The following is a 115,343-nucleotide window of genomic DNA, read 5'->3' on the forward strand; positions in this document are numbered from 1 at the left end:
TCTTTTTCCCATTCTTCATCGCTTGAAAATATATCTTCTAATCTCCAGGTCTCCTCAACTGGAATTTCACTTCTAGTTGGCTGAGTTTTTACTCCAGTTTCATTAGCCATTATTCATCCTCCTATTTAAATTTCGGTTTTCGAAAAGATTTTTCCTTTTCTTCTTATATTCTCCTTTTAGTTTTCATATTCCTTTTTCTTTTACGAAAATACCTTTTACTCCATCTATATTATACCCTTATCCCAATTTTCATTTATCCTTTGACATATATTCGACGATATTTTTGATAAAATGCTTTCATATTTTCTTCCTTTTCTCGATTCGACATAGGAATCTTCAGCTGTTTTTTTATGAGAAAGATTCCCTCACCTTTTCTGGATAAAAAACCTAGATTTTCGAGCTGAAACAGATAATCGATTATGGCATCTAAAGGATCGGTATGTTCAAATTGGGGGAGATTCCGAATGATGATTTCCTTTCTCTTTATTCTCCTATTAATGCTTCTTCTAATATCCTCTAACCTAATGATTCCTCCAGGCTGTTTTGTTGCCAATCCATCTAGATAGAGATAAGTTTGCCAAATGATCGGTGAAGTTGTAATCAAAATTGAATGCCTAACAGGTAGGCCTATTTCTGGAGGCAAGAGATATGGGTTTAAGTTTTGGTGGTAGATTTCATGGAGAAAGCGTTGTTGCTGTGGACTCGGATGAAGTGACCAATGCAGATGAGATTTATCAAGTTCTCTATGCCAACTATCGATTGGAAGCTGTTCTTTTAAATGTGGGTTTAATAAGGTGCTTATTACAAGCTTATTTAATGGGATAAAGGTAGTTTGAACGAAGGCATTTTTTACAGAATAGGAAAGGATGGAGCCAACTATATGGAACGATTGATGATTGGGGCAATAGGATGGGATATAGTACTTTCCTTCCGTTGTACCTCTCATGAATAAATAGTGGAAGTTAGACAATGATACGATATTCTTTTTCTTTTGGTGAATGTGGTTTCCTCCAATGATCCAAAGGGGATGATAGCCATTTTGAATATAATTTTTTGTTCGTTTCATAAAAATACTTTCTGGAATGGTTGAACACTGATATTCTAAGGCAAATTTTTTCCCATTATGGAAGAATACAACGTCCGGTCGCTGTTGGATTTCTTTGTCGTAATATTCCAATTCCGCCCGTATCCTTTGACGGTTTAGCCATTGAAAAAGCTGCCTTTTTCCTTCCATATGATAAAGAGATTCATGCTCATAAAGATCGCGGCAATCTCCACCTCTATTATGGGCAAAATGAAAAATTCGCTGTTCCCCCAATTTTAGAATGACCTTTTCACCGCAAACTGGACAATGAAATTCTTCCTTATTACGAAGAGTTTGAAGCACATCCTTTTTGTAATCATAACCTAAACAAATTTGCTTTCCGCTTTTTGTTCGTGCCGTAAGCAAAATATATACACCTCCTACTTGTATATTATTCGACAAATACAGTCAAAATCCTTTTAATATAATTTTTAAAAAAACTGTGTAAAAGGTCATTGTTGATTTATGAAACTATGTTGATTGGAGCGGAAGGCGCGAGATCCTCGAAAATGCTTTCGCATTTCCTTCGTGCGGTGTAGATTCGAAGATGCTGATTCAACGTCCTGCGGGAGTACGGAGCAGGGGAGATTCCGCAGGCGCTTAAGCGCCGAGGAGGCTCCCCGGAACGCCCGCGGAAAGCGAGCTTCTTGAGCGCAAATCAACTGGCAAATTTAACACAGCCAAAAAAAGCAAACGGACAAAATACCGTTTGCTTGTTAGAGGAGGGGTGATAAGAGCCTAGAAGTTGACTCCAACAACCTTAAACCAATATGACGTTTTCCAAACGATTCTAAATCAAGCTGTTTAGAAAATTGTAGGTCATTTATGTATTCATCTACGAGCTTTTGTGTACTTCCTGTTCGATACAAGAAAGCATTTACCTCAAAATTTAAATGGAAGCTTCTCATATCCATATTGGATGTGCCGATTGATGCTAATTCATGGTCGACGATAATAATTTTACTATGCATAAATCCGAGGGAATATTCATACACCTTTACACCCGCCTCTAATAGCTCAGGAAAATAGGATCTGGAGGCATGAAAAACAATCCGTTTATCAGGACGGTTTGGTACAAGTAAGCGGACATCGATGCCGCTTAAGGCAGCTACTTTAAGAGCTGAAAATATATCTTCATCTGGAATAAAATAAGGTGATGCAATCCAAACCGTATTTTTTGCTGAAGCAATCATCGAGAAAAAAATGTTTTTGATAACACTCCATTCACGATCTGGACCTCCAGCTATAAGCTGTACACCACCGTGATTTTGATCATCAAACTGAGGTGATAAGTATTCTGCCGTTAAAAAGCTATGATTTGTCATATAATACCAATCTTGTAGAAAAATAAGCTGTAATGATCTTACCGCTTCCCCCCTAAGCATAAGGTGAGTATCGCGCCAGAAGCCAATTTCCTTCACTCTTCCTAGATATTCATCTCCAATGTTTAGTCCGCCGACAAAGCCCACCGTCCCATCAATCACAATAATTTTACGATGGTTCCGGAAATTAAATTTATTATTTAGAAAAGGCAATTTTACTGGCCCAAAAGTAACTGTTTCAATTCCGGCATTTTTTAATTCATGAATATATTTCTTTGAAAGCTGCCAGGAACCTACAGCATCATATAAAAAACGGATTTTTACTCCTTCTTGAGCTTTTTCAATGAGAATTCTTTTAATTTCCTGACCTATTTGATCGTGACGAACAATATAGTATTCAAGGTGAATATGATGCCTTGCCCTTTTTAATTCGTTAATAATGTGTTCAAACGTTTCTTGACCATTTGTTAGGACCTTCGTGGCAGTGTCAAAAGAAATGGGGCTATTGCCCAGCTTTTGGGCGAGGTTAAATAATTTCGCTTGATGTTCTCTCATTAAACTAAGCTTTTCTTCACTCCTAGGATCCTCTTCACCTTCTACTGTAAGAAATGCCTGCTTATCAAGAAAAAACTTTTTACGATACATTTTTTCTTTGCGATAACTGCGGCCAAATAGGAGATAAAAAATAAAGCCAACAACTGGAAAGCTTCCTAGGACAACTAACCAAGTAATCGTTTGTGACGGGTGCCGATTCTCTAGAAAGATGACAAATCCAATAATAATGACAGACAGGGTAATAAATAGACTGAGGAATCCAAAAATTCCACCCCTAAATTGGTCTTTAAAGAAAAACAAAACTACTGTTAAAAACAAAATAAAGATCGTAACCCTTACTGTGTTTTTCAAAATCCTCACCTGCCAAACTAAATAATACTTTCATATCCTGATTCCCTAAAACGATGATTTAATAGGAGATATTACAGTATAGCGATAGGTAAATATTATCTGACAAAGCAGGATTATCCTCTGCCATTAGTCAAAAATACCGATTTCATTACTGAAATCGGCAACAGCTTTATCCAAAATAATTTCTCATTTCAGAAAAAACATTTTCAGAAATTATTTCTTTTCCATATTCTTGTAATCGGTGGATCGTTAACGGGGTTTCATAACCGTACTCAAGTAAAATACTTATAATATCATCTATTTTTTCTTCATCGAACAGGTCTTCAGGGAATTCAGCATATAAATAATATTTTTCTTCATAATAAAATAGCTTTGTCACGATATCGTCTAACCCTGGACAATGTGAAAGCATGATAACGTCATCCAAATTATGAAGGACAAGCAAGAATTCCAATGTCTCATCCTCGATGATAATGTCTTCCATATCTTCATCTCTCGGATTAAAATGCTGGTCTAAAAGGTCTTCAATTTTATCATCAACAGGTAAATCCTTTAACTTATCACTTGGAACTGGAAGCTCAAATTTCTGTCCATCCTTGGAAAGCTGGGCCTTTGTTACAAGAACCTCTAAGCCTTTATCCAATGCTTGAACTTGAATCCATAATGGTCCCTCGACAACGAATTCTTCTTCTTGATGAACCTCATCCATCATTTCCCAAAAAAGCTCTTCACTCCGCTCGCGATTGTACCAAATTTCCTCACGATCGAAGCCTCTCTCTTCTATATCACCATAAGAGATGTAAAATTTCACTGTATATTCATTAATCCGTTCAATTTCCATCATTACCTCTCCCTTCCGTTTCCTTATTGAAGGGACAAAATACCCCCAAGAGACACTATACCATTGCCCACTACATGTGAAGAAAGGCCAATTCTAATAAAAATATTTTTACTCTTGTACTTACATTTTATGATAAAAACAGAAATAAGGGAAATAAAAATAATTTAAATTTAAAAAAACCCTTACATCGCCTAATATTTCAATTTTTTCATTATATCTTATCAAAGCAACGGAAAAATCTCAAACGCAAAGGGTAAGATATGAAAAAAGACCTCCTAATAAAGAAGGTCTTAAATCTTAATTTACCATGCGTTGAGCTTCACGCAGTTGGAATGTACGTACTTTTCTAGGTAAGAAACGTCTTATCTCATCCTCATTATAACCAACTTGCAGACGTTTTTCATCAATAATTATCGGTCGTCGAAGTAAACCAGGATTCTCTTTTATTAAATCGAATAAATCTTGAAGAGGCATTGAATCCAAATTAACGTCAAGTTTTTGAAAGGTTTTTGATCGTGTTGAAATAATTTCATCAGTACCATCTTCAGTCATACGAAGTATTTCTTTGATTTCTTCAATTGATAAGGGTTCAGAAAAAATATTTCTTTCTTTGTATGGAATTTCATGTTCTTCTAACCATGATTTTGCTTTTCGACATGATGTACAACTAGGTGAAGTGTATAATGTTACCATCTGGGCTTCACACTCCTCTTATTAAATTACTGCAATTTATAAAAAAACAAAATCGAATATTAAAAAAAGTGGCTTAAAATTAAAATTATTATAAACAAGGAATTTATATCATATTATACACCACTGCTTCTAAAAAAGGTATCCCTTTTTTAAAAATAAATTATAAGCCTCAATGTTTAATTTTCATTACTCTCTCTATATAAGACGAATAATGTTCTAAAAAGTTTCAAATTTTTTTCTTCTTTACCTCTTGTAATTAAGCCTATTTATTTTCAATCACCATACTGTTCGAATCCCTTTATTTTTTTTGAGGGGGTAAATTGATAAAATCTTTTACTTGACAAGATATTACTATACATTCCTTAATTTTCTCTTAATTTCCTCTTAAATTTTCATTCTCAATTAAGAGATAGAATTGAAAACGGATTCAATATAAAACTTTTCTATATCCTGATATTTATGAATTACCTCTTTTATTAAGGTGAAAGTTCTTTTAAAATATACATAGGGGATGTTTAATAGCATTAATCTTTCAATTGATAAAAACGGAGGGATTATGATGTTTGGTTACATAGCTGATTTAGCGGTTGTGGCATTAATGATCGTTGGAATTACAGCCCTCATGGGTGTCATAACGAATACTATTGGGGAAAAAGTTTTCGGTGGAAAACATCGCACTGAGTTTGTTGACGAGGGTGCTAAATACCTATCGGGTTGGAAAAATGTCGGTGGTAAGAAAAAATAAGAAATGCGTAAGCTCCTTGGGCAGCCCCGACGCAAAAGACGCTTCCAAAAAGAAGGCGCTTTTTGCCTTCATTTTGGGAGTGGCTTATGACCCGAGGGGCTAGGCGCTAGAGCTAGACAATTCTCGAAGTCAAAATTTTATACTTTCCTATTCAGTAAAAAAACGATCTCAATTCGAGATCGTTTTTTTATTACTTTACTTTCGCTTGATATTGTTGAAATTCCTTTTCAGAGCATAGTACAAAATGGCCTGGATTAACCTCTCTAAATCCAACAGGTTCATTTTGATCATAGTTATGACTCGCTGGGTCATAGGATTTACGTCTTCTTGACCGTTCACTGATTGGATCCGGAGCTGGGATCGCCGATAATAGAGATTGTGTGTACGGATGAAGTGGATTTCTATAAAGTTCATCCGCAGGGGCAAGCTCTACCATTTTTCCAAAATACATTACACCAATTCGGTCGCTAATATATTTTACCATTGAAAGATCATGGGCAATGAAAAGGTAGGTTAACTCTTTTTCCTTTTGAAGTTTTTTCATAAGATTAACAACCTGGGCTTGAATGGAAACGTCCAAAGCAGAGATTGGCTCATCCGCAATGATAAATTCTGGCTGCACGGCTAAAGCGCGGGCAATACCAATCCTCTGACGCTGCCCGCCAGAAAATTCATGCGGATATCGGTTTGCGTGCTCGCGATTCAATCCAACAGTTTCAAGCAGTTCATATACCATTTCCATCCGTTCTTGCTTTGACTTAGCTAACCCATGAATATCAATTCCCTCGGCAATAATATCGGCAATTTTTAACCGTGGGTTTAAAGAAGCATATGGATCCTGGAAAATCATCTGCATTTTGCGGTTAAATTGTTTTAATTCCTTTGTGGATTTTTTCCCATGGACATTTATGCCGTCATAAAGAACTTCTCCGCCAGTCGCATCATATAAACGGATAATCGTACGTCCAGTGGTGGATTTACCACAGCCTGACTCACCAACCAGTCCCATTACTTCACCTTTATAGATATCAAATGAAATATTGTCGATTGCCTTTACTTCATTAACTTTTCCCTCATTAAAATATTGCTTTAAATTTTTGATTTCCAATAGCTTATTACTTTGAGCCATTTAGTTTCCCACCTTTACACCAGGGAATTGACGTTGACGTCTTTTTACAGCCTCTGGAGGTTCTACCTTTGGTGCATCTGGATGCAATAGCCATGTTGCCGCATAATGAGTATCAGATACCTTGAATAATGGAGGCTCTTGTTCTAAATCAATTTTCATTACATATGGATTCCTTGGTGCAAATGCATCACCTTTAGGAGGATCCAGAAGATCTGGCGGTGTACCAGGAATCGAGTAAAGTTCCTCATCATCCGTTTCCATATCCGGCATAGAACTAATTAAGCCCCAGGTGTATGGATGCTGCGGATTATAAAAAATTTCATCGGCCGTTCCAATTTCTACAATTTTCCCGCCATACATTACTGCGACACGATCAGCTATATTAGCCACAACACCGAGGTCGTGTGTAATAAAAATAATTGAGGTGTCAATTTTCTTTTGTAAATCCTTCATTAATTCAAGAATTTGCGCTTGGATCGTTACATCCAAAGCTGTTGTAGGTTCATCAGCGATAAGGACCTTAGGATTACATGCTAAGGCGATGGCAATTACTACCCTCTGTCTCATCCCACCTGAAAATTGGTGCGGATATTGATTCACACGGATTTCCGGTTTGGGAATTCCAACCAGCTTTAATAGCTCAATTGCTCTTTCCTTAGCAGCATGTCTAGGCAAGTTTTGATGCTTGATCAGTGGTTCCATGATTTGGATGCCTATTTTCATCGTTGGATTTAATGATGTCATTGGATCCTGGAAGATCATTGAAATATCATGACCGCGAACTTTTTGCATGTGTTTATCTTTCAGCTTCGTAAGATCTTTACCATCAAAAAGGATTTCGCCCCTTTTCAACTCTGAATTATGCTCAGGGAGGAGCCGCATAATTGCTTTTGTTGTTACCGATTTTCCAGAACCTGATTCCCCAACAATCGCTAAGGTTTCACCTTTATATAAGTCAAAATTTACCCCTCGTATTGCTTTTACCTCACCAGCAAAGGTGTGAAATGATATATTTAAATCTTTAACTTGCAGAATTTTCTCCACTATTATTCACCCGCCTTCTAATCACGCATTTTTGGATCGAGTGCATCTCGTAATCCATCTGCTACTAAGTTGAAGCAAACCATGATTAATGCAATCATCAGAGAAGGAATAATCATTTGATATGGAAACGCTACCATCCCTGTATATCCATCATTTACTAATGTACCTAAAGATGCATGTGGCTCTTGAAGTCCTAATCCGATAAAACTTAAAAATGCTTCAAAAAATATAGCACTTGGAATCGTAAACATTGTATTTATGATAATGACTCCAAACATATTAGGAATCATATGCTTAAAAATAATTGATGTATTTGATGCTCCTAATGTTTTAGCAGCTAAGACAAATTCTTGCCCTTTAAATTTTAACACTTGTGCTCGGACAACACGGGCCATACTTGTCCACCCAGTAATGGTCAGAGCAATTATTATTGGAACAAACCCTGGTTTTAAAACAAGAATCATTAATACCACGACAATTAAGTTTGGAATTCCGACGATAATTTCCATAATCCTCTGCATGACACTGTCAACACGGCCGCCTAAATAGCCGGATACTGCTCCGTAAGTGATCCCTATTACCATATCAATTAGCGCTGCAATAAAAGCAATTAAAAGTGAAATTTGTGTACCTTTCCATGTACGTGCAAAAAGATCACGGCCAAGGGCATCGGTCCCAAACCAATAATAATCTTTAACCTTACGAACCTCATATGCGTTATATGTAGTTCCGTCTCTTCTCGTTAATGTACCGTCAAAAGGCAGCCAATGAATGTTTTCTAAACCTTGAATACGAGGTGGCAGATTATTATGGCTCGTTGTTTGTGTATCGTATTTGTATGGTGTAAGAAGAGGTCCTACAAACGCCATAATGATTAAAATCACCAGTATCACCATACAAGTAACTGCACCCTTATTTTTTCGAACCCTTAGCCAGGAGTCCTGCCAAAAATTTAAGCTTGGCTTTGAAATTTTCTCACTCTTCAATGGATCGACATGGGCAGGCGTAAACATGTCTTTAGAAATATTGGTTTCTAAGTTGATCATTTAGTTTTCCCCCCCGCAATACGAATTCGTGGGTCTATAATTCCATATAGAATATCAACGACTAAGATAATGAGAATAAATAAAAATGCAAATAGAATTGCAGTACCCATAATTACAGGGTAATCGTTCACCATTATCGACTTAACAAACTGCTCACCAAGTCCTGGAATAGCAAAAATTTTCTCTATAACAAGTGAACCTGTCATTAATGAAACTGCTAAAGGTCCGAGAACTGTAATAACTGGAATTAATGCATTTCTTAGTGCGTGTTTAATACTAATTTGCCAATAGTTTGCCCCTTTAGCTTTAGCCAGCGTAATATAATCTGATCCAAGCACATCAATCATTTCAGTACGCATGAAGCGAGCAGCAATTGAGATTGGGAACATTGCTAACGCAATGGTCGGAAGAATTGTAAATTGCGGTCCATTCCAAAACATTACAGGAAGCCATCCTAATTTTACAGCGATATAATATTGAAGCAGACCGGCAATGATAAAGGAAGGAACCGATTTACCAACAACTGCTATGAAAGTTGCACCATAATCTACCCATGTATTTTGTTTTAAGGCCGCGATTACTCCTAGAAATATTCCTAAGATTGCACCAACAACCATAGCCTGAAATCCTAATGTAGCGGAAGGAGCAATTCGTTGTCCTATAAGTTTTGATACTGGAGTATTATCAAATTGGAAGGAGACTCCTAAATCACCTTTAACCATGTTCATTAAATAATGAACATACTGAACAGGCACAGGGTCATTCAAGCCATACTTTTCTTGTACGATATGAAGCTGCTCAGGTGATAATTTTTCAGCACTATTAAAGGGAGTACCAGGAATTAGCTTCATGAGGAAAAAAGTAATTGAGACTACAATAAATATGGTGAAAATCATATAGACAATTCGTTTCAAGAGATATTTCGTCATGCCTACACCTCCTAATTGTTTAAATATTAGACATTTTTCGACAATTCCGACACAGTTGAAAAGAGAGTATATTCAGTAAATATACTCTCTTTTTATTTGATTAGGTGTATATCCTACTTTGTTTCAACAATTTTAACCCATTGGAAGCTAAAGTCCGGACTTAATGGGTGGTGAACAAGTCCTTTTACTTTAGGGTTAATTAAATAGTTTGCCGCACGTTGGTAAAGCGGTGCAATTGCTGCATCATCTTCTAAAAGAGTTTTTTCAGCATCTTGAAGTGCTTTCCAGCGATCTTGTGGCTTAGCTGCCAGTTCATTATCAGCCTTTTTAATAAGTGCATCATATTTAGGGTCAGCGAAATCCATGTGGTTTTGTTGTCCGCCTGTTAGCCATAGATCCATAAATGTCATTGGATCCATATAGTCAGGGCCCCAACCACCATTTAATACATCATAATCTTGTTTTTGTTCACGATCGATACGGATCTTGAATGGAACACTTTCAATATTAACTTTTAGGCCAGGCAGATTTTTCTCCAACTGATCTTTTAGGAATGCATCAGTCTTTTTAGCTGTATCAGTATCTTGACCAACATATCTAACTGTTATTTCTTTTTGACCAATTTCAGCCAATCCTTTTTCCCAAAGTTTCTTAGCTTCTTCTTTATTTGTTTTCAAGTAACTTCCACCAGTATCACGGAAATCCTTACCATCTAAGAAAGTGAATTCTTTTGGTATTAGGAAGTCAGCAGCGATAGAACCGTTTGCTAACACATCATTAACAAGTGCTTTTTTATCAATGGATAATGCAATTGCTTTACGGATGTTAACATTTTTTAATGCCGCGTTCTTTTCATTCATTTTCAACCAGAAGATAGATGGTTCAACGAATCGTAGTAACTCTTTAGATCCTTCATATTGTGAAAGGATTGAAGCTTGTGCAAGCTTTGGTGTAACATCAGCTTGACCAGCTGAGAAAGCGTTTGCAGATGCTTGTGGGTCTTTCGAAACGTTAAAGTTGATTTTCTTTAATGTTACATTTTTTGCATCCCAATAAGTATCGTTCTTTTCCAATACCCATTGAGTAGCTGACGTCCCATCCCATTTGGTCATTTTGAAAGGACCATTGAAAAGGAGGTGTGAAGCATCTTTCGCATAGTCTGCACCTTGTGCCTCAACAAACTTTTTATTTTCTGGGAAGAAAGTATAGAATGAAAGATACGATTCTATATATGATAGTGGTTTTACTAAATTGATTTCCAATGTATAGTCATCAATTGCTTTAATGCCTAAGTCTTCAACTTTTGCTGTACCTGCAACAATTTCAGCAGCATTTTTGATTTTGCCTTCCATGAAGTATGGACCATATTCAGAAGCAGTTTTTGGATCGATCGCACGCTGCCATGAGAAAACAAAGTCGTGTGCAGTTACTGGGTCACCGTTTGACCATTTTGCGTCTTTTCTTAACTTGATTGTTAAAACGGTTTTGTCAGCATTGTATTTTGGCATTTCAGCTGCAGCAGCAGGAACTACCTTTTGATTTTGATCTAAACGATATAAGCCTTCGTTTGTGGCGTTCAATATTTCTCCGCCCATTGTGTCTGTGTTTTTAGCGTTATCCATATTTGGAATTTCTGCTGACTCTAGGACATTTAGCGTTTGATCTGCCGCTAATTTTTCTTCTGACCCATTAGATTTTCCATCAGTTGTTTCTTTACTTACGTTTTTGGAACCAGAACATGCTGCAAGGAACATGCTTAAAACTAGTGTTAAAACTAAAAGTAGTGAAAGTTTAGATTTCTTCACTTATGTAGACCTCCCTTTTCTATTATTCTGAAAACTTGCTACATTCTCTATTATACATATTTTCTAGCAATTGTACATTATTTTTTATATTAAAATTTACAGATTTGAAACAATTTTTTCATAATGATTTCAAATATGTATGTTATAATTTTGAATTAACGAATTTTTGTGTATAATATGGGTATAATATTGGTATATTTTTGTAGATGACTCATGGGTTTGGAGGGTTTTCAGTGCAAAATCAGTTTGTGAAAAAATTTTTAATTTTGGTATTACTTCAATTTTCCATTATTATGCTTTCGATTATTTTTCAACATAATATAACGTTGTTAAGCTATATCAATATATCGTTTTATTTTTCTGCAGCATTCCTTCTTTCTTCCTTGTTAGTTTATACCATTCAAACAGGATTTTTCGATATCCTTTCCAAATCTTTCAATCATGCGTTTACAAAAGGAGAAGATAAGCGAGACTGGGATGAAATACCCGGATTATCTGAACTCGTTACCTTCAGCCAAAAACCGCTGCTTTTTTACGGAACTTTTATTGGCATATTCATGTTAATTGCCCTATTCGCCTATTATCATTAACAGGCTTGATTCTAGCGATTTCATTCATTATAATATGTATAAATCAATAACTGATGTACAGCGATGATAAAGAGTAGTACGTATTTTCCTTCGTTTTAGAGAGTTTGTGGCTGGTGAAAACAAACACGAATCAATACGGAATGGACTTTGGAGCTTCTTTCTGAACCTTTTTATAGTAGGAATAGACGTGATCCTTGCGTTAAAGGGATTCATAATTACGTTTAATTATGAAGCAAGAGTGACTCATTTTGAGTAATTTAGGGTGGTACCGCGAACCATTCGTCCCTATCCATTAGGGATGAATGGTTTTTTTTATTTATATTTAGGAGGAGTTTAATGATGAAAACGATTTTTTCAGGTATTCAGCCAAGTGGCACTATTACTCTTGGTAACTATATCGGTGCTTTGAAACAATTTGTGGAGCTTCAAAATGAATACAATTGCTTCTTTTGTATTGTCGATCAACATGCCATTACCGTTCCACAAGATCCAGCTACCCTTCGAAAGAACATTCGGAGTCTGGCAGCGTTATATATCGCCGTAGGTATTGATCCAAATAAGGCTACTCTTTTCATTCAATCGGAAGTACCAGCCCATGTTCAAGCAGGATGGATGATGCAATGTATTTCCTATATCGGCGAATTAGAAAGGATGACCCAATTTAAGGATAAGTCGGCTGGAAAAGAAGCTGTTTCAGCAAGCTTGTTAACGTACCCACCTTTAATGACAGCCGACATTTTATTGTATAACACGGACCTTGTGCCTGTTGGTGAAGATCAGAAGCAGCATATGGAATTGACCCGAGATCTTGCAGAAAGATTCAACAAAAAATACAATGATATTCTGACCATTCCGGAAATCTCCATTCCAAAGGTTGGCGCAAGAATCATGTCATTGCAAGAGCCAACGAAAAAAATGAGCAAGTCCGATCCAAATCAAAAGGGCTTTATTTCTCTTTTGGATGATCCGAAACAAATAGAGAAGAAAATTAAAAGTGCAGTTACTGATTCTGAAGGTATTGTTAAGTATGATAAAGAAAACAAACCTGGAATTTCCAATCTATTATCGATCTATTCCATCTTAGGAGGAAAAACAATTCAGGAAATTGAAGAAATGTATAAAGGTAAAGGCTACGGGGAATTTAAAGCCGATTTGGCAGATGTGGTAACAAATGTGATTAAACCAATCCAAGAAAAATACTTTAACCTCATTGAGTCGAGTGAATTGGATGATATTTTAGATCAAGGTGCTGAAAAAGCCAATTTGGTAGCCATTAAAACCCTCAAAAAAATGGAAAAAGCAATGGGCTTAGGTAGAAAACGCAAGTGATTTATTTACATTAAGACGACATACGTTTTGGATCGCTACTTTTTACTTTCTATTAGCTCTTTTCCCTTTAAAAAATGCAAAAAACTTAAGAAAAACCGGGCAATAATTGCCCGGTCCTTTTTTGTTTAGCGGATATCCGATAATTTATACTCATTACCACTTTACTCGCCGAAAAATTGAATTTATTCGCGAGTTTTTGCATTTTACTCGCCACTTTTTATGTTTTACTCGCCAATCTCTCTTCAATTACTAGACTACTTAATAAGAACCCTCTGGACACATAGGTGAAATGAATATATTCTTTTCTTTAAATAAGAGGATGTCCCAAGAGGGTCCTACCACTCAATATAGTTGCTTATTATAAAAAGTACAGCTAACTATTGTAGGTTGAGGGGTCTGACACTTTGTTTTGGGACATCCTCTTTAATTTACTTTAGGCCCATGCTCCAATTCCCATAGCTTTTCAAAAAAAGGCTGGCCTTTAATTAAATTCTCACAAAAGGTTTCATGCTTTTTCGACCAGCCACCCTTTGTTTCTTCAAACAACTGTTCCCAAGCTTGTTCAAAATTTAACGCTTGAATGGTTGAATACTGTTCTGGACACCATTCTGTAAACCAATAGCGGACCTCTGCCTCATTATTTGAGGTATGCAATTGATCTAGTGCCATAAACAAGATCTGTTTCAACTGCCGCTCTTTTCTTGTTAATCCTTTCATTAACCTTGGTTCTGGAGAGAGAATATGGAAATCCTTTACTTGTGTTGTATGAGAAAAATGAAAACGATTAGCTTCATGTGTACTAGTCATCTCAAATACAAGCTGCTCTTGCCTTGGGATCAGTCTGCTTTTTCGAATGGGAATGTTATAGCCAATCGTATCAACGGCTAAAATCCCTTCCCCATCAGTAACAACAAAGCAATAGTCAAGTTGAACTCTTTCATGGTTTTTCCTTAGGTACGCTTTTTGAAATATATCATCTAGAAGTTGTTGAGGTAATTCTGACAAATCGTTCTCAATATAGTTAAAAAGAATCGGCTCTACTTTTATAAGTGGAACTTGATCTAACAATTCGACTACATCATCTTTTCGCCATTCATGAAACTGGCAAACATTATAACCATTTTCTTCCCCTTCAAACCAATTTACCCATACATCATGGAGATACAACATCGGCACAACCCCTCACTTCAAGAAACTGTTTGTAAATCAGTATGGGCAGACCTTAGTTAAATTATTCCTATTATGAGATTTTACCTTAATTGGTTTATGGAATTAGACAGTAAAAAAATCTACCACTTTTTAATGGTAGATTTTTATCTTCTTGATTTTGGATTAAGAGCATCCTTTAAACCTTCACCGATAAAATTGATCGATAAAATGGTGATGGTGATTGCTAACGCCGGCGGCACCCATATCCAAAGCTTGAATTGTAGTACATCTGGCTCTGAAGCTGAATTTAGCATATTGCCCCAACTTGGAATTTCTTGCGGTACACCGAATCCGAGAAAACTTAGCCCTGTTTCAGCGACAATCATTGTCGCAAAAGTAATAGTTGCCTGAACGATAATGGTCGATAAAACATTGGGTAACAGGTGTTTAATAATAATTTTTGCAGGTGAACAACCAATCGAAATGGCAGCTGTAATGTATTCATTTTCTTTTTCGGCAAGGATTTTACTGCGGACAATCCGAGCAATACCACCCCAGCTAAGCATGCTTATAACCATGATTAACACCCATAAACCATTTACTTTTCCAAAAAAAATCGCATTGAGTACGATAACAAAAACTAGAAAAGGAAAGTTTAAGATGAAATCAGTAAATCTCATCAAGACACTGTCAACAGTCCCGCCAAAATACCCTGCCACAGAACCAATTAAAGTTCCAAGTAAAATGACAAAAATCGTACAGCTCATTCCGACTAATAATGAGATTCGTCCACCATATAGCAAGCGTGTAAATACATCCTTGCCGGCTTTATCAGTACCAAGCCAATGCTTACTCGAGGGCTCCAGCGACATTTGGCCGATATTAACTTTGGTAACATCAGCAGTTGTGATATATGGTGCAAGGAATGACACAACAGCAACAATAACTAAAAAGATGAGGCTGATCATAGCCAATTTATTTTTTAGAAACTTTTTCCTTGCAATTGCTAATGGTGATAAACTTTTTTTCGGGGGTTTCTTGATTATATTTGTATCCTTCTGAGTAACAATTTCCATCATATCTCCCCCTAATCTAGCCTAATTCTCGGATCGACAACACCATATAATATATCAGCAACCAAATTGCCAATTAGTGTTAAAAATGAGAATAGCATAGTCAATGTCAATAATACTGGATAGTCTCTTGCCCCAACCGATTGTATTAAAAGTTGTCCAAGACCAGGATAAGTAAAAATCGTTTCGGTAATGATGGCGCCACTAATAATGCCAACAATATCGAATCCTAAAAAGGTTACAAGAGGAATAATCGAATTTCTTAGGATATGAACATTATAAATCTTTCTTTCCGGTGTTCCTTTTGCACGGGCAGTCCGCACATAATCTTTTCGGCTATTTTCAATAATATCATTACGTAAAAACTGAGTATAACTGGCAGTACTTAATAAACCAAGAACAATAGCCGGCAATAGCACATGATGAAAGCGACTTAACCAATAGTCTAACGATCCATCTGTAACGCCAATATCCACGGAACCATTGGATGGAAACCACCCCAGCTTAAAAGAAAAGAAAAAGATAGCAAATACCCCAGCGATGAAGGAAGGAATCGACAATCCTAAATAGTTTAAGCCACTTATTAGATTATCTCCAAGCGTATAGGGTTTTCGACCTGAATAGGTTCCCATGATAAAGGCTAATATATAGGTGATTAATATAGAAGAGAAACCGAGTAATAATGTGTTAGGTAATCTTTCATTAATCACATCTGAAACTTGTAATTTATATCGAGTTGATGTTCCAAAATCCCCTTCGACGAAATGCGTTATCCAACGTACATACTGCTTCGCCACAGGGTCATTATATCCTAATTTTTCCCGCATCTCAGCAATATATTGTGGATTCGTATTCCTCGGATCGATTTGGCCTGACAGTGAATCTCCAGGCATTAATTTTGCCAAGGTAAAGACGACAATCGAGATAAGGAATAACATCGGAATCATGCCCAAAATTCTTCTAAATGAGTACTTCAGCATGCGCATTCTCCTTGTCTATATATGCCATGTTATTCGCATTGATATTTATGTATGTTATTTTTCTCTAGTGGGAGAAGAGGGTGTCCCAAAAGAATAACTTTTAGGGGCACCCCCTTTTTATTAATGGTCTGTTAAACTTTGCCCGTTGATTTCCGCCCTAGTGGCGGTCCGGGGGAGCCTCCTCGGCGCTACCTGCGCCTGAGGGGTCTACCCTGCCCCGTACTCCCGCATGAGTCGAGCGCCTTCCGCTCCAATCAACATTGCGGAAAAATTATCATGAACTTTGTACATATAGTGGTGCCTGTCACTTTTTGAGACAGCCTCTCATCCCATATGAATTTAAAACTGTTTATTGAAGGTGATCACTTTGGTTATTGCTTAACCCACCATTCATTTGGACGGTTCATACCGGAAAGATCGAATGTAATCCCTTTTACACGCTTGTTAACTGCCATTGTTTCTTCCAGCTCTGCAATTGGTAAAATTGGCAGATCCTTCATGAAGAGCTGTTGCCACTTTACATATATATCTTTACGCTTATTCTTATCTGTACCGACAACACTCATATCAAGCGCTTCATCAAGCAATTTATCACTTTCAGGATTTACCCAGCGAGGATAGTTCCATAGTGCTTTTGAGCCCCAAAGTGGTGTTGGGTCCGGATCTGAGCCAGTTGACCAGCCGCCAAAGAATACTTCCATAGATTTATCTGCTTTATCAAGCTGATCATAGTAAAGGTTGTAATCTACCATACTAACCTTTGTTTTTAAGCCGACTGCCTCCCAATATTGGGCTAAGGCTTTTGCTCGTGATTCAAATGTAGGGTTTTGAGTTGCATAATGGCTGAAGTTAATAACAAATTTCTTACCTTGTGGATCTTCACGGAATCCATCGCCATCAATATCTTTATATCCGGCTTCATCCAAGAGTTTTTTTGCTTTTTCCGGATCATATTTGTATGGATCTAAATCTTTACTTGGTGCAGCAATCCAGTGATTGGATGGAATTGGTCCGTTGATCGGTTTACCTACGCCGAAGAAGAATGCTTTAACCCACTCAGGACGATTCATCGCATAGTACATTGCTTGACGAAGTTTGAGATTTTGATATTTTGGATCATTCATTTCATTTTTGCTGCCATCCCATGTGCCCATTCTGAAACCGACATAATAATAACTTACGCCTGGATAAGTAATGGCATCTACGTTTGGAAGGGCTTTAACTTGGTCAATAATACTTGGATGGAATGAAGTCATATCAATTGTGCCATTTTTAAGTTCGCCCACAGAAAGGGATGGGTCGATTACCTTTAAAACGATTTTTTCAATATGGGGCTTCCCGCCAAAGTAGTTATCAAAGCGAGTCATTTCGACTGATTCGCCAGGGACAATCTTCGTTACTTTATATGGTCCTAAGCCAATTGGGTTTGTACGAACTTGCTTAGACGCGGCCATATCCTTGACGGCAACACCTGCAAACTCTTTACGAGACATAGCATATGTCCAAAGGTTCTCCAAATTATTTACACGGGCTTTATCAAAGGTAATTTGAATATTGTAATCGTCAATAACTTTAATACCGGCAATTTCTTTTGCTTTATCATCATGATAATCTTGCGCTCCAACAATGTTTCTTACATTGTCAAAACGGGGGCCAGTATAGTCCTTATCAGCGATAACTTTTAAAGCAAACTCCCAGTCTTTAACGGATAATTCTTCGCCATTTTGCCATTTAACACCTTTTTTGATGGTGAAATCATACACCTTGTTGTCTGTTGTTTTCCATGAGGCGATATTTGGCTGTGGTTGTAACTTCGCATCAAATTTAATCAGGTTTTCATCAAAAAAATTAATTACTTCATTATCAACAGCGTCTTCATAGAAAGTATAGTTGAACAAACCTTTCGGTGAAGAGTCTATAGAGTATACTAATGTACCGCCATCCTTTGGCTTATCCGATGTTTGGCCATTTTTGTTTTCGTTCTTGCTTGTGTTTGCTTTGTTGCTTGAGCATGCTGCTAGAAACATTGAAAGAATCAGCATTAAACTAGTCAGCAAAAGAACACTCTTCTTTTTCATTTGGTTCCCCCCTAAAAGATATTTTTTTGTTTTTTAATATAGGTGGCAAGCGACTCGATGTGAGGGCTTCACCTCCTTTAAAACTGGCTTTTGTTTCGAACATTCTTCTATTGCCATAGGACAGCGAGGATGGAACGGGCATCCAACTGGCGGATTTAATGGACTTGGTACATCTCCTTTTAGAATGATTCGCTCTTTCTTAGTTCTTGGATCAGGGGATGGTATCGCCGAAATTAATGCCTGCGTATATGGGTGGAGAGGTTCTGCATATAGACTGTCCTTATCCGCAATCTCTACCATGTTACCTAAATACATAACACCAATTCGATCACTCATATGTTTTACAACGCTTAAGTCATGTGCAATAAATAGAAAGGTTAACTCAAATTCTTCCTGTAAATCCTTTAATAGATTTAGTACTTGTGATTGAACAGAAACATCCAGCGCAGACACTGGTTCATCCGCAATAATGAGTTTTGGTCTTAACGCAAGGGACCGAGCGATTCCGATTCGCTGACGCTGACCACCGGAAAACTCATGCGCATATTTGTAATAAGCGTCTGGTGGTAGTCCTACTTTTTCTAATAAGTCCATGACTTCCCTCTTTAATTCTTCCTTACTCTTTTTTGAAAAGTTGTAAATAGGTTCAGCGATGATATCGCCTACCATCTGCATCGGATTTAGTGACGCATATGGATCCTGAAAGACCATTTGCAGATCCTTACGAATCTCACGGAGAGACCTTCCACTTAGATTTGTAATATCTTTTCCATCAAAAATGATTTGTCCATCGGTTGCTTTTAATAAACGGAGAATCGTCCGGCCTGCTGTAGATTTTCCGCAGCCTGATTCACCTACTAGTCCAAAGGTTTCCCCTTTTTTTATTTCAAAGGAAATATTATCGACTGCTTTTACATGCCCAACTGTATGTTTGAAAAATCCGCCTTTTACGGGATAATATGTTTTTAAATTCTTGATTTCTAATAGATTTTCAGATGGCGAGGAAGCCCGATTTCCCTCTTTATGTACAGAAACAGTCGTCATTACCTCACCCCTTCTCTTGGTTTACTAGTTTCAAAGAGCAGGCAGGCAACTTCATGGCCTAGTTGAATCTCAGAAAGGCTCGGAGTTACAGTAAAACATGCCGGCATTGCCTTTGGACAGCGGTTTGCAAAGCGGCAGCCCACTTCCGGCATATTCGTGAGCGATGGGACCATTCCTTGAATCGAGCTTAATCGTTCTTCATTAGAGTCCATTTTCGGAATGGCACCTAATAAAAGGGTCGTATATGGATGCTTTGGATTATTAAACAATGTATCTGCGTCAGTCCGTTCTACAATTTTTCCTGCATACATTACGATAATTTCATCGCACATTTCAGCTACAACACCTAAATCATGGGTAATGAGAATAATAGACATATCATTTATTGTTTGAATTTCTTTAAGTAGATCAAGTATTTGAGCCTGGACTGTTACATCAAGTGCTGTTGTCGGCTCATCGGCTATTAATAGCTTGGGCTGACACGCGATAGCCATAGCAATCATGACCCGTTGTCTCATCCCGCCTGATAATTGGTGTGGATATTCATCAACTATCTTTTCTGGTCTTGAAATCCCAACGCTCTTTAATAATGCAATTGATTTTAAGCGAGCTTCCTTTTTGGATATTTTCATGTGGTTAAAAAAGACCTCTTGGAGCTGATAGCCAATGTTAAATACCGGATTTAAAGAAGTCATCGGCTCTTGAAAGATCATAGAGATGTCTTTCCCGCGAATTTTATTAATCTGTGCCTCCGACATTTTCTCAAGATTTATACCGTCATAAATGATTTCTCCAGATTTTATTTTTCCAATTCCTTTTGGCAAGAGCTGCATAATGGAAAGGCTCATGACGGATTTGCCGCATCCTGATTCGCCTACTACTCCGACAATTTGTCGAGGCTTTACCCTAAAGGAAATATTGTCGACAGCATTGAAATCCTTTCCATTAATATCAAATGCTGTCTCCAAATTTTTTACTTCGAGTAATGGTGCCTCTTTATGTAAAGATGTTTTGGGATTCATATTTCACCTTCTAACTTTTTTGATTATTCTGTTTATTCATTATATTTAAACAGAATTCTATTACATAATTGTTACAATGACAACACTTTTTTGTATATTTGTAAATTTATATGCTATTTATAAAAAGAAAAGCCCTATTTCTTAGGCTTTTTAATAGAAAATATATTATTGCTTTCAATATATTTTGTGGCCGGAATCGAAAATGATAGTTTTGTAGAATATTGATTGTTTTTATAAAAATTTTCAACAATATTGAATCCTAGCGCATAACCGAGTAACTTTGGTATCCTCCCACCACCATATAGCAGATCGTCATGAATCCGCTCATCTTTCCTTCTTGCTAAATGCCTGCTAAAAAACTGTTCCCAAAAATGTTCCATTTCACTTGCAGAATACAAACGACACCAGTTTGCAATATACGGGCGCCCACAGTTTCTCATAACCGCATATTCGGCAAGCCCCTCGATGATGATGGAGTCTAATAAAGTGTATTCATTCATATTTTTATTTATTTTTCTTAATCGGCATACATGATGGAATTCATGAACAAATACCGCCTCAATTTCCTTTAAATCTTCTACACCTGATAAAAACAGAAACATTTTGTCTGGAAAAGAAACACCTGATTTATTACTTTCCTGCCTTCTTATTAGAAAACCACCAGCTTGGTCTAGCGGAAAAAGAAAGATGGGAATGTCAGGTCCTGACCAACTGCTTCTATAATGCTGGAAAAGTTGATCCACTTTATTCCATACGTTTTTTTCCAGCATCCACTTAAGGTTTTTCTTTGACAGCCTATTAGGCCTGTACATCCCAAATTTGAGTAATTGTTGATAAATTTTGTTTTCATTTTGTCCCTTAAAGTAGGGAATAAGCTTTTTGAACATTTCTATTGGACGATCAAAATCATCTTTAAGCCATTGGTCCGTACGGATGACACCCATTTTCTCACTCACTTTCTTATCTTCTTCTGCTGACATTTTATGAGAATACCTATTAGATGTTCCTTTGATATCAATAGAGGTGTACAAACCAACAAAAAAAATCGACCAGGCAAAAACCTGGTCGATTTATCTGTTATGATTCATATTTTTTAAATACAATCGTTGCATTATGTCCGCCGAACCCTAGTGAATTGCTCATTGCTACCTTGATTTCTTTCGGACGAGCAACATTCGGTACGTAGTCTAAATCACATTCAGAATCCGGTGTTTCATAATTAATCGTAGGTGGTATTATGCTGTCACGTATCGCAAGCACAGTAAAAATCGCTTCAACTCCACCTGCTGCACCGAGAAGATGGCCTGTCATAGATTTCGTTGAGCTCATTGCTAATTTATAAGCGTGGTCGCCAAATACTTCTTTCACGGCAAGCGTTTCGAACTTATCGTTATATTCGGTACTAGTACCATGAGCATTGATATAATCCAAATCCTCTGGAGATAGGCCTCCATCATTTATAGCCATTTTCATTGCTCTTGCTCCGCCTTCACCGCCAGGAGCTGGTGCTGTAATATGATAGGCATCTCCGGTTGCCCCGTATCCTACAATTTCCGCGTAAATTTTTGCTCCACGAGCTAACGCGTGTTCTAATTCTTCAAGAATTACAATTCCTGCCCCTTCGCCAATAACGAAGCCATCACGGTTTTTATCAAATGGGCGGCTCGCCGTTTGTGGATCCGGATTTGTTGAAAGTGCCGTATTTGCACAGAATCCAGCAACAGACATTTTTGTAATAGGGGCCTCCGCACCGCCTGTTACCATCACATCTGCATCGCCACGCTGAATTACCTTGAAGGCATCCCCAATTGAGTTTGTTCCTGTTGCACAAGCAGTTACCGTACAAGAATTAAAGCCCTTCGCACCAAGCGTAATAGAAACTTGTCCCGTTGCCATGTCAGGAATCAACATAGGTACGAAGAATGGGCTGACTCTTCGATAGCCTCTTTTTTGAAAATTTTCATATTGTTCTTCAAACGTTTCCATCCCGCCAATTCCAGAACCAATCCAGACTCCGACACGAGGAGCATTTTCATCATTGATGGTGAGGTTGGCATCCTTCACAGCCATTAATGACGCAGCAACTGCATATTGCGTAAACCGATCCATTTTTCTGGCATCTTTTCGTTCCATAAACAATTCAACATTAAAATCCTTAACTTCAGCTGCTACTTTGGCAGGATATTCATCAGCATTAACCCTTGTTAATGGTCCAATTCCAGATTTACCATCAATAATATTTTTCCAGGTGGTATCTGCATCGTTCCCAAGAGGGGTTACTGCTCCAACACCTGTAACCACTACTCTGCGTTTTTCCATTTGCTACAACTCCTATTCTCTTTAAGCATTTCCTTTTTTCGTTAATAATTATCTAGTTCAAGCACCAAGGCGCTTTCGCTTTTCTTATTGTCCAGCTCCAGCGCCTAGGGGCTCGGGGTCATAAGCCAATCCGTCCTGAAGGTTAAAGATCAACCTTCACGCCGGCTCGTCTTATGCCTGTCGCCCCTGACCAAGGCGCTTTCGCTTTTCTATTGTCCAGCTCCAGCGCCTAGGGGCTCGGGGTCATAAGCCAATCCGTCCTGAAGGTTAAAGATCAACCTTCACGCCGGCTCGTCTTATGCCTGTCGCCCCTGACCAAGGCGCTTCCGCTTTTCTACTTGCCCCATCTAACGGCGATTGCTCCCCATGTCAATCCGCCTCCAAAGCCTACCATAACAATAACATCATCGTCTTTAATTTTTCCAGCTTCCAGTTCTTCGACAATTGAAATAGGAATAGAAGCGGCTGAAGTATTACCATATTTATGAACGGTTTTGGACATTTTTTCAACTGGTAGCTCTAACCGCTGTCTTGAAGCCTCCATAATCCGAATATTGGCTTGGTGGGGGATCAGGAGATCTACATCCTCTTTTGATAAGCCTGCTTTTTCAAGAACATTAACGCAGCTATCGCCCATTTGTCTGACAGCAAATTTAAATACTTCACGGCCATTCATGATGATATATTCGTCCTGGTATAGATGTTTTGCTCCTGTTCCGTCTGCTCCAAGCTCGAATGCGAGAATACCTCGATTCTCAGAAACAGGTCCAATGACAGCTGCACCAGCCCCGTCACCAAACAATACAGCAGTACCTCGATCATTCCAATCCGTTATTTTCGAAAGCTTTTCAACACCGATTACGAGTACATGCTTATATACACCCGTTTCAATAAATTGTGCCGCTGTAATAACTCCATACATAAAACCTGCACAAGCTGCGCTGATATCCATAGCTGCTGCCTTTTTTGCCCCTAATCTTTCTTGGATCATGCAGGCAACAGATGGAAATGGCTGATCTGCTGTTACGGTTGCTACTAATATTAAATCAATATCCATTGGGGTAATGCCAGCATTTTCTATTGCCTTTTGTGCTGCACCAAATGCCATATCGGATGTATCAATATTTTCCTCGGCGATTCTCCGCTCTTCAATGCCTGTCCGAGTACGAATCCACTCATCTGTTGTATCCATCATTTTTTCTAAATCAGCATTTGTTACTACTTTCTCAGGTAAATACCTTCCAATTCCAACAATCCCGGCTTTCATAGAGCCATCTCCTTTTGTAGTGAAAATTCCATTCTTATAGATCTAATATTATTATTAGTAAATATTATGACTTGGTACTAATTTTATCAAATAAGACTTGATTTGGGCAACTGATAAATATCCAACATTCTCAGCTATTATCCATACCTTTTATACAAACCATCATAATCTATGATTAACAAATCAGTTTAGAAGGGGCTGTTAAAGAATGGAGGAACAGAATATCTCTGAGGAGAGCGGTCGATCGAATCACGAAGAAAGTCCTGAACAAGAAAAATGGAACCTTGAAAAACCCAGTCATGAAGATATGTGGACTAGTTTCATGTTTGGGTCTGGACCGAGACATCCCACAAATAAACAACAGAATGAACCACAAGCAAATCAATCGTATATTGATTATGAAGAGCTAATGAGTAATATTGATACACTCGTGGTTTCAGTACGGAATTTAAAACCATTATTACAGAAAGTCTATCCGTATATAGAGCAAATATGGAAAAAAAAATGAGGATATACCAAAACAAAGGGTCAGACCCCTTAACCAACAATATATAATTAAACTTAGCAAAACAAGCAACTATATATTGAACGTTAACCGAGTGGCCAGACCCTTTCGGGATATCCTCATTTTGGTTCTTTTCGACCTTCTTCAAAGCCTAATTCATATGCTTCTTGCATCACTTTTGTAAATAGGTCCATGAAAGGCTGAATTAATTCCATTGATAACTCAACCCCAGCATTGTCCAACTGCTCTTTTGCTTCTGGTAAATACTTTAGTGCAATCTGCATAAAATTCATCGTCTTGTCTTGATTCAACATATGTAGCTCCTTCTAAAGGTTATTGGGGTAATCTTCCCGTTTGTTTGTAATTCTCAATTTGTTTCGTTATTTTTCGTATGAACCCTTTATCTACTAAAGGGCTGAACTTTCCGAGGGAAATAACATCATCTTGGAAATCATACGAAAGGTTCCCAGACTTAAGTTTTCCAAAATTATATTGATCTGCTGCCTTTTCATACAATTTATCAACCTGCTGAATGGTACTTGTAAGAACGGTAGACTCTCCCAGATCGGACTGGTCTGAAACATAGCCAATTACATAAAGCCCACGTTCCTTTACCCTTTCAATAACTGGAACATTGAAACCATCTCCTGCAGGATAAATAACATCGACCCCTGCGTTCATCATCCCGTCCGCCAATTGGATTGCTTTTCGATCATCATCCCAATTGCCAACATAATCGATACTGACTTTCGTCTGTTTATTCTCAGCCAGTGCTCCCTGGAAAAACCCTTCTACTTCAGGCTGCCATTTATAAGCGGCAATTACACCTACATTTTGGCCTTTTGACATGTGTGCGGCCACCATTCCTCCAAAATACCCCATTGCATATGATTTAAAACTTAGGCTTGTCGTATTTTCATTTTTAGCATTCCCGTTAAAACTGACAAAATGGATTTTAGGATATTTTTTCGAAATTTTATTAAAATAGGCAGCATACTCCTCACCATTACCAAAAATTAAATTGACTCCTTTTTGGTCAAATTCTTTTACAGCTCTTTCTGCAGCAAGCTCAGAGTTAATGCCCTCTTTATAAAAAACGTCAACATTATATTTTGACTGTATTTTTAACATTCCTTTTAAACCCTTTGAACCCCATACTTGGTCATAGACAGTTTCAGGTACTAACAAGCCAACATTTTTTATTTTTCCTACTGGCTGTTTTTCAGAACATGCTCCAAGTAAAAGGGTGCAAAAAAGTATAATGACGAAACGCTTTAGCATTCATGTTATCTCCTTCTTATGACTGCAAAACCTATTTCACGTTTCTTTTACTATCCTTGAATAAAACCATTTTTGCCTCTTTATTCTAACCTTTTAAAAATAAAATGAAAAGAAAATTTTCCCTCCTTAAAAAACTGTAGTGAAGCCAATCCATCCTTTTACGAGATGAAATCTTATTACCTCGTTAAGTACAAACGATGAATTTGATCCATTTGTTTATTCATCGATTCAGAAATAGAAGTAACTCTTTTGACCACCATTTTGCTTATTTGATGATTCAAATGGAAGGAATCTCTATTATCAACTTGACCTACCTCCATATTTAGAAATGCCGCGCACCTTTTCCAATGATTTAATTTACCACTCTCAAGTAAATAACTGCCTGGTTCCCTTGTTTCAATAACTTCTACTATTGTTTCAAGTGCATCTTCAATATAGATAGCATCCAACTTCATTTCTCTACTTTCCCTAAATTCTTCATTTTCATTTATTTTTGTTAAAATGGATTGTTGAAAAAGAAAGGTTGTTGGCTGCCACGGGCCATATACAGTTGGTAAATAAAACAACTGGATATTCTCTGTTAAGTCCATTGCTTGATCTAAAAAGCCTTGAAAATCACTCAATGTCGGTGAGTAAAAAGGCCTTGTCAGTAATTGAATAGGAAGAAGAAAGATGATGAGATTACTCTTGTCCCTATTATGATCGAAATATCGTAGGATTGGGTCCGTTATTACTTTTTTCTGCAAAATCGTTTCTTTATGTTGCATATAAAAATCGTATAACGAAAAAATAATAGTCGTATTATGCTGATCTCCATTTCCTCGATCTGCCCATAAAGAAAAAGCTTTTTCTTCAAAATTAGCATTCCGACCTACTTCTAATCTTTTTTCTTCAAGAAAAGGTTCTTTTGAATCATTTTCAAGCTGAATGCCTTCAACTTCAATTCCTTTATTAAGAAGGGTTTGGCATATATGAAAACTAACAAAATCATATACATTAAAAATACAAGCCTTGTCCATTCAATCTTCCTCCCCTAATTTTACATATTGAATCCTATGCGATTTCACTTGGAAATATTTCAGGTTAGGGGAGGTTAATCCTTAGAGCACTTTTTCATGATTGATTAAAAATTTAATAATAATTTTCCCTAGCTGCTGTTTTTTCTCAGGAACAATAAAATATGGAGTGATTTTGGTCAAATTGAGTATATGCTGATATTGCTTTGATTGATTATAAGATTTCCCTCCGGATAGGACGTGAATAATTTTAACTGGAATATCAAAATCCAACTTAATAAAGGTATCCGTGTTATAAACCATACTTATTAATTCATTTTCTTCAATTTGGTATGCAGATGTTAATTCCCTTATTAGGTTTTTATAAAAAAACTTATGCTCCTTTTCTTGTTCAAGATGAAATTTTAACGATAAAATTGGATTAATCAATACAACAGACCTTATTTGCTCTTTCATTTTCTCCATTAACTTTAATGCAACGAGTGCACCCATTCCATCAGCTAATATATGAATTTTCTGGTTAAGAATTTCACTTCGAATGACATGTTGGTACAATCTTTGGGCAAGCTGAACAGCATTTTCACTTCCCCAGTTCCGCCCGTAAAGATTTGAGGAAAAAATGGTGTACCCTGCTTTTTTTAATTCATTGATAATGTTCAGCTTCCCCTCATTTTGTGTCCAAAAACATTTATTCTCGTCCACAAAATGCCGCTCATCACCTATGATTAATACTCCGAATCCTGTAGGTTTATCCGGATAATGGATGATATTCCACTCTTGGTCTATTTGAAAATTGCGGTTATCCATAGATAATCTCCTTTTACATAATTCCTCAACCTATTGTATGCAGGTTTCCAAAAGATGCATGGGAGTTAGCCTAACTATACTTTTTAATAGGCTGTGTTAAAGGTCATTGTTGATTTTTGAAACTATGTTGATTGGAGCGGAAGGCGCGAGATCCTCGAAAATGCTATCGCATTTCCTTCGTGCGGTGTTGATTCAAGGATGTTTATTCAACGTCCTGCGGGAGTACGGGGCAGGGGAGACCCCACAGGCGCTTAAGCGCCGAGGAGGCTCCCCGGAACGCCCGCGGAAAGCGAAGCGCCTGGAGCGCAAATCAACAGGCAAGTTTAACACAGCCTTTTAATAAGATAATTTAATCCATTTTGTCATATATTTTTTTACATTGATATGGTATATTAAGAAAGATGATAAACGGTTAGAGGTGAAAAAAATGCGATTCTTTTGGACTTTTTTCTGGTCGTTTCTTTTAGTGGAAATGCTTACATATGTAGTAAGTTCGATGATAGGCGTGGGATTTGACTTTAAAATTGGTGCAATATTATCAGTTTGTGTTACCATTTTAATTTTCGTTGCATCAACTATTATTCCGAATGAACCCGTTGAAAAACACTAAAAACATTTAAAAGAGGATGTCCCAACAGAGTCTGACCTCTCGCTCAACACTCAATATATAGTCGCTTTTAAAACTAAGTTAGGCTATTAATTGTAGGTTGAGGGGGTTGACACATTGTTTGGGACATCCCCTTTTTATTTATATTTATTAATCGATTATCAAATTTATTTCATCATTTTCTATGGTTACTACAACTTTCGACTGATCCTGTACCCTTCCGGAAATAATTTCACGGGCTAGCTTTGTTTCGATATTTCTCTGAATATATCGTTTCAAGGGCCTTGCTCCAAAAATGGGATTGAATCCGTTAACGGCAATAAATTCTTTAGCAGCATCGCTAATGGTAATTTGAATGTGCTGCTGTTTTAAGCGATTTTCCAGCTCTTTCAACATTTTTACAACAATGTTTTTAATTTCTGCTAATGATAAAGGTTTAAACAAGATGGTCTCATCAATACGATTCAAAAACTCAGGCCTGAAATGCGCCCTCAATTGCCCCATCACTTTTTCTCTTGCTTCTTCTGCAATTTCAATTTCATTTTCTCCTAGCTCCAATAAAAAATGTGAGCCAATATTAGACGTCATAATGATGACGGTATTCTTAAAGTCAACGACCCTTCCTTGTGAATCGGTGATTCGTCCGTCATCAAGTGCCTGCAAGAGAATATTAAATACTTCCGGATGAGCTTTTTCAATTTCATCCATTAAGATCACAGAATACGGTCTTCTCCTAATTGCTTCTGTCAACTGACCGCCCTCTTCATATCCCACATAACCCGGAGGTGCCCCAATTAACCGAGAAACAGCATGCTTCTCCATGTACTCAGACATATCAATTCGGATCATTTGTTCTTCACTATCGAATAGAGCTTCAGCCAATGCTTTCGCTAGCTCAGTCTTTCCAACACCTGTTGGTCCTAAGAATAAAAACGAACCAATTGGCCTGTTTGGATCTTTTATTCCTGCTCTTGCCCGAAGCACTGCATCAGCCACCAATTGTACAGCTTCATTCTGGCCAATAACTCTTTTCTGCAGGATGGACTCCAATTTTAGCAGCTTTTCACGTTCACCTTCCACAAGCTTAGAAAGCGGTATTCCTGTCCATCGTGAGACAATATTAGAAATTTCTTCACCGGTGACCTCTTCACGTAGCAAGCGATCATCCTTATCTGCAGCCATTTCTAACTCTTTTAGCTCCTTTTCTCCTAAAGGAATGAGACCATGGCGGAGCTCAGCAGCACGATTTAAATCATATTTATCCTCTGCTTGTTCAAGCTCACGGCGAAGTTTCTCAATTTGCTCTCTTTTCTCCTGTAGCTTACTGATGGTCTGCTTTTCCTGAAGCCATTTGGCTTTCATGGAATTTGCCTGTTCTTTTAAATCTGCAAGCTCTTTAAGGAGTACCTCAAGCCTTTGTTTACTTCCTTTATCTTGCTCTTTTCTTAATGCAGCTTCCTCAATTTCTAATTGCATCACTCTACGGGTTACTTCATCCAATTCCGTTGGCATGGAATCAATTTCAGTCCGAATAAGGGCACAAGCTTCGTCAACAAGGTCAATGGCCTTATCAGGTAAAAATCGATCTGTGATATAACGATCTGAAAGAGTAGAGGCAGCAACGAGAGCCTGGTCATGAATTTTTACCCCATGGTGCACTTCAAAGCGCTCTTTTAAGCCGCGCAAAATCGAGATCGTGTCTTCAACATTGGGCTCTTGGACCAATACTTGCTGAAACCTTCGTTCAAGAGCAGGATCTTTCTCAATATATTTACGATGCTCATCAAGTGTCGTGGCCCCAATACAATGAAGCTCCCCTCGTGCAAGCATTGGTTTCAGCATATTGCCTGCATCCATCGCTCCTTCCGTTTTGCCTGCACCGACAATCGTATGAATCTCATCAATAAACAGAATAATTTGTCCGTCACTTTTTTTGATTTCGTTCAAGACAGCTTTTAATCTTTCTTCAAACTCTCCCCTGAATTTTGCGCCGGCGATAAGGGCGCTCATATCCAGTGAGAAAATGGTTTTATCCTTCAAGCCTTCGGGAACATCTTTTCGAACAATTCGCTGAGCCAGGCCTTCCACAATTGCCGTTTTCCCGACACCTGGTTCGCCGATTAATACGGGATTATTTTTTGTTTTTCTTGATAAAATTCGAATGACATTGCGGATTTCCGTGTCCCTGCCAATAACCGGGTCAATTTTTCCCGCCTTTACCTCCGACACCAGATCCCTTCCATATTTTTTTAAAGCTTCGTAACTTGCTTCAGGATTTTGTGATGTCACTCTTTGGTTCCCCCTTATCTCTTTTATGGCCTGCATAATATTTTCCGGTGATTTTCGATATGTCTGGATAATTTTTCTCATTTCTGCTTCATTTGTATAGACAGCAGCTAACAATAAATGCTCGATGGATAAATACTCATCTGAAAACTTTGCAGCAAATTCTTCAGCACTAACCAAAAGTTTTTGCAGTCTAGATGTAATATAGAGCTTTCCTTGTTCGGCACCACTTCCACTAACCTGAGGTTTTTTTTCAAGTGCCTCCAAAAGGATTTGTTTCGCTTTTTCAGGTGGAATTCCAACCTTTTCTAAAATAGATGCCACTAAGCTGTCTTCTTGGTTGAGCAGAGTCAAAAATAAATGGAGTTCATCTACTTCTTGATGATTTTTTTTCATGGCTAATGACTGGGCATCCATCAAACCTTTTTGTAACCGTTCTGTCATTTGGTTTACGTCCATCTTTTATCACTCTCCGTTTGACCATTTTTGACCTTCGATAAGTATATTATATACGAGATGTTATTATTTTTACAAATTAGAAAAGCACAAGCGCCTTGGTCAGCCCCGACAAGCATAAGCCACTCCCAAAACGAAGGCGCTTTTTGCCTTCATTTTGGGAGTGGCTTATGACCTCGAGGGGCTAGGCGCTGAAGCTGGACATTTCTCGAAGTCGAAAATTTTATGTTTTCTTCACTAATTAGAAAAAGCCATCCGATTGGATGACTTTGTCTCTAACATATTATGGTTTCCGTTGATAGGTCCAGATACGGTTATGATTCGAGTTTTCTGGAAAGGGATCTCCTGCTTTTAGTTTTACTCTTTTAGGATTCAAGACATTGTCACCTGTTTCACCAGTTTCGATATATACCCCATTATTGGGTGCCTTTTGTCCCGATTTAAAATGTCGATTTTGTCCCATCCAATTCCCTCCTTAAGATTTACATCACTAGTATTTCCATAAAAGGTGTATCCATTAAGGAATTTGTGATTTTTTTCGGATACCTTTTCGTTTTTGACGGGATGCAATTTTTGTCGATTATATGAAATTATTCCACAATTATTGCCAAATAATCTTGTTAAACAATATAATTATAGTAAAATCTTGCGAAAATTTTGCCCCTATAAAGGTGGTAGATAAAAATGTCGATGCTAATGGAAGAAATCCCCGTTACTTTACATCATTTTCTTGAGTCCGTTCATCATATTCGAAAAGTTGAAAAAGGGATGTTTCTTTTTCAAGAAGGGACTTCGGCAGACGAGTTGTTTATTGTAAAAAGTGGAATTATTCAAATTAGTAAAATCATTCCTGATGGGAGAGAGCTTACTTTAAGAATGTGCTCTCACGGGGATTTTATTGGTGAGTTGAATTTATTTTCCACAGCCCCGAAATATTTATTAAGTGGACGAGTTACTGAAAGCGGAGAGGTTGCAGTAATTAAAAAAGATGTCCTTGAAGAGAAGCTGTCGAATGATCTAGTATTGTCCCATGAATTCATGAAATGGATGAGCCAACAATACCGTAAAACACAAGCGAAATTTCGTGATTTAGTGCTACATGGCAAGAAAGGGGCACTTTATTCCACTTTAATTCGGATGTCAAATACCCACGGGATGAAAACAAATAAAGGGATCTTGATCGAATTACCACTGACCAATCAAGAACTTGCAAATTTTTGTGGTACCTCTCGTGAAGTCGTCAATCGGTTGCTAAGTGAGTTAAGAAAGAATGAAATCATTTCGATTGATAAAGGCACTATCACCATCAATGACCTCGAATACTTAAAAAGAGAGATTGATTGTGAAGACTGTCCAGCGGTAATCTGTAGAATAGATTAAAACTCGCCGAAATTTTTTTCGGCGAGTTTTACTTTTTATTGCTCCTTAATAAAATGTGTAATCCAACTGATTGCGGCTTCATCTTGGATTGAAAAGTAAGGAAGCTCAGTTTTCCCTTCAAGGTATCTTTTCAAATTTTCATTCCAATACATAATTAGCTTTACATTTTTCACCCTGGTCAGTAAAGAGAGGTCATTTTGATCTCTCAACAAGAGAAGCTTTGGAAATATTTCATTCTTATAACCTTCAATTAAAATAACATCTGGCTGGAAATGATCCATCAACTTTATTTGCTTTTCTAAGCTCATATTCGTATTTTCAGCCTGGAGGATTAACCTTCCATCTCCTTCAACAATCGAAGCCATAGCTCCCGCTGCTATATGATTTGCTGAATCTTTTGTCTCAGCAACATCAGGCTTACCACCATGACCATGATGCTTAATCGTTACAGCCATAAATCCATGTAATTTTAAAGCCTGTATTAGCTTTGTAGTTATCGTTGTTTTGCCGCTATTTTGGTACCCTACTATTTGAAAAATTGCAGGCTTTACCAAGGCCATTCACTACCTTGCTGATCTTCAAGCAATAACACATCAACCTCATCTCCAGCCTGAAAACCTCTTGTTCCCCCTGGGAGAATTGTTAATGAATTGGCACCAGCAAGACTCATTATGATATTAGATTTATCTAGCCCGCTCGGAGCAGTTTTTAACCGGCCATTTTCAAAAGAGACTGTGCTCCTTACAAAACGCATGAAAGGATTTGCTTTTGGAAAGTCCACTTCAAGCAATGCTCTTTCTTTTCTAAGATGTGGTTTTTCGGAAAAAAGCATTCTTCTAATGATAGGGCGGGTAAATAATTCGAACCCGACATAGCAGGCAGAAGGATTCCCGGAAAGCCCGAAAAGCAGTTTCCCATTGTACTGGGCGACAGTCGTTACACTTCCAGGCCTCATGGCTACCTTATTAAATAAAACTTCAGCACCAAGCTTTTTATATATAGCCGGTAAATAATCAAAATCACCGACTGAAACACCACCTGTTGTAATAAATAAGTCAACCTCGTTTACAGCATTTTTGACTGCTTCAAAACAAGTATCAAATTCATCAGGGAGTTTTCCAAAATAGTGAACTTCTCCACCCGCCCTTTCGATTTGTGCAGCGATCATATAAGAGTTACTATTACGAATTTTCCCAGGCACTAATTCTTCATCCACTTCTAAAAGTTCCGTTCCAGTGGCAAACAGACCCACAATAGGTTTTTTGGCGACCGGAACCTTCTTATAACCAAAGGTGGCCAGCATTGCTTGAATACCGGGATTTATAAACGTTCCTTTTTTCACTAACGCTTCTCCTTTTTTGGCGTCTTCCCCTCGAAAAGAGACATTTTCCCCTTGTTTATGCTTTCGTTTAATTGACATAAATGAAGTACCATCTTTTTCATACGTTGTGGCTACTTCAAGCATAACGACTGCATCTGAACCTTCAGGCATCATTGCCCCTGTCATAATTCTGACTGCTTGATTTTTATCTAGAACCTTTGTTGAAACCATACCAGCCCCAATGTGGTCGATGACTTTAAATTCGACCGGATTGGTAAGTGATGCGTCCAATGTATCCTCCGACCTAACAGCAAAACCATCGTATGGTGCTCTGTCAAAATGGGGTACATCGCTCGTCGCTGCTAAATCCTCTGATAAATACCGGCCATAGCTTTCTTCAATTGGTATATGTTCTGTACTCCCGTTTAATTGATAGTCCATGATTTTTTTAACTGCTTCTGCAATTGGAATGGGGGTTCTTCTTTCTAACACTTTTATCGGCTCCTGTCGTTAACTTCATTTCCAAATATATTATTCATTTTAAGCCTACAAAAAACTATTGATCATAGCAATACGAACGAATCATTTGTTTTAAAATTTTCAATGTGTGATTCGAATCACCTAATTTTTTTCAAACTTGGTCTATTCTTAAAGAGGATGATAAAAATTTAAGGAGGAACTATCATGACATTTCAAATTACAGCTGATACATTAGTTAAAGATATAGTAAATGAAATTCCCAAAACAAGTGATGTGTTCAAAAAGAACCGCATTGATTTTTGCTGTGGCGGCAATATTCCATTATCCCAAGCAGTAGATCAAAACGGTCTTTCTATTGAGACGTTAATTGAAGAACTAAAAGTGGTCTATGAAAAAAGCACTCCAGCCGACACTGATTTAGAAGTTTGGACGAATTCCGATTCCAATTCGATCATTGACCATATTATCAGCAATTATCATCGCGTTTCGGAAGAAGAATTAACACAGCTAAGCCCATATGTAACGAAAGTTTCCCGTGTTCATGGCGATAACCATCCTGAACTGGTAAAGGTTCATGACCTCTTTTATGAATTCAAAAAAGAACTCATTGAACACATGATCAAAGAGGAAGAGGTTGTTTTCCCGCTAATCAGAAAGCTTGCGGATAATACAGTTGAAAATCGCGAAGAAGCGATTGCCATGATTGTTGAGCTTGAAAAAGAACATGACCATGCCGGAGAAATTTTAAGACAAATCCGTGCTGTTACAACTGACTTTGAGCTTCCGATTGATGCCTGTGGCACATACCGTTTAGTTTATAAACGCTTAGAGGAACTTGAAGGACTAACCTTCATGCACGTTCACCTGGAAAATAACATTCTTTTCCCTAGGTATTTGGGATAACATTAATGAGCCTGCTTTTTTTAACAAGCAGGCTCTTTTTTAAAAAGAAGAAGCTTTCACAAACTTCAGTTTCCAATTTATAACAACCCCAATCGATAATTACTTTTTATCTGCTCGTGGCAATAAATACATATTTAAAACTTAAAGAGGCTTCTAAGCGCTATAAAAAGTAACTTGTGGCTAGAAAGGGGCCTCTAGTTTCCTGAAAAATTGAATTTCTCCTGATTTCGGGAATGTAGAAAGCCTCTAGTTTCCCGTAAATTTGAATTTTTCCTGATTTCAGGAATGTAGAAGGCATCTAGTTTCCCGTAAATTTGAATTTCTCCTGATTTCGGGAATGTAGAGGGTCTCTAGTTTCCCGTAAATTTGAATTTTGCCTAATTTAGGGAATGTAGAAGGTCTCTAGTTTCCCGTAAATTTGAATTTTGCCTGATTTCGGGAATGGAGAAGGCCTCTAGTTTCCCGTAAATTTGAATTTCTCCTGATTTCGGGAATGTAGATGGCCTTTAGTTTCCCGTAAATTTGAATTTTTCCTGATTTCGGGAATGTAAAAGGTCTCTAGTTTCCCCAAAATTGAATTTTGCCTGATTTCAGGAATGTAGATGGCCTCTAGTTTCCCAAAAAATTAAATTTTTCCTGATTTCAGGAATGTAGAAGTCCTCTAGTTTCCCGTAAATTTGAATTTCTCCTGATTTCGGGAATGTAGAAAGCCTCTAGTTTCCCGTAAATTTGAATTTCTCCTGATTTCAGGAATGTAGAAGGCCTCTAGTTTCCCAAAAAATTAAATTTTTCCTGATTTCGGGAATGTAGATGGCCTCTAGTTTCCCCAAAATTGAATTTTGCCTGACTTCGAAAATGTAGAAGCCTCTAATTTCTCCCCAAAAATGAAAATTTCGGGATAATGTAAGATCTCTTTGAGTAAACCTTTTATTTATTTATAATACATCCACTTACCAAACCCAATTGCTTTATAGTTACCTTTTAAAACTCTCCAAATCAACTTTTTAGAAGGCACGACCTTACACCAATCTTGAATTGCACTAGTGGTAATTTTTCTATGAGGAAAAAGAAGTTTAAATTCCTCCACATTCCGCAATATCGCAGAAATAATCTCTTCTTGATTCCCGCACTTATCACATACCAACTTCTTGGCATTGACAGTAACGTTAAATGAATGACACGTTACACAAGTGATCCCCTTTTGTTGTTGATCATAATTATATGAAGGCAACAGAGTATACGGTGATTCAGTAATATGCCTAGAGATAATTTGTTCTGCAAGCTTCTTATGCCAAGCATTAAGCTTTGAAGGTGTATTGTCCAATTTCTCTATAAAACGATTAACTTGTGTAGGAAAAATGATTGGCTCGTTTAACGGTGCTTGATATAAGGTAAACTCGGGGTTATTAAAGACAAGGTATGGTTCAATGTGGACGTTGTATCCGAGGTTACGAAGAAATTGGAGGAGTAAAGATTTACTTCTTTTCAACTGCTGTAGCGGATTCTGTATTTCTATGTCTTTGTTGGACATCTTGTAAAAGTTATCCGATTTGTAGTAATAATCACCATTATAATTTTTTATCTCAATCAGATAAATAGTAGACTGAGAAATAATGAGGGTATCAATTTGAAAATGGGTGTTGTTCGTCTTAAGCAGTAAATCATTTAAAAAGTACAAATCATTTCCTAGGTTTTTTGTCAGCTCGTCAAATCTCTTCTCCCCTTCATAGCCTTTCTCTTGGTTTAAATAATACTGTTTTTCTTCCTCAGTTAAATTCATTCGTACGTTCAATGAACGTAAAATTTTTAACCCATCAGGTTCAGACCGATTCTTTAAAATCATTTCACACAACCTTTCTTAAATTTCAAAACTCTAATTTCATTTTACAAAAGTTGCTGAAGCTTTAGAGTGAAATAAATGAATTTTTTGTTAACATAAAAAAACAAAAAGGCTGCCCCAAGAAAGTCATTTTTCAATGACCTTTGGGCAGCCTACTATCCTCCAATATAGGACATTTCAATTTTTTTGCGGTGTTTACTTGTCTCCTCTGTTCTTTCATCTGAGTAGCGGTCGACCCGACCATTCCAAATATCTGTTATTCGTTTAGACAATTCCTCATCCGTTGCGCCATTTCTCATGAAATTACGGATATCATGGCCATTGCCATTGAACAAACAAGTAAAGATCTGCCCATTTGCCGAAAGCCTTGCCCGTGTGCAGCTGCTGCAGAACGATTCCGAGACTGACGTAATAAATCCTACATTGACATTTGTGTCCTTATAGTGATAAAGCTTTGCCACTTCTCCAAAATAATGCGGATCCACCGGCTCTAACTCAAAATGTTCTATTAACATTTCAAAAATCTGCTTTTTCGTTACCACATCATCCATTTTCCAGCCATTCGTTGAGCCAACATCCATATATTCAATAAAGCGAAGCTCTAACCCATGGCTTTTACAGTATTCAGCCATTGGAATAATTTCTGTATCATTTAATCCTTTTTTAACCACCATGTTGATTTTAACTCCAAGTCCAGCCTGCTTAGCTGCTTGAATCCCATCAAATACAGGCTGAGTTCCAATCCCACGCCCATTTATTTTTCCAAACAGTTCATCATTTAAGCTATCAAGGCTTATGTTTACACGCTTAAGCCCGGCTTTTTTTAAATTATCAGCTAATTTCGGAAGTAATACGCCGTTGGTTGTTAATCCAATATCGGATAAGCCAGCGATATTTGAGAGGTTATTAACAAGTATGGGTAAATCTTTTCGAAGCAAAGGTTCGCCGCCAGTTAGGCGAATTTTTTCTACCCCAAGGCTTACGAAAACCTTGGCAAGGCGTTCTATTTCCTCGTAAGATAATAAAGCATTTTTTGGTAAAAAGACAAAATCCGAACCAAATTGGTCTGCAGGCATGCAATATTGACAGCGAAAATTGCAGCGGTCAGTAATCGAAATTCTTAAATCCCGTAACGGCCGGTTGAGTTTATCTTTAATAATGGTTTTGTCCATTCTCATCAACTCCATTAATTAAACGAAACTAGTTATTTATTATTATTTTATCAATTATGCCAGTTAAAAACTGTTACTTAATTCACTGCCTTCTAATTCTCATCATATCAGATGATGACAATTTAAATGAGTGTTTTGGTGAAAATTTCATATTTTTGTATCAAAGTCCATCAATGCTATTATTTATAGGCTGTGTTATACTTGCCTGTTGATTTGCGCTCCAGGCGCTTCGCTTTCCGCGGGCGTTCCGGGGAGCCTCCTCGGCGCTTAAAGCGCCTGTGGGGTCTCCCCTGCCCCGTACTCCCGCAGGACGTTGAATAAACATCCTTGAATCAACACCGCACGAAGGAAATGCGATAGCATTTTCGAGGATCTCACGCCTTCCGGTCCAATCAACATTGTTTCAAAAATCAACAATGACCTTTAACACAGCCTATTTATTAAAAACAGAACATGAGTTTTCACTATATTGTCATTGTTTACTCAGTTTTAATATATCATCCTGCGTTAAAATAAGTATAACTAAATCAACAATTTATTTTTGAGGGGAAAATAATTGATGACTACCATAAAACCAACCCATTCCATTGAGATAATTGAACTATTAAAATTTGCTGATCGGAAATTTATAAGTGAGCGTGGAACTTTTTTATATCAAGAAGGAATGGTGGCAGATGAGCTTTTTGTAATCATGTCCGGAAAAATTCAAATCAGTAAAATAACTACTGATGGCCGTGAACTTTCGCTAAGGATTTGCGGTGCCAATGATATTTGTGGAGAATTGACCCTCTTTACCGACGATCCAAGATACTTATTAAGTGCAATGGTTTTGGAAGAAGGTGAAGTCTTCGCGATTAAAAAAGACGTCATTGAAAGTGAAATCTTTCAAAACAGTAAACTCGCCTTTGAATTTTTAAAATGGATGAGTGACCACTTCCGAAAAACCCAAACAAAATTTCGCGATCTTGTATTAAACGGTAAACGAGGTGCATTAATTTCAACTCTAATCCGCATGTCCAACAGCTATGGAGTTCAAAAAGGCAATGAAATATTAATTGATTTGCCGCTGACCAACCAAGACCTGGCTAATTTCTGTGGAACATCCCGAGAAAGCACCAACCGTATCCTTAGTGAATTAAAGAAAGAGAAAATCATTTCCGTTAAAAAAGGGAAAATCTCCATTTTAGATTTACAGTATTTAAAAGACGAAATCGGTTGTGAAAATTGTTCGGCTGTGTATTGCAGTATTGAATAGGATTAAGCCTTTTTTTGGAGGATGTCCCAAAAGGGTTTGACCTTATGCCTTTCATTCAATTTATAGTCCTTTATAAGCGAAATAGAGCTATAAATTGCAGGTTTAGAGGTCTGACACTTTGGTTTGGGACATCCTCTTCTTAGCCCCAATATTACTGCGCCTTCTTATCTCTTAATGATTTTGGCATATAGACACAGAATGGTTCACTCTCAAGATAATCTCCGGTCATCGCATAAGCTCTTGACCTTGAACCACCGCAAACATAACGAAATTCACAGACTCCGCATTTTCCTTTAAATTGGTCAGGATTTCTCAGCGATTTAAAAATTGGCGACTCACGATATATTTCTGCTAACGACGTTTCACGGACATTTCCAGCCTTTACTGGTAAAAGACCACTCGGATATACATCACCAATATGGGAAATGAAAACAAAGCCATTTCCATCGTTTACCCCTTTAGGAGCTCGGCCAAGACCATCAATCGATCCTGTTAAGCCTTTTTCGGTTAATGCACTTAAATAATCGATTTCACCTGTTTTTTCTTTTGCTTCCCGCATTTTTTGCTGGATGACAATCCGGCGATAGTGCATTGCCTCAGTTGTCTTAATATCAAAAGGTACCCGCTTGCTAAGATCATAAAGCCACCTAAGTACTTTTTCATGCTCAGCAGGGGATATCATATCAGATACCTGTCCTCTTCCAGTTGGAACAAGAAAAAAAACACTCCAGAGTACACAATTCAAAGCTTCCACCATTTTTGCCATTTCCTCAAGATACTCGTAATTGTATCTTGATATAACGGTATTTATCTGGATTGGAATTTCAAGATCATGTAAATATTTTATTCGCTCCATTGTAAGAGCAAATGATCCAGCAGTGCCACGGAAATGGTCATGAATTTCCGCATTTGGACCATCGATACTAAAGGCCCAACGTGAAAGGCCCACTTCTTTCGCCTTTTGAATGGCTTCCTTCGTTACATTCGGTGTAGCGCTCGGTGTCATCGATACTCTGACGCCTTTTCCTACTGCATATTTGGTAATCTCAAAAATATCTTCCCTCATAAGTGGGTCACCGCCGGTAAAGACCAGCAATGGGTTATTCATATCATATATTTGATTGATTAGATTTTTACCCTCTTCAAATGTTAATTCGCGCGGGTCCCTTGTGTACTGTGCATCCGCGCGGCAATGAAGACATTTTAATTGGCAGGCACGGGTAAGCTCCCATATCACAATAAATGGATCTTTATTAAAATCCCTACTAAAATCCATTTAAAAACACCTCCTTAATGGCCACTGAAGACAGCCTTAATACTAATTATTATAAAGGTGTTAATAGGAGGAAAAAGTGAATTACCTCACACCAAATCTGTGAAATTTGTCTAATTTTCAAAAATAAGAAAGGACATGGCGCACCGAACTCAACATTTTTTCCTAATCTTCAAAAAGAAAAAACAGCAGAAATCTGCTGTTTTTAAGAAATGGTGATTACCTCATATTTTGCTTGAAGCTCGATAAAATGAGCCATCCCGCTGATTTTTCCTACTGTTAATTTGTTTTCTACTTCGTAATGATCGACACAGGTTTTACAAGCAAGAACCTCTACGCCTTTTGCTTCTATTTCTTTTAAGTGAACAGAAACAAAAGAATCCTCTGTCATTGTAAAAACACCACTATTCATGCAAAAAATGGCTGTTGGCAATTCAGGCTGTTGTTTTAAAATCGTGAAATAGGTTTCAAGAATGTTTTCACCAAGCTCCTTGTCACCTCTTCCAAGCTGGTTCGAGCTTACTAAAATCACTTTATTTTTCATTGTTTCCTCTCCAATTAGCGAATTCCTAGAGCGATTTTCGCATATCGTGACATCATATCTTTATTCCATGGTGGATTCCAAACAATATTAACATCCACATCTTTAATTTCTGGAATGTCTGCTAATGAACGTTTCACTTGGTCTACAATCGTTCCAGCAAGGGGACAGCCCATTGCCGTTAACGTCATGTTGACAGTTAACCTTTCTTCATCATCCATTTCTAAATTATATACTAATCCTAAATTTACAATATCAATACCGAGTTCAGGATCGATAACAAGCTCTAGGGCACCCATAATATTTTCTTTTAATTCTTCATTCATGATTTATCACTCCACTTTCTATATCATTGTAAAAGATATTTTTCAAACCAATTTACTGTTGCCTTAATCCCTTCCCTACTTACCTTGTGACCAGCATGGTCGTCAGAAATAAATTTGATTTTTTCCGGTGTCTGATTATATTCTCGCTTAATCGACTCAAAAAAATCATAAGTGAATTGGTACGGCACAACCGGGTCATTTTTCGCATGCCAAAACAGCAATGGTCGTTTATTTAATTTTTCCGGATGGAGGCTAAGGTCGAAGTCTTTTAGTACTGACAGCTGTTCTGCGATTTGTTCTTCGCTCAATGGAAGTTTAAATCCTTGATTTTGAAGCTGTTCCAATTGCCAAAGTGAAAATTGTTCATAGGCAGGCATCCCCATAAGACTAACAGCTGCTTGAATCCAAGGATATTGGGTTAAGGCCCCTAATATGGTAATTCCACCCATAGAAGTCCCAACTACTCCAATTCGATCCAAATCCACTAAGTCTGCTTGAACATAGTATTCCTTTAAAAAATCCATTTCATGGATAGTATTTAAAACAATCTTCCAAAAATGAGAGAATAATTCCTTTTGAGAAAGACCTTCCTCCCTATCTCCATGATACAAAGCCTCAGGTAAAATGACCCGAAAACCTTTTTCAGCCAATAGGTATGCGTAATGAAGGTTATGCTCTTTTGCACTTGTAACACCATGTTCAAAAATAATGAATGGAAGTTGAGCATGACGATCTTCCACTTTAACAACATGTAAAAGGGAAACATTTTTTATCTGTTCTTTTTCTACGATAACCACTTAGTTGCTCCTCCACGAATATAGTATAAAGAATAATACCTTCATTTTAAGTGAGATTTTACATACTTGATAAAAAATTGTTAACATAGTATTTATAGAAGTATTAAAAATATTTTCCATCTAGGTTCATTAAATGCATATTTGTAGTGTATCATGTAAAAAAAATTATTCCTAAAGGAAAGCATCATAATTTCCAAAAGAGAAGGAGCCCACATGACTGAGAGACATTTAATTGCTTTAGATTTAGACGGGACATTATTAAAAGATAATAAAACGATTTCTCCTAAAACAAAAAAAGTCATTGAAAAAGCAAAAGCTGAAGGACATATCGTTATGATTGCAACAGGAAGACCTTATCGTTCCAGTGAAATGTATTATCATGAACTTGAATTGGATACACCTATTGTCAATTTTAATGGTGCTTTTATGCATCATCCCAAGAGTCCAAGTTGGGGATTTTTCCATGAACCATTGGATGTAAAAGTAGCCAAAGACATTGTTGAGGCCTGTCGGTCTTTTAATTTCCATAATATTATTGCTGAAGTAATGGACGATGTATATTTTCACTATCACGATGAAAAACTGCTTGAAATTTTTAATTTTGGTAATCCCCAAGTTACCACCGGCGATCTAGCTAGTTATCTACACGATTCTCCAACTAGTTTGTTAATCCATACGGAAGAGGACGAGCTTCAGTCAATTCGCCGACATTTAGCCGAAGTACACGCTGAAGTAATTGAACAACGGAGCTGGGCTGCACCATGGCATGTAATTGAAATTATTAAAGTCGGTTTAAATAAAGCAGTCGGTTTAAAAAGAGCCGCTGATTATTATGGAATCCCCTCTGAAAGAATTATCGCATTTGGTGACGAAGACAATGATTTAGAAATGATTGAGTATGCTGGCCATGGTATAGCGATGGGAAATGCGATTGACCAAGTGAAAAATATTGCCAATGAAATCACGCTCAGCAATGAAGAGGATGGCATCGGTGTATTTTTAACAGATTTGTTACATTTAAAATAGTCTTTGTTTACCTAAAATGAATGGATTTCATTTGGAGCATACTAATTTTGAGGCAGCGTTTGCTGTTTCAAGCGAAGCTCAACATTGGAGGGATTCTAATGGGTAAACGAAACAAATCGAAACGCTTTGTCCAGCAAGGAAAGGATACCGTCAGCAAACATGATGAGCGTATTCCCTATCACATGACCTACGCTGAAGCGGAAGCACAGAAAATGGCGAATGTGCATGATTCCTCGCTTGGAGGAATATAAAAAATGGGCAACCAATTATTCCAAGAAGCAAGAAGATTTGTGGAGATGGCAAAAACAGCCGACCCTAAGGAACGCGAGTCAGTTGTAGAAAAGGCGAGAAACGCCCTAAGTTCTGCATATGCCAATTCGACTTTTGCAGAACAAAAACAGCTCCAAGAAATGCAAACTGAGCTTGAGCAAGTAAGTAAGCTGCACTAAAGAAAAGCGGAAACGTCATATGGGCGTTTCCGCTTTTCTAGTACAGCTTCAAGCAATGGGACTAATAGCCGGACAAAGGCGCTAATGATAATGTTATTCAAACTCCTCTAAAATAACTGGGTATGTGTGAATGATTTTATTTTCTTTGCTCCGTTCATAAAGATGAAGGATTAGCGAACCATGACTAGGAAGTTTTTCTTGAGGGATTTGAATATGAATCTTAAAAGGGACCCAACTCATGGATTCACCTTCGGTCACATATTGCTTTTCTTTCATAAACTCGACATGCCCATCTTCAACAGTATAATAAAACATCCCATTACCTGTTCTTGCTTCACCGGTAATCATATAACTACCTTTATTCCCTTCCTTTTCAATATGACGAAAAACGGGATTTTCTTCAGGAACAATCATTTTTTGAATGCTAATCAGCCTGCTCCGATCTTTTACTGGTTCGCCGTTTAGACTTGTCGGAAGCAGAGATGCTTTTACCGTGTATTCCCCTTGTGAAACTCTTTTTCCCTTATATAGGTAATCCCATTTTTCAATCCGCTTATAGGTTTGATGTGGTTCGATTGTAACTGTCTGAAAAGCCTGTAAAAAATAGCGTCCCTTTGAATAAACATAAACTTCTTTACCAATTGAGTCTAAAACTGTTAGCTCCATTATTTGGGAAGTAGGGAATTCAAAGTGCAACGGGATATCCTCGTCATTTTTGATAACAATTTCAAAATCCACATGTTCAGGACCTGCCGTAGGAATTACATAAAATTTAAAATCCAGCTGATTTAACCCCTCCCCCTCCACTTTCATTATGATTGAAAAGAAAAAAATGATTACCATTAGGTAAATTCTCATAGCACTCTCCATGTTCCTTTAGTTTTTTCAAAATCAATCAGGTCATCATCTTTACTCCGTACCCCATTGATCTTTATCCATTACTCATGATTGTAATTTTCCTGCGAAACCGATAAACTTAAAGAAATGATTTTGCTTGAAAGTAGGTGAGCTCGTGCAAGTAAAAATACTAGCTGACAGCGCATGTGATTTACCACTTAGTTTTTACACAGAAAACAATGTCACCCTTATCCCTCTAAAGGTTCATATTCTTGACAAGGAATACGAGGATGTAAAAACCATCAACCCCAAAACAGTTTATGATGCTATTCGTAGTGGAGTTGTACCAAAAACATCCCAAGCTTCTCCGCTTGTATTCGAAGATGTTTTTACAACCATGGCAGAAAATAATGAGGATGGAATCTATATAGCACTCTCATCCGAACTATCCGGAACGTATTCTACTGCTGTTATGATTCTTGACCAAGTAAAGGAAAAATATCCAAACTTTCAATTAACGATTGTCGATTCAAAATGTGCATCTCTTGGGCAGGGTCTTGCAGTGATGGAAGCTACCAGACTCGCAGCTAATCATGTTCCTAAAGAGGAAATTTTGAAAGATGTTATTTTCAGATGCAAACATATGGAGCACCTTTTTACTGTTGAGGATTTAGATTATTTGGCCAAAGGAGGCCGAGTATCCAAGGCATCCGCCTTCCTTGGTGGCTTATTAAATATTAAGCCGGTATTAAACGTAGAGGATGGAAAGCTTGTCCCAATTGAGAAAATTCGAGGTAAAAAGAAGGTACTTCGCCGCTTAATCGACATTATGAAAGAACGCGGGGACAATTTGCAGGAACAAATTATTGGGATTAGCCATGCGGATAATGAAGAAACGGCAATTGAAATAAAAAAAATGCTGGATGAAGAGATTCATCCAAAAGAGGTCTACATTTCTACGATTGGCTCAACAATTGGAGCCCATACTGGAGCTGGGACTGTTTCCATATTCTTTTTGAATCAAATTCCCGAATAAGTAAAAAGAGTGAGGCAGGTTCCTCACTCTTTTAATTTTGTCCAGATCCTAGCCCTCGGAGTCATAAGCCAATCCGTCCTGAAGGTTAAAAAGCACCCTTCATGCCGACTCGTCTTATGCCTGTCGCCCCTGACCACGGCGCTTCCGCTTTTCTAGTTGTCCAGCTCCAGCGCCTAGTCCCTCGGGTCATAAGCCACTTTCAAAATGAAGGCAAAGAACGCCTTCTTTTTGGAAGCGTCTTATGCCTGTCGGGCCTGAACAGGCGCTTCCGCTTTTCTAATTGTCTAGCTCCAGCGCCTAGTCCCTCGGGTCATAAGCCACTTTCAAAATGAAGGCAAAGAACGCCTTCTTTTTGGAAGCGTCTTATGCCTGTCGGGCCTGAACAGGCGCTTCCGCTTTTCTAATTGTCTAGCTCCAGCGCCTAGGGGCTCGGGTCATAAGCCAATCCGTCCTGAAGGTTAAAAAGCAACCTTCAGGACGGCTCGTCTTATGCCTGTCGCCCCTGACCACGGCGCTTCCGCTTTTCTAGTTGTCCAGCTCCAGCGCCTAGCCCCTCGGGTCATAAGCCACTTCCAAAATGAAGGCAAAGAACGCCTTCTTTTTGGAAGCGTCTTATGCCTGTCGGGCCTGAACAGGCGCTTCCGCTTTTCTAGTTATGATCAGTTGTTTTTGAGTATTGATTTTTCCCTGCTTGGCGGTTTTTTTCACGCATCATGTTCTTTTCGTGGCGCAACGCATTATTATCCTTGGCTTTTTTTTCATTATCGGTTGTATTTGGCATTTGCTTACTCCTTTCAAAATTGATTGCAGTTTTAGTGTAATCAATTAAATAAGGAGTATGTAATATTATTTCTTAAATGTCTAGCTTCAGCGCCTAGCCCTCTGGTCATATTCAAGGAAGTCCCTGATCCACGGCTAATGCCGTTCCGCAAGACTGCAAGGAAGCTACTCAGTGAAGCTGTCTCGCTGTGGTGGCTGAAGAGCTGCCTCCTCGCAATTCGTCTTATGCCTGTCGGGGCTGACCAAGGCGCTTCAGCTTTTCTTTATATAAGTCCAATTATCTTCTTGATAAATCTTGCCGTCTTTCATCAGTTTACCAAGCGCCCGTTTAAATGCCCCTTTGCTCAACCCGAACCGCTCTTTGATGTCCTCAGGCATACTTTTATCGCTAAAAGGCATGGCACCATTTCTGCTCACTAAATATTCATAAATTAATGTCGCATCTTGGTCTAATGATTCTTCTTTCCTGGCAAGTAGTGAAACATTTACACTTCCATCTTCCTTAATATCGATTATTCGCCCTTCGACCTTTTCACCTAATCGTGGCTCCTGATCTCGCTGCGATTCATGGATAAATCCTTTAAAACCTTCGATCGTACAAATCCAGCTTCCCACCTTCGCTGTACGGTACACATGTCCTTGAACGTTTTTATTAAAATCCTTCCGCGTTGCTTTTTGCGAAATCGACTGTATGACTTGGTCGCTCGCAAGCTTAGCATAAAGTAAAAAGTTACGATTGACCCTTAAGGTAATATAAAGGTAATCGCCGACTTGAGGCCAGACAGAACGATGTGCTGGCAAGTCGTCTGCACCTAACAAGACGTCCTTTTGGAGTCCAATATTTAAAAAGACCCCTATTTCGGGATTGGTATCAGTAACCTTTACCCACGCATAGCGATCAACCGCTATTTCCGGTATTTTGGTCGAAGCAGTTGTTCTTCCGTGTGAATCAACGTAAAGAAATACTTCCACCTGTTCCCCTTCTACAAGTTCTTTATCCACTTCATTTATATGTAATAATACATCTTCATTTCCATCTGTTAAAAAGTAGCCGAATGGGGCTGTGCGAGCGATGGTTAATGTGGCAGTTTGCCCGACAAGTTCTTTTAGAGACATATATAACTCCTCTTTTCCAACGGTTGTTTGACCTGCTATATTTTACTATAATAGAACCATAAAGTGAAACTTTATCAGATTTCTAATGCTCAAATCATATATTGGAGGTTAAAAAATGTCAAAAGACAGCTCATTTGATATTGTGTCCAAAGTAGATTTTTCTGAAGTAACCAATGCGATTTCGCAAACAATGAAGGAAATTGGGACTCGCTATGATTTTAAAGGTAGCAAAAGCGAGGTAACTCTTGATAAAGAAGAGCTTGTCCTCGTTTCTGACGATGAATATAAAATGGATCAGTTAAAAGATGTTTTGTTTAGTAAACTAATAAAAAGAGGGGTTCCGGTTAAAAACCTCGATTACGGAAAAATCGAAAAGGCATCTGGCGGAACTGTTCGCCAGCGGGCAAAACTTGCCCAGGGCATCGACAAAGAGAATGCTAAGAAAATTAACACGATTATAAAAAACAGCGGTGTTAAGGTGAAAAGTCAAGTGCAGGACGACCAAGTCCGGGTTACAGGAAAAAGCCGGGATGATCTGCAAAAAATTATTTCCTTGGTACGCGAAGCAGATCTTACGATCGATGTACAATTTATTAATTATCGATAATGTAGAACTGATGCGAGGGCTTTTGTCCTTCGCTTTTTTTTATACAAAAAGTGGATTCGCGCATATTTATGATTGGCCCCCTCTAAATCAGCTAGAAAATCATGAATTCAGCCTCATAATTTTAAGCTGTTCTTCTTAAACTAACAAATGTAATGAAGATTTGGAGGTTTTTTTGATGAGTAGCAACCAGAATCAGAAAAAAGTTATGTTTCCCCCTCAGCACCAAAACCATCAGCCTGGGGTAGAAAGCGAAATGGATCCTCTTCCTGTCTCGGTTGACCCTAATTATAAACCTAGCGGAAAACTTACCGGCAAAACAGCCATTATTACCGGCGCTGACAGTGGGATTGGAAAATCAGTTGCTATTTATTTTGCCAAAGAAGGCGCAGATATAGCGATTGTCTACTTAGAGGAACACAAGGATGCCGAGGAAACAAAGAAACTAGTCGAAGCAGAGGGGCGTAAATGCCTGCTTTTTTCAGGAGATATTGGAAGCGAGAATTATTGCAAGGACATTGTTAAAAAAACGATGGAAGCGTTCGGGAAGATCGATATTCTAATCAATAATGCCGCAGAACAGCATCCGCAAAAAAGCATCCTAAATATTACGGCGGCACAGCTTGAAAAAACATTCCGAACCAATATTTTCTCCTTTTTCTTTATGACGAAGATGGCGCTACCACATTTAAATCGTGGAGCAGCAATTATTAATACGGCTTCGATTACTGCCTATGAAGGAAACGAACAACTGCTTGATTATTCTGCCACAAAGGGAGCAATTGTCTCATTTACTCGCTCGTTGTCCATGTCGCTTTCATCACAAGGAATTAGAGTGAATGCCGTTGCACCTGGGCCGATTTGGACTCCACTTATTCCATCAACTTTTACAGCAGACAAAGTGGCAACATTTGGTTCTACTACTCCAATGGGACGTGCAGGGCAGCCATATGAATTGGCCCCAGCCTATGTTTACTTAGCGTCGGATGATTCCTCCTATGTAAGCGGTCAAGTACTTCATGTTAACGGTGGTACTATAGTAAATGGATGAAAGAGAGGATGTCCCAAACAAAGTGTCAAACCCTTTAGGGACATCCTCCTACTGTTTATTTTCTTTTCTTTATTCTCCAAATAAATAAGACAGCCAGAAGATAAACAACCACTAGAGAACCAATCATTGTAAAATTTATGCCACTTTTATTTGTTAATACGTAAATTTCTGCTTTATCACGGTTAAGGATGAGATCATATTTATGATCTTTATTACGGACTAAATCTCCTGCAAGAAGTCCACGTAACTCTTTTCCGCCCACAATTTGATTTTCTGTTAACGTAACATGCTGCGATTTACTCGTGTTGTTGATAGCAATAATCGATGTTTCCCCTTTATAGATCCGTTTATATACAACCATCCCATTCTTTTCGTATAGCATTTCCATTGAACCTCTGGTTAAAGACGGAAGCTGATTTCGTAGCTTGGCAAGGCTTGTGATATAATCAATAAGATCCTTATTCGCTCGGAAATTCATTTGCCCACGATTGTCAGGAATTTCTCCGCCATTTAAAGCAATCTCGCTGCCATAAAAAACAACAGGAATTCCTGGGGTTGTATACAAATAAACTAATGCTGTTTGCCAGCGTGCGCCTGGGAACTGCCTTTTATCGACAATATCCTTTGTAAATCTTGGAGTATTTTCATTATCAAAAAAATTGGCCATTAAAAATGGCTGTTTAAATTGTTCCTTCATCTTTTTTATATCAGAATTTAAGCTACCGAACGACTGATCCGTAGTAGCAAAGAAGTTTCTTAAATGATTACTTTGCTGATCATTTAACATACTGTCAATCCCAGCATTTTCATATATTTTCATATTTGGGGAAGTTTTATCTGCCGGGATTCCCAAAAGGAAGAAGTCCTTCTTCTCTTGCTTTACTGATTTTGAAAAATCACGCCAAAAACTCACTGGAACATTATTGACCTCCGGAAGGCTATACCCATCGATATTTGTTTTCCTAATCCACCAATCAGCTGCATCAATTAAATATTTTTTCACTTCAGGGTTGTCCTGATTTAAGTCAGGTAAACCATCAACCCAGCCATTTTCAACTTCTTGTTGATTATTCCAATCATGGATATCAAGCCTTTTATGGAACCAATCCTGCTTACCTGAATCATTTACCCACGGATGGTCAGTGGCAACGTTATTTGCCACAAAATCAATCACTACCTTCATGTTTCTCTTATGAGCTTCGCTAACAAGCTTTTGAAAGGTCTCGATAGAACCAAAGTGTTTATCAGTTTTATAAAAGTCTTTTACCCAATAGCCATGGTAGCCATTTTTAGAATTAGCGAATATTGGGGTTAAACGGATGGCTGTGAAACCCATATCGTGTATGTAATCAAGCTTATCAATGATTCCTTGAAAATCTCCACCATTAAAGTCATTTGGGTCTTTTGAATTCGTATCAATATCATTTTTCGTATCACCATCATAAAAACGGTCAATCATAATGGAGTAAACGGTCTCATCTTGCCATAATCTTCCTTCCTTATTATCTGCCGCATATACAGGAATGGAAGAACCTAAAAAAATGGCGATAATTATTGGTACAATCTTTTTCATTTTTTTTCCCCCTTTTTAAGAAAAACGAAAGGCGCCCGCCTATCGGCGACAAGCGCAAGACGAGCCGGCAGGATGCCAGCATCACTGAACGTTCATCCTTGCAGACATGCGACGAGGTGAACAATAACTTCTTCGATTATGCTTTGCCGCAGGAGCAAGATTCAAATCAATAGATAAATACTAATTGGCTTGTGACCTCGAGCTGATGGCGCCTCCGCCGAAGAACTTACGTTTTTCGACGTACGAAGTATCGATTTCGAAGCTAACTCTTATGTAGCTGGACAATTCTTGAAGTCGAATTTTATCTTTCTAATCCTAAAAAAGAGAAGGGGATTCTCCCCTTCCCTACTTCCATTTTAATCGAATCATCATTCGATTCCAAATATTTCATTATTAGTTGACAATATTTATCTTGTAATCTTTAAACCAAATATGGAGCTGAATCAAATAGGCCAATAATTGCGGTCCAGTCATCAATTGTCCGAACCAAGGCTCTTTAAAGGAACTGCCACCTGATTCAACTAGGGTAATCAGGTCAGTTTTACTAAAAAATTCATGTAATACTGAGGATTTATCCTTTAAAATATCCTCCATCATTTTTTTGACAGTAGCTGTATATTCAGGATTATGGGTTTTCGGGTACGGGCTCTTCTTGCGATAAAGGACTTCCTCCGGTAAGACCCCTTCAAATGCCTTACGTAGAATTCCCTTTTCCCTCCCTCGATACATTTTCATCTCCCATGGAATATTCCAGACATATTCTACAAGGCGATGGTCAGCAAAAGGTACTCTCACCTCAAGACTAGCTCCCATACTCATCCGATCCTTGCGATCAAGCAGTGTCGTCATAAACCAAATGATATTTAAATAAAAAAGCTCTCTCCGCCTAGATTCTTCTGGTGTTTCTCCGTCTAAGACCGGTGTTTCGTTAATCGTTTGTTTGTACTTCTCGAATACATAATCATTTAGCTTTAGTTTATCCTGCCAATGAGGCTTTAAAAGATTTTGCCGTTCACTAATGGAACGCATCCATGGAAAACCGGAACGTTCTAAATCTTGTTTGCGATGGAACCAAGGATATCCTCCAAATATTTCATCTGCACATTCTCCGGAAAGGCTGACAACAAAGTCTTTTTTTATCTCCTTACAAAACCAAAACAAGGAAGAATCAATGTCTGCCATTCCAGGAAAATCTCTAACATGTGTCGCTTCCAACAAATTATCCACTAATTGCTGTTGAGAAATGATCTTACTATGGTGGGAGGAATTGAACCTTTCATTAATCATTTGGATATATTTTCTATCTGAATCAGGTTGAAATTCATTAGACGTAAAGAACTGGTCGTTTCCTTCATAATCGATAGAATAAGTATGAAGCTGCCCCTTTCCTTCAGTTTTGAAACCTTCTGCAGCAATGGCAGTAATAATACTTGAATCAAGGCCTCCAGACAAGAACGTACATAAAGGGACATCGGAAACAAGCTGTCGTGTTACGGCATCCGTCACTAAAAAGCGTACTTTGTCAGCCGTTTCTTTTTCATTTTCCCTATGCTCTGCACTTTCTACATTCCAATACCGCCAAATCTTCAGTCCATCTTTCGAAAATGTTAAAGCATGAGCAGGCCTCAACTCTTTCATTCCTTTAAAAACTCCGGATCCCGGCGATCTGGACGGACCTAGGCCAAAAATTTCAGCAAGTCCTTCGGAATCCATTTCTGTTTTTATTTCGGGATGTGCGAGAATTGCCTTTATTTCTGAAGCAAAGATAAGCCCCTTATGATGTTCTGTGAAAAATAACGGTTTAACCCCCAAACGGTCTCGCCCGATAAATAGTTGTTCTCGCTTACTATCCCAAATTGCAAAGGCATAGATCCCGTTTAAATAATGCACACACTCTTCTGCCCATTCTATATAGGCCGATATCAGTACTTCAGTATCAGAATGACCATTAAAGGAATATCCTTTAGTATGGAGAACTTTGCGGATATCTTCTGTGTTGTACAATTCCCCGTTGTAACAAATGGTGTATTGATAACCTTCTTTTTGTTTAACCATTGGCTGTCTTCCGCCTTCAGGGTCGACAACAATCAACCGTTTATGCCCAAATCCGACATGTGTATCTGTCCATAGATTTGTTTCATCAGGGCCCCTTTTCGCCAAAGTATTTGCCATCGTTGTGAGAGTTTTCATTTCGTTACAAATTGTTTTTCCAAAATCAATCCAGCCTGAAATCCCGCACATATTCTCCTGCACGCCCTTTCTAATTGAACGACTGTTCACGAATCATGGTTTATAGTATTCAGCCCACCTTAAATGGTTATTTGTCCTTAATTAGAATAAAGTTAAAACAATCTTTGAAAGGGTTGTTGACACGAACATTTAATTATTTCTAAATTCTATATACTTAATCTTTAATTTGATAGCAGTTATAAAATTTCATGAAGATGTCTACAAAGATGATGAAAGCATCTGGCACGGAGGTTAATGATGAATCGACAACAACGAATAAAACTATATGATATTCAACAAAGAGCTTTTAATGAAGGAAATGTTGAGCAAATTAATGGTCAATGGATTTTTTTTGATGAGGAAACAGAGGAAGCATCCATGTTAGATGATTACCTTCAACAGAAGGTCGAAATTTTTCGTTTAAATCGTTGGCGAAATGGAATCTTGTATGAATCAGGTAAAGTCCTCTGTGGTAAAGAAACAATTATGATTCGTGACCATGATTTAGTGAGGATTAGAAAGCATCTTATCTACTCGTTGGAACGATTATTAGATGGAATAAATGACGATGCATTTTTCCAATTTGTTATGACATTAAACTCTTTAAATTTCTCAATTTACGACTGTATTTATTGTTATAACCATTTATCATTCTTATCAGATGAAAACCGTAAAGATGGTGTCAATTTTATGGTATTTGATAATCAGGAGCAAATTTGTAATGTTCAGCACCACTTCTGCTACTTCGAAAAGGTTAATGATCGGTTTGAATTCACATTAAATACAGGAAAGAGACTAATCATTGAAAAGTTGATATCCTAATAGAAAAGAGGGTGTCCCTAAAGTAACTTTTTAGGGGCACCCCCTTTCTTTATTAATGGTCTGTTAAACTTTGTCTGTTGATTTCCGCTCTAGGGGCGGTCCGGGGAGCCTCCTCGGCGCTAATGCTCCTGCGGGGTCTCCCCTGCCCCGTACTCCCGCAGGAGTCGAGCACCTTCCGCTCCAATCAACATTGTTGTACATATAGTGGTGCCTGTCACCTTTTGGAACAGCCTCTTTTACATATATTTTACAGATAAAAAAAAGACTGCCCATTTCCAGGCAGTCTCTTCTACGATTCATTTCTCTTATGGATGGAAAATTGACATCGGTAATTTTATAAACCCTAAATATAAAACAAGCAAAAATACAATAATAAATTGAAACCAGAAAACTGAGGTCCTTCTGTTTTTTGCAGTTCTGATAAGAATCATTTCAACTAACCCGATAACCCAAAGACCTCCAACTGCTTTAAGGATATACCAAACGTCAATATGATAAACCATGGAAAGAAGTCCTACACCTGTTCCAATAATGATTAGATAGAACACTCTTATAATCATATGTAGAATTTTAAATCCTTTTGTTTTTCCGTTCTTATGTAGTGAAAGTGCGACTGCGAAAAGTACAATAGCAATAAACCATGCCGTCACATGAGCGTGTATCATTTCATTCCCCCCTTATGTAATTCAATACTTGAAACTATCATATCATAGGTAATTCAAAAAAACTAAAAATACGGTCTGTACGGTAATTAACGTGAGATTAGTAATTATTCAACAGATGACATTTTTTACATGCTCCTCAATTATGTGATGTTTTTTCTATAATTATTTGGGCGAATGAATCACATTATATTCGCCTATACATAAGATAAAAGAGAATAAGAAAAGCGAAATACGCCGTTTTGCGAAGTCCACTAGTTGCTAGGCGTCTTGCGCTGAACAATTCTCGAAGCCAATGAAATAAATTCTGATATTAAACAAAGGGGGTTGCTCATGCCAGCGATTGTTGGAGTTGCCCAGGTCATTACACTCGGAAATAGTTCTGTATTCCACATTGGGGATGTCTATAAAATAATGCCATTCGCTGCTGCAAAAACCTTCTCCGGAGCCGGTTCCTTTAATACCGGGGAGCAATTAGAGGTAATCAATAAAACAAGCTCAACAAATACTTATGATCCTGATGTTATTGATCAACCAATTTCCCTAAATATGTAATAAACGGGGGGATCCAATGAATTTTTATATTCAGCAATCCATTCAAATTAATTTTATGAAAATTGGCGCTCTTACCAATTCGTCTGTCCTGCAAATCGGCAGTGCAGGTATTATTAAACCAGCAGCATATTTGTATAATACAGGCGGGTTCATCAAACCTGCCCCGGCCCCTATTAAACCTGGTGAAATAGCAGCAGCAATCCCCTCCCCAGAAATTACTGCACCATCTGTACCACTGCAGGCTCCTGTTAGGTAAATCTTATGGAGCTGGACAATTCTCGAAGTCTAGATAATATACTTTCTTTTAATAAAAGGATTCACTTAAAAATAAACTCGCCTCTCATCTTTAAAAAAATATTCGCCAGAATTAAACTGTTGACGCATATAGTAGCTTAATAGGAGATTAACTGGCGGGGTGAATAAAATGTATCAGGATTTTTACCAATACCTACAGTGGTTGCAAGGCTATATTCAAGCACAGGAAAATAGAATTGCTTCATTAGAACAAACCATCAGTGGGATGATGGAAGAAATCAAGCAATTAAATGAGAAAAAGTCCGTCCATATAGACAAAATTGAATATCATTTTGATCAGTTGAAGGTTGAGAGGCTCGATGGTACGCTAACCATTGGGCTAAATCCTAACGATTTGTCAGGAATAGAGGACTTTTCTGTCCAAAATCAATCCTTGAGCACTCCATTAACTCCTAAAAATCAAATGCAACGCTCGATGAAAATTGAAGAAGCTATTTATCGATATTTAGAAAACGACCTCCCGCAAATCATTGAAGATACACAGAAGAGATTAGCGATACAGCCTAATGAATCGTATCTTTCCTTCATCAAAGAAGATATTATTAAGCAGCTGCCAAATAGGATAGACCACCATCTTAAAGCCTCTATACCGAAAGACCGTTCAATCGATGACATCACTATCGACGATCAAATCATCGAATTAATAAAACAGGAAATTGCAAATGGGGTGTTTGTTTTTCTGAATAATTTACCAGAACATGTGAAAGGAATGAGGACGGAATGATTTTTGAAGTCTACAATCGAGATCTTTGTATAGGTACCATAAAAATTACCGCTGTAGCCAGTTCTTCGCTGGTCATGGTGGGTGATACTGAAACCATCCAGTTGGCATCTGCTTTCGATACTCCACCAGAATCATTAATCATTGGGCCATTTGTTCCATTAAAACCGGGAGGGTGACCCCTAGTTATGCTGAAACGACTATCTAATGTTGACAGAGTAAATGTAATGGTTGTTACTTTTAGTTCTGTCATTCAGCTAGGTGACTCATCTATTGTCAATGGACTATCCCACGCCCTTGTAGTTCAACGGGAAGCAGAAATATTTTATGGTAATGAAGGAAATCTCCCATCATTCCCAGTAATTACAAGGCCTATTATTCTACCATCAATTGATGAAAGGATTTCCTTTAGAGCCCATAATCCTAATCCAATAATTAAGGTAAAAAAAGTTGATATCATTGCTATTTCTAACTCCTCGATTTTACATGTCGGAAATAATCAAAATGTTTCGATGGAGGCTAGAGTTAAGCATATACGCCAGCTTCTGACTTATGGACATGAACAAGAATTGTTGTAAAACCATATGCTACCTTATAGTTTAACTGCAAAGGATGTTTTTAAATGCCTGCGATTATTGGTCCAGTTCAGATTGTAAATGTAACAGGAGGAGTCGTGCAATTTGGAGATGCACTATTCGTTTCCCCAAAAGCTGGCACCAAAACAGTCGGGGGTTCAGGAGGATTTAATACCGGTGGTGTAATTATTACGAATAATGGGTTAAACGCGACCAATGTACTAGACACGAACTTAATTGACCAGCCAATTGTGGGGAATAATTAAAATGAGGAAGTTGCAAAAGAGTCAACCTTTGGAAACTTCCTCATTTATTATTTATAACTTTAAAATATGAGCACCGTCAAAGAAAACTAAATATTTTTCATCCACTCTTCTTTTCCATATTTTTTCAATCGCGTGTGCATATAATTCAATTTGCATCCTGTAGCGCTCTTCAAGTATTGGCTTTGCCTGCTCGAAGCCTCCCTTGAATCGATCCGTTATCCCATCTGTTTTATAATCAATTAAAACAAGACCCTTTTTATCTTCTAAAACACAGTCAATAACCCCTTGAACAAAAATTGATTCCTCTTCATTCTTCCAAGATGGATAGACATCCTTAGCAGATAATGAGAGCGTAAAAGGAATTTCCCGATTGATTTTATTTGCTTGAAAATATCTCATTCCTAAATCTGTAGCAAAGAATCGCACAATCAATTCGGAATCAATGATCCCCGCTTGCTCAGGGGTTAACAGCTCATTATGAACCATCCAATCCACCTGATTCTGAATTGTTTCCACACTGACCTCTTTTGATAGATCAACATGCTGCATCACCATATGCATGGCAGTTCCCCGCTCAGCTGGGCTTAGACGTTTCTCCTGCATAAACTTTGGACGCTTAAGAATCGATTTTTTAAACCCTTTTACTAGGTCGTTTCCACTTTGTTCATCTGTCATTTCCCGCTGACGTTTCAGTTCGGAAACAGATTGTTTCGAACGAAACTTAGCAGCATCAAGATATGGATATTCCCAAGTAAGACGTGCTTTGATTTCATCATTATATGGTGATTCCAACGGTACAAGTTCTGATTTTTGTACTTTTTCCAGGAAGTGGTCTGATTCTTTTTCACACTTTATTGCATGGTTAGTTATTTCTTCTGCATTTAAAATAGACATTTTCCATACTGAAGGATGGTGGGAAATTTCAATTGGAATTTCCATATTTTTTGTTTTATTCCATTCAGAAGAGAGGTGATGTCGCATCAATGTCGGTCCAATCCAGTCAAAATAACTGTTTGCTGAGGAGCGCACATAATCCTTTAATAGCCATTCCTTACTATCAGCAGCTTCATTCCAATGGTCAATTGCTTTATCAGCATCCTTCAATGTACCGATTAAATAAAGCTTTTCTTTCGCCCTTGTTAAAGCCACATAAAGTACTCGCATTTCCTCTGCAAGCATTTCTATTTTCTTCTTCCTTTTAAAAGCAAGCTGCGGTATGGAAGGGTAGGAAATTCTTTTTTCAGGATTGACATATTTTGCTGCAAAACCAAATTCTTTATCGAGCAAATAAGTCTTGCGAATATCGGTCATATTAAAGTTTTTAGACAAACCTGCAATAAACACGACCGGAAACTCAAGCCCCTTGCTGCTGTGGATCGTCATGATCCGAACCACATCCTCCTGCTCCCCTAAGGCCCTTGCTGCACCAAGGTCATCGCCTCTCTTCATCATTCTTTCCACAAATCGTAAAAAGCGAAATAAACCCCGGAATGACGTTTTTTCATATTGCCGGGCCCTGTCATATAATGCTCTTAAATTAGCCTGTCGCTGCTTCCCACCTGGAAGGCCACCAACAAAATCATAAACTCCAGTTTCACGGTACAGCTGCCAAATTAATTCTGACAGTGATCCTTTCCGTGCCATGCTCCTCCATTCTTTAAGGGAATCATAAAAGCAGCAGACTTTATTATAAAGTACTTCGGTAATTTCATCTGGTCCGCTTCGATAAAAAGCTGAAACAGCCTCCCAAAAGGATCCGCGTTTTTGATGAAGGCGTATTTTGGACAATTCTTCCTCGTTAATACCGACTATTGGCGAGCGTAAAACAGCAGCCAAAGGTATGTCCTGAAACGGGTTATCAATGACGTGCAAGAGCGACATCATGATGGCTATCTCAGTTGCTTCAAAGTAGCCGGTTGAAAGGTTCGCATAAATCGGAATCCCTTGCTGTTTAAACTCTTCCATAATTTGAGGTGCCCAAGTCATCGAACGAAGTAAAATGACTATATCACGGTACATTATCGGCCTCGTTGACTTCGATTTCGGATTGAAAATGCACTTTTTATCAGCAATTAATTCTTTAATTTTCGCCGCCATAACTCTGGCTTCAAGCTGTGACTTTTCCAAATCTATCGGATCAAAATCAGCTTGACTGGTTACATTCTCCTCTTCTGCTTCGATAGGGGCTTCAGTCACATCAAGATTTTGATTTATAAACAGGACTTCAATAGGATATGGTTCCTCATCAGGATAGGGGGCGCCATTTCGCAATTCTGCTGCTTCATCATACTCAATTTCTCCGACTTTAACGCCCATGATTTGTTTAAACAGATAGTTGGTACCATCCAGTACTTCTTTTCGGCTGCGGAAATTTTGCGCAAGGTCAATTCGCAAGCCCGACTCTTTTCCATCCCTCTTGAAACGATTATATTTTCCTAAAAATAAATTAGGCTCGGCCAATCGAAACCGATAGATGGATTGCTTAACGTCACCAACCATAAACAAATTTCCATTCACTTCGTCTTCTTTTACGACAAGCTTTAATATCGTCTCCTGAACCATATTCGTGTCCTGATATTCATCAACGTATACTTCTTTAAAATGACGGCGATAAGCTAAGGCTGCTTCAGATGGAAGAAATTCTCCTTCTGATGTGGTATCAGTCGTTAATATTTTTAGGCAATAATGCTCCAAATCAGCATAATCAACGAGTCCTTTTTCACTTTTCGCCTGACTAAATCGGTCCATGAAAGCCTTAACCAAACAAACCAATGTCTCAACTAATGGACTCATTTCTTCCATATCTCGTAAAAAACTTTCCGGTTTTCTTGAAAACAGTTCTTCTTTTATCTTATTAATTTTATCCTTTGCTTTATTCCGTAGCTTGTCAGCACGATCCTTTAAATCTTTATCAAATTGGTCACCTTTTACTGGAGTTGCTCGTGAAAATTTATAGGTTTGCATCGCTTGATATAGCGTTGCCCAGGAATCTCTCTTTGCCATGATAAGGGTGTCAATTACTTTTAGGTCATCCAAGAAGTTCTCTACTCTAGGAGTCGGACCTCCTGGAAGCTCCGTCACCTTTAATCCACTATTTATTATTTCCTTCGCCCCTTCAAGTTGAAGCTCAATATCAAAGAGCAGCGCTTGAATAAAAGGGAGTTCTTCTAACCTTGTTTCATCGCTAACATCATACATCGAAACAATTGATTGTAAATATCCTTCTGGTGACGGATTGGACATGGCAAAATCATAAATAGAAAGGACAATATCCTGTAATCCAGCATCGCTCCGATCGCTTGTAAATGCATCTACTAACCGAAAAAATTTCTCATTATTATTTTTCCCATATTCAACCTCAAACAGTTCATCTATGACTTCGTCCCTTATTAATTGAACCTCTGTTTCATCGGCAATTCTAAAACCGGGATCTACCTCGATCAGATAATAATACTTTCGTATGACCTCCAAACAAAAGGAATGAAGTGTTGAGATAGAGGCTTTATTTAAAAGTCCTAGTTGTTTTCTTAAGTGCCTGGACCCTGGATCTTGATCAATCGCTTTTTCTAATGCTTCACCGATTCGATGCCGCATTTCTGCAGCAGATGCATTTGTAAAGGTAACAACTAATAGCTCATCTACGTCAAAAGGTTCATCGACCGAAAGGATTTTTTGGATGATTCGCTCAACAAGAACCGCCGTTTTTCCTGACCCAGCTGCCGCGGCAACAAGAATATCTTTATTTTTTGCATGTATGGCCTTCCATTGATCATCGGTCCATGTTGCACCATCAGGCTTTGACGGTATCACGATATTGTTCACTTTCACTACTCAACTCCTTTCGGATCATTTCAAGAATATTATCATTCGATTGTGGTGTAAGCATCCGATAACGATTGCTTTCAACAGCCACATCAAAGTGGCAGACTGATTTAAATGAACAAAACGTACAAGGTGTTTTGTCTTTTAGCTTATATGGTGCGATAGCTACCTGTCCATCGATAATTTCGTTTCCCGTTTTCTGATACAATTTGCGAACATACTGACTCAAATCTTTAAAATCTTTGAGACTTGCAACCTTTGAACGCTTGGATAAATTCCCGTCATTTTTCATTCCAGCTGAGATGATGTGCGATTCACCCGATTCGAGTGATTGATCCATAAGTCGAATTACATTTGGGTCATCTAAAATTAACCCTTTCATTCTAAATTTTCTCCTAATCTCCGTTTCGATCTCATCCATCGTCAGCATTTTGGTTGCATTAACGATTGGATTATGAACATGAAAATATAATACACCCGCTGGAGAAGCATCTCTTTCTACTAATTCCTTTGAATTCGTTATGGCAATATCGAGATATGTCAGCATTTGCAAAGCAAGTCCATAATAAACCTCAACCAAATTGACATCTTTTTCACTCGATTTATAGTCGATAATCCTTAAATAGACCTGATTATTTTCTCCTTCAGCTTGATCAACACGGTCGATTCGCCCTCTTAATTCCATTTTCTTTCCGTTTCTTAGTGAGAAAGTTAGCGGATTTAACTTACTATTAGATCCAAATCCAATTTCAAGGCCAACAGGAAAGAAACCACTCACTTTCGCATGTTCGCTTAATACCATTGATGCACGAGTGATAATTTGCTGTAATTTACGTTTAATATAATGATGACGTTCTGAGCTAAGCAATATTTCATTTTGCAGTTTTGGTGCTATTGTTTCAACTGCCTCTCGTGCAAGTTCCTCACATTGCTTTTTTGTTAAGTCCGCCCAAGTAAGCTTTTGTTCATTCACCATATCAGAAATATACTTAATGGCCGCATGGAACAGTTCTCCAATCTCAGGGGATTCAAGCTGAAAAATTTGCCGTTCACGAAGCTTGAGCCCATGCTGGGCAAAATGAGAAAAGGCACAGCCATTAAATAGCTCCATTCTTGATACACTTGCTTCAATGACCTCACCATATAGTTCATCAGCTACTTCTTTGGAAAGTCTGACCGCCTCGTTCGTATAAAAAAGGCTTGAAAGAACTTTTTCGAGTTTGTCTACCCACATGCTATTCAAATAATGATTATAGACATCCCACCATAGAGCTGAAATCGGATAATTTCTTTGTTTCAATTGAAGCTGCGCGGTTAAGTAGGACATTGCTGTCTTCATATTAGAAACGAAATCCAGCTGTTCGGCCTCTCCCAGTTCAGCCGGGTCTGAAACGTAAACATACTCCTTGGCATGTGGAAATAAATCTTTCATTCTCTTAATATACGATGAAGGAATCAGCGCTTTTCCCTCATTATTTGCAAGTGGATAACTTATATATAGAAAATCAGAAGGTGTAGTAAATGCTTTGTAGGCAAGGAAATTTTCATCCAACAAACGTGTTTTGCTACTCGAGGCTACATGAATTCCTGCGGCTAACAGCTGCTCACGGTCTTCATCAACTAGAATCCCCTCATCAGCAATTTTTGCAGGTAATATCCCCTCATTTACACCAACCACGAAAACGACCTTAATATCAGCCAGCCTAGACTTTTCTAAATCACCAATCAACACCTGATCGAGTGCTGGAGGGATTAGAGAAAAATGCAGCGATTCAAATCCTGATTCCAAGATGGCCGCAAAGTTTTTTAGTGAAACCTGCTCCTCCCCAAGTATTTCAACATACTGATCAAGTAAATCGATTACTGCATTCCAGACTTGCTCGTGCTCACGCATCTTGATAAGATTACCTTTTTCCTCTTCAACTGTTTTCCAGTTTTCCAGCTTTGAAGGAATATCTAATTCTTCTAAAAATAAATAAATTGCTTCACAAAGCTCGCGACCGGTTTGCGCTTTTTTAAGGCGCCGAGATAGACGCAATATTGGGGCAGTAACAATTAGTCTTAATTCATTTAACTCAAGCTCCAGCTTTTTTTCGGCGTCTGTTTGGACACTTGTTTCTAACTCCAATCCCCTGACACGACGATAGCTCCATCGCTCTTTTTTTGTCCATTTGCTACCTTTTATCCCATAAGCCAAACAATAGTTTTCCAGCCTATCCATTTTCTCCCTCATCTTAGCTGGATTTTCTCCAAGTGGATAGAGCAATTCCGTTTTAACTACCCGGAAAACTGGTTCATATCGCCAAAAGGAATTAATTACTTCAAGAGTTGAGCGGATTAATTCTATAAGGGGATGATTAAGCATTGTCCTTTTTTGATCAATAAAATAAGGAATCTCATAGTCATAAAAAATAGGTTCAACCAGTTCGTGATAATCTGCCCCATTACGGATTAATAACGCGATATCACGATAGCGATAATTCTTTGTTCGAACTAAATGACGAATTTCCCGGACAAGTCCTTCAATCTCTGCCCTAGGATTTGATGCTTCGCAAATAAAAATAGCCGAATCTCCAGAATAGGGAACTGCCGGCCGAGCATCAAATTTGTTTTCCAGATGGATTAAGGAAGGATGATTCCATTTTTGCTGCACGGTTAAAAAATAAGGTCTTTCGATTTCTATCCCTTCCGCTTTTGCTATCTCATAAATGGTGCTGCAGGCTTCTTTCGACATGCGGAATAAATCAAGCTCGTCCCATGCCGATTCCAAATGTGATTGGTCAGTTGTCATCGCAATTGTAACTACTTTACATTGCTTCATTAATTCCTTTATGACCTGATATTCGTTTGGTGTAAAACTATAAAAACCATCAATATATATTTCAGCTTCTTTTAAATAGTTTGATTGTGATATTTTTTCAGAGAGAAGCTGAAAATAATCTTCAGAATCTATATACCTACCAAATGTTTCTTCTTCAAATTGTTTATAGATGATTTCTAAATCATCCAGCTTATCATGCAGTGCATTCGAAGATAAATCATTCCTAAATGACTCTTGTATTAACTCCTCCGGCTTAATACAGTAGCGTTTAAATTCTATGATCATCTGCTCTAATTGCTGTATGAAGCCATTCTTTTCAGCAGCTCTCTGGAACAATTTCAACTGATCCTTCTTGTCATCAATAATTTTTCGAATCAGCATACTCATCCCAACGCTGCTAAGATGATAACGACTAATTCCACCTACCTCTTGCAAGATTCTCCATGCCAAACGTGAGAAACTGTAGACCTGTGCTCGGATCATTCCTCCAATGCCAGGATCTGTTGACAATCGATATTCTGATGAAAATGTCATTTGTTCCGGAACAATATAAATAATGGGTGCCCCTTCAGAATTAGGGTTTTCCAAAAGTCGATTTCGAATTTCATTTAAACACAATGCCGTTTTACCACTGCCGGACCGGCCTAGTATCATTCTTAATGACATGACAGTATCCATCCCCCATTTCTTCCGCAAATGCAACTAAATTCTTTTTATATTCTACCATATAATAAGCACAAACGTTTGGATTTCATTTACCTTAGAAATGGTACAATTAGCTAAAAAGAGGGTTTCCCAAAAGTACTTTAGGAAACCCTCTTATTAATGGTCTGTTAAACTTTGTCTGTTGATTGGAGCGGAAGGTGCGAAGACTCCTGCGTGAGTACGGGGCAGGGGAGACCCCGCAGGCGCCAAAGCGCCGAGGAGGCTCCCCGGCACGCCCACGGAAAGCGAAGCACCTTCCGCTCCAATCAACAGGCCAGCTAACATTGACAACTAGTTAATAAAAATCGTTTTTTTAGTTCGCGACAAAATAAAAAATGCCGAGAAAAATACCCTTTCTCGACAATCTGTCAAAGTATTAAAAATGCATATTTACCTCGTTTAATGGCCAATAGCGTAAATCAACTTTCCCTACCACCTGATGAATGGAAACAAAGCCAAAATGTCGGCTATCCCAGCTTCCTAAGCGATTATCCCCAAGGACAAAAATCTTTCCCTCAGGAACAGTATTTTCACCGGTAATATCCTTTAAAGTAAAATCGCCAGTCAGCTTTACCCCAGGGTTTTTTTTCTTATAAGCGTTTAAAAAAGGCTCTTCATATGCATGCCCGTTCACATACAGATGATCATCCCGATATTCAATCCGATCTCCAGGCAATCCAATGATGCGTTTAACATAATCTTCTTTCTCATTGGCATGAAAAACAATAACATCAAATCGGTTTAATTCGCCAACTTGAACCCCCATCTTATTGACAACTAACTTATTGCCATTCTGAAGTGTCGGCATCATTGATTCACCTTCCACTACATAATTAGAGAAGAAAAATGTTCGAATAAAAGCAAAAATAATGATGCCAATCGCAAAAGCTTTAGCCCACTCTATACCTTCCTTTTTCCATTCAATTTTCATGAAATCTCCTCACCTTTTCCTTCGCTTTTGTTCTATCTATTCCCCCATTATGGTCATTATTCCTGCCTTTATTTCATTTATTTTCAATTTCATTTTGAGATAAATTGATGGAGAGCTTCACGATTTTTTTGGACATTGATATCTAACACAGCTCCCTCCCCTTTTATCATTGGTTCTGTAAAGCTGTTATCAACAGGTATTCTTAACGTCTCCACTGGCACTTTTTTTGACAAATAATCCTTCGCCATAAAAAGAATATCGGCAGCATCCATGTTCGAGTTGACAAACGGCGAGACTACACCAATTAACTTAGGAAGTTTTGTGATTGTATCAAAAGTACTCAATTGGTCACCAATTGCCTTTACAGCCTTCTGTTGCCTGTCCACCCTTCCAAAATCACCTACAGCATCATAGCGAAACCGAACATAGCCTAGTAATTGTTCCCCATCTAATCTTTGGACCCCCGGTTCTAACGTTACACCAATATTTTCAGACATTTTCTTCTCAACATTTATTTCTACACCCTTCGGAAAAGCTTCATCAATTAATTGAACAAATCCCTGAAAGTCAACAATGGCATAATACTGAAGATCCATCCCAAAATTTTCTTTAATGGTTTGCCTCAATAATTCTGGTCCCCCATCTGCAAAAGCCGCATTAATTTTATGCTTACCATAACCGGGAATATTCACGTAACTATCCCTCATTATGGATGATAGTTTAAACGTTTTCTTGTTCTCATTGTAATGAACAATCATAATGGTATCTGAACGAGATCTTTCATTTCCGCGAGCATCGCTACCTAATAAAAGAATATTTGTATCCCCATATTGGTCCTTTTTTCCTTCAAAAGTATAAACTACCTTCTTTTTATTTTCTTTTTTTACTTTTTTTAACGATTGATTCACCCCTTGTTTGAACTGATAATAGGAATAACCGACAGTAGCACCAATCAATAATAAAAAGGTAAGAAAAAAGATAGTCCATCTTGTTTTTCTTTTTTTATGATGCTTTTCAGATCTCATCCAACTTCACCCAATCGGCCATATTTTCATATATATTTTCTTATTTTCCCCTTACAAACAACCTTCTATTAATGACTTTCTCACATTTTTATTTAAATTGGAAAAAAATAAAGAGGGTGTCCAAAAATGGTCAGACGCTCGTAATTCTCAATATACAGCTGCTTATTTTACAAAATCTAGCTATATATTATAAGTTAAGAAGTCTGACACTTTGTTTTGGGACATCCCCGATCATTTAACCATGTTGCATTTTTATTTAAATTTTAATAAAATATAGGGAACATAAGTTCTGTTTTTTAGAGGGAAGGAGTGTGTGAAAAGATGACCAGAATTCCAGAGGAAGACCGCGATATTATGGAAAAAGCCATATATTTACCAATGGTACTCACCATTCTAAACCGTGATTTAGCCGTGGTCAATATGAGCCCCTTTAAATTAAAAAAGCCTTATTTGGAATTAATCGAGGAGACAATGAAGGATGTTCAGAAAGAATTAGCCCTGGTTAAACAATATATGAAGAAAAATCATCTTAAGGTGACTGAAGTAAAACGGGACGATGCTTTTACAATGTACATGTTTATTTATAAAGGATTTGAAGAAAATCATAATTACTTTAATCCACGAATTCGCAATAAAGTTCAAGAATTAATGGAGTCTTATTTTTTAGCAAAAAGAAACATATGACATTCCACATCTAATAAAAACACCTATCCCGTTAGGTAAAAGACATCGCCTATTTCTTATCCTTCAAATAGAATCGTTTGCCGTATTGATCCAAGTTTTCCGATGCCTTTAGATCTGCCGGTTTATTCATGAAATAATATAGCTTTCTTCCGTTCTCTTCAATTCTCTGCATGAGTTTCGTCTTTAATAAAGAGGTTCTTAACATTTGTCCCTCGATCGTACTAAAGGTAACTGGCAATAGATGTGATTGTTTATTTCGGAAAGTGATCAATGTTTGCTGGGGAGCAATACGGTGATAATACTCAACATGATCGTGAGAAATCCATATACACTCAGGACGGTTCGGTGATGTGGTTGGGAAAAAAAAGAGATGACTGGTTGGTTCAATTGCAATTGGGATTTTTCTAGAATATCCAATTAATTGCCGCGTTCCTTTTTTTCTGCTTTCATAATCACAGCCAAAGTAATCGCAGCTTTTTTTTACAATATCCAATGGCTTAAATGGAGAAATAAATTCATCTTCTACTTCAAAAACATTCGTATAAACCTTACTCCCATAATCAATTGACTGTAAAAACATTGTACAAGAATTAATTTCATACTCCTCAATTTTTTTCTGCTTCAACCTCTTCAACTCCTATCCATTTACTTGCGTTAATCATATCATTTTTGTTTTCCAATTTCTTGAATGTTTTAAATTGTTGCCAAATTATTCACAATTCAATTGTCAAGTTAATATTTTTCAGAAAATTATAAACATTAATTGATAATCTATAAAAATCTCCGTATAATATAAAAAAGTATCAGAGGTGATTTTCATGAGTGAAAAATCGTACACGGAATTGATGAAAATTGCTGCCATGAAACGCAATAAAATGAAAGAAAACTACGTCCAGGATTTATACATTGAAATGCTCTTATCAGAAATCCAGCTAACCGTGGCAAAGGAAGAATTATTACGAAAAATCGACTTTGCAATTGATCATCGCGACAAAAAATCCTTCCTCCATTTATCTGGGCAGCTTAAAGAAATTAACAAACTCTTCGGAACTTAATCAAAAAAATTCGCCGTCGATCCTAAGACGGTTTTTTCTTTTATAAAGGCTGTGTTAAACTTGCCTGTTGATTTGCGCTCCAGGCGCTTCGCTTTCCGCGGGCGTTCCGGGGAGCCTCCTCGGCGCTTTAGCGCCTGTGGGGTCTCCCCTGTCCCGTACTCCCACAGGAGTCTCGCTCCTTCCGCTCCAATCAACATAGTTTCAAAGATCAACAATGACCTTTAACACAGCCTTTATAAAAAAGAAAAATGCAGGCCAGTTCAATAATAGCAACGGACCTGCACCTTTTTAATGGTAAATCTCTATGGGAGTAGGATTATGGATAAGGAATAAACGGCCATTATTTAGCATCGAAACCTAGCTAAGCCGTACAAACACAGAAATACCAAAAACTCCTCTTCTTCCTTGAAACACTTGTTCAAAACCATTTTCAAATAAACAATCTCGAGCACGTGTATATCGGTTGTCAGGCACCAGGAGTGAATTGCACGGGCGGGCACTGCCATTTACAGCAGTTTCTACAATTCTTCTTGAGGAGGTTGGACTAAGTGGGTTTCTTGCCCAAACAATCAAGACTACATCTGGGGGCCTAGGGATTGAAACGTTACTAATCGTCATCACCCCCTTTCCTTAAACCTTACTTATATAGTAAATGTAAGGTAAGGACGGCCGGTCTAATGAAATAACATATTTTTATAAAAATGATTAAAAAGCCTACTATGAATACTTTTCCCGCATTAACGGGCAGTAAGACCCCCACCTCAAGATTGAGAGAGAAGCGAAGAAGATAGGTGGGGACAACTGCCTAATCTAGCTGCAGGCGTTAGGGGCTCGAGTCATAAGTCAAAGGCATGTTGAGGCAAAGAGAGCCTCACCATGCCTTCGCCTTTTGTAGTAAAAGCCCGATTGGTGAGATACAGTGAAACTTGCCGCTACGTCCTTTAGCGGCCTAGTTGAACCAATCGGGTTCGTACTATCTCTTTATCAAGGCGTTAGCCTTGATATTAGAGATAGTAGAACGGGACTAACCATCAGTGGGGGATGAAGCCCCCACTGATGGAAGTTTCACTTTATTAGTTTCGATGCTTAATTTCATATTCTTCAAGCATGGAAATACGATCAAGCATGGATGGATGGTCATAGCGAAAAATCTTCACCAATAAAGGCGGGTTGACTTGACTTAAACCAGAGCGCGTTAAAATTTGAAAAGATGAAATGGCAGATTCCGGATCTTTGGTCATTTGAATTGCATACTTGTCAGCCCTTGTTTCTTCATACCTTGATATGAGATTTGTAAAAGGACTTGCCGCAAACGTTAGTATGGAGAGTACAAGAAAAAACAACGGAACAGATCGAATATCCTTTACATCTGGTATTTTTAACTCTTTCCCCCACCGAGTAACTGTCCAGTTCATAATACGGTAAGTCAAATACAAGCCTAAAAGCGAAAAAACAAGGTAAATGGCAATGCCGTAATAAATGTGCTTTTCAACATAATGGCACATTTCATGGGCCATTATAAATAGAATTTGCTTGTCTGACAGTCTATTAAGCGTCGTATCCCAGAGAACAATTCTAGCATTGGAGCCAATTCCCGTTACATAGGCATTTAAAGCATTCGTTTTTTTCGCCATATCGACTTCGTAAACATGGTTGGCTGGAATATGTGCCTTATTTGCCATTGCTAAAATTTCCGTTTCCAATTTCTTGTTTTTTAATGGTGAAAAATCATTGTATAAAGGGTCAATGACAACCGGCTGCAGAAACATAACAAAAATTGTAAATGGTATTGATAACAGCCAACTGTAAAGCCACCAGCGTTTTTTACTTTTTTTCATCAGCCAATAAAGAATCGGAACTATTATCAACAATGTTCCATAATTAATCCAAAAACCAATTAGCTCATCCTTCATCCAAGATGGGAAGGTTTGAGTCGATATATGATATCTTTTAGACATGGAGTAACTAATATAATTAAATGGAAAGGTAGCTAAAAATGAGAAAAAGGATAACCAGATTAAGTAGATGGCTATTTGCAGGAACCGATACTTTGATGAACTTTCTGCCCATTTCTTAAACACCTTTGAAAATCCAAATAACAAAATAAGAAAATAAAAAATCCATTCAAATGGAGTAGATAAGAAAAATAAAAGATTCTTTATTTTAGAATAATCCTCACTTAACATAATCTCCCGTCCATTTAAGAAGGTGGCAGGGTCGGCTTGCGTCCCTTGATATTCAAACGGAAGTTTTGTATTGGCAAAGTAAAATAAATACCAATAAAAAAATAACCCATATAACACATAGGCCAAAACCGCATAAACCCCCATTTTTCTAAACATGAATTGTCCTCCTTTTTGTACAAACCTCTCTATTCTTAGTTTAGTTAAAAAAGAAGAGTTTAGAACAAATAAATAAGAAAAGCGGAAGCGCCTTGGTCAGCTCCGACAGGCATAAGACGATTCCAAAAAGAAGGCGCCCTTTGCCTTCATTTTGGAAATGGCTTATGACCCGAGGAGCTAGGCGCTGAAGCTAGACAATAAGAAAAGCGGAAGCGCCTTGGTCAGCTCCGACATGCATAAGACGTTCCCAAAAAGAAGGTGCTTTTTGCCTTCATTTTGGGAGTGGATTATGACCCGAAGGGCTAGGCGCTAAAGCTGGATCCTAAGAAAAAAGCCGGTAAAACCGGTTTACAAAAGAACAGAATAGACTGTTAAAACAGTAATGGCGCCAATAACAACAACGATCACATTTGCACCTAAAAAGGCAAGAATAAACGCAGCAACCGCCCCTAAAACCCCATACCATATATCACTCTTTTGAATAAACAATATACCTGGAAAAATTAATGCTCCAAGAGTTGCATATGGAACGTTTTTTAGTACCCCTTGAATAAACGACGGCAACTCCTTCCCCTTAAAAAGCACAAAAGGCAGCATTCTGGGGATGTATGTAACTAAACCCATTCCGATAATCATCCAAAGAATTTCAGCCTTCATGTTTCACACCACTTTTCCTTGTTTTCATCATTTCTGCCATTTCGATAAGGATGGCAGACAATAAAGTGGCAGAAACGATTGCCCATCCTTGAGCCATGATATGGCCAATTGTAAAAATCGAATTAAATACGGCAGCAAGAGAGGCTAGAAAAATGACCTTTAAGCTTTTTTTCATTGTGGGGACTAAAAGCCCGATAAACATCGCATATAAAGCGACCCCCATGCTTTCCTGCAACGTTTTCGGCAGACTTGCTCCAATTAAGTGCCCTACACCTGAAAAAAAGACCCAGCTTAAATAAGAAATTGAAATAACACCGAATATAAAGCCTGATGTTGCTGTACCTTCTTTTGTAGATACAACAGAAAATGTCTCATCGGTAATCCCGAAAGAATATAGAAGCTTATTAATTATATGGTCATCTTCGCACTTTTCGTTTAATGAGGTAGACATTAGAAAATGACGAATATTTACTATAAAAGTTGTTAAGATAATTTCAAATATTCCTGTGCCAAATGTTATTAAGCTCAAAGAGATATATTGAGAAGCCCCCGCAAAAACAATTAAACTCATTAACACTGTTTCATAAATGGTAAGGCCTGAAGTTTTAGCAAGCAGGCCAAATGTGAGTGCAATCGGAAAATAACCAATCCCAATGCTAATCCCCGCCTGGATGCCTTTTTTAAACTCAGAAGATTCCTTCCCCAATGCATAGTCTGCCAACCTTTTAATCCCCCTTGTAAAAAATTTTTCATATAAATATTAATTTTATCAAATTTTCAGAATAAAAAGAAGAAAAAGCTGCCTCTTTACTGTTTGGCCAGCTTTTAAGATGGTGAATTTTCAATTCGCGCATAAAAGAAGATTCCTTCAGATAAGTTAGTCAACAGCAAATAAATTTGACCATAAAACCGCAATAAAAATCAGTAAAACTAAAAAGGCAGGCTTAGGGAGCATGCCTTTTTGAGTTTTACAATTCTACTTACCAACTTTTTCTACAAGCTGTACTTTTAATGCCCTTCTTAAAATTTTACCGGTTGTATTTTTAGGAAGCTCGTCGATAAATTCGATGATCGATGGAATTTTATATTTTGCCAGGTGGTCTTTACAATACGAGAGTAATTGCTCCTCTGTAAGATTCGGATTCTTTCTGACAACATAGCTCACAACAGCCTCTCCCTGGTTTGGATCAGGTATACCTAAAACAGCTACTTCGACAACATCTGGATGGTTATAAATGACCTCTTCTACCTCACGCGGAAAGACATTATATCCGCCAACTATAATCATATCTTTTTTCCGATCAACAATATAAAAATACCCTTCCTCATCCATTCTTGCTAAATCGCCCGTAAATAGCCAGCCATTACGAAGGGCGGCCTGCGTTTCTTCAGGCATTTTATAATAGCCTTTCATAACATTAGGACCGCGGACAATTAGCTCTCCTACCTCCCCAACCCGAACCTCTTCGCCAAGTTCGTCGACGACTTTGTTTTCGACGGTAAGAATATTAGTTCCAATTGAACCAGGCTTACGAGGACGATCAAGAGGATTAAAACAAGTAACAGGTGATGCTTCTGATAAACCGTAACCTTCTGAAATCATCACCTTGAATTTCTCCTCAAAATTTTTCAACAATGCAACAGGGAGTGATGCTCCTCCCGAAATACATAGTCTTAATGATTTAAGATCATCAGGATTTCCATCTGGATATTGATAGAGAAAATTATACATGGTTGGTACACCGGCAAATACGGTTGGTTGGTACTCACGCCCAAGACGAAAAATTTCTTTCGGACTAAAACTTGGAACAATCAACATGGTCGCTCCGCTTAAAAGTGGTGCATTTAAGGCAACCGTCAAGCAGAAAACATGAAACATTGGCAATGCAGTAATGACTCGGTCCTGCTCATTCATTTTTAAATAATCGCCAATATCCTTAGCATTGCTATATAAATTCTTATGTGTCAGCATCGCACCCTTTGGTTTACCAGTTGTACCAGAGGTATAAAGGATGATTGCGACATCGTCTTCATGAAGCTCCTGTCCTTGAAAATGGATATCTCCAGAGCCTACGACACTTGTAAACGATTTCAACTTTGGATACACAGAAAGGCTTTCGAGATCGGATAAATCTGTCCCGTTAGGATTTGTTTCACAATACACATAGTGCTCCACCATTGGCAAGAGCTGATGCATTTTTTCAGCTAAAGGAATAGCCAAGTCTAAAGCTATAACCATCTTTACATCGCCATTTTTTAAAATATACCCAATTTCATCAGCTGTATAAATTGGATTGACTGGGATTACGGTCACCCCTAACCGCAATGCCCCGTATAAGCTGATCACAAAATGCGGTGAATTTCCTAATAATAAAGCAATATGATCCCCTTGCTTGACCCCTAGCTTTTCGAGCCCTGATGCAAACTTTGTAATTGCAGCATCCAATTCAGCATAAGTACTTGCCTGATCCATAAAATAATAGGCAATTTTATCAGCAGATCTTGTTGCAATTTCATGAAGCTGTGATGAAAGATTCATGTTTTCTCCTCCCTAAATGAATGAATAATCATTCATAAATTAGTAACAATTTTCTAAATATATTATATTTCCAGAATGTTAGCTTTTTCAAGCGTAATCACTTGAAAAATTCTAAAAAAAAGACACGGTGTTTTTCCTAGCACCGTGCCAAGTGTTCTAATAAATTAAACCGATCAACTCTTCTTTCGATACCTTTCCAAAATAATAGGTGGTATCAACATCTTTCAGGACCCTTTCGATTTCACTTTTTTCGTAACGACAGCCTTTTAGCTTGTCCTCAATTTCACCTACGTCGCCAACGCCAAAAAAGTCACCATAGATTTTACAGTTCTCAAGCAAACCTTTATTCACCTCTAAGCGAATATCAATAGAACCAACTGGGAAACGGTGGGAATGCTGCAGATTGAATTTAGGGGATTTTCCATAATTCCATTCCCAATTTTGATAGCGCTCTTCGGAAAGCTGATGAATTTTTCCCCAATCCTCTTCTGTTAAAACGTATTCAGGAATTTCTTCCATTTCTTCAAAAATACTTTTTAAAAGTAATGTACGAAACTCTTCCATCGTGATTTTATCTACCAGAAACTCGGAAATATTCGCTACACGACTGCGAACCGATTTAATTCCCTTCGACTCAATTTTATCTTTTTTCACTTTTAATGCTGAAGCCACGTTGTCCATCTTAGAATTAAAAAGGAGTGTACCGTGGCTAAACATCCTACCTTTTGTTGAAAACTGAGCGTTACCTGAGATTTTCTTCCCATTTGCCTCAATATCATTTCTGCCGCTCAGCTCAGCATTAACACCTAATTTTTGCAGCGCAGTGATTACGGGTTCAGTAAATTTGCGGAAATTATGAAAGCTTTCGCCATCATCTTTTGTAATAAAACTAAAATTCAAATTTCCTAGATCGTGATAAACGGCTCCCCCTCCAGATAACCTTCTGACAACATGGATCCCATTACTTTCGACATATTCTGTGTTAATTTCTTCAATTGTATTTTGATTTTTGCCTATGATGATTGATGGTTCATTTATGTAAAATAATAAATAGGTTTCATTAATATCAAGATTTTTTAATGCATATTCTTCAATGGCCAGATTAATTCGAGGATCTGTAATACCTTTATTATTAATAAATAACATTTGCCTCTCTCCCTTTTATAATGAAATAGATAGAAATTCATCTGCAAGCTTAATTATACCAGTAAATTCTTCAGTTGCATCGCAGACTAGATCATTCAAATTTCCGTAATGTGGAAGATGAGTTAATAGTAACTGTTTCACCGCTGCTCTTTTCGCAAATTGTCCTGCTTCAATACTATTCATGTGCCCAGCCGATTTCCCGTTTTGATGACTGTAAAAATTGCAATCACACAATAAAACGTCAGCCCCCTGACAAAATTCGATAAATTCCTCTTTAAATGAACTGTCCGCAGTATATATAACCACTTTTCCTTCTGCTTCGATTCTCATCGCATAGCATGGAACAGGATGATTTGTTTTCAGGAACGAAACTTGAAAAGGACCAACGGTAAGAACTTTATTCGGATCATACGCAATCCCTTTTGTGATTTCCTTATATGTTAGCTTTAAAAATTCCTGTTTATCAAAAGCATGACCGTAAACAGGTAAAGGAGGTATTGCTTTTCCTAAAAAGCCTTGAATGTATCTTGCATATTGCAGCACACCAAGATCTGCGATGTGGTCAGGGTGATAGTGCGAAATGATTACCGCATCAAGTTCTTCTGGCTGAAGAACATTTTGAAGCTTAGCCAAAACGCCGCTGCCACAGTCAACTAACATACGATATCCTTCATGCTCGATTAAATATCCTGAGCTTGCAGCATTCTTTTTCGGATACCCTCCCCAAAAGCCAATAATTGTAAGTTCCATCCTTGCTCCTCCAATCTGTTATACATAACTTTAATATACTCAAAAAATTAATTTTCTTATATTGAATACAAAAAACCAACCTTATTTTGTAAGGCTGGTTTCTTGTTTAAAAATTAGGCCGTGTTAAACTTGCCTGTTGATTTGCGCTCCAGGCGCTTCGCTTTCCGCGGGCGTTCCGGGGGGCCTCCTCGGCGCTTAGCGCCTGTGGGGTCTCCCCTGCCCCGTACTCCCGCAGGAGTCTCGCGCCTTCCGCACCAATCAACATAGTTTCAAAAATCAACATTGACCTTTAAACATAGCCAAAAATTAATGGGCCACTTCTTTATATTTTGATTTATACCTCATTGATAAGTAAGCAATGGTTCCAAAGGAAAATGCAAGGACATAGGTCAATAAAATCAAGAAGTTTTGCCACATATAACTGAAGTCACCACTTGAAATGACTGCCTTAAATCCACTAACTGTATAGGTCATTGGAAGGAAAGCATTGAAGTGTTGCAAGAACCCTGGAATCAATTCAAGTGGGAATGTTCCTGCACTGGTCGTTAATTGTAAAATTAAGATGACAATGGCAATGAATCGGCCAGCATCTGCAAAAATTGTAACAAGAAGCTGAACTAAAGTGACAAAAGTTAAGCTTGTAATGATCGAAAACAATATAAATTTAGGTGCACTTTGAACATGAAGATTGAGACCACCAAGAATGACCGAATCAGCGATTAATGCCTGAATAACTCCTAAGCTGGCAAGAATAGAAAACTTACTTATAAACCAATTAAAACCACTTCGTGGGACAATTGCCGGCTCACGAATAGGGAATACAATAGATAAGAGTAGTGCACCGACAAACAAACCTAACGAAAGGAAGTATGGAGTAAATCCAGTTCCATAATTCGGCACACGATTTACACTTTCAGTATCCAGGTTAACCGGATTAGCCATCATATTGTAAGTCTTATCATTAGAATGTACCTTTGAAGCTTCCTTAGCTCCGTCGGAGAGCTTATCTGCCAATTCCATGGCTCCGTCGGAAATCTTGGTGGTACCTTCATTTAATTGAGTTGAACCATCAGCTAGCTGTCCAGAACCGGATGTAATGGCACCCGCACCAGCTGTTAACTGATTCATCCCGGATGATAGATCATTTGCACCTTTATTTAATTGGGTTGAACCTACATAAAGGTCATGAACACCTTGTTGCAATAGTTTCTGGTTTTGATTAATGGTTCCTATTCCGCCAATCAATTTATCAAAATACGGATTTGTCTGATTCTGTAAACTTTCTGCTAAGCCATTTGTTGCGCCAAGTAATTGACTATTTACCCCTGACTTAAATTGTTTAAAGGCTGCATCCAAGTTTGGACTTAGCTCTTTTAAGATTTGTTCTTGGAGTTTTTCTTTCGTTGGTGCATTTTCTTGTTCATGGTCCATAATGCCTTTTACAAGTTCTTCTGGAACACCCTTTGCAATCAAGGTTTTTCCTAGCTCCTTCATTTTAACAGTTTGCTCGGCAATCGTCTGGTCTGCTATTTGAGATGCTAAACCTTCTGCTAGTTTTGATTCAAAAGTATCAATACCATTGTTAAGCTGCCCAACACTTCCAGTCAATTGCTTGTTAATTTGTCCGGCTATTCCGGCAGGAAGGTCTTTTTTCAATTGTTCAGCACCCGAATATACCTGATTGGTTCCATCAATAAGCAGTGGAAAATTAGAATCAGCCTTTGCTAATCCGTTTTTGATATCGTCTGAACCTGTGGCTAGTTTATTCGCCCCTAAATCAGCTGTTTTCATTCCATTCTCAAACTCTATGGACTTCTCGGCCAGAGTAGCTAGACCTTCTTTTAAATCCTTGGACCCTTTATTTAGATCAATAGATCCGTCACTCAGCTTTCGAGCACCATCACTTGCCTGTTTAACTCCATCAGCTGATTCTGTTATTTTTTTAAACATGGTTTCAGCATATGTTTCTGTTACCTGTTCAGCAACAGCAGTTTTAATTTTATAGGCCGCTGAGCCGCCGATTTGAGCCGAGAGGAAGTTATAGCCCTCGTTTGGAACATATTTCAGCTCAAGTTTTTTCGGCTTTTGATCTAGCAGGGTTGTTGCATTTTTCGAGAAATCCTTAGGAATTTCAACTAGCATGTAATATTTTTGATTCTTCAGCTTTTTATAGCCTTCTTCTTTGTCGACACTTACAAAGTCAAATTCTTTACTTTTCTTAAGATTTTTAGCAAGATCATCGCCAATCTTTAGGTACTCCCCATCCATCGTTGCCCCTTGATCATCGTTAACAATTGCAACTGGAAGTTTATTAAGCTTTGCATATGGATCCCAAAATGCCCAAAGGAACATCCCGGCATAGAGTACAGGTATAAGCATGACGGCAATAATGGGGATTAATATTTTTTTATTTTTAAAAATTGTCGAAAGCTCGCCCTTTAATAGACTATTCTTCAAAGTATGTACGCCTCCTCTTCTGACCAATTTGTTCATTTGGTCATATTTGTTTTTAAAATTAGGACTATCTTTTAGATAATCCTTAAAAAAAACCACAATGACCAAATTGGCATTTCGGTCATTTTTACAAAATTAAGTATACCTCCATTTACAATGTTTGGCAAGTAAAAAAGAAGCTATTACACACAGCTTCTTTTTTGCTCACTAAATATTCAACTAAGCTTCTAACTTCTCCCTCTCGAATCTACCAATTGTAGAGTTTTCATTTAAAAAATCTAAAACTGCCTTGACCGCTGCTTCGCCTTGGTCTATACAATCTGGAACCCCTACACCACCGTAAGAAGCACCAGCTAAAAATACGCCTGGCAGCTCTTCTTTTAAATGTTTGTTAATCGTTTCTAATCGTTGTTTATGACCAACCGTATATTGCGGCATCGAATTTTTCCAGCGCGAAACAACAACAAAATCAGGATTCATGGTTATATCCATCGTTTTCTTTAAATCATCAAGGACAATTTTTGTAATTTGATCATCCGAAAGGTCGACAATCGTTTCGTCTCCTGCTCTGCCAACATAGCAGCGAAGCAAAGCTTTTCCTTCCGGTGCAGAATGAAGCCATTTTTTATGCGTCCACGTACATGCAGTAATCGAATAATCGCTATTTCTTGACACAACAAATCCCGTTCCATCAATATCATGCTGTATTGCCTCCTTTGGAAAAGCAAGGGCAACGGTTGCTACTGATGTAGCTGGTACTGACTTGAATGGATCAAAAAAACTGTATTGAGAAAACATTGATTGGGTAATTTTATGTGGTGTCGCCGCCACGATGCAATGAGCAAATAATGTTTCCCCATTGTTAAGATAGATTTCATACCCTTTATTCGTTTTCGTTATTTTTTCAACCCGGTGGCCTTTTAAGATAGAATCAGGATTCAATTTAGCTTCAATCGCTTCTGCAAACGACTGCAGACCTGTTTTAAAGGTTAAGAAACCACCATTTTTCTTATCGTTATTTTCAGGCTTTTTCGGCTGTACAGGTGCCGCCTTTTTCATTCCAAGAATAAGGCTTCGGTATTTCTGTTCTACTTCATAAAATTGCGGGAATGTAGACATTAAACTCATTTGATCAATATCACCGGCATAAATTCCCGATAATAATGGTTCAATTAAATTTTCGACAACCTCATTTCCAAGCCTTCTCCGAAAAAAGCCACCGAGCGCTTGATCCTTTTCGCTTTCCGATCTTGGCAGAATAAAGTCGAGCGCTGCTCTTAATTTACCAGGTATGGAAAATAAACCGGTTGTTATAAATGGGCCTATCTCCGTCGGAATCCCCATGATAGATCCTCCAGGCATAGAATGAAGCTCCTCATTAGCAAGAACAAATGATTTCCCTGTTGCGTTTGGAACTAACTGATGTTCCATCCCTACTTCCTTCGCGAGTCTAATCATACTCGTTTTTCGTGCTAAGAATGAATCCGGTCCGCGCTCAATTGTAAAACCGTCACGAATAACGGTTTGCATTTTACCACCGAGACGATGGGATGCTTCAACCAGTTTAATTTCCATGGGGAGATTTCTTTCATGGATGTTTTTTTGAAGATAGAATGCCGTTGTCATACCAGCAATTCCGCCTCCTATGATAACGATCTTCTGCGTTTCTGCCTCCATGGATTTCACCTTCTTCCATTAAATTTCCTCATCTGACTCATTGAAATTTATTTAAAATAACTGTCGCCAGACAATCGATAAATTCTTCCTTAGCGTTTGGCATTTCAGGACGGTAATAGCTAGCTCCTATATTGTCCGTCACTTTTTTACATTCGATATCATTATCGTAAAGCACTTCAAGGTGGTCACACACAAATCCTACCGGTGCAAAGACAAACGCCTTATAGTGATGCTTATGAAATAAGTCTCGCGTTAAATCTTGAACATCCGGACCAAGCCACGGCTCCGGTGTATTGCCTGCGCTTTGCCAACCAATACAATAATTTTTGATTCCGGCTTGTTTTGCAATTAAATCAGCTGTTTCCTTCAGCTGATTAGGATATGGGTCACCAAGCTTAATAATTTTTTCAGGCAAGCTGTGAGCTGAAACCACTAAAACTGAATGCTCTTGTTCTTCTTGCGGCATTTGTTCAAAAATATTCTTGATCTTTTCTGCCCAATAGTTTATAAATTTTGGTTCTTGATACCAGCTTTCAATAGAAGTAATCTTAAGGTTGCCTAACTTTCCTGCTTCTTCCATAGCTCTTCCGTTATAGGATTGCACACTAAAGGTTGAAAAATGTGGAGCGAGAACGATACTTACTGCCTCTTCAATCCCATCATCATGCATTTGCTTTACAGCATCCTCAATAAACGGCTCGATGTGTTTTAAGCCAAGATACATTTTAAATTCATAATGGTCTTGAAATCGATTTAAATGCTCCTCAAGCTTTTCTGCCTGTTCAAGAGTTATTTTCGCAAGTGGTGATATACCACCTATTGCTTCGTAACGATTGCGCAAGTCTTCAATCATTTCTGTGCTAGGCTTTCGACCACGGCGAATATGAGTATAATAGCGTTCAAGATCTTCTATTTTATATGGGGTTCCGTATGCCATAACCAATAAACCCATTTTCTTTTTTGACATTTTTAACACCTCGATTAATTTCAAGTATTAATGGCTCTTATTATTTCAATAAAGTGGACTGCCTACCAATATTACCATGAATATATTAGAAAATGGGTGTTAACGACTTCATTTCGATGCAGAATAGTCGTGAATAAACGCAGTCAATCTTTTCAATGTATCTGGATTAACGGATGGAAATACTCCATGTCCTAAATTAAAGATATAACCATCCTGAGCCATTCCCTGGTCTAATATCGCTTTCACTCTTTCTTCGATGACATCCCACGGTGCAAGTAAAATGGCAGGGTCAAGGTTTCCTTGAACGGTTTTATGTATTCCCATTTCCCGAGCCTGACGAATTGGCAGACGCCAATCTAAGCCTACAACATCAAGCGGAAGATCGTTCCATTCTAAAGCTAAGTGACTCGCACCGACTCCGAACATTATAAGAGGAACATTTTCTTCTCTTAGTTCAGAAAAAATTCGATTCATCACCGGCTTAATAAAATAGCGATAATCCTCTACATTTAATGCCCCAACCCATGAATCAAATATTTGAATTGCTCTTGCCCCAGCTTGGATTTGTGCTTTTACATATGGAATAATCATATCTCCTAATTTTTCCATCAGAGCAAACCATGCCTTAGGTTCAGAACACATGAATGCTTTTGTTTTATTATAGTTCTTAGACGGGCCACCCTCGATCATATAGCTTGCCAGCGTAAATGGTGCACCTGAAAAGCCAATTAAAGGTACTGTTAATTGTTCTTGCGTTAAGAGCTTAATAGTGTCTAAAACGTAAGGAATATCCTGTTCCGGATGAATTTCTCCTAGCTTTTCAACATCTGTTAATGAACGGATTGGATTACTAATAACCGGTCCTATACCGCCTTTTATTTCGACATCCATACCGATTGCGGGAAGCGGTGTCATAATATCTTTATAAAGGATTGCCGCATCTACATTATAATTCTCAACCGGAAGGCGGGTCACATACGCACAAAGCTCCGGCTGGTGAGTGATTTCAAACAGTGAATATTTTTCTTTAATTTCCCTATACTCCGGCTGCGAACGGCCAGCTTGGCGCATATACCAAACCGGAACGTATTCTGTCTTCTCCCCTTTTGCAGCTTTTATAAATGTATCATTCATCGTTTTTGTCATTAAGTAAAATCCACCTTTCAAAGACATGCTATTTTTCATTTTAATATATAGAGTAATAAAATAAAACGTCTGCCGTTAACAATTGTGTAAAGTGAACTGACTTTACTATAGCGATTATTCTTATGTCTGCATAGATACCAAAATTAAATGTCAAAAAATAGTCGTTTTTCAATTAATAAAATTATTTAGAATATTGACAACGCTCTAAACCCGAAGTAAGAGGTAATTCTTTTAAGCGGTCTGCTATTAGTCTTTAGAAATCTTTAGGATCACTTTAAAATTCTAAGATAAATTGTTAAAATAGTTTGAAAATAAATAAAATTTATTTAGAACTGGGGGAGCAGAATGTGTTAAATAAACTTTTTGATAAATTAGAAGGTTATTATGAAGAAATGGTTGCAATCCGCCGCCATTTGCACCAGCATCCTGAGCTATCATTCAAGGAATACAAGACAGCTGCGTTAATTAAATCCTTTTATGAAGAATTAAATATTGAAGTAAAAGGAAATATCGGCGGCAATGGGGTCGTTGCCAAGGTTTATGGAAAGATGCCGGGGAAAACAGTAGCAATACGAGCAGACTTTGATGCGCTCCCCATTCAGGATGAAAAGGATGTTCCATATAAATCGATTGTACCCAGAGTCATGCATGCCTGCGGTCATGATGGTCATACTGCTGCCCTGCTTCTTTTAGCAAAATCATTAAATGAGCTGAAAGACGAATTAGCAGGGGAATATGTTTTTATTCATCAGCACGCTGAAGAGTATGCACCGGGCGGGGCCCTTTCGATGATAGAAGCAGGGTGCTTAGATAATGTGGATGTTATTTTTGGGACTCATTTATGGGCAGGTGAACCAACAGGAAAAATTCAATATCGAACAGGCCCCATTATGGCTGCGGCTGATCGTTTTGAAATTGATATACAAGGTCAAGGTGGTCATGGAGCACAGCCACATAAAACCAAGGACGCGATTGTCATAGCATCACAGCTTGTAATAAACCTGCAGCAAATTGTCAGTAGACGAGTAAATCCCATTGATTCAGCGGTCGTAACCGTTGGATCCTTTACAGCACAAAACGCCTTCAATGTCATTGCGGATAAAGCTCAGCTTGTTGGTACTGTAAGGACTTTCAATGAGGAAGTACAGCAATTCATCGAATCGGAAATAAGGAGAATTATTGAAGGAACTTGCTATTTGTCAGGAAGTACGTACGAATATCGATTTGAAAGAGGCTATCCTGCTGTAGTGAACCATGCAAAGGAAACCGAATATTTAGTTCAGATTGCCAAGCTTGTCCCAGAAATACAAATAATAGAAGAAACTGAGCCACATATGGGCGGTGAGGATTTTGCCTACTATTTGCAAAAGGTGCCAGGCACCTTCTTTTTCACTGGTGCAAAACCGGTTTACACCGACACTGTCTTTCCGCACCACCATCCTAAATTTGACATCGATGAAAAAGCAATGTTAATTGCCGCCAAAACACTTGGAACCGCAGCAACGCAAATTCATACCCAATAAGAGGAAAAATGGCAAGTTCGCTTACAAGTTAATTTAATAGTGCCTGAAGTCGAGGAAAATAGTGTGTTCAGGCACTAATTAAAATAATAGTGACCGTAGCATAAAAAAATGGAAAACTCAGGTATTATTAAAAATGAGTTTATATACATTCTTATCTTATAGATGAAAAGCCCCTGAATCCTTTAATATTCAGGGGCTCTATTTAATATCCTTAATCTGTAAGCGTTCATTGCGGTCAACCCTAAGTGTCTGATGAGATTGTTATTGGCAAATGCTCCGACAACAGCCCCAATTCCAGGAACGAGCTGAAACATTTTGGCAAAATCAATATAATCACGATACTCCTCCTGAAACTTATGCCAATCCATCTCGACAAGATGCTGTTTTCGAATATCCCAATTTTCAATTTCAGATAAGGTTATCCTACGAATTTCACCACTAGAAAAAGCAAGCTGAAAAACATGGAGAATAAATAATCGTTCCTCATATTCACTCGTATTAAAACCATAGATATAGGCGACATCAAACAAGAATTTCATCTTGATGGTTAGTAGTAACGGAAAGTCAGCCAACCCAATTAAAATCCCTCCAGCACCAGTACCTGCACCTTCAACGATCGCTGTTCTCTGATAAGCAACTATTTTTTTTCGAACCAGTTTATCTCGTTCTTCAAGACTTAATCTCCGCTCCTGACTTTTCCTTGTCATTAGCTGGGAACCAAATAATGTTGCTTTTACCATTGCTTTTATGCTCCCAGTCAATACTAAATGCACCTTGGTCGGAATGAGATGATTTATTTTCCCTTGCGCCTTTTTTGATAATCGCTTTATCATCCCGGTACGTCTCGTTATTTTCCGTTTCCAATCCGCTATTTCATCAATGACCTTTAACTCATATTCATTCATTCGCTTTCCACCGCTTTCAAAGGGAATAGCTTATGGTTTTAATCTATTTTTACTATATATGTAAGTAAATATGTAATTAAAACAAATTCCTGCAAGGAACGTAAGCAGCGAAATGATAAGTTGTCCTTTCAAGAGAATAACTATGGTAAAGATAACGACCTCGATTGATAATATGACCATCAACAGCAAACGGAATGCAGCAAATTTATGTTTTGCTGCCACTGGGTACAAATCCACCCAAAGCTTATTTTGATGATGATTCCATAAAGGTAAAAGCTGAAAACCAGTCAAATAGAGAAAAAGCAGTGTTAAGACTATTTGTCCCCAGCCGAAAGTAATGAAATACAAAGCAAGCATCCCGATCACTGTTAGCCGGAGAAACAGACCAAGATAATCTGAAGCGCGTAAGAACGTTCTTGAAAATAAATAAAGATAGGTTTTATCCTGTGAAAAGCCAATCCGATTGAGGAAGAAATCAAGCCATCTCCTTCTTTTCACGGTATCCTTTACTTTCGGTACATCTGTAAAAAGGTTAGCAAGTCGGTAAAAGGAAGCCATTCTTTTTTCTTCAGAAGCAATAAGCAAGTCCCATTTCAGACCTATTTTTCTTGTTCGGACAAAATAAGATCGATAATAAAATACCATTACCACTACGATGACCAACAGGAATAGTAGATGTGCCTGCTGAAGTAACAAGTAGCACAATAATGCATTTATACAAAAGCGAACAACCATATCCCACAGATAAACAGATGGCTGAACAAAATAGGAGATTTGCCAGCTAACAACCAAATTCCATGCTTTTGCAGCTAAAAGCACAACAAAAAACGGAAAAAAAAGGCGAAAGCCATGATTTCCAACATGGGCATACATCGGCATGAGTATCGCAAAAACCATTAATAGAATATAGCCTTGAAAGACAAAGCTTGCTACTCCTGATCTCAGAAAGTACCTTTTTAACCTATTTTCTAATGGGATTAAGAAGATTCGATCTGCTTCAAGTAAAAAATTGTAAACAGGACTATAGGTTAAAAAGATCGCCAAAACAAAAGCCATGATGGTCACTACCGGAAAACTGTTTGAAAGACCAGTAATCCAATTCTGATAATAAAATGCACCACCGCCAATTAAAAATAATAAGACGACGACAAGATGCCCATTAAATATATAGCGAAGATACCTGCTTAAATCTTTAACACGTGAACCGAATCGTTCCTTCCAAAGCTTCTGATCATCAAACATAATTTTCTTCCTTTGTTAATTGAATATATAAATCATCTAAGGATGCCATTGGCATTGAGAATTCCTCCCTAAGCTCCTCGAGCGTTCCTTTTGCACGTATTTTTCCTTCATGAAGAATAATAAAACGGTCGCAATATTTTTCGGCAGTAGCAAGTATATGTGTAGACATCAAAATTCCAGCACCATTATCCTTCATTTTTTTCATTAAGTCTAATAATGATTGGATGCCGAGTGGGTCTAGTCCAACAAAGGGTTCATCAACGATGTAAAGAGCAGGTTGGACTAAGAACGCACACATGATCATCACCTTTTGCTTCATTCCTTTTGAAAAATGGGCTGGAAACCACTTTAGGCGTTTTTCCATACGAAATTCAGTTAATAGTGGTTTGACTCTTTCTTTAAAAACAGCTTCATCTATGCCGTATGCCATTGCGGTTAATCTTAAATGTTCATCGAGCGTCAACTCTTCATATAAAACAGGTGTTTCAGGAACAAACGTAAACAGCCTCCGATAAGCTTCTTTATTTTCAGTAAAGGATTTTCCGTTGATGGTTATTTCTCCACTGTGCGGCTCCATCAAACCAATAATATGCTTGATGGTGGTACTCTTCCCAGCACCATTTAAACCGATTAGCCCTACAAGCTCTTTTTCATTGACTTCAAAAGAAACATCTTTTAATACAGGGTTTCTTGTATAGCCCCCTGTCAGATTTTCAATCGATAATAAAGACATATTTCAACGCTCCTTAAGTAGCATGATTATTAATCATTTTATCAAATTGTACCCGATAAAAATAGAAATTCAATTTTGAGGAAAAATTACTTTGAATATTTTTTTTCAAATGGAACATCATAATAATCGAAGGGGAAATAACTATTTCGATGAAGTGATTTCATCATAACTTGAAATGAGGTGTCTACTAAAGACAGTTTCCTTTCATAAAAGTTAAGCTTCTACTACGTTTCAGATAAGGGGATGGTTGTATTGTACAATCTGTACTGTAACCATTTTGAGTTCAAATAACACATCAACTGTTTATGGACAATAAACGGAAAATGAGGTGTTTATCGCAGATCGCCTACGTTTTTAAAGGAAGTAAAAACCTATAAAAACAAAATAGGGGATGGTCAGCTTGAACAATGATGTCTCTTTATAAAAACGCTCTATAAAAAATGAGGTGTTTATCAAAGAACACTCCTAATTGAACGTCATAAATGAAGCAAGTCCCCTTCGGGAAGGCGGGATTCCAAGCGAATCCTGCCTTTTTCTTTTTGCTTACTTATGGTAAAATGAGACAAACTTAAAAGCGGAATCGCCTAGGTCAGCCTGCCTGCGTCGCTGAATAATCTTCCTTGCAGGCATGCGACGAGCTGAACATTACTTCCTCGAATAAGCAGTGGCGCAGGAGCAGCGGCCAGGGCAAGGCGCTCCGCCGAAAAACTCACGTTTTTCGGCGTGCGATGTACCGCTTCCGAAGCTTACTCTTATGAGGCTGGACAATTCTAGCAGTCCAATGAATTTGATATTATTTCAAAGGGGATGGCCAAAAATGAACGATTGTATTTTTTGTAAAATTATTAATGGTGAAATATCTTCTGCAAAAGTATTTGAAAATGAACATGTGCTGGCTTTTCTAGACATCAGTCAGGTTACGAAAGGGCATACACTCGTGATTCCAAAGGTACATAAAGAAAATCTGTTCGAACTAACCCCAGAAATAGCCAGAAATCTCTTTGAAGTGGTACCCGAGATTGCCAATGCCCTAAAACAAGAATTTGAACCTGTTGGTTTAAATATGGTCAACAATAATGGCGAACAGGCTGGGCAATCCGTATTCCACTACCATGTCCATTTAATTCCCCGCTATGGAAAAGGAGATGGATTTGGTGCTGTCTGGAAAAACAACCAAAGTGATTATACACCGGATATGTACCAAGAGATGGCCTCCAATATTAAAAAACATTTTTAGTTTATTTAAACTATTTTTATGTGATATAATGATTTCAAGTTTTTCGCTGCAGGCAACTAGCGCACTGTAGGAGAAACGAAATAGTTTGAGAATAGTTGAGGAGAGATGAGAATTGAATACGAAGAAACTTGTATCATTAGCACTACTAATGGGGATTGGGGCTGTCCTCCATTCGATCATTCCACCGATTTATCTTGGTATAAAGCCCGACATGATGTTAACAATGATGTTTTTAGGAATTATTCTATTTCCGGAAATGAAAAGTGTTATGCTGTTAGCCATCATTACCGGAATCCTGTCAGCATTAACTACCGGATTTCCAGGTGGTCAAATTCCCAACATAATCGATAAATTTGTTACTGCATCGGTCATCTTTGGTTTATTCTTAGCTTTAGGTAAATTTAGAAATTCAATCATAAGTGCCGGGATCCTAACAGCCATAGGTACATTGATTTCTGGAACAATATTTCTAACATCTGCCTATTTAATTGTAGGCTTACCAGGTCCTTTTCTTGGACTATTCGGAATGGCTGTACTCCCTGCAGCTGTGTTAAACACTATAGTAATGGTTATTTTGTATCCTGTTGCACAATCAGTGATTAAGAAAACAAAATATTCCTCTACTACTTCCATTCAAAAATAATGACTTTTCGAAAAGAATCTCAATCCGGGGTTCTTTTCTTTCTTTTAGGCTGTGTTAAACTTGCCTGTTGATTTACGCTCCAGGTGCTTCGCCTTCCGCGGGGAGCCTCCTCGGCGCTTAAGCGCCTGTGGGGTCTCCCCTGCCCCGTACTCCCGCAGGACGTTGAATCAGCATCCTTGAATCAACACCGCACGAAGGAAATGCGATAGCATTTTCGAGGATCTCGCGCCTTCCGCTCCAATCAACATAGTTTCAAAAATCAACAATGACCTTGAACACAGCCTTTTTTTAATATCATCCCTCATTTTTCATTGAGGCGAAACTAGACTTAAATTTCCCAAAAAAAGTTTATGTTTTAAAAATTCTAAAAATTTCTATAAACGAAAAATCAAAAAAGTTGGAAATACTTTGTGAAAACACGTAAAATAGTATTAATTAACTGCTTTCAATTTTGTAAAATTGAGTTTTTTACCATTCCTCAATTAAATTGGCCCTAAAATTAAATAATTTTAAAAAATTATTGTAATTTCTAAAAATTTTGTTAATTTTTTCTTTATTAATTTTTATTTTATTGGCATAATTAAAATAGAGAAATATTAAAGTAGGTGAAAATGGGGATGAGAGAAAAACAATATTCATTGAAGGAAGCAATGCTTTTTACTCAAAGAATTGCACAGCTAAGTAAAGCATTATGGAAATCAGTTGAGAAAGATTGGCAACAATGGATTAAGCCTTATGATTTAAATATCAATGAGCATCACATTCTCTGGATTGCCTATCACTTGAATGGAGCATCTATTTCAGATGTGGCGAAATTCGGAGTCATGCATGTTTCAACAGCGTTTAATTTTTCTAAAAAGTTAGAAGAAAGAGGATTACTAAAATTCTCGAAGAAAGAAAATGATAAACGAAATACGTACATCAAACTTACGTCACAAGGAGAAGATATATTACTGCAGTTGATGGAAGCCTATGAACCTAATGGAAATGCTGCATTTACCGGCGCACTACCGTTAAGGGAATTGTATGGGAAATTTCCTGATATCATTGAAGTGATGGCAATTGTTCGTAACATTTATGGTGACGATTTCATGGAAATATTTGAGCGCTCCTTCCAAAATATTGAGAAAACCTTCGTTGAAGAAGATGGTAAACTCAAGAAATCTGAAGACTCCCATCAGGAACTCGCATAGTTCTAAAGGTATTTTACAAATTCTTTGAAAAGAGGCTCATAAAGTTGTTGTTTCAAACATGAGTGGATCAATTCCTTTATAAAAAAGTTTAGTGGCAATGAGTCTAAGAATTCATCAAAAAGCGGATAAAAGTATACGAAACCTTCCGCTTTTTGTTCTTCCATTTTTTTGCTCAACTTGTCACATAAAGAATAAAACTTTTGAGTTTCTTGTTCAGATATTCTGTTTTCAATGATTAGCTTATAAAATTCAAGGTTTGGATTATTTAAAAGCATTACTATAAGCTTTTGATGATATTCTAAAAGTTGAATTCGCTTTAGAATTTGCTGTTCATTCATTGCGCCAATCCTCCACCCTATTCCTTCAAAAATTCTTTTCTCATTATTCACCATTTTAAATAAGTGATAAACTATTTTAGTACATTTTTTTCAACCAGGTTTGATTTTCTGTTAGACTCCCACTCTTTTGGACTATCTTTTTTAAAAAATTTCTGATATTGTATAAAAGATAAACGAACAACAGGAGGGAATCATTGATGATCTCCATTTTTATTGTCCTTTCCATTTTTATTCTGTTTTATGTAAATAAATTGACAGATTCCCTTTGTATTCAGAAAGAAATACCTGAGGAACGCCAGCACAAAGTTTTCCGGACCATTAATGTTCTGACCACCATTCTCCTTATCTCATCATACATAGAAATTCTTTTTACATAATAAGAAAAACGGATGCGCCTTGGTTATCCTCGACAGGCATAATACGACCGCGAGGAGGCAGCTTCTCAGCCACCACAGTGGGGCGGCTTATGATCCAAGGGGCTGGGCGCGGGGAGCTGGACAATTCTCAAAGTCCAATGGTATAGATTCCGAAAACAAAATTAAGGCGATGAGATAATTCTCATCGCCTTTATGATCCTTTTTATTTACCAAACCCAAGCTGCTCCAACGATAATCAAAAGGATGAATAGGACAACGATTAACGCAAATCCTGCACCGTGTACTCCGTCTCCCATTATTTACACCCCTTTCCTATTTGTCAAAGTATATTTACCAAACCCAAGCTGCTCCAACAATAATCAATAAAATGAAAAGCACAACAATTAAAGCAAATCCAGCTCCAGTGCCAAATCCACCGCTCATCAAATTACCTCCTTTTTTATTTACTAACCTATTCTATTCAAGCTGTTTACTTTTCGTTTAGGCTCTTACCTTATTTTTCAATTGAACGTAAATTCAACTATATTTATTAGAAAAATACATTTTAATTCAAAAGTTTACGGGTAATATTTTTTGCAGTAGTTCCCATTTATGTTATAGTAAAGTTTGTGGACAATTATTCACAAGAATTTACTGTTTAGGAGAGGTTCATCAGATGAAAAAAATGATATTGGCACTAACACTTGCTGGAAGTGTTCTTACATTAAGTGCATGTTCAGCAGGTTCTAGCACTGTTGCAGAGACTAAAGATGGAAACATCTCACAGCAAGATCTTTACAATGCAATGAAGACTAAAATCGGACCACAAGCCTTGCAACAACTTATTTATGAAAAAATTCTTCCTAAAAAATATCCAGTAACCGATAAGGAATTAAACGCCAAAGTCGATCAGTTAAAACAGCAGCTTGGCTCAAACTTTCCAGCGGCAATTGCCCAATATGGATATAAAAATGAAGATGACTTAAAGAAAACAATGAAGATTGGTATGATGGAAGAAAAGGCTGCAATGAAAGATGTGAAAGTGACTGACAAAGAGCTGCAAGATTATTACAATAACTTAAAACCAGAGATTCGAGTTCGTCATATCCTCGTTAGTGATGAAAATACTGCAAACGAGGTTAAACAAAAGCTTGATGCTGGTGGAAATTTCGCGGATTTAGCGAAACAATATTCAAAGGATACCGGTTCTGCAGCTAATGGCGGTGAGATTGGCTGGATTAATAAGCAAACCGAAGGACAACTTGACCCAGATTTTGTAAAAGGAGCTTATACACTTACGAAGCCTAACGAAATTAGCGCTCCAGTAAAATCTCAATTTGGTTATCACATTATTCAGTTAGAGGAAATTAAACCGAAGAAACCATTTAACGAAATGAAGAGTGAAATTGAATACGATGTAAAATCTTCAAAATTAACCAGCGATAGCATAACTAAAGCAATGCAGCGTGAACTAAAAGACGCGAATGTAAAAGTTAGCGACAAAGACTTACAAGCTGCTATAAATCTAAATCCTCAAGCTTCTCAAGGTTCAACACCTTCTGGTCAATAATACGAATAGCGAGCAAATCCTATAAAAAAATGAGAATGTCCCTAAAAGGTTAAATCTTTTAGGGACATCCTCATTTTATCCTTGCATATTCTCTTCTTCACGCAATCCTTTTTCTCTTTTTAGCCGCTCCATATAAATTTCGCCTTCTTTTTCAATCGTTTCTTGCTCCAACAGGCGTTCTTCTCTTCCCGTTTTTATAGCCATAAGCGCACTAATAACGATCCCAACCACAACAGCATATACCCAAATAGGAATAGACAATTAAATTGCTCCCTTCTTTAATGGTTGTCCTTACTTATTATCAGCTTATTCGCCTACCATTGAAATATTCTATTATTAAGTAAAAAAAATAGCCCTTTTAAGGACTATTCTCTATTTATGGAATACCGGCTTATAGAATGAGCGATTGTCCAAAGCAAAAATCCGTTCGGAAAATTCCCCTGGCTTCACTCTTTCTAAAGCACCTTCTAACATATTCATTTTTGCATCTATATTATCAATATAATGAAGAATCTCTGCTTCTTTAATCAGTGGCGGTTTCGGACTCCCCCATTCAGCTTTTCCGTGATGACTTAGGACAAGATGCTGCAAAATGAGAACCTCCTCCCCTGATATCCCCAATTCTTCAGCTGCTTTGCCAATTTCATTAATCATAATGGTGATATGACCAAGCAAATTCCCTTCGAGTGTATAAACCGTTGAAATCGGTCCCGACAATTCCATGACCTTTCCCATATCATGCAAAATGATTCCCGCATAGAGTAAATCCTTATCTAAACTTGGATACAGTGCTGCTATCGCTTTTGCCAGTTTTAGCATGCTGACCACATGGTAAGCAAGTCCAGAAACAAATTCATGATGGTTTTTCGTTGCGGCTGGGTATTCCATAAATTCTTTATGATGTTTTTTCATTAAATGACGAGTAATTCTCTGGATATTTGGATTTTTCATTTCAAAAATATATTGAGTTAGCTCACTCTGCATTTCTTCAATGCTTAGTGGTGCTGTCTCTAAAAAGTCATCTAATTTTACCCCATCAGCTGGACCTGTCCGGCGGATTTGGCGAATTTTCAGCTGACTTTTCCCACGATAACTCTGAACATCGCCAAGGATCTTTACAATATTTTGTGCTGCATAGCTCTTTTCATCATCATCGTTGGCATCCCAAAGCTTTGCTTCAATTTCACCACTCTGGTCTTGTAGAATAAGCGTTAAAAACGGCTTACCATTACTCGCAGTTCCTTTTGTTGCACTTTTAATTAATAGAAACAATTCAATCTGTTCCCCGACATCATAATGCAAAATACCTTTCCCCATTTATCCTTTCGCTCCTTCCCAATAGTAAAAGTATAACATATGGACCTAGCGGTCTATGAATGAATTTCAATGGTATTTTTGGTAAGCTGAAGAATACTCTCCTTTGAAAAAGAGTTTAGTAAATGTTCATGGCAGGTGAAAAAAAAGATTTGATTTTTCTTTAGCTTTTTTAATAGCTGCAACACCTTTTGCGTCCTTCTTGCATCAAAATTAACAAAACTATCATCGACCATAATCGGAAAGTGAAAATTTTCATAAAGGGTTGTTGCTAAAGCAAACCGGATTGAAACGTAAACCTGCTCAGTTGTCGCTTGACTCAACTCATTTGCTTCAAATAATGTATGGTCTTTCCTCTCAATCAAGAACCCTGTTCCAGACCTTTGCAGATGGATTTTTTGATAATTTCCACTGGTCAGAAATGATAAATACTCCTCTGCCTTGGCAAGCATTTTTGGCAAATGAATATTTTTATACTTCTCAATTGTGTTTGCCAATAAGTCTTGCGCTACATGATAAACAGCCCATGTCTTTGCCTCTTTTTCAAGCTCAAATTTTTTCTGCCTAAATTGATGTAGTAATTCTGAATAGACTCCGCCTTCTTCTAAAACTTGTATTTCAAATTTTATAGAGGCCTGTTCTTCCTGCAGTTCTGTTAATCGACTCTTAAGAGTTAAAGCTTTATTGTTATATTCAGCGATTAATTCCTCCGCATGATGGATTTGTAAAAAGCTTTCCCGCTCAGCTTCATTAAGCAATGAATACTGAAGCTGCTCTTGAAGAATGAAAAGCCTTTCTAGTAGCTTCCTCTTTTTCTCAGCTTTATTACCAATCTCATAGTAAAACTGCTCGTCCTCTACACCGGCTTCATTGAAAAGCTGCTCTTTTTCAAATTGAAGCTGTTGGTGTTCTCTGTTTAATTGCTGGATATCAGCTGCAAAATCTTCCAACTTCCTTTGCTTCTCGGTGCACTTAACATATTTTTCATGTTCTTCCTTCAGCTTGTTCCTTAATAAGTAGGCAATTTTATGTAGGTCCTTATTGGTTTCAGACAAATAGCGGTTGGTAAAAAAATTTACCTCTTCCGCTATTCTAGCTTGTTCAAGGCTAATTTGCTTCATTCGTTCAAGCAAATGCTGTTTTTCCCTTCCAACTAATTTAAATTGTTCAATCAGCTCAAAAGCTTCATCTAAATGAGACTGGGCCATATATTCAGGAATTCTTAAATTACTGCTTAGAGCCACGAGTTTTTTCTTATGCTCTCTAGCTTCCTTTTCCCAATCCTCAAATTTCGCAATCACTCTCTCATATTGATTTTGCTGCCCTTCAAGCTTGATGTTTAAGATTTGCAAATTATCCCTACGATGATCATCAAGTTTTATTTGTTCGATTAGATAGGAGAGATCTCTAAATTCAGCCGATTGTAACTTTTCCTGTAATTTCTTTTCCTTCTCTTTTAAACGATCAAGGGTTTTCCTAATGTCCTCTTGTTTTGAATCCCTGAAGTTATTGGTCATAAAAATGAGCATCATGATACATCCAATCAACCCAAGTAAAAACAGAACCCACTGACTTGATTTCAAACTATAGAATGTAAATCCTAATAAAATTAGCTCAAAGATCATAAACTGAATCCATCTTTGTTGTTGCAGACTTCGTTCCCGTTTTGTTTCATCCTGATAAAATTTCATTTTATCTTTCACTGTGGTCCATTCAATTTCTAAACCCTTCTTGTCACTCCCTTCATTAATTTGCTCTTCAAGTATTGCTCTTTCCTTTTCTGAAAGAATCTGGCTTTCGGCAAATTGAACATCCTTTTCAATATTTTCCAGACTATCTTTCTCTTCCTGAAAACGTTTTTCAAGATCCTGTTGCAGTTCTATCAGCTTTTGTCCCTTTTTCGCAATCGACTCTACTTCATTTTTCATAAAAATATTTGTATTAATCGCAAGGATTTCTTCATCATTAATAGATAGATGAAGCTTTTCTTTCAACAATACCAGCTTTTCATCCATCTCTGTCAATCTAGTTTCACATTTTTGTTTTTCTAGCATCATTTGCTCAACTAAAGGGATTTGATCCAGTGTTGACATTAGGACTGACTCGTTCTCAAGGAAAGAAAGATCTGGCTGTGAGGACAGAATTTCCTGTTTTAATTGATCGATTCTTTCCTGTAAACTTATCATCTGCCCTTTAAGGGGGCGAATAGATTGATTCAGCTGCTCGAGTCGTTCAATTCCACGAACCGGGAATTGGAAATCCCCCATTTCCTTCAGTTCTTTGGAAATCTGTTTTTCCTCTTGAACAAGTGACCTTATCTTTTTCCACTCACTCAGCTTATCGGCCTCTTCTTTCAGTTCTTGGAGTGAGATTGTAATCTCTTCCATTTCCTGCTGAAGGGTTAGCTTCTTTTCTACCAGTTGCTCGTACTCTTGATTTTTAGCTGCGGCTTTTTTCAATTCTTTATGTAAATCATGTATTTCATGAAATTTTTCATTTAGAATTGGTTTCTTTCCGCCTGGCTTAAATCGAGAATCTAATTCTTTTTGTAGTGATGCTTCCGTACGTGCTAATCGCTCTGTTCCTAATGTTCCTGCAGAAAATAAAAATTTTCCAATATCTTCTCCTTTCATTTGATGAATGTTCTGCAATCCATGCAAATTAAAGGAGAAAATGGCTTGGAACAAGCTTTTATCGAAATTGGACAGTAAGTCTTTTAGCAGTTCCTCACCACCAACCGTCCCATTGTCCAACGCAACCTTTACATCACCTGCGGCCTTTCCTTTGACCCTTTCAATAACCGCAAACCCATGCTCCTCATGAAAAATCCTTATTTTCCCTCCATATTTCGCACCGTTTTTCGGCTCGTACCGTAGCTCGGAGGATTGCTGTTTGGTAGGAAACCCAAATAATATCCCATGGATAAATGCCATGATGGTCGACTTGCCCGCCTCATTCTCGCCAAAAAAAACTTGAAAATTCTCTAAGTCTGAAAATGTGACATTTTCTAATTGCCCGTATCCATATATATGTATATCAACAATTTTCAAATTACACCCTCCTTATTTATAGAGTAATTTCAATAACAACTGCTCAGCATTGTTAATTAGTTCTTGCTGTTCGCTAGTAGAAATGTTGGATAGATATTTTCTGCCAATGTGATGCTGATACAGTGGAGCGAGAGCGGTATCCAGGTGATCATAATCGTCAACTGTTTTAAAAAATTCAGCAAAAAAGTTTGCTTCTGTTGCTAATTTCTCTCTATCAATATTCAAGTTTTCAAAAATGTTCAAGTCGACAAGCCAGACGAATGCTTCCTCGTCACTTTCATCCTCCTGAAGAAGATCGGTCAGTTCATCGCCTATGTTTCTTTTTTCCTGATAATCGTCTATTTGAACGTTTTGCAATTCCAGCGTAATGAAAGTACCCATCTTCTCTTTACGAAAATGATTTATGGCTGATTGACAAAGTCGAAAAACTTCGTCGAAGCTCCTTGCCGAAGATGCATCAATCATCGCTTCTTCCCAAACAATATCCGACGCTTCAATAAATTCCAGTTTGTTATCTATATCCGTTAATGTCACATGATAAAAACCCTTTGGACCCGTCTCTTTTTTATTCCTTCCTTGAATGTTCCCCGGATAAATAATTGGCGGCGTTTCAGCCAATATCATTCTTTTATGGATGTGACCTAATGCCCAATAATCAAAATCTTTGTCCTGTAGGTCTTTAAATGAAAAAGGTGCATAATTGTCATGTTCATGCGCCCCGCCTTCATTGCCGTGAAGAATGCCGATATGAAAGTCCGCCTTGTTCACTTTTTGGTATTCATCAATTTTCCGTTCAAAAATGTGCCTCTGCGGATAGCTAAAACCATAAAGGTGGATGATTTCCCCCCGTTTTGTTTGAACAACTTTTGTTTCTACTTCTCTTCCGAAAATATGAACGTTTGCGGGCATATCAAGCTGAGTCCACGAACCACTTAAATGATCGTGGTTACCATGAACAACATAAACAGGTATTTCTTTCTCGGCAAGCTTTAACATTTCCGTCCGAAAACGGGATTGGGCTCGCAGACTGCGATCTTCTCCGTCAAATAAATCACCTGCTATTACGACAAAATCTACCTGCCGCTTGATTGCTGTTTCTGTAAGCTTCTTTAATGCTAAAAAGGTGCTTTCTCTTACTCTGTTGAAAATATGTCCTGGCAATGATTTTAACCCGACCATCGGACTGTCCAAATGTAGATCAGCTGCATGGATAAATGATATTTGTTTCATAAATTATTCCCTTTCACTGTCTTTTCTTCATTTTAACACCTCCAAAAAGCGAATGCACGTTCCATTCTAAAAAATTTAAAAAGAGCCCGCCATAATCTTGGCGAAGCTCAGTTTCATCATTACTCATTTTTAGTTAGCTGTAGTGCTTTTTTAATATCCTTATAGGAATTAAACTTTCCATAGATCAGGACTCCCCCTCTATAGATGCGTGCACCAATGATGGCAAAGATCACGATTGTTACCAGCATAATGACAATCCCTATTACGGCTTCCCATGTCGGAATGTTAAGCATTCCAACTCGTAAAAACATAATCATTGGCGTAAAGAATGGAATATAAGATGTTATCGTAATAAAGGGTGCATCAGGTTTGCCTAGGCCAAACATTGCAATCATAAAACCAGCAACTATCAGCATGGTCATTGGAGTAATCATCTGCTGTACATCTTCAATCCTGCTGACAAGGGATCCAAGAAATGCTGCAAGGGTAGCATAAAGGAAATACCCTAAAATAAAGAAAATCACTGCGTAACAAATAGTTGCAACTGGGATTTGATTAAATCCAAAGAGACCACTTAATGACTCCATATTCTTATTAAAAGAATAATAACCAACCGATAAGAACACGGCCAGCTGTGTAAGGCTTAGCAGTCCGATTCCTAATATTTTTGCAAACATCTGCTTAATCGGTGAAACACTTGATATTAAGATTTCCATTACCCTTGATGACTTCTCAGTTGCAACCTCCATCGCAATCATACTTGCGTACATGATGACGGAAAAATAAATGATAAATAGAAGAACATAAACTAGCCCCCTAGCTTGTTTCAATTGCTCTTCTGTTTTGGCATTCTTCTCAAGGGCATACTGCTTGAATGAAACCGGCTCGTAAAGCTTCTGAAGCTGGTTTGGTGACAAATTGATTTGCGACGCCGCAATCATTGTTTTTAGTTGTTGAAGACCTGTTTGAAGATCATTATACAATGACGAATCCGCAATGCTCATTGCTTTATAAGTTGCTTCAGGCAATTTTTCCTCATTAATACGCAACTGGATGACCCCAGTATAATCTCCCTTTTTAACCGCTTGTTCAGCCTCAGTCTCACTTCCATTGTAGTGATAGAGTTGAATATTTTTATTGATTTTATGAAGCTGCTGCTTAAATGGCTCGTAAAGTTGACCCGATTCATCTAGAACTGCAACCTTGTCTTTACCGCCATTTTTATCAAATGCATGAATAATATTATCCATATTTGTAAGACCTAATACAATGGCAACGCTCAGGATGGTTGTAATAATAAACGATTTTGATTTTAATTTATTTATATAGGTATGGGATAAGATAATCCAAAATTTATTCATAAGAGGCACCTACTTTTTCGATAAAAATATCATTTAATGAGGGTTCCTCAAGCGCAAATTTTCGAATGAACCCTTTACCGACGATTTCCTTAAGAATTCGTTCCGCAACCCCTTCACCTTCAATCTGCAAGTGGATTCCTTCTGTTGTTGTTTTCGCCTTCAAGACACCCGGAAAAGCCTTTAATTCTTGAAGCGAAAAATCAGCATGAATGACAAGATTCTTTTTGCCAAATTCTCTTTTTATTTCCTTCAATGAACCGTGAACGACCGGCTTTCCTTTTTGCAAAATACAAAGATGCTCGCACATTTCCTCGACATGCTCCATCCGATGGCTTGAAAATACTATGGTGGCTCCCTTCTCTTTTAAGGATATAACTGCCTCCTTAAGTAGCTCAACATTTACCGGGTCAAGCCCGCTAAAGGGTTCATCAAGAATTAATAACTTTGGTCTATGTATAACAGAGGCAATAAATTGAATTTTTTGTTGGTTTCCTTTTGATAGTTCCTCCACTTTCTTATTCTCATAATCTGTAATTTTAAAGCGCTCCAGCCATTCCTTTAATTCTTTTTGAGCCTCATTTTTTTCCATTCCTCTAAGTCTTGCTAAATAGACAATTTGATCCTTGACCTTTAGTTTAGGATACAGGCCTCGTTCCTCCGGAAGATATCCTACCAAGTGGCTTGTTGAATAATCAATGGGCTGTCCATCCCAGGTTATTTTCCCTTCGCTTGTATCAAGTAATCCTAAAATCATCCGAAAAGTTGTCGTTTTCCCTGCTCCATTTGCACCTAAAAAACCAAACATTTCTTTTTCAGGGATGCTTAACGATAAATCGTTTACCGCCGTAAATTGCCCAAACCGTTTTGTCACATGCTCAAGTTTAAGAACCATTCCTTTTACACTCCTCTCAATTAATAATACGTATCTTTTAACCTTTTGTTTCATTTTTTCTTTTGATAAATATAAAGAATTATGTGAAAATAATAGTAATGATTTATGAACAGGGGGATTTATCAATGAAAACCTACAAACTAACAGCCTTTGAAGCGAATGGTGAAAAGATAATTGAGGAAAGCATCCTGGCTGACAATGATCATTCCGCTAAAGAGATGGCTGAGAAACGCTTATCAGAAGAAAACTTAATAGACAAAACACATCGCTTCACATCACCTAGCGGAAAATTGTTACTATTTCATCCATAAGAAAAAAGCGGAAGCGCCTTGGTCACCCCGAAAGGCATAAGACGCTCCCAAAAAGAAGGCGTTTTTTGCCTTCATTTTGGGAGTGGCTTATGACCCCGAGGGGCTAGGCGCTAGATCTAGACAATAAGAAAAGCGCAAGCGCCTATGTCAGCCCCGACAGGCATAAGACGCTTCCAAAAAGAAGGCGCTTTTTGCCTTCGTTTTGGGAGTGGCTTATGACCCCGAGGGGCTAGGCGCTGAAGCTAGACAATAAAAAAAAGCGGAAGGCGCCCTTTAGTGAAGTATGGACTGGAGCGCTTCCGCTTCTTTTATTTTCCGATAAAGTTTGCTGGTCTTTTTTCAATGAATGCATTGATTCCTTCTTTGTGGTCCCTTGTTTCCCTCATTTTTTGCTGTCCTTGTTTTTCCAATTCCAAAATTTTTAGAAGCTGTGGCCGATTTTTTTCCGCTAAGATTTTTTTGGTTTTAATCATCGCTTGGATAGGTCGTTTTAACCAATCTGAGATTCTGGCATCTAAAGCTGTCTGAAGGTCACTCTCTGCCACTTCCTGAATCAAACCTAATTTAAGGGCTTCATCTGGCGCCATTATTTTCCCATCCCAAATCAGTTGCTTTGCCTTTGTCTCTCCTAATTTTTGTTCTAAAAAGAAATGGGAACCGCCATCAGGAATAAGTCCAATTCCAATAAAATTCATTGCTAATTTGCTAGCTTTATCAGCAATGATATAATCAGTTGCCAAAGCGAGACTAAAGCCTAATCCTGCAGCCGCTCCAGAAATCGCACTGATAGTCAGCTTCGGAATGCTATAAAGGGTAATGATCAGTTCACTAATACAATCCATAACAAGGAAAAATTCCTTTTCATCCGTGTTAGATAGCATCGTTTTAATATCGCCACCTGCTGAAAAGGCTCTTCCTTTTCCAGTCAATACGACAATATCAATATCGTCTGAATCTGTTATTTCCTTTAGTGTACAGGTAAGCCCTTTAATCACATCCATGTCCATTGCGTTTAAAGCTTCCGGTCTGTTCAATTCCACAGTTGCTACTCGATTGAATACTGTCAAATTTACCTTATCAGTGACAAATTGAATTGACACCTAAGACACCCCCATATTTTTCATTCAACTCTATTATATATGGAAATGCTTTGAATAAAAAGGAATTTTCTTAATATAGGAAATTTTCACCTATTTCGAAGTGTTTTTTTGTTGCGGTATAACAATCGCAGATTTATTTAAATATTCGCAGTTTTTAAAGGAAATAAGCGAAAACAACAAAATTCCCCTGCAAAGCTCATGCAGGGGAACCTATTTTAAGTGAATAATTCGTCTAATATTTTGATTTTGTCTTCAGTATAAGCCTCAAAGCTTTCATTATACGTCTTAGGGTCCTTTGGATTAGCGAAGTGCGTTATTTTTCCACTATCAGGGTCAATAAATTTACTAGCAGCTCCGCAGCCAAGACCGATAATCGTTTGCTGCTCCTCCATGATCATGATGTTATAGATACTTTCTTGATTTGGCAGAGAATAGCCGACATTTTCGAGGTTACCCAGGATATTTTTTTGTCGATATAAATAATATGGGACATATCCATGGCTAACCGTCCAATCTTTTGCAAGCTCCATCATTTTTTCAACTTCTCCGCGGTCCGCAACTTTGTACTTCTCCTTATTCTTCGTCATTTCTGAAGCGCGTTTAAACGATAATGTATGGACGGTTAAGGATTCAGGCATCAGCTTTTCTGTTTCAGCTAAAGAATGCTTGAACTCAGTTGTCCCCTCCCCAGGAAGGCCAATGATCAAATCCATGTTAATATTGTTCATTCCCATGGAGCGGGCCAAATGAAACTTATCTATCGTTTCTGAAACGGTGTGATGACGTCCGATTGCTTTTAATGTTTCCTGAGTATATGATTGTGGATTAATGCTGATTCGGTCGATATTCCACTTTTTCAAAACCACCAATTTTTCAGGCGTGATCGTGTCTGGACGGCCTGCTTCAACGGTGATTTCACGGATATTTTCGACATCAGGGAAGGAAGTATACATTTCATCGTAAAGCATGTCCATCTCTTCAGCCGTAATACTCGTTGGTGTACCGCCTCCATAATACACAGTTGTAATCCGAATCCCTTTTTCTTTCAGCCATGAGCCGATTTTCCTCATCTCATAATGTAATCCCCCGAGAAAGGAATCAACCGAACCCTGGCGGCCGTTAATTGCATAGGCTGGAAACGTGCAGTATGCACATTTTGTCGGGCAAAAGGGGATACCGATATAGATACTCACTTCCTTTTGCAATGTATATAAGTCCGGCACAACCGTTAGCTGACGGTCAACAATTTGCTGCATCAGCAAAATCTTTTCATCAGTTATTAAGTAGTCATCCTTTAATTGCTGGTGAGCGATTTCAGTCGGAATGCCTTCCTGCACCTTCCGATGAAGCAACTTCGTAGGTCTGACTCCTGTTAAAATGCCCCATTTTTGTTTGATTCCAGTCCAATCCTGCAATACAGTTAGATAAACATGAGAAACAGCATTTTTGATCTGCTTAAAAAATTCCTTTTCCGAATCGGATGGAACTAATTCTTTTTGATATTCTGCTCGATAAGTTTTTTCCACATTATCTACTAATTCTGCAGAAACTTGCACCGTCTCCTCAACATGCAAATGGAATTTTATCAGTAAATCAGCCTCAGCTTGCATTGAAAAAATCTGTGATTCTTCAAAAAATAAATTGGCTATTAGCTGGAGTTGCCTATAAAAACGTTCATCCTCTAGCCCTTGAATGGAAATTTTCAAAACGATCACCTTTTCATTTAAACTCTCTTCAGTTTACAAAATCGCTATTTCAAGGTCAATACAGTGGAAACAAGAAATGCGGAAGGCTCCCGTTTAGCGACGTATAGACTGGAGAGCTTCGACTGAGATAAAGGAAACACGAATCGCATTTTTTGCGATTCGATGTTGACTTATCGTAGGGAGAAGAGCGAAGTCCACTAGTCGCTGGGCGCATGGAGCTAGACAATTCTCAAAGTCAAAAACTTATACTTACTTATCTTTAAGAAAAGCGGAAGAGCCTTGGAGCCGGACACATGATATACATTCAAAATATACAAAAATACCATAGGCTTGTTTCCTATGGTATTGAGTAGCTATTTTTTTATAATATTCATTTTCCGTAAAAACTCAATTGGCTGTTGCTTTCGAAAATGCTCCTTCACCATATAAGCAACACCATGTTCATTTTTTGACCTTGTAATCCAGTCGGCGGTTCTTTTCACTTTGAAATCGGCATTCCACATGGCTACCCCTAAACCGACTGTTTCAATTAATGGAATATCGTCAATCCCGTTACCAATGACAACCATTTCTTTCGTTTTGATACCAAGCTGATTACCTAGATAAATTAAACCGGTAAGCTTTGAAACACCTGCTGGAACAATGTCTAACCGCAATGTGTCGAGGTCAATCATATCAATCTCTGTAAACATTTTTCCAAGGGCTTTTTTAGTATCCTCTAGGTCACTCTTTTCTTCAAAATACACCTCAATTTTTGGCGGTGTAACTGGTTGTTCATGTAAATATTCACTTAGGGAGGAAACAAATTGCTGGGAATAAAATACGGGATCTCCTGATGTGAATACCGTTTTCGCTAACAAATTATGATGTAATTTATATTTATTTGATAAAGAAAATTCTTCGTGCACTAGCCGAATTTGACATGGAAAGCCTTCAAGAAAACGGACTGTGTCGTAGGTGATATCCTCATTAATCCTTTTCACGTAGATCGGCTTCTCTTGTAAATTGGAAATATAAGCACCTTGATGCGAAATGATCGGTGTTTTTATCTTTAAAGCTTTGGCTACCTTTCTCGCTGAAGGAAAGCTACGTGATGTAACCAATGTGACATAAATTCCTTTTTGCTGGACATATTCTATAGCTTCTTTTGATGACTTATGGATTTTTCCATTCGATTGAAGAAGCGTGCCATCAATATTTAAAGCAAGCAAGCGATAAATCATCATGTTGCCCCCTGTTCGTGGTGAAATTACCTTACTATCACTTTTATGTTTTTTCATCCACATATAGAACAGAAGGCCATCTACTAAACAAAGAAAAAAGGGTTTCCCAAAATGGTCTCCCCCTCTCGCATAACACTCAATTTATAGCCATTTATTAACCAAAGTTCAACTATAAATTGTAGGTTGAGGGGTTGACACTTTTTTTGGGACATCCTTATAATCGGTTAAATTTATCCGTATAACTCTTCTAATGGTTTCATGATAACCTGGTTTAGTTCGGCAATTACCATGCTCATTCGTTGTTCAGCCTGCATGAGTCGTGCAATTTTTTCATTTTGTTGGACATTCACTACTGTTGACTGAGCCTGCTGAATCTCTTCAGGGGAAATTTCCTGACCCATCATCTGTTTCTGCTGCAGGTTCATTTGAATTTGGCGAAAATGATCAAACATTTGCTTTGCTTGCGGATCGGCATTTACCTCATTGTAAGCTTGCTTTATTTGTGCGTACTCAGCACTCTCACGGATCGCTTTTTCTAATGCATAGGCGGAATCGTATAAATTAACTGCCAATAGGCTCACTCCTATTTTTGATTATTTATTTTTCTTAACAACTATAACAAACTATGCTCATGAATGCGAGAATGTTAATCAATGTTAATTCCGTCACCATTAGACACCATCCAAAATAGTTGAACATACGATATATCAGCATATACCTAGAAGAATAACTTCTACGACTAGCACAGGCACTTAAGCTGGACAGAAAATGAGGAGTGTTTATGTCCATTTCATTAATCCCCGTTACACTTGTTTCCAGAAAATCTCCAAACAATAGTGATTGTACTTTAGAGGTGTCCAATAATTTATGTCAACAATTAGATTTGAATAGTGGCCAAGACTTAAGCATCCTTTTGGGTAAAAAAATGATAAAAATGAAGATCCAAATAATAGAAAAACCAATAAATGAGATTACTTTTCCAGAAAATATTTTTCATGAATTTTATTTACCAATTCAAACTTATAAATTTCAAGCTTACTATACTCCGGAAATTCATACATTACAGCTCGGTCCGATTCTGGGATTGTTAACCGATTTTGAAGTAAAGGAAGGAGCAGAACCCCACTTTCGATCCATTCATCTGTTCTGTGAGGAGCTACATCGCGCAATAGAAGAGATTGGCGGATTTTTTTATATTTTTTCATACAACCATTTTTCAAAAGAAGGATACTACTATCAAAACGGTAAATGGATCCCATCAATGCTGCCACTCCCCAATGTTATTTACAACCGAATACATTCTCGGAGGCTTGAGTACGTTAAAGAGTTTAAGAAGTTTCGCCAAAGCTTAGAGCAATTAAACATACCACTTTTTAATGAGCGTTTCCTTTCGAAATTGGAAGTGTATAACCAATTAAGTGAAGAACAACATTTACACGCTTTTTTACCAGAAACAAAGCTTTTTACATTTGAAAACTTAATGGAGCTTGCCAAAAAATATGAAACGGTTTTTATCAAGCCTGTTCATGGCAGTCAAGGCAGAAATATTTTGAAAATATCAAAGCAGGATGAGAATTCCTATTCGTATCAAACCTCTTTTCAATTAACGATTGACGCAAAAAAATATCTCTTAGATGACATTTATCAGCAAATAAAACCATTGCTCGGTAATAGAATTTATATTATTCAACAAGGAATCCCGCTCTTGACCCATGTAGGAAACATCATGGATTTTAGAGTATTATGCCATAAGAATTGCCATCATCTTTGGGAAGTCACATCAATGGTGGCAAGAATTTCAGCAGAGCAGGAAATGGTCTCTAATCTAGCCAAGGGTGGCAAAGTAATGAAACCATTCGAAGCATTAGGCACATGTATGAACAACAGAAAGGCCTTTGAAATTCTTCAGTTAATAAAGGAGCTAGCAATTGAAACAGCTGCCACCATAAGTAAAAATTCCCAAGGGATCACCGGAGAGCTCGGCATCGACATTGGTGTAGACAAGGATGGAAGGCTTTGGCTAATTGAGGTAAATTCTAAACCATCCAAAAGCTTTGAGGACGGTCAAGGAAAAATAAGACCATCAGCAAAAGCCATTGTTCAACTTTGTACGTTACTTACTTTTGAAACTAGTCGTGATTAGGAGGAAACCTAAATGATTACTTTTGGAATTATGACCTTAAATATGGAAAGTGAAACTTCATATATTGACCAAATCGCAAAGCTTGCCGATTCATGCGAAATGGAATGTTTCAGATTCATTCCTTCAAAAATAAATCCCCATACCCTTTTAGTAAAGGGGAAAAAGTTTAACGCTAAAGATCAAACTTGGGCAGAAGGGGAATTCCCCATTCCATCTATTCTATACGATCGCTGTTTTTATGGTGATGATGAACATTCAAAACAATGCATTCCGATAGTCTCATGGCTTAAGTGCAGAAATGATATTACCTTTTTAGGATATGGTTTACCCAACAAGCTTGAACTTTACAATGTACTGAAAAATTCAGTATTAACACCCTATTTACCTCCTACAATGAAGGTCTCAAATCCGGGTGAGGTACTGAAAGAGCTAAAGATACGGAATAGGATTATTTTAAAACCAATCAGTGGTTCGCAAGGATATGGGATTTATTATGTAAAACAAAATGATAAAAGCTTTCATGTAAAAACAGAAAAACAAAAAAAGATTATCTCACATATATTTCAGAATGAGTTAAAGCTAAATCACTGGTTAAATTCGTTAATGGTTCAGCGTGACTATCTTCTGCAGCCATTTTTAGAACTTGCAAATGACCATTTACAGCCGTTTGATATACGCATTCTTATCCAAAAAAATGAACATGGTGACTGGGTCACACGTGGAAAAGGCGTTCGTCAAGGGACTACCGGTGGAATTCTTTCAAACTTAAGCTCTGGCGGCAGTGTCATCCGTTTCGCCGATTGGTTGGCTTTCCTCCCTCCTGCAAAACGAGAGTATATCCGTAATGAGTTAACATTTATTACTGCTAATCTCCCACGTTTACTTGAACAGGAATTTTTGCCACTATTCGAACTTGGAGTAGATATTGGGGTGGCAAGAAATGGTGCCATTTGGATACTCGATGTCAATTCAAAGCCTGGAAGAAAGGTTATTTTAGAAACCAAACCTGAATTAAAGGAAACCCTTTACCTTGCCCCGCTACTGTACGGGAAGCATATTTCTAAGCTAGAACAAACAGAAAGGAAGAGCTCTTATGCGACAACGCTTTTTTCTTGAGGTTGCGGCAAATGACCAACTGGTAGCTTTTTGTCCACCTGAGGTCATTTATCATCAATCTCTTAAGAAAATCGCCTTTGGCTCAAAGTCAATTGAGGTTGATTTCCGTGCCCATCCTGATCAAAAGGATCGTATCGTGATAAGCAAGAGGATGCAGGAGGAGCTTCAATTTCCTAACCTTAACATTCCCCTCCATACTTTTATCGAAGATCAAGTTCTCTTTATCGGACCGCTTGTTGGGATCTTCACTTCAGGATTTTCGGCATCACAGAATAACCCGATTGGCGAAAGAACATCTTTTTTTGCGAAGCTAATATCCGTTAATAAAACAGTGGGGGCGGTGCCCTTCGTTTTTGGAGAGCAGCATATTGATTGGGAGCAAGGCAGCATCAAAGGATTCTTTTACCATGAGAGTGTGTGGGAGACTTTTGATGTACCTTTTCCAAACGTCATTTACGACCGACTCCCTAATCGTAAAAGTGAAGAAAATCCTAAATTGATAAAGGTTAAAAACCGACTTCAAAAAGAATATCTTATTCCTTGGTATAATCCAGGATTTTTTAATAAGCTCGATATTAATGATCGGCTACAGCAGAATGATATTGTCGCAAGTTATTTACCAGAAACGCACCCATTCACTTCCTTTTCCATGATTGAGATAATGCTTTCTCAATATGGCCATATCTATTTCAAACCGAAAAACGGCAGCCTCGGATTTGGGGTTCACCAAATTATTTATGATAAGCACCATGGTGATTATTACTGCCGATACCAAGATCCTGATGGAATTAACCGTCTCCGCAAATTCTCATCCCTCGAAAAATTATTTAACCGGGTATTCTCTAAACAAAATCTCGATAGAATGATCGTTCAGCAAGGAATTCATTTGCTGCGAAAGGGTACTCGTGCTATTGATTTTCGTGTTCATACGAATAAGGACGAATTAGGGAATTGGCATGTCTCGGCCATTGCAGCTAAAATTGCCGGCGTTGGAAGTGTGACAACCCATAAGCGAAGCGGTGGTGAAATTAAAACCATTTCAGAAATTTTTCCAACAGAAGAGTGTGAATTATTTACAGAAAAACTTTCAAAGGCTGCACTAAATTTAAGCAGTGTATTAGATCATAACATCGAGGGGATTATCGGAGAAATTGGCTTTGATTTAGGGATTGATCGTAATGGGGATGTTTGGTTCTTTGAAGCTAATTCCAAGCCTGGAAGATCAATTTTTGAACACCCGGAATTGAAGGATTTTGATTTATTAACCCGTCAATTATCCATTGCTTTCGCCGTATTTCTCACAGAACAAGCATTGCACCACCCAGAGGAATTATTCCAATGAAAATTTACTATGATAAAGATTTTGCAAAATGGTACTGCATAAATTTGGAGGATCCTGTCACAATAGGTGGTGAAAATAAATTAATTGAACAAGGAAAAGCAAGTCTGGATTCCTTTTGCTTTGATGTATGCTTAAGTGATAACCATGTTGGGCCGCTGATCGGAATCATGACTTCACGCAGTAAAAATGGAGTCATTGCCGGTAACGGCCCACTATTTAAAGAACTACAGAAAAAGCTTATCTCCTTAGCTGGAATAAGCTTTATTTTTACAATGGAAGGGGTTGGAAATGATACAATTACCGGGTATATCTTTTTACCCGATAAACAAATGTGGATAAAGGTACAGGCGCCATATCCTGATCTTATATACAATCGGATTCCATTTAGAAAAGCAGAACAAGATCCGCATCTTCCAAACTTTTTATCAGCTCTTAAAGAAAAAAACATCCCCTATTTCAACCCATCTTTCATCAACAAAATGGAGCTATACTGTTTATTAAAAAACCACACTAGCCTTAAAAAACATTTGCCTGACACAATTTTGGCTAATAAAGAAAGGGATTTATTAAGCTTTCTTATCAAGCATAAATTTGTCTATTTAAAACCTTCACAAGCATCAAAGGGAAAAGGGATTTTTCGGGTTCACCTAAATGATAATATGGAAGTGAAACTTGAAGGCTTAAAAATGACAGAAGCATATCCATCCTTCCATCACTTTTGGAAGGAATGGGAAAAAACCTTGAAGGATAAAAGCTATTTGGCGCAGAAAGAGATAAAGGCTGCCGTTTATGAAGGCAAACGCTATGATTTTCGCATTTTAGCTCACGCAGCAAATGATGGATATATGGTAACAGGGGTTGGAATTCGTCAATCACAACTACAAGAAATCACTACCCACATTCCAAATGGTGGTAAGCTTCTTCCCTACCAGCTATTCCAAACTGACAAACACGACTTTTTTTTTCAAACCATTGTTTCACAAATCGGAAAGGCATTAACGGAGCATTTTGACTATTTTGGGGAATTTTCTATCGATGCGGGAATAGATGAGTCTGGACATTATTACATTTACGAGGTCAATTCTAAACCTATGAGCTTTGATGAAACGGAAATCGAAAAAAAAAGAATAGAACAGTTATGTCGCTTATTTTTTCAGTTAACTGGTTTCCCAATCTAATAAAAATTTTCATTTCAATGATCCGCCAATTGAAGTAATCTAATAGTAAACAATATTCTAAAAAGGGGATTCTTGTCATGCTTTCGCATTTTCAATTCAAGCCTTTATTTACAAATAAAAATATACCCGGGTGGAATATTTCCTTTTACTATAAAAAGCAGAGATTCACGGGAATTTATCACCAAACAGGAAAGATAGAATGGACGACGAATCCACCTGCTCAAGAAGATATTGAGACACTGACAAGCCAGATTCACGAGTTAATGCTCTTTCATGTTTACGAATAAGATTGTATGAAAAATGGCCCTTTTCACATACTAGATTAGAAAATAAAGAAAGGGCTTGATGATATGGATAAAAAGAAAGATGCATTAACAAATTTAGGTACATCCTATGAAGGCAGAGACCAGGCCTTTTTGGATGTTGACCGCATGATTAACGAGGGTATGTCCGGCGGGTCAGTTCATTCACGATATGATTCAACCAATATCGAAGAGGCACGTGACCTCGTTGAAGAAGAACCGCCGTATGAATGTGATTAAATTGAAAAGGCTGCAAAAAGCAGCCTTTTTATTATTACTGTATAATAGAAGTAATTTACTTATATAATGGGGAAATGTACTGATGCTTAGAAAATTATTACCACTATTTAAAAACTCATTTTTATCGACTGCCCAACCAGATCAATCATCCGAACGCTTTTTTATTTTTTTTGATGAAGACAACAATGAATGGCTCGGAATTCCTAAATCGGAAATTAGTGAGAGCGAATTAAATCTCCTAATAGCCTTATATCCGCTTTCAAAATTTTCCATCGTTAACCATACCCCTGAAACAAAAGTCTGGCATGATTTTTTATTATCAGATGGACAGCCTCCTGTCTATCAATCAAATTCAAATTTTCGTTTCCTACAGTTTCACCTGCAGGATCGCTTTGTGGAGGATCACGAAGAAATTGAATCGGCATTTAAGGGTTTTTTTTCTGAAGACATTTACATTGTTTGGGAAAATGAAAATAGTGGGATTGTCATTGAGGAAATGAAACAAATTTCCCTCTCAGAAAAAGAAATGATTGCAATGTCTGAAACAGTAGAAAGTGATTTTTATGTAAAAATCCACTTCTATATTGGCAAGAAATACCCATTTTCCGAGCAGCTTCGCTTTCATTTCCAACGTGAAAGGGAGTATTTTGCATTCGGTAAAGATCATATAAACAGTTCAAACATCTTTACCTTTGAACGAGTCTTCCCTGCTTTCATGGCCTATAATTTACCAAAAGAGCTGTCAGAGAAGCTGTTTCTTGAGCTTGAAGATGTTTTTCAAGAAGATCCTGAAATGTTCGTAACCATTAGGACCTTTCTGGAAAACAATTTAAATGCGAGTGTAACCGCAAAAAAATTATACATCCATCGCAATACCCTTCAATATCGGGTAGATAAATTCACCGAAAAAACAGGAATTGGTTTGAAGGATTTTTATGGTGCATTTACTGTGTTTTTGGCTTGCTTGCTCTTTGAGCAAAAGGTTTAAACAACAATCTGCCCAAAAGCTGTGAAAAAATCTTTGTGCAACCTGTCTATATTGTTTTTTCTCCTATCCTAGTAAACTGATGATAACGTTTACAAGGAGGTTGGCAAAAATGGCAGAGTTAAAATTAGATCATATTTTTAAAATTTATGATAATAAGGTTACGGCTGTTGAAGATTTCAATCTACATATTGAAGACAAAGAATTTATCGTCTTTGTTGGACCCTCCGGATGCGGTAAATCAACTACATTACGGATGATTGCGGGACTAGAAGAGATTTCAAATGGTGATTTTTTCATTGACGGCAAAAGAGTAAATGATGTAGCTCCGAAGGACCGTGATATTGCCATGGTATTCCAAAACTATGCGTTATATCCACATATGACAGTCTATGACAATATGGCGTTTGGCTTAAAGCTTCGTAAGTTTGCAAAAGACGAAATTGACCGCCGTGTAAAAGAAGCGGCAAAAATTCTAGGTTTGGAAGCTTATTTAACTCGTAAACCAAAAGCCCTTTCAGGAGGTCAGCGTCAGCGTGTAGCGTTAGGTCGTGCCATTGTTCGTGATGCAAAAGTATTCTTAATGGACGAACCATTATCAAACCTTGATGCAAAGCTTCGTGTACAAATGCGTGCAGAAATTGCCAAGCTTCACCGCCGCTTAAATACAACCACGATCTATGTTACCCACGACCAAACTGAAGCAATGACAATGGCTTCTCGTTTAGTTGTTATGAAAGATGGAGTCATTCAGCAGGTTGGTACGCCGAAAGAAGTATATGAAAAGCCTGAAAATGTATTCGTTGGCGGTTTCATTGGTTCACCTGCGATGAACTTCTTTAATGGTAAGCTTGAAGATGGGAAGTTTATAATTGGTAAAACAACGATTTCGATCCCTGAAGGCAAAATGAAATTCCTTCGCGAACAGGGATATGTTGGAAAAACAGTTATTCTTGGTATTCGTCCAGAGGATATTCATGATGAACCTGTTTTCATTGATGCATCCACTGGAACAAAGATTCAAGCAAATGTTGATGTTGCTGAGCTTACTGGTGCTGAATTAATGGTTTATTCAAACATTGATGGGCAAGATTTTGTCGCTCGTCTGGATTCTCGCAGTGACATTAAGCCAGGAGATAAAGTTGAACTTGCTTTTGATTTAAATAAGGGCCATTTCTTTGATACAGATTCAGAATTGCGCATTCGCCCTTAATATATTGGAAAGGAGGGTGTCCAAAAGAGTAAGACCCTTTTGGAACACCCTCTTATTCTTTTATGAAAATTACCTCATCGTTATGGCATTTGGAACAGTAAAACAAATGCGGACATATCTGCTCTGAATTGGTTTCCATATAGCCATCCTCCATTTTCACTAAGTCGATTTCCATATAGGGACTATAATTTTCATAAAAATCCAACAATCGTCCAGCTTCCATCATAGGTTCTCCACAATTGGTGCAAAGTAAGAATACTTCCCTTAGTCCATTACATACAGGACATATTGGCATTCGTGTTCACCCTTTATAAAGTATGGTATGACGTTAGTTTGTGTTTCGATTCCAAGCCCTATGTAGTGGTATAACTTACCACTCAATATTTAGAATAAGTCATTAAATTTTTATCATAATAAACAGTACAAACAGCAATTACAGCAATGGGTTATACCGATAAGGGTCTTTAGCCGGTGCAAACCCGGATAACCCAGCCATACCTAAACAATTATATCTCCAATTAATTTTATGATATGGGTTAGGCCAAGGTGGCAATCCATATGGTTCAATACCATACTAACCCCAAACCTATTAAGAGGAGTGTTAACAACTATGGCACGTAACAACAGCTCTAATCAACTTGTAGTCCCAGGCGTCCAGCAAGCACTTGACCAAATGAAGTATGAAATCGCTACAGAATTTGGCGTAAGCCTTGGAGCAGATACTACTTCTCGTGCAAATGGTTCAGTTGGAGGAGAAATTACTAAGCGTCTAGTTGCAATGGCAGAATCACAACTTGGCGGCGGTGGAATGACTCGCTAATTTTTTAAGTCAAAACATATAAACAAATAAAGAAATGGCTTAGCCCCCTCTTTTTGAGGGGGCTTTCACTATTGTCCAGCTCCAGCGCCTAGCCCCTCGAGGTCATAAGCCACTTCCAAAATGAAGGTTAAAGAGCAACCTTCACGCCGGCATGTCTTATGCCTGTCGCCCCTGAGCACCAAGGAAATCTTCCTTGAATCATCTTCATAGGAACAAGCTGTGCTTGTTCCGAAGGCGCTTCTGCTTTTCTAGTTATACCATTTTTTCAGGCTTCATCCATTCATCAAATTGTTCTTCACTGACATAACCTGTTTTAATTGCAGCTGCCTTTAGGGTTGTATTTTCTGTATATGCAAGCTTGGCAATTTTCGCAGCTTTTTCATAACCAATATAAGGATTTAAGGCTGTAACTAGCATCAATGAACGATTCACATGCTCTTTGATAACCTCTTTATTAGCTTCAATTCCAATCGCACAATTTTGATTAAAGGAGTGAACACTGTCTGTTAAAAGTCTTATCGATTGGATTAGGTTAAAAATGATTACAGGCTTAAAGACATTCAGTTCAAAATTTCCTTGACTGGCTGCAAAACCAATCGTAGCATCATTTCCAAAAACCTGACATGCCACCATTGTTAGTGCTTCACTTTGAGTTGGATTTACTTTTCCAGGCATAATCGAACTGCCAGGTTCATTAGCCGGAATGGTAAGTTCACCAATCCCACTTCTTGGACCACTTGCCAGCCACCGGACATCGTTGGCAATTTTCATTAAATCAGCTGCCAATGCTTTTAGTGATCCATGTACGTAAACAATTTCATCATGACTTGTTAAGGCCTGAAATTTATTTTTTGAAGAGCGAAATGGGTATCCTGTTAGTTTTGTAAGCTGTTCGGCAACCTTGGAGCCGAAATCTGGATGAGCATTAATCCCCGTCCCGACTGCTGTTCCTCCAATGGCTAAGTCGAGTAAAAAATCATTGGCTGCAGCAATCATTTTCTCGTTTTTCTCTAGCATCGCCCGCCATCCACTAATTTCCTGCCCTAATGTTAAAGGAGTCGCATCCTGAAGATGGGTCCTGCCTATTTTAACAATATTAGTAAATGCCTTTTCCTTTTCAAACAAAGTTCCCTTTAGTTCCTGAATAACGGGAATCAATTCCTCGATTATCTTTTTATAGGCAGCAATATGCATAGCGGTTGGAAAAGTATCGTTCGAACTTTGCGACATATTAACATCATCATTGGGATGTACCTTTTCATTACTTCCCAAAGCCTTTAATAACTCGTTTGCCCGATGGGCGATGACCTCGTTGACGTTCATATTTGTTTGGGTACCGCTTCCGGTTTGCCAGACTACGAGCGGAAAATGTTCATTATGGCCACCTTTTAAGATTTCATCACATACTTTATTGATGACCTCAGCCTTTTCTTTAACTAGCTTTCCTAATTGGTGATTAACAATGGCTGCAGATTTTTTAATATAAGCTAAACCGTACACGACTTCGATCGGCATTTTTTCGATACCGATTTTAAAATTTTCCTTGCTGCGCTGTGTCTGCGCTCCCCAGAATTTATCTAGCGGTACACGAATTTCACCAAGGGTATCTCTCTCAATCCTAAATGGTTCCATCGTATCACTCCCTCGAAATGGTTTACCCTAACATATATTTTCCCATAAACGGTGACGATAAACAAAAAACTGCAGACAATGGTCTGCAGCTTAATGTTTAACAAGGGTATATAAGATATAATAAGTAAGGATTAAAAAACTTCCGATTGAAAGAACAACTGAATAATCATTCATTCGATTTCCACCCCATTTTATTAAATTTAATACTCAAACCTAAGCTATCATAAGATTTGGTTTTAACCTGTGATAAAAATCGCATTTAATCAGCTAGGATGTGAACTTTTTGTGAATATTTGTCTATTTGGAGCAACCGGAAGAGTAGGCTCTATCATTTTGGAAAATGCTTTAGAGAATCGCCACTCTGTCAGGGCGCTTGTAAGAAATCCGGAAAAGATCGCTAAAAGCCCGAAACAATTAACTATTATTGAGGGAAACGCCCTCGATAAGTTAGATGTTGCTGAAACAA

Annotated in this window: 113 protein-coding genes and 1 other annotated feature (2 of these 114 only partly in view); of the genes, 40 read left to right on the top strand and 73 right to left on the bottom strand. The window is 37.9% G+C overall.

Annotation, left to right across the window (positions count from 1 at the left end; translation table 11 throughout):
- The 5 genes from pepF to spxA all read right to left on the bottom strand — a co-directional run.
- A protein-coding gene (pepF, locus tag BN1082_RS16710) for an oligoendopeptidase F (protein ID WP_090635980.1) crosses the window boundary here: on the bottom strand, nucleotides 1-110 show its 5' end (the start). Its footprint begins 1,708 nt before the window's first position; the window shows 110 of its 1,818 coding nt (coding positions 1-110); the start codon lies at nucleotides 108-110; the stop codon falls past the left edge of the window.
- A gap of 143 nt (nucleotides 111-253) precedes the next feature.
- Nucleotides 254-1,450 (bottom strand): competence protein CoiA, encoded by a 1,197-nt coding sequence (locus BN1082_RS16715; protein ID WP_176699841.1) that lies wholly within the window; start codon nucleotides 1,448-1,450, stop codon nucleotides 254-256.
- A gap of 350 nt (nucleotides 1,451-1,800) precedes the next feature.
- Nucleotides 1,801-3,312, bottom strand: a complete 1,512-nt coding sequence (gene cls, locus BN1082_RS16720) for a cardiolipin synthase (protein WP_090635982.1) — start codon at nucleotides 3,310-3,312, stop codon at nucleotides 1,801-1,803.
- A 169-nt stretch (nucleotides 3,313-3,481) separates the two neighbouring features.
- A complete protein-coding gene (gene mecA / locus BN1082_RS16725) occupies nucleotides 3,482-4,153 on the bottom strand; it encodes an adaptor protein MecA (protein ID WP_090635983.1) in 672 nt (223 codons plus the stop codon).
- A gap of 297 nt (nucleotides 4,154-4,450) precedes the next feature.
- Nucleotides 4,451-4,846, bottom strand: a complete 396-nt coding sequence (spxA, locus tag BN1082_RS16730; protein WP_090635984.1) for a transcriptional regulator SpxA — start codon at nucleotides 4,844-4,846, stop codon at nucleotides 4,451-4,453.
- Nucleotides 4,847-5,405: 559 nt separating this feature from the next.
- On the opposite strand from spxA, the gene BN1082_RS16735 reads away from it, so the two are divergent.
- The gene (locus BN1082_RS16735; protein WP_090635987.1) at nucleotides 5,406-5,591 is read left to right on the top strand and encodes a hypothetical protein; all 186 of its coding nucleotides are present in this window, start codon (nucleotides 5,406-5,408) and stop codon (nucleotides 5,589-5,591) included.
- A 190-nt stretch (nucleotides 5,592-5,781) separates the two neighbouring features.
- Here BN1082_RS16735 and BN1082_RS16740 read toward each other — a convergent pair whose 3' ends face one another.
- From BN1082_RS16740 to BN1082_RS16760, 5 genes are all read right to left on the bottom strand, one after another.
- Nucleotides 5,782-6,720, bottom strand: coding sequence for an ABC transporter ATP-binding protein (locus tag BN1082_RS16740; protein ID WP_090635988.1), 939 nt, complete (start codon nucleotides 6,718-6,720; stop codon nucleotides 5,782-5,784).
- Nucleotides 6,721-7,764: an ABC transporter ATP-binding protein gene (locus tag BN1082_RS16745; protein WP_090635989.1), complete on the bottom strand. Its 1,044-nt coding sequence runs from the start codon at nucleotides 7,762-7,764 to the stop codon at nucleotides 6,721-6,723. It abuts the gene before it with no gap.
- A 17-nt stretch (nucleotides 7,765-7,781) separates the two neighbouring features.
- Entirely contained in the window at nucleotides 7,782-8,810 is a 1,029-nt protein-coding gene (gene opp3C, locus BN1082_RS16750) for an oligopeptide ABC transporter permease (RefSeq protein WP_090635990.1), read from the bottom strand.
- Nucleotides 8,807-9,739 (bottom strand): oligopeptide ABC transporter permease, encoded by a 933-nt coding sequence (gene opp3b / locus BN1082_RS16755; protein WP_090635993.1) that lies wholly within the window; start codon nucleotides 9,737-9,739, stop codon nucleotides 8,807-8,809. The genes opp3C and opp3b overlap by 4 nt, the downstream gene beginning before the upstream one ends.
- Before the next feature lie 113 nt (nucleotides 9,740-9,852).
- Nucleotides 9,853-11,544: a peptide ABC transporter substrate-binding protein gene (locus BN1082_RS16760; RefSeq protein WP_090635995.1), complete on the bottom strand. Its 1,692-nt coding sequence runs from the start codon at nucleotides 11,542-11,544 to the stop codon at nucleotides 9,853-9,855.
- A gap of 233 nt (nucleotides 11,545-11,777) precedes the next feature.
- On the opposite strand from BN1082_RS16760, the gene BN1082_RS16765 reads away from it, so the two are divergent.
- Together BN1082_RS16765 and trpS are read left to right on the top strand one after the other, a co-directional pair.
- Nucleotides 11,778-12,134 (top strand): DUF3899 domain-containing protein, encoded by a 357-nt coding sequence (locus BN1082_RS16765; protein WP_176699842.1) that lies wholly within the window; start codon nucleotides 11,778-11,780, stop codon nucleotides 12,132-12,134.
- 54 nt (nucleotides 12,135-12,188) lie between these two features.
- Nucleotides 12,189-12,424, top strand: a binding site (T-box leader).
- A 49-nt stretch (nucleotides 12,425-12,473) separates the two neighbouring features.
- Nucleotides 12,474-13,463 carry a tryptophan--tRNA ligase gene (gene trpS / locus BN1082_RS16770; RefSeq protein ID WP_090636565.1) on the top strand — a complete coding sequence of 330 codons (990 nt, stop codon included), beginning with the start codon at nucleotides 12,474-12,476 and terminating at the stop codon, nucleotides 13,461-13,463.
- Nucleotides 13,464-13,886: 423 nt separating this feature from the next.
- Here trpS and BN1082_RS16775 read toward each other — a convergent pair whose 3' ends face one another.
- From BN1082_RS16775 to BN1082_RS16815, 9 genes are all read right to left on the bottom strand, one after another.
- On the bottom strand, nucleotides 13,887-14,633 hold the full coding sequence (locus BN1082_RS16775; RefSeq protein WP_090635998.1) for a YjbA family protein: 747 nt from the start codon (nucleotides 14,631-14,633) through the stop codon (nucleotides 13,887-13,889).
- A gap of 143 nt (nucleotides 14,634-14,776) precedes the next feature.
- A complete protein-coding gene (opp4C, locus tag BN1082_RS16780; RefSeq protein ID WP_176699844.1) occupies nucleotides 14,777-15,688 on the bottom strand; it encodes an oligopeptide ABC transporter permease in 912 nt (303 codons plus the stop codon).
- Between the two features lie 11 nt (nucleotides 15,689-15,699).
- On the bottom strand, nucleotides 15,700-16,665 hold the full coding sequence (gene opp4B, locus BN1082_RS16785) for an oligopeptide ABC transporter permease (protein ID WP_090636002.1): 966 nt from the start codon (nucleotides 16,663-16,665) through the stop codon (nucleotides 15,700-15,702).
- 371 nt (nucleotides 16,666-17,036) lie between these two features.
- Nucleotides 17,037-18,743: an oligopeptide ABC transporter substrate-binding protein gene (gene opp4A, locus BN1082_RS16790; protein WP_090636005.1), complete on the bottom strand. Its 1,707-nt coding sequence runs from the start codon at nucleotides 18,741-18,743 to the stop codon at nucleotides 17,037-17,039.
- Between the two features lie 33 nt (nucleotides 18,744-18,776).
- Complete coding sequence (locus BN1082_RS16795; RefSeq protein ID WP_090636007.1) at nucleotides 18,777-19,787, bottom strand: ABC transporter ATP-binding protein; 1,011 nt, start codon at nucleotides 19,785-19,787, stop codon at nucleotides 18,777-18,779.
- Nucleotides 19,787-20,809, bottom strand: a complete 1,023-nt coding sequence (locus BN1082_RS16800) for an ABC transporter ATP-binding protein (protein WP_090636010.1) — start codon at nucleotides 20,807-20,809, stop codon at nucleotides 19,787-19,789. The genes BN1082_RS16795 and BN1082_RS16800 overlap by 1 nt, the downstream gene beginning before the upstream one ends.
- A 134-nt stretch (nucleotides 20,810-20,943) precedes the next feature.
- Nucleotides 20,944-21,789, bottom strand: coding sequence for a DUF2268 domain-containing putative Zn-dependent protease (locus BN1082_RS16805; RefSeq protein ID WP_245640467.1), 846 nt, complete (start codon nucleotides 21,787-21,789; stop codon nucleotides 20,944-20,946).
- A 97-nt stretch (nucleotides 21,790-21,886) separates the two neighbouring features.
- Nucleotides 21,887-23,128: a beta-ketoacyl-ACP synthase II gene (fabF, locus tag BN1082_RS16810; RefSeq protein WP_090636012.1), complete on the bottom strand. Its 1,242-nt coding sequence runs from the start codon at nucleotides 23,126-23,128 to the stop codon at nucleotides 21,887-21,889.
- Nucleotides 23,129-23,462: 334 nt separating this feature from the next.
- Nucleotides 23,463-24,395 carry a beta-ketoacyl-ACP synthase III gene (locus BN1082_RS16815; protein ID WP_090636014.1) on the bottom strand — a complete coding sequence of 311 codons (933 nt, stop codon included), beginning with the start codon at nucleotides 24,393-24,395 and terminating at the stop codon, nucleotides 23,463-23,465.
- Nucleotides 24,396-24,603: 208 nt separating this feature from the next.
- On the opposite strand from BN1082_RS16815, the gene BN1082_RS16820 reads away from it, so the two are divergent.
- Complete coding sequence (locus BN1082_RS16820; protein ID WP_090636017.1) at nucleotides 24,604-24,903, top strand: hypothetical protein; 300 nt, start codon at nucleotides 24,604-24,606, stop codon at nucleotides 24,901-24,903.
- Nucleotides 24,904-25,019: 116 nt separating this feature from the next.
- Here the strand turns inward: BN1082_RS16820 and BN1082_RS16825 are convergent, their stop codons facing one another.
- The 4 genes from BN1082_RS16825 to BN1082_RS16840 all read right to left on the bottom strand — a co-directional run bounded on the left by BN1082_RS16825 (nucleotide 25,020) and on the right by BN1082_RS16840 (nucleotide 28,004).
- Nucleotides 25,020-25,214: a ComZ family protein gene (locus BN1082_RS16825; protein WP_090636019.1), complete on the bottom strand. Its 195-nt coding sequence runs from the start codon at nucleotides 25,212-25,214 to the stop codon at nucleotides 25,020-25,022.
- A gap of 19 nt (nucleotides 25,215-25,233) precedes the next feature.
- Nucleotides 25,234-26,181 carry a BMP family ABC transporter substrate-binding protein gene (locus BN1082_RS16830; RefSeq protein WP_090636022.1) on the bottom strand — a complete coding sequence of 316 codons (948 nt, stop codon included), beginning with the start codon at nucleotides 26,179-26,181 and terminating at the stop codon, nucleotides 25,234-25,236.
- Nucleotides 26,182-26,357: 176 nt separating this feature from the next.
- Entirely contained in the window at nucleotides 26,358-27,200 is an 843-nt protein-coding gene (locus BN1082_RS16835; protein ID WP_090636025.1) for a hypothetical protein, read from the bottom strand.
- Nucleotides 27,201-27,281: 81 nt separating this feature from the next.
- Nucleotides 27,282-28,004, bottom strand: a complete 723-nt coding sequence (locus tag BN1082_RS16840) for an alpha/beta fold hydrolase (RefSeq protein WP_090636028.1) — start codon at nucleotides 28,002-28,004, stop codon at nucleotides 27,282-27,284.
- A 427-nt stretch (nucleotides 28,005-28,431) separates the two neighbouring features.
- Between BN1082_RS16840 and BN1082_RS16850 the strand changes: the two genes are divergently transcribed.
- Complete coding sequence (locus BN1082_RS16850) at nucleotides 28,432-28,614, top strand: YjzD family protein (RefSeq protein WP_090636030.1); 183 nt, start codon at nucleotides 28,432-28,434, stop codon at nucleotides 28,612-28,614.
- A 147-nt stretch (nucleotides 28,615-28,761) separates the two neighbouring features.
- On the opposite strand, the gene clpB is transcribed toward BN1082_RS16850, so the two are convergent.
- A complete protein-coding gene (gene clpB, locus BN1082_RS16855; RefSeq protein WP_090636032.1) occupies nucleotides 28,762-31,356 on the bottom strand; it encodes an ATP-dependent chaperone ClpB in 2,595 nt (864 codons plus the stop codon).
- A gap of 280 nt (nucleotides 31,357-31,636) precedes the next feature.
- Complete coding sequence (locus BN1082_RS16860) at nucleotides 31,637-31,816, bottom strand: YjzC family protein (RefSeq protein ID WP_090636035.1); 180 nt, start codon at nucleotides 31,814-31,816, stop codon at nucleotides 31,637-31,639.
- A 221-nt stretch (nucleotides 31,817-32,037) separates the two neighbouring features.
- On the opposite strand from BN1082_RS16860, the gene BN1082_RS16865 reads away from it, so the two are divergent.
- Complete coding sequence (locus BN1082_RS16865; protein WP_425412165.1) at nucleotides 32,038-32,733, top strand: Crp/Fnr family transcriptional regulator; 696 nt, start codon at nucleotides 32,038-32,040, stop codon at nucleotides 32,731-32,733.
- 35 nt (nucleotides 32,734-32,768) lie between these two features.
- On the opposite strand, the gene mobB is transcribed toward BN1082_RS16865, so the two are convergent.
- Entirely contained in the window at nucleotides 32,769-33,293 is a 525-nt protein-coding gene (gene mobB, locus BN1082_RS16870) for a molybdopterin-guanine dinucleotide biosynthesis protein B (protein WP_090636037.1), read from the bottom strand.
- Nucleotides 33,281-34,546: a molybdopterin molybdotransferase MoeA gene (locus BN1082_RS16875; protein WP_090636039.1), complete on the bottom strand. Its 1,266-nt coding sequence runs from the start codon at nucleotides 34,544-34,546 to the stop codon at nucleotides 33,281-33,283. The genes mobB and BN1082_RS16875 overlap by 13 nt, the downstream gene beginning before the upstream one ends.
- Before the next feature lie 192 nt (nucleotides 34,547-34,738).
- On the opposite strand from BN1082_RS16875, the gene ric reads away from it, so the two are divergent.
- Nucleotides 34,739-35,437, top strand: coding sequence for an iron-sulfur cluster repair di-iron protein (ric, locus tag BN1082_RS16880; RefSeq protein ID WP_090636042.1), 699 nt, complete (start codon nucleotides 34,739-34,741; stop codon nucleotides 35,435-35,437).
- Between the two features lie 931 nt (nucleotides 35,438-36,368).
- On the opposite strand, the gene BN1082_RS16885 is transcribed toward ric, so the two are convergent.
- Together BN1082_RS16885 and moaA are read right to left on the bottom strand one after the other, a co-directional pair.
- Nucleotides 36,369-37,280 (bottom strand): nuclease-related domain-containing protein, encoded by a 912-nt coding sequence (locus BN1082_RS16885; RefSeq protein ID WP_090636045.1) that lies wholly within the window; start codon nucleotides 37,278-37,280, stop codon nucleotides 36,369-36,371.
- 152 nt (nucleotides 37,281-37,432) lie between these two features.
- Entirely contained in the window at nucleotides 37,433-38,449 is a 1,017-nt protein-coding gene (gene moaA, locus BN1082_RS16890; RefSeq protein ID WP_090636048.1) for a GTP 3',8-cyclase MoaA, read from the bottom strand.
- Between the two features lie 559 nt (nucleotides 38,450-39,008).
- On the opposite strand from moaA, the gene BN1082_RS16895 reads away from it, so the two are divergent.
- On the top strand, nucleotides 39,009-39,704 hold the full coding sequence (locus tag BN1082_RS16895) for a Crp/Fnr family transcriptional regulator (RefSeq protein WP_090636051.1): 696 nt from the start codon (nucleotides 39,009-39,011) through the stop codon (nucleotides 39,702-39,704).
- 151 nt (nucleotides 39,705-39,855) lie between these two features.
- Here BN1082_RS16895 and BN1082_RS16900 read toward each other — a convergent pair whose 3' ends face one another.
- The 4 genes from BN1082_RS16900 to BN1082_RS16915 form a co-directional block, all read right to left on the bottom strand.
- Nucleotides 39,856-40,980: a TIGR04053 family radical SAM/SPASM domain-containing protein gene (locus tag BN1082_RS16900; RefSeq protein ID WP_090636054.1), complete on the bottom strand. Its 1,125-nt coding sequence runs from the start codon at nucleotides 40,978-40,980 to the stop codon at nucleotides 39,856-39,858.
- Between the two features lie 202 nt (nucleotides 40,981-41,182).
- Complete coding sequence (locus BN1082_RS16905) at nucleotides 41,183-41,521, bottom strand: DsrE family protein (RefSeq protein WP_090636057.1); 339 nt, start codon at nucleotides 41,519-41,521, stop codon at nucleotides 41,183-41,185.
- A gap of 14 nt (nucleotides 41,522-41,535) precedes the next feature.
- Nucleotides 41,536-41,844: a metal-sulfur cluster assembly factor gene (locus BN1082_RS16910; protein WP_090636060.1), complete on the bottom strand. Its 309-nt coding sequence runs from the start codon at nucleotides 41,842-41,844 to the stop codon at nucleotides 41,536-41,538.
- 23 nt (nucleotides 41,845-41,867) lie between these two features.
- Nucleotides 41,868-42,641, bottom strand: coding sequence for an alpha/beta fold hydrolase (locus BN1082_RS16915; protein WP_090636063.1), 774 nt, complete (start codon nucleotides 42,639-42,641; stop codon nucleotides 41,868-41,870).
- Nucleotides 42,642-42,854: 213 nt separating this feature from the next.
- Here BN1082_RS16915 and BN1082_RS16920 point away from each other — a divergent pair, with 213 nt between their 5' ends.
- From BN1082_RS16920 to BN1082_RS16925, 3 genes are all read left to right on the top strand, one after another.
- The gene (locus BN1082_RS16920; RefSeq protein ID WP_090636066.1) at nucleotides 42,855-43,667 is read left to right on the top strand and encodes a Cof-type HAD-IIB family hydrolase; all 813 of its coding nucleotides are present in this window, start codon (nucleotides 42,855-42,857) and stop codon (nucleotides 43,665-43,667) included.
- A gap of 98 nt (nucleotides 43,668-43,765) precedes the next feature.
- Nucleotides 43,766-43,918, top strand: coding sequence for a hypothetical protein (locus tag BN1082_RS27705; RefSeq protein WP_175477989.1), 153 nt, complete (start codon nucleotides 43,766-43,768; stop codon nucleotides 43,916-43,918).
- Between the two features lie 3 nt (nucleotides 43,919-43,921).
- Complete coding sequence (locus tag BN1082_RS16925; RefSeq protein ID WP_090636068.1) at nucleotides 43,922-44,116, top strand: DUF3813 domain-containing protein; 195 nt, start codon at nucleotides 43,922-43,924, stop codon at nucleotides 44,114-44,116.
- 93 nt (nucleotides 44,117-44,209) lie between these two features.
- Here BN1082_RS16925 and BN1082_RS16930 read toward each other — a convergent pair whose 3' ends face one another.
- Nucleotides 44,210-44,974, bottom strand: coding sequence for a BsuPI-related putative proteinase inhibitor (locus tag BN1082_RS16930; protein ID WP_176699845.1), 765 nt, complete (start codon nucleotides 44,972-44,974; stop codon nucleotides 44,210-44,212).
- A gap of 154 nt (nucleotides 44,975-45,128) precedes the next feature.
- Here BN1082_RS16930 and BN1082_RS16935 point away from each other — a divergent pair, with 154 nt between their 5' ends.
- Complete coding sequence (locus BN1082_RS16935) at nucleotides 45,129-45,989, top strand: DegV family protein (protein ID WP_090636073.1); 861 nt, start codon at nucleotides 45,129-45,131, stop codon at nucleotides 45,987-45,989.
- Nucleotides 45,990-46,638: 649 nt separating this feature from the next.
- Here BN1082_RS16935 and BN1082_RS16940 read toward each other — a convergent pair.
- Both BN1082_RS16940 and BN1082_RS16945 read right to left on the bottom strand, forming a co-directional pair.
- Nucleotides 46,639-46,770: a DUF3941 domain-containing protein gene (locus BN1082_RS16940; RefSeq protein ID WP_090636075.1), complete on the bottom strand. Its 132-nt coding sequence runs from the start codon at nucleotides 46,768-46,770 to the stop codon at nucleotides 46,639-46,641.
- 251 nt (nucleotides 46,771-47,021) lie between these two features.
- Nucleotides 47,022-47,885 carry a CvfB family protein gene (locus BN1082_RS16945; RefSeq protein ID WP_090636077.1) on the bottom strand — a complete coding sequence of 288 codons (864 nt, stop codon included), beginning with the start codon at nucleotides 47,883-47,885 and terminating at the stop codon, nucleotides 47,022-47,024.
- 115 nt (nucleotides 47,886-48,000) lie between these two features.
- Between BN1082_RS16945 and BN1082_RS16950 the strand changes: the two genes are divergently transcribed.
- The gene (locus BN1082_RS16950; protein WP_090636080.1) at nucleotides 48,001-48,492 is read left to right on the top strand and encodes a YajQ family cyclic di-GMP-binding protein; all 492 of its coding nucleotides are present in this window, start codon (nucleotides 48,001-48,003) and stop codon (nucleotides 48,490-48,492) included.
- A 175-nt stretch (nucleotides 48,493-48,667) separates the two neighbouring features.
- The gene (locus tag BN1082_RS16955) at nucleotides 48,668-49,540 is read left to right on the top strand and encodes an SDR family oxidoreductase (protein WP_090636082.1); all 873 of its coding nucleotides are present in this window, start codon (nucleotides 48,668-48,670) and stop codon (nucleotides 49,538-49,540) included.
- 55 nt (nucleotides 49,541-49,595) lie between these two features.
- Here BN1082_RS16955 and BN1082_RS16960 read toward each other — a convergent pair whose 3' ends face one another.
- Both BN1082_RS16960 and asnB read right to left on the bottom strand, forming a co-directional pair.
- Nucleotides 49,596-51,113, bottom strand: coding sequence for an alpha-amylase family glycosyl hydrolase (locus tag BN1082_RS16960; protein WP_090636084.1), 1,518 nt, complete (start codon nucleotides 51,111-51,113; stop codon nucleotides 49,596-49,598).
- Nucleotides 51,114-51,506: 393 nt separating this feature from the next.
- Complete coding sequence (gene asnB / locus BN1082_RS16965) at nucleotides 51,507-53,354, bottom strand: asparagine synthase (glutamine-hydrolyzing) (protein WP_090636086.1); 1,848 nt, start codon at nucleotides 53,352-53,354, stop codon at nucleotides 51,507-51,509.
- Between the two features lie 246 nt (nucleotides 53,355-53,600).
- On the opposite strand from asnB, the gene BN1082_RS16970 reads away from it, so the two are divergent.
- Entirely contained in the window at nucleotides 53,601-54,164 is a 564-nt protein-coding gene (locus BN1082_RS16970; RefSeq protein ID WP_090636089.1) for a DUF2777 domain-containing protein, read from the top strand.
- A gap of 305 nt (nucleotides 54,165-54,469) precedes the next feature.
- Here BN1082_RS16970 and BN1082_RS16980 read toward each other — a convergent pair whose 3' ends face one another.
- The gene (locus BN1082_RS16980; RefSeq protein WP_090636095.1) at nucleotides 54,470-54,829 is read right to left on the bottom strand and encodes a YisL family protein; all 360 of its coding nucleotides are present in this window, start codon (nucleotides 54,827-54,829) and stop codon (nucleotides 54,470-54,472) included.
- A 330-nt stretch (nucleotides 54,830-55,159) separates the two neighbouring features.
- On the opposite strand from BN1082_RS16980, the gene BN1082_RS16985 reads away from it, so the two are divergent.
- The 6 genes from BN1082_RS16985 to BN1082_RS17010 all read left to right on the top strand — a co-directional run bounded on the left by BN1082_RS16985 (nucleotide 55,160) and on the right by BN1082_RS17010 (nucleotide 57,258).
- Nucleotides 55,160-55,381: a spore germination protein gene (locus tag BN1082_RS16985; protein WP_090636100.1), complete on the top strand. Its 222-nt coding sequence runs from the start codon at nucleotides 55,160-55,162 to the stop codon at nucleotides 55,379-55,381.
- A gap of 16 nt (nucleotides 55,382-55,397) precedes the next feature.
- Nucleotides 55,398-55,637 (top strand): spore germination protein GerPB, encoded by a 240-nt coding sequence (locus BN1082_RS16990; RefSeq protein ID WP_090636103.1) that lies wholly within the window; start codon nucleotides 55,398-55,400, stop codon nucleotides 55,635-55,637.
- A 168-nt stretch (nucleotides 55,638-55,805) separates the two neighbouring features.
- Nucleotides 55,806-56,420 carry a spore germination protein GerPC gene (gerPC, locus tag BN1082_RS16995; protein WP_090636106.1) on the top strand — a complete coding sequence of 205 codons (615 nt, stop codon included), beginning with the start codon at nucleotides 55,806-55,808 and terminating at the stop codon, nucleotides 56,418-56,420.
- Entirely contained in the window at nucleotides 56,417-56,596 is a 180-nt protein-coding gene (locus BN1082_RS17000) for a spore gernimation protein GerPD (protein WP_090636109.1), read from the top strand. The genes gerPC and BN1082_RS17000 overlap by 4 nt, the downstream gene beginning before the upstream one ends.
- Before the next feature lie 9 nt (nucleotides 56,597-56,605).
- On the top strand, nucleotides 56,606-56,995 hold the full coding sequence (locus tag BN1082_RS17005; RefSeq protein ID WP_090636112.1) for a spore germination protein GerPE: 390 nt from the start codon (nucleotides 56,606-56,608) through the stop codon (nucleotides 56,993-56,995).
- A 44-nt stretch (nucleotides 56,996-57,039) separates the two neighbouring features.
- Entirely contained in the window at nucleotides 57,040-57,258 is a 219-nt protein-coding gene (locus tag BN1082_RS17010) for a spore germination protein (protein ID WP_090636115.1), read from the top strand.
- Between the two features lie 51 nt (nucleotides 57,259-57,309).
- Here the strand turns inward: BN1082_RS17010 and addA are convergent, their stop codons facing one another.
- The 4 genes from addA to BN1082_RS17030 form a co-directional block, all read right to left on the bottom strand.
- Complete coding sequence (addA, locus tag BN1082_RS17015) at nucleotides 57,310-61,080, bottom strand: helicase-exonuclease AddAB subunit AddA (protein WP_090636572.1); 3,771 nt, start codon at nucleotides 61,078-61,080, stop codon at nucleotides 57,310-57,312.
- Nucleotides 61,049-64,567 (bottom strand): helicase-exonuclease AddAB subunit AddB, encoded by a 3,519-nt coding sequence (gene addB, locus BN1082_RS17020; RefSeq protein ID WP_090636117.1) that lies wholly within the window; start codon nucleotides 64,565-64,567, stop codon nucleotides 61,049-61,051. The genes addA and addB overlap by 32 nt, the downstream gene beginning before the upstream one ends.
- A gap of 415 nt (nucleotides 64,568-64,982) precedes the next feature.
- Nucleotides 64,983-65,537, bottom strand: coding sequence for a signal peptidase I (gene lepB, locus BN1082_RS17025; RefSeq protein ID WP_090636120.1), 555 nt, complete (start codon nucleotides 65,535-65,537; stop codon nucleotides 64,983-64,985).
- A gap of 89 nt (nucleotides 65,538-65,626) precedes the next feature.
- Complete coding sequence (locus tag BN1082_RS17030) at nucleotides 65,627-66,562, bottom strand: LCP family protein (protein ID WP_090636122.1); 936 nt, start codon at nucleotides 66,560-66,562, stop codon at nucleotides 65,627-65,629.
- Between the two features lie 321 nt (nucleotides 66,563-66,883).
- Between BN1082_RS17030 and BN1082_RS17035 the strand changes: the two genes are divergently transcribed.
- Nucleotides 66,884-67,246 (top strand): YhjD family protein, encoded by a 363-nt coding sequence (locus BN1082_RS17035; protein ID WP_090636124.1) that lies wholly within the window; start codon nucleotides 66,884-66,886, stop codon nucleotides 67,244-67,246.
- A gap of 49 nt (nucleotides 67,247-67,295) precedes the next feature.
- On the opposite strand, the gene BN1082_RS17040 is transcribed toward BN1082_RS17035, so the two are convergent.
- Nucleotides 67,296-67,871 carry a competence protein ComK gene (locus BN1082_RS17040; RefSeq protein ID WP_245640468.1) on the bottom strand — a complete coding sequence of 192 codons (576 nt, stop codon included), beginning with the start codon at nucleotides 67,869-67,871 and terminating at the stop codon, nucleotides 67,296-67,298.
- A 193-nt stretch (nucleotides 67,872-68,064) separates the two neighbouring features.
- Between BN1082_RS17040 and BN1082_RS17045 the strand changes: the two genes are divergently transcribed.
- Entirely contained in the window at nucleotides 68,065-68,301 is a 237-nt protein-coding gene (locus BN1082_RS17045) for an IDEAL domain-containing protein (protein ID WP_090636129.1), read from the top strand.
- A gap of 357 nt (nucleotides 68,302-68,658) precedes the next feature.
- On the opposite strand, the gene BN1082_RS17055 is transcribed toward BN1082_RS17045, so the two are convergent.
- The 11 genes from BN1082_RS17055 to hemE all read right to left on the bottom strand — a co-directional run bounded on the left by BN1082_RS17055 (nucleotide 68,659) and on the right by hemE (nucleotide 81,979).
- Complete coding sequence (locus BN1082_RS17055) at nucleotides 68,659-68,919, bottom strand: hypothetical protein (RefSeq protein WP_090636134.1); 261 nt, start codon at nucleotides 68,917-68,919, stop codon at nucleotides 68,659-68,661.
- A gap of 455 nt (nucleotides 68,920-69,374) precedes the next feature.
- A complete protein-coding gene (locus tag BN1082_RS17060; RefSeq protein ID WP_090636136.1) occupies nucleotides 69,375-70,643 on the bottom strand; it encodes a M48 family metallopeptidase in 1,269 nt (422 codons plus the stop codon).
- Nucleotides 70,644-70,991: 348 nt separating this feature from the next.
- Nucleotides 70,992-71,300, bottom strand: coding sequence for an AzlD domain-containing protein (locus BN1082_RS17065; RefSeq protein ID WP_090636139.1), 309 nt, complete (start codon nucleotides 71,298-71,300; stop codon nucleotides 70,992-70,994).
- Entirely contained in the window at nucleotides 71,290-72,021 is a 732-nt protein-coding gene (locus tag BN1082_RS17070; protein ID WP_090636142.1) for an AzlC family ABC transporter permease, read from the bottom strand. The genes BN1082_RS17065 and BN1082_RS17070 overlap by 11 nt, the downstream gene beginning before the upstream one ends.
- A gap of 255 nt (nucleotides 72,022-72,276) precedes the next feature.
- Nucleotides 72,277-73,839, bottom strand: a complete 1,563-nt coding sequence (locus BN1082_RS17075; RefSeq protein ID WP_090636145.1) for a fatty acid--CoA ligase family protein — start codon at nucleotides 73,837-73,839, stop codon at nucleotides 72,277-72,279.
- Nucleotides 73,840-73,995: 156 nt separating this feature from the next.
- The gene (lplA, locus tag BN1082_RS17080; RefSeq protein ID WP_090636147.1) at nucleotides 73,996-74,985 is read right to left on the bottom strand and encodes a lipoate--protein ligase; all 990 of its coding nucleotides are present in this window, start codon (nucleotides 74,983-74,985) and stop codon (nucleotides 73,996-73,998) included.
- A gap of 15 nt (nucleotides 74,986-75,000) precedes the next feature.
- The gene (locus BN1082_RS17085; protein ID WP_090636150.1) at nucleotides 75,001-75,735 is read right to left on the bottom strand and encodes an MBL fold metallo-hydrolase; all 735 of its coding nucleotides are present in this window, start codon (nucleotides 75,733-75,735) and stop codon (nucleotides 75,001-75,003) included.
- Nucleotides 75,736-76,041: 306 nt separating this feature from the next.
- Complete coding sequence (locus BN1082_RS17090; protein WP_090636151.1) at nucleotides 76,042-78,192, bottom strand: YhgE/Pip domain-containing protein; 2,151 nt, start codon at nucleotides 78,190-78,192, stop codon at nucleotides 76,042-76,044.
- 216 nt (nucleotides 78,193-78,408) lie between these two features.
- Nucleotides 78,409-79,866 carry a protoporphyrinogen oxidase gene (hemY, locus tag BN1082_RS17095; protein WP_090636153.1) on the bottom strand — a complete coding sequence of 486 codons (1,458 nt, stop codon included), beginning with the start codon at nucleotides 79,864-79,866 and terminating at the stop codon, nucleotides 78,409-78,411.
- Nucleotides 79,867-79,903: 37 nt separating this feature from the next.
- Nucleotides 79,904-80,833 carry a ferrochelatase gene (gene hemH / locus BN1082_RS17100; RefSeq protein ID WP_090636156.1) on the bottom strand — a complete coding sequence of 310 codons (930 nt, stop codon included), beginning with the start codon at nucleotides 80,831-80,833 and terminating at the stop codon, nucleotides 79,904-79,906.
- Nucleotides 80,834-80,941: 108 nt separating this feature from the next.
- Nucleotides 80,942-81,979, bottom strand: a complete 1,038-nt coding sequence (gene hemE / locus BN1082_RS17105; protein WP_090636158.1) for a uroporphyrinogen decarboxylase — start codon at nucleotides 81,977-81,979, stop codon at nucleotides 80,942-80,944.
- Between the two features lie 347 nt (nucleotides 81,980-82,326).
- On the opposite strand from hemE, the gene BN1082_RS17110 reads away from it, so the two are divergent.
- On the top strand, nucleotides 82,327-83,502 hold the full coding sequence (locus tag BN1082_RS17110) for an amidohydrolase (protein WP_090636160.1): 1,176 nt from the start codon (nucleotides 82,327-82,329) through the stop codon (nucleotides 83,500-83,502).
- A gap of 182 nt (nucleotides 83,503-83,684) precedes the next feature.
- Here the strand turns inward: BN1082_RS17110 and BN1082_RS17115 are convergent, their stop codons facing one another.
- The 3 genes from BN1082_RS17115 to BN1082_RS17125 are packed head-to-tail and all read right to left on the bottom strand — an operon-like array spanning nucleotide 83,685 to nucleotide 86,382.
- Nucleotides 83,685-84,407 (bottom strand): EcsC family protein, encoded by a 723-nt coding sequence (locus tag BN1082_RS17115; RefSeq protein WP_090636162.1) that lies wholly within the window; start codon nucleotides 84,405-84,407, stop codon nucleotides 83,685-83,687.
- Between the two features lie 30 nt (nucleotides 84,408-84,437).
- Nucleotides 84,438-85,649, bottom strand: coding sequence for an ABC transporter permease (locus BN1082_RS17120; protein WP_090636165.1), 1,212 nt, complete (start codon nucleotides 85,647-85,649; stop codon nucleotides 84,438-84,440).
- Nucleotides 85,642-86,382, bottom strand: a complete 741-nt coding sequence (locus tag BN1082_RS17125; RefSeq protein WP_090636167.1) for an ABC transporter ATP-binding protein — start codon at nucleotides 86,380-86,382, stop codon at nucleotides 85,642-85,644. Before BN1082_RS17125 ends, BN1082_RS17120 begins: the two co-directional genes overlap by 8 nt.
- A gap of 817 nt (nucleotides 86,383-87,199) precedes the next feature.
- Between BN1082_RS17125 and BN1082_RS17130 the strand changes: the two genes are divergently transcribed.
- The 3 genes from BN1082_RS17130 to BN1082_RS17140 all read left to right on the top strand — a co-directional run bounded on the left by BN1082_RS17130 (nucleotide 87,200) and on the right by BN1082_RS17140 (nucleotide 89,455).
- Nucleotides 87,200-87,619, top strand: a complete 420-nt coding sequence (locus BN1082_RS17130; RefSeq protein WP_090636170.1) for an HIT family protein — start codon at nucleotides 87,200-87,202, stop codon at nucleotides 87,617-87,619.
- A 112-nt stretch (nucleotides 87,620-87,731) separates the two neighbouring features.
- Nucleotides 87,732-88,262 (top strand): tryptophan transporter, encoded by a 531-nt coding sequence (locus BN1082_RS17135; protein ID WP_090636172.1) that lies wholly within the window; start codon nucleotides 87,732-87,734, stop codon nucleotides 88,260-88,262.
- Between the two features lie 617 nt (nucleotides 88,263-88,879).
- Nucleotides 88,880-89,455, top strand: a complete 576-nt coding sequence (locus BN1082_RS17140; RefSeq protein ID WP_090636175.1) for an HTH-type transcriptional regulator Hpr — start codon at nucleotides 88,880-88,882, stop codon at nucleotides 89,453-89,455.
- A 2-nt stretch (nucleotides 89,456-89,457) separates the two neighbouring features.
- Here BN1082_RS17140 and BN1082_RS17145 read toward each other — a convergent pair whose 3' ends face one another.
- Nucleotides 89,458-89,847 carry a DUF1878 family protein gene (locus tag BN1082_RS17145; RefSeq protein WP_245640469.1) on the bottom strand — a complete coding sequence of 130 codons (390 nt, stop codon included), beginning with the start codon at nucleotides 89,845-89,847 and terminating at the stop codon, nucleotides 89,458-89,460.
- Nucleotides 89,848-89,990: 143 nt separating this feature from the next.
- Between BN1082_RS17145 and BN1082_RS17150 the strand changes: the two genes are divergently transcribed.
- The gene (locus BN1082_RS17150; RefSeq protein WP_090636181.1) at nucleotides 89,991-90,170 is read left to right on the top strand and encodes a hypothetical protein; all 180 of its coding nucleotides are present in this window, start codon (nucleotides 89,991-89,993) and stop codon (nucleotides 90,168-90,170) included.
- 206 nt (nucleotides 90,171-90,376) lie between these two features.
- On the opposite strand, the gene BN1082_RS17155 is transcribed toward BN1082_RS17150, so the two are convergent.
- Both BN1082_RS17155 and BN1082_RS17160 read right to left on the bottom strand, forming a co-directional pair.
- Nucleotides 90,377-90,466 carry a YjcZ family sporulation protein gene (locus BN1082_RS17155; RefSeq protein WP_090636183.1) on the bottom strand — a complete coding sequence of 30 codons (90 nt, stop codon included), beginning with the start codon at nucleotides 90,464-90,466 and terminating at the stop codon, nucleotides 90,377-90,379.
- Between the two features lie 34 nt (nucleotides 90,467-90,500).
- Nucleotides 90,501-90,593 carry a YjcZ family sporulation protein gene (locus BN1082_RS17160; protein WP_090636186.1) on the bottom strand — a complete coding sequence of 31 codons (93 nt, stop codon included), beginning with the start codon at nucleotides 90,591-90,593 and terminating at the stop codon, nucleotides 90,501-90,503.
- Between the two features lie 232 nt (nucleotides 90,594-90,825).
- On the opposite strand from BN1082_RS17160, the gene BN1082_RS17165 reads away from it, so the two are divergent.
- Nucleotides 90,826-91,719, top strand: coding sequence for a peptidylprolyl isomerase (locus tag BN1082_RS17165; protein WP_090636188.1), 894 nt, complete (start codon nucleotides 90,826-90,828; stop codon nucleotides 91,717-91,719).
- 75 nt (nucleotides 91,720-91,794) lie between these two features.
- Here the strand turns inward: BN1082_RS17165 and BN1082_RS17170 are convergent, their stop codons facing one another.
- From BN1082_RS17170 to BN1082_RS17195, 6 genes are all read right to left on the bottom strand, one after another.
- Nucleotides 91,795-91,980: a sporulation YhaL family protein gene (locus BN1082_RS17170; protein ID WP_090636191.1), complete on the bottom strand. Its 186-nt coding sequence runs from the start codon at nucleotides 91,978-91,980 to the stop codon at nucleotides 91,795-91,797.
- A 111-nt stretch (nucleotides 91,981-92,091) separates the two neighbouring features.
- Entirely contained in the window at nucleotides 92,092-93,036 is a 945-nt protein-coding gene (yhaM, locus tag BN1082_RS17175) for a 3'-5' exoribonuclease YhaM (protein ID WP_090636193.1), read from the bottom strand.
- A 53-nt stretch (nucleotides 93,037-93,089) separates the two neighbouring features.
- Entirely contained in the window at nucleotides 93,090-96,083 is a 2,994-nt protein-coding gene (locus BN1082_RS17180; protein WP_090636196.1) for an ATP-binding protein, read from the bottom strand.
- A 12-nt stretch (nucleotides 96,084-96,095) separates the two neighbouring features.
- Nucleotides 96,096-97,313 (bottom strand): metallophosphoesterase family protein, encoded by a 1,218-nt coding sequence (locus BN1082_RS17185; RefSeq protein ID WP_090636199.1) that lies wholly within the window; start codon nucleotides 97,311-97,313, stop codon nucleotides 96,096-96,098.
- Between the two features lie 119 nt (nucleotides 97,314-97,432).
- Complete coding sequence (locus tag BN1082_RS17190) at nucleotides 97,433-98,674, bottom strand: ABC transporter permease (protein ID WP_090636202.1); 1,242 nt, start codon at nucleotides 98,672-98,674, stop codon at nucleotides 97,433-97,435.
- A complete protein-coding gene (locus BN1082_RS17195; protein ID WP_090636205.1) occupies nucleotides 98,667-99,566 on the bottom strand; it encodes an ABC transporter ATP-binding protein in 900 nt (299 codons plus the stop codon). Before BN1082_RS17195 ends, BN1082_RS17190 begins: the two co-directional genes overlap by 8 nt.
- A 125-nt stretch (nucleotides 99,567-99,691) precedes the next feature.
- On the opposite strand from BN1082_RS17195, the gene BN1082_RS17200 reads away from it, so the two are divergent.
- Nucleotides 99,692-99,877, top strand: coding sequence for a YhzD family protein (locus BN1082_RS17200; RefSeq protein ID WP_090636207.1), 186 nt, complete (start codon nucleotides 99,692-99,694; stop codon nucleotides 99,875-99,877).
- Between the two features lie 308 nt (nucleotides 99,878-100,185).
- Here the strand turns inward: BN1082_RS17200 and BN1082_RS17205 are convergent, their stop codons facing one another.
- The 4 genes from BN1082_RS17205 to BN1082_RS17220 form a co-directional block, all read right to left on the bottom strand.
- Entirely contained in the window at nucleotides 100,186-100,977 is a 792-nt protein-coding gene (locus BN1082_RS17205) for an enoyl-CoA hydratase (RefSeq protein ID WP_090636209.1), read from the bottom strand.
- Between the two features lie 215 nt (nucleotides 100,978-101,192).
- Nucleotides 101,193-102,683, bottom strand: a complete 1,491-nt coding sequence (locus BN1082_RS17210) for a coproporphyrinogen III oxidase (RefSeq protein ID WP_090636212.1) — start codon at nucleotides 102,681-102,683, stop codon at nucleotides 101,193-101,195.
- 353 nt (nucleotides 102,684-103,036) lie between these two features.
- Complete coding sequence (locus BN1082_RS17215; RefSeq protein WP_090636214.1) at nucleotides 103,037-103,906, bottom strand: Cof-type HAD-IIB family hydrolase; 870 nt, start codon at nucleotides 103,904-103,906, stop codon at nucleotides 103,037-103,039.
- 230 nt (nucleotides 103,907-104,136) lie between these two features.
- Nucleotides 104,137-104,478 carry a YlbF/YmcA family competence regulator gene (locus BN1082_RS17220; protein WP_090636217.1) on the bottom strand — a complete coding sequence of 114 codons (342 nt, stop codon included), beginning with the start codon at nucleotides 104,476-104,478 and terminating at the stop codon, nucleotides 104,137-104,139.
- Nucleotides 104,479-104,687: 209 nt separating this feature from the next.
- Between BN1082_RS17220 and BN1082_RS17225 the strand changes: the two genes are divergently transcribed.
- The 8 genes from BN1082_RS17225 (at nucleotide 104,688) to BN1082_RS17260 (ending at nucleotide 112,425) form a co-directional block, all read left to right on the top strand.
- A complete protein-coding gene (locus BN1082_RS17225; RefSeq protein WP_090636219.1) occupies nucleotides 104,688-106,049 on the top strand; it encodes a YheC/YheD family endospore coat-associated protein in 1,362 nt (453 codons plus the stop codon).
- Nucleotides 106,050-106,061: 12 nt separating this feature from the next.
- Nucleotides 106,062-107,165: a YheC/YheD family endospore coat-associated protein gene (locus tag BN1082_RS17230; protein ID WP_090636222.1), complete on the top strand. Its 1,104-nt coding sequence runs from the start codon at nucleotides 106,062-106,064 to the stop codon at nucleotides 107,163-107,165.
- Nucleotides 107,143-108,507 (top strand): YheC/YheD family endospore coat-associated protein, encoded by a 1,365-nt coding sequence (locus BN1082_RS17235; protein ID WP_090636225.1) that lies wholly within the window; start codon nucleotides 107,143-107,145, stop codon nucleotides 108,505-108,507. Before BN1082_RS17230 ends, BN1082_RS17235 begins: the two co-directional genes overlap by 23 nt.
- Nucleotides 108,504-109,685: a YheC/YheD family endospore coat-associated protein gene (locus tag BN1082_RS17240; protein ID WP_245640470.1), complete on the top strand. Its 1,182-nt coding sequence runs from the start codon at nucleotides 108,504-108,506 to the stop codon at nucleotides 109,683-109,685. The genes BN1082_RS17235 and BN1082_RS17240 overlap by 4 nt, the downstream gene beginning before the upstream one ends.
- Nucleotides 109,686-109,762: 77 nt before the next feature.
- Complete coding sequence (locus BN1082_RS17245) at nucleotides 109,763-109,972, top strand: YheE family protein (protein WP_090636227.1); 210 nt, start codon at nucleotides 109,763-109,765, stop codon at nucleotides 109,970-109,972.
- A gap of 63 nt (nucleotides 109,973-110,035) precedes the next feature.
- Complete coding sequence (locus tag BN1082_RS17250) at nucleotides 110,036-110,227, top strand: hypothetical protein (protein WP_090636229.1); 192 nt, start codon at nucleotides 110,036-110,038, stop codon at nucleotides 110,225-110,227.
- Between the two features lie 82 nt (nucleotides 110,228-110,309).
- Complete coding sequence (locus BN1082_RS17255; RefSeq protein WP_090636233.1) at nucleotides 110,310-111,215, top strand: PucR family transcriptional regulator; 906 nt, start codon at nucleotides 110,310-110,312, stop codon at nucleotides 111,213-111,215.
- A 109-nt stretch (nucleotides 111,216-111,324) separates the two neighbouring features.
- Nucleotides 111,325-112,425 carry an ABC transporter ATP-binding protein gene (locus BN1082_RS17260; protein WP_090636236.1) on the top strand — a complete coding sequence of 367 codons (1,101 nt, stop codon included), beginning with the start codon at nucleotides 111,325-111,327 and terminating at the stop codon, nucleotides 112,423-112,425.
- 52 nt (nucleotides 112,426-112,477) lie between these two features.
- Here the strand turns inward: BN1082_RS17260 and BN1082_RS17265 are convergent, their stop codons facing one another.
- Nucleotides 112,478-112,720: a hypothetical protein gene (locus BN1082_RS17265; RefSeq protein ID WP_090636238.1), complete on the bottom strand. Its 243-nt coding sequence runs from the start codon at nucleotides 112,718-112,720 to the stop codon at nucleotides 112,478-112,480.
- A 315-nt stretch (nucleotides 112,721-113,035) separates the two neighbouring features.
- Here BN1082_RS17265 and BN1082_RS17270 point away from each other — a divergent pair, with 315 nt between their 5' ends.
- Nucleotides 113,036-113,245, top strand: a complete 210-nt coding sequence (locus BN1082_RS17270; protein WP_090636240.1) for an alpha/beta-type small acid-soluble spore protein — start codon at nucleotides 113,036-113,038, stop codon at nucleotides 113,243-113,245.
- Between the two features lie 252 nt (nucleotides 113,246-113,497).
- Here the strand turns inward: BN1082_RS17270 and fumC are convergent, their stop codons facing one another.
- Nucleotides 113,498-114,877 carry a class II fumarate hydratase gene (fumC, locus tag BN1082_RS17275; protein WP_090636243.1) on the bottom strand — a complete coding sequence of 460 codons (1,380 nt, stop codon included), beginning with the start codon at nucleotides 114,875-114,877 and terminating at the stop codon, nucleotides 113,498-113,500.
- 285 nt (nucleotides 114,878-115,162) lie between these two features.
- Between fumC and BN1082_RS17280 the strand changes: the two genes are divergently transcribed.
- On the top strand, nucleotides 115,163-115,343 hold the 5' end (the start) of the coding sequence (locus tag BN1082_RS17280; RefSeq protein ID WP_090636245.1) for an NAD(P)-dependent oxidoreductase. It continues 440 nt past the right edge of the window; 181 of the gene's 621 nt are visible here — the first part of the coding sequence; its start codon is at nucleotides 115,163-115,165; its stop codon lies off the right edge, out of view.

The sequence above is a fragment of the Neobacillus massiliamazoniensis genome, from assembly GCF_001048695.1.
In the GTDB taxonomy this organism is placed as follows: Bacteria; Bacillota; Bacilli; order Bacillales; family Cytobacillaceae; genus Neobacillus; species Neobacillus massiliamazoniensis.

Excerpts from the sequence above, each read along its gene's own strand:
- mecA (WP_090635983.1), bottom strand. The coding sequence starts at position 4,153 with ATGGAAATTGAACGGATTAATGAATATACAGTGAAATTTTACATCTCT.
- spxA (WP_090635984.1), bottom strand. The coding sequence starts at position 4,846 with ATGGTAACATTATACACTTCACCTAGTTGTACATCATGTCGAAAAGCA.
- BN1082_RS16735 (WP_090635987.1), top strand. The coding sequence starts at position 5,406 with ATGTTTGGTTACATAGCTGATTTAGCGGTTGTGGCATTAATGATCGTT.
- BN1082_RS16740 (WP_090635988.1), bottom strand. The coding sequence starts at position 6,720 with ATGGCTCAAAGTAATAAGCTATTGGAAATCAAAAATTTAAAGCAATAT.
- opp3C (WP_090635990.1), bottom strand. The coding sequence starts at position 8,810 with ATGATCAACTTAGAAACCAATATTTCTAAAGACATGTTTACGCCTGCC.
- opp3b (WP_090635993.1), bottom strand. The coding sequence starts at position 9,739 with ATGACGAAATATCTCTTGAAACGAATTGTCTATATGATTTTCACCATA.
- trpS (WP_090636565.1), top strand. The coding sequence starts at position 12,474 with ATGAAAACGATTTTTTCAGGTATTCAGCCAAGTGGCACTATTACTCTT.
- BN1082_RS16775 (WP_090635998.1), bottom strand. The coding sequence starts at position 14,633 with ATGTTGTATCTCCATGATGTATGGGTAAATTGGTTTGAAGGGGAAGAA.
- opp4C (WP_176699844.1), bottom strand. The coding sequence starts at position 15,688 with ATGGAAATTGTTACTCAGAAGGATACAAATATAATCAAGAAACCCCCG.
- opp4B (WP_090636002.1), bottom strand. The coding sequence starts at position 16,665 with ATGCTGAAGTACTCATTTAGAAGAATTTTGGGCATGATTCCGATGTTA.
- opp4A (WP_090636005.1), bottom strand. The coding sequence starts at position 18,743 with ATGAAAAAGAAGAGTGTTCTTTTGCTGACTAGTTTAATGCTGATTCTT.
- BN1082_RS16795 (WP_090636007.1), bottom strand. The coding sequence starts at position 19,787 with ATGACGACTGTTTCTGTACATAAAGAGGGAAATCGGGCTTCCTCGCCA.
- BN1082_RS16800 (WP_090636010.1), bottom strand. The coding sequence starts at position 20,809 with ATGAATCCCAAAACATCTTTACATAAAGAGGCACCATTACTCGAAGTA.
- BN1082_RS16805 (WP_245640467.1), bottom strand. The coding sequence starts at position 21,789 with ATGTCAGCAGAAGAAGATAAGAAAGTGAGTGAGAAAATGGGTGTCATC.
- fabF (WP_090636012.1), bottom strand. The coding sequence starts at position 23,128 with ATGGAAAAACGCAGAGTAGTGGTTACAGGTGTTGGAGCAGTAACCCCT.
- BN1082_RS16815 (WP_090636014.1), bottom strand. The coding sequence starts at position 24,395 with ATGAAAGCCGGGATTGTTGGAATTGGAAGGTATTTACCTGAGAAAGTA.
- BN1082_RS16820 (WP_090636017.1), top strand. The coding sequence starts at position 24,604 with ATGGAGGAACAGAATATCTCTGAGGAGAGCGGTCGATCGAATCACGAA.
- BN1082_RS16825 (WP_090636019.1), bottom strand. The coding sequence starts at position 25,214 with ATGTTGAATCAAGACAAGACGATGAATTTTATGCAGATTGCACTAAAG.
- BN1082_RS16830 (WP_090636022.1), bottom strand. The coding sequence starts at position 26,181 with ATGCTAAAGCGTTTCGTCATTATACTTTTTTGCACCCTTTTACTTGGA.
- BN1082_RS16835 (WP_090636025.1), bottom strand. The coding sequence starts at position 27,200 with ATGGACAAGGCTTGTATTTTTAATGTATATGATTTTGTTAGTTTTCAT.
- BN1082_RS16840 (WP_090636028.1), bottom strand. The coding sequence starts at position 28,004 with ATGGATAACCGCAATTTTCAAATAGACCAAGAGTGGAATATCATCCAT.
- BN1082_RS16850 (WP_090636030.1), top strand. The coding sequence starts at position 28,432 with ATGCGATTCTTTTGGACTTTTTTCTGGTCGTTTCTTTTAGTGGAAATG.
- clpB (WP_090636032.1), bottom strand. The coding sequence starts at position 31,356 with ATGGACGTAAACCAAATGACAGAACGGTTACAAAAAGGTTTGATGGAT.
- BN1082_RS16860 (WP_090636035.1), bottom strand. The coding sequence starts at position 31,816 with ATGGGACAAAATCGACATTTTAAATCGGGACAAAAGGCACCCAATAAT.
- BN1082_RS16865 (WP_425412165.1), top strand. The coding sequence starts at position 32,038 with ATGTCGATGCTAATGGAAGAAATCCCCGTTACTTTACATCATTTTCTT.
- mobB (WP_090636037.1), bottom strand. The coding sequence starts at position 33,293 with ATGGCCTTGGTAAAGCCTGCAATTTTTCAAATAGTAGGGTACCAAAAT.
- ric (WP_090636042.1), top strand. The coding sequence starts at position 34,739 with ATGACATTTCAAATTACAGCTGATACATTAGTTAAAGATATAGTAAAT.
- BN1082_RS16885 (WP_090636045.1), bottom strand. The coding sequence starts at position 37,280 with ATGATTTTAAAGAATCGGTCTGAACCTGATGGGTTAAAAATTTTACGT.
- moaA (WP_090636048.1), bottom strand. The coding sequence starts at position 38,449 with ATGGACAAAACCATTATTAAAGATAAACTCAACCGGCCGTTACGGGAT.
- BN1082_RS16895 (WP_090636051.1), top strand. The coding sequence starts at position 39,009 with ATGACTACCATAAAACCAACCCATTCCATTGAGATAATTGAACTATTA.
- BN1082_RS16900 (WP_090636054.1), bottom strand. The coding sequence starts at position 40,980 with ATGGATTTTAGTAGGGATTTTAATAAAGATCCATTTATTGTGATATGG.
- BN1082_RS16905 (WP_090636057.1), bottom strand. The coding sequence starts at position 41,521 with ATGAAAAATAAAGTGATTTTAGTAAGCTCGAACCAGCTTGGAAGAGGT.
- BN1082_RS16910 (WP_090636060.1), bottom strand. The coding sequence starts at position 41,844 with ATGAATGAAGAATTAAAAGAAAATATTATGGGTGCCCTAGAGCTTGTT.
- BN1082_RS16920 (WP_090636066.1), top strand. The coding sequence starts at position 42,855 with ATGACTGAGAGACATTTAATTGCTTTAGATTTAGACGGGACATTATTA.
- BN1082_RS27705 (WP_175477989.1), top strand. The coding sequence starts at position 43,766 with ATGGGTAAACGAAACAAATCGAAACGCTTTGTCCAGCAAGGAAAGGAT.
- BN1082_RS16925 (WP_090636068.1), top strand. The coding sequence starts at position 43,922 with ATGGGCAACCAATTATTCCAAGAAGCAAGAAGATTTGTGGAGATGGCA.
- BN1082_RS16930 (WP_176699845.1), bottom strand. The coding sequence starts at position 44,974 with ATGAGAATTTACCTAATGGTAATCATTTTTTTCTTTTCAATCATAATG.
- BN1082_RS16940 (WP_090636075.1), bottom strand. The coding sequence starts at position 46,770 with ATGCCAAATACAACCGATAATGAAAAAAAAGCCAAGGATAATAATGCG.
- BN1082_RS16945 (WP_090636077.1), bottom strand. The coding sequence starts at position 47,885 with ATGTCTCTAAAAGAACTTGTCGGGCAAACTGCCACATTAACCATCGCT.
- BN1082_RS16950 (WP_090636080.1), top strand. The coding sequence starts at position 48,001 with ATGTCAAAAGACAGCTCATTTGATATTGTGTCCAAAGTAGATTTTTCT.
- BN1082_RS16955 (WP_090636082.1), top strand. The coding sequence starts at position 48,668 with ATGAGTAGCAACCAGAATCAGAAAAAAGTTATGTTTCCCCCTCAGCAC.
- BN1082_RS16960 (WP_090636084.1), bottom strand. The coding sequence starts at position 51,113 with ATGAAAAAGATTGTACCAATAATTATCGCCATTTTTTTAGGTTCTTCC.
- asnB (WP_090636086.1), bottom strand. The coding sequence starts at position 53,354 with ATGTGCGGGATTTCAGGCTGGATTGATTTTGGAAAAACAATTTGTAAC.
- BN1082_RS16970 (WP_090636089.1), top strand. The coding sequence starts at position 53,601 with ATGAATCGACAACAACGAATAAAACTATATGATATTCAACAAAGAGCT.
- BN1082_RS16980 (WP_090636095.1), bottom strand. The coding sequence starts at position 54,829 with ATGATACACGCTCATGTGACGGCATGGTTTATTGCTATTGTACTTTTC.
- BN1082_RS16985 (WP_090636100.1), top strand. The coding sequence starts at position 55,160 with ATGCCAGCGATTGTTGGAGTTGCCCAGGTCATTACACTCGGAAATAGT.
- BN1082_RS16990 (WP_090636103.1), top strand. The coding sequence starts at position 55,398 with ATGAATTTTTATATTCAGCAATCCATTCAAATTAATTTTATGAAAATT.
- gerPC (WP_090636106.1), top strand. The coding sequence starts at position 55,806 with ATGTATCAGGATTTTTACCAATACCTACAGTGGTTGCAAGGCTATATT.
- BN1082_RS17000 (WP_090636109.1), top strand. The coding sequence starts at position 56,417 with ATGATTTTTGAAGTCTACAATCGAGATCTTTGTATAGGTACCATAAAA.
- BN1082_RS17005 (WP_090636112.1), top strand. The coding sequence starts at position 56,606 with ATGCTGAAACGACTATCTAATGTTGACAGAGTAAATGTAATGGTTGTT.
- BN1082_RS17010 (WP_090636115.1), top strand. The coding sequence starts at position 57,040 with ATGCCTGCGATTATTGGTCCAGTTCAGATTGTAAATGTAACAGGAGGA.
- addB (WP_090636117.1), bottom strand. The coding sequence starts at position 64,567 with ATGTCATTAAGAATGATACTAGGCCGGTCCGGCAGTGGTAAAACGGCA.
- lepB (WP_090636120.1), bottom strand. The coding sequence starts at position 65,537 with ATGAAAATTGAATGGAAAAAGGAAGGTATAGAGTGGGCTAAAGCTTTT.
- BN1082_RS17030 (WP_090636122.1), bottom strand. The coding sequence starts at position 66,562 with ATGAGATCTGAAAAGCATCATAAAAAAAGAAAAACAAGATGGACTATC.
- BN1082_RS17035 (WP_090636124.1), top strand. The coding sequence starts at position 66,884 with ATGACCAGAATTCCAGAGGAAGACCGCGATATTATGGAAAAAGCCATA.
- BN1082_RS17045 (WP_090636129.1), top strand. The coding sequence starts at position 68,065 with ATGAGTGAAAAATCGTACACGGAATTGATGAAAATTGCTGCCATGAAA.
- BN1082_RS17055 (WP_090636134.1), bottom strand. The coding sequence starts at position 68,919 with ATGACGATTAGTAACGTTTCAATCCCTAGGCCCCCAGATGTAGTCTTG.
- BN1082_RS17060 (WP_090636136.1), bottom strand. The coding sequence starts at position 70,643 with ATGTTTAGAAAAATGGGGGTTTATGCGGTTTTGGCCTATGTGTTATAT.
- BN1082_RS17065 (WP_090636139.1), bottom strand. The coding sequence starts at position 71,300 with ATGAAGGCTGAAATTCTTTGGATGATTATCGGAATGGGTTTAGTTACA.
- BN1082_RS17075 (WP_090636145.1), bottom strand. The coding sequence starts at position 73,839 with ATGAATCTTTCATCACAGCTTCATGAAATTGCAACAAGATCTGCTGAT.
- lplA (WP_090636147.1), bottom strand. The coding sequence starts at position 74,985 with ATGTTATTTATTAATAATAAAGGTATTACAGATCCTCGAATTAATCTG.
- BN1082_RS17085 (WP_090636150.1), bottom strand. The coding sequence starts at position 75,735 with ATGGAACTTACAATTATTGGCTTTTGGGGAGGGTATCCGAAAAAGAAT.
- hemY (WP_090636153.1), bottom strand. The coding sequence starts at position 79,866 with ATGGAGGCAGAAACGCAGAAGATCGTTATCATAGGAGGCGGAATTGCT.
- hemH (WP_090636156.1), bottom strand. The coding sequence starts at position 80,833 with ATGTCAAAAAAGAAAATGGGTTTATTGGTTATGGCATACGGAACCCCA.
- hemE (WP_090636158.1), bottom strand. The coding sequence starts at position 81,979 with ATGACAAAAACGATGAATGATACATTTATAAAAGCTGCAAAAGGGGAG.
- BN1082_RS17115 (WP_090636162.1), bottom strand. The coding sequence starts at position 84,407 with ATGAATGAATATGAGTTAAAGGTCATTGATGAAATAGCGGATTGGAAA.
- BN1082_RS17120 (WP_090636165.1), bottom strand. The coding sequence starts at position 85,649 with ATGTTTGATGATCAGAAGCTTTGGAAGGAACGATTCGGTTCACGTGTT.
- BN1082_RS17125 (WP_090636167.1), bottom strand. The coding sequence starts at position 86,382 with ATGTCTTTATTATCGATTGAAAATCTGACAGGGGGCTATACAAGAAAC.
- BN1082_RS17130 (WP_090636170.1), top strand. The coding sequence starts at position 87,200 with ATGAACGATTGTATTTTTTGTAAAATTATTAATGGTGAAATATCTTCT.
- BN1082_RS17140 (WP_090636175.1), top strand. The coding sequence starts at position 88,880 with ATGAGAGAAAAACAATATTCATTGAAGGAAGCAATGCTTTTTACTCAA.
- BN1082_RS17145 (WP_245640469.1), bottom strand. The coding sequence starts at position 89,847 with ATGGTGAATAATGAGAAAAGAATTTTTGAAGGAATAGGGTGGAGGATT.
- BN1082_RS17150 (WP_090636181.1), top strand. The coding sequence starts at position 89,991 with ATGATCTCCATTTTTATTGTCCTTTCCATTTTTATTCTGTTTTATGTA.
- BN1082_RS17155 (WP_090636183.1), bottom strand. The coding sequence starts at position 90,466 with ATGGGAGACGGAGTACACGGTGCAGGATTTGCGTTAATCGTTGTCCTA.
- BN1082_RS17160 (WP_090636186.1), bottom strand. The coding sequence starts at position 90,593 with ATGAGCGGTGGATTTGGCACTGGAGCTGGATTTGCTTTAATTGTTGTG.
- BN1082_RS17165 (WP_090636188.1), top strand. The coding sequence starts at position 90,826 with ATGAAAAAAATGATATTGGCACTAACACTTGCTGGAAGTGTTCTTACA.
- yhaM (WP_090636193.1), bottom strand. The coding sequence starts at position 93,036 with ATGGGGAAAGGTATTTTGCATTATGATGTCGGGGAACAGATTGAATTG.
- BN1082_RS17185 (WP_090636199.1), bottom strand. The coding sequence starts at position 97,313 with ATGAAACAAATATCATTTATCCATGCAGCTGATCTACATTTGGACAGT.
- BN1082_RS17190 (WP_090636202.1), bottom strand. The coding sequence starts at position 98,674 with ATGAATAAATTTTGGATTATCTTATCCCATACCTATATAAATAAATTA.
- BN1082_RS17195 (WP_090636205.1), bottom strand. The coding sequence starts at position 99,566 with ATGGTTCTTAAACTTGAGCATGTGACAAAACGGTTTGGGCAATTTACG.
- BN1082_RS17200 (WP_090636207.1), top strand. The coding sequence starts at position 99,692 with ATGAAAACCTACAAACTAACAGCCTTTGAAGCGAATGGTGAAAAGATA.
- BN1082_RS17215 (WP_090636214.1), bottom strand. The coding sequence starts at position 103,906 with ATGATTTATCGCTTGCTTGCTTTAAATATTGATGGCACGCTTCTTCAA.
- BN1082_RS17225 (WP_090636219.1), top strand. The coding sequence starts at position 104,688 with ATGTCCATTTCATTAATCCCCGTTACACTTGTTTCCAGAAAATCTCCA.
- BN1082_RS17230 (WP_090636222.1), top strand. The coding sequence starts at position 106,062 with ATGATTACTTTTGGAATTATGACCTTAAATATGGAAAGTGAAACTTCA.
- BN1082_RS17235 (WP_090636225.1), top strand. The coding sequence starts at position 107,143 with ATGCGACAACGCTTTTTTCTTGAGGTTGCGGCAAATGACCAACTGGTA.
- BN1082_RS17240 (WP_245640470.1), top strand. The coding sequence starts at position 108,504 with ATGAAAATTTACTATGATAAAGATTTTGCAAAATGGTACTGCATAAAT.
- BN1082_RS17245 (WP_090636227.1), top strand. The coding sequence starts at position 109,763 with ATGCTTTCGCATTTTCAATTCAAGCCTTTATTTACAAATAAAAATATA.
- BN1082_RS17250 (WP_090636229.1), top strand. The coding sequence starts at position 110,036 with ATGGATAAAAAGAAAGATGCATTAACAAATTTAGGTACATCCTATGAA.
- BN1082_RS17255 (WP_090636233.1), top strand. The coding sequence starts at position 110,310 with ATGCTTAGAAAATTATTACCACTATTTAAAAACTCATTTTTATCGACT.
- BN1082_RS17260 (WP_090636236.1), top strand. The coding sequence starts at position 111,325 with ATGGCAGAGTTAAAATTAGATCATATTTTTAAAATTTATGATAATAAG.
- BN1082_RS17265 (WP_090636238.1), bottom strand. The coding sequence starts at position 112,720 with ATGCCAATATGTCCTGTATGTAATGGACTAAGGGAAGTATTCTTACTT.
- BN1082_RS17270 (WP_090636240.1), top strand. The coding sequence starts at position 113,036 with ATGGCACGTAACAACAGCTCTAATCAACTTGTAGTCCCAGGCGTCCAG.
- fumC (WP_090636243.1), bottom strand. The coding sequence starts at position 114,877 with ATGGAACCATTTAGGATTGAGAGAGATACCCTTGGTGAAATTCGTGTA.